This window comes from Paenibacillus sp. OV219, assembly GCF_900110075.1.
GTDB lineage: Bacteria > Bacillota > Bacilli > Paenibacillales > Paenibacillaceae > Paenibacillus_Z.
Window position 1 is genome coordinate 230,687 of sequence record NZ_FOCJ01000004.1, and the last position, 115,343, is coordinate 346,029.

At 49.7% G+C, this 115,343-nt stretch carries 97 protein-coding genes, 1 riboswitch and 1 other annotated feature (2 of these 99 running past the window's edge); of the genes, 24 read left to right on the forward strand and 73 right to left on the reverse strand.

The window, feature by feature from the left end; genetic code table 11:
- Positions 1–8, reverse strand: the start of a protein-coding gene (locus BMY11_RS12830) for an NAD(P)/FAD-dependent oxidoreductase (protein ID WP_090576234.1). It extends 1,423 nt beyond the left edge of the window; 8 of the gene's 1,431 nt are visible here — the first part of the coding sequence; its start codon is at positions 6–8; the stop codon falls past the left edge of the window.
- Between the two features lie 274 nt (positions 9–282).
- Between BMY11_RS12830 and BMY11_RS12835 the strand changes: the two genes are divergently transcribed.
- Both BMY11_RS12835 and BMY11_RS12840 read left to right on the forward strand, forming a co-directional pair.
- Positions 283–1,581, forward strand: a complete 1,299-nt coding sequence (locus BMY11_RS12835; RefSeq protein WP_090576237.1) for a glucosidase family protein — start codon at positions 283–285, stop codon at positions 1,579–1,581.
- A 103-nt stretch (positions 1,582–1,684) separates the two neighbouring features.
- Complete coding sequence (locus tag BMY11_RS12840) at positions 1,685–3,997, forward strand: glycoside hydrolase family 2 protein (protein ID WP_090576239.1); 2,313 nt, start codon at positions 1,685–1,687, stop codon at positions 3,995–3,997.
- Between the two features lie 230 nt (positions 3,998–4,227).
- Here the strand turns inward: BMY11_RS12840 and BMY11_RS12845 are convergent, their stop codons facing one another.
- The 3 genes from BMY11_RS12845 to BMY11_RS12855 form a co-directional block, all read right to left on the reverse strand.
- Complete coding sequence (locus tag BMY11_RS12845) at positions 4,228–5,319, reverse strand: helix-turn-helix transcriptional regulator (protein WP_090576240.1); 1,092 nt, start codon at positions 5,317–5,319, stop codon at positions 4,228–4,230.
- Between the two features lie 145 nt (positions 5,320–5,464).
- Complete coding sequence (locus tag BMY11_RS12850) at positions 5,465–6,757, reverse strand: Gfo/Idh/MocA family oxidoreductase (RefSeq protein WP_090576243.1); 1,293 nt, start codon at positions 6,755–6,757, stop codon at positions 5,465–5,467.
- Positions 6,758–6,783: 26 nt separating this feature from the next.
- Entirely contained in the window at positions 6,784–8,127 is a 1,344-nt protein-coding gene (locus BMY11_RS12855; RefSeq protein WP_090576246.1) for an ABC transporter substrate-binding protein, read from the reverse strand.
- Between the two features lie 235 nt (positions 8,128–8,362).
- Here BMY11_RS12855 and BMY11_RS12860 point away from each other — a divergent pair, with 235 nt between their 5' ends.
- From BMY11_RS12860 to BMY11_RS12870, 3 genes are all read left to right on the forward strand, one after another.
- Positions 8,363–9,100 carry a response regulator transcription factor gene (locus BMY11_RS12860; RefSeq protein ID WP_090576248.1) on the forward strand — a complete coding sequence of 246 codons (738 nt, stop codon included), beginning with the start codon at positions 8,363–8,365 and terminating at the stop codon, positions 9,098–9,100.
- Positions 9,093–10,859, forward strand: a complete 1,767-nt coding sequence (locus BMY11_RS12865) for a sensor histidine kinase (protein ID WP_090576251.1) — start codon at positions 9,093–9,095, stop codon at positions 10,857–10,859. The genes BMY11_RS12860 and BMY11_RS12865 overlap by 8 nt, the downstream gene beginning before the upstream one ends.
- A gap of 346 nt (positions 10,860–11,205) precedes the next feature.
- On the forward strand, positions 11,206–19,119 hold the full coding sequence (locus tag BMY11_RS12870; RefSeq protein ID WP_090576254.1) for an S-layer homology domain-containing protein: 7,914 nt from the start codon (positions 11,206–11,208) through the stop codon (positions 19,117–19,119).
- Between the two features lie 156 nt (positions 19,120–19,275).
- Here the strand turns inward: BMY11_RS12870 and BMY11_RS12875 are convergent, their stop codons facing one another.
- The 17 genes from BMY11_RS12875 to BMY11_RS12955 all read right to left on the reverse strand — a co-directional run bounded on the left by BMY11_RS12875 (position 19,276) and on the right by BMY11_RS12955 (position 37,794).
- Positions 19,276–20,685 (reverse strand): sugar phosphate nucleotidyltransferase, encoded by a 1,410-nt coding sequence (locus tag BMY11_RS12875; protein ID WP_090576257.1) that lies wholly within the window; start codon positions 20,683–20,685, stop codon positions 19,276–19,278.
- A 36-nt stretch (positions 20,686–20,721) separates the two neighbouring features.
- Complete coding sequence (locus BMY11_RS12880) at positions 20,722–22,092, reverse strand: GNAT family N-acetyltransferase (protein ID WP_090576260.1); 1,371 nt, start codon at positions 22,090–22,092, stop codon at positions 20,722–20,724.
- Between the two features lie 11 nt (positions 22,093–22,103).
- On the reverse strand, positions 22,104–23,318 hold the full coding sequence (locus tag BMY11_RS12885) for a Gfo/Idh/MocA family protein (protein WP_090576263.1): 1,215 nt from the start codon (positions 23,316–23,318) through the stop codon (positions 22,104–22,106).
- A 93-nt stretch (positions 23,319–23,411) separates the two neighbouring features.
- On the reverse strand, positions 23,412–24,269 hold the full coding sequence (locus tag BMY11_RS12890; RefSeq protein WP_090576266.1) for a carbohydrate ABC transporter permease: 858 nt from the start codon (positions 24,267–24,269) through the stop codon (positions 23,412–23,414).
- 32 nt (positions 24,270–24,301) lie between these two features.
- On the reverse strand, positions 24,302–25,174 hold the full coding sequence (locus tag BMY11_RS12895; protein WP_218150181.1) for a carbohydrate ABC transporter permease: 873 nt from the start codon (positions 25,172–25,174) through the stop codon (positions 24,302–24,304).
- 75 nt (positions 25,175–25,249) lie between these two features.
- Entirely contained in the window at positions 25,250–26,590 is a 1,341-nt protein-coding gene (locus tag BMY11_RS12900) for an ABC transporter substrate-binding protein (RefSeq protein ID WP_090576269.1), read from the reverse strand.
- 23 nt (positions 26,591–26,613) lie between these two features.
- The gene (locus tag BMY11_RS12905; RefSeq protein WP_090576272.1) at positions 26,614–28,263 is read right to left on the reverse strand and encodes a protein O-GlcNAcase; all 1,650 of its coding nucleotides are present in this window, start codon (positions 28,261–28,263) and stop codon (positions 26,614–26,616) included.
- Positions 28,260–28,997: a sugar isomerase domain-containing protein gene (locus BMY11_RS12910; RefSeq protein WP_090576275.1), complete on the reverse strand. Its 738-nt coding sequence runs from the start codon at positions 28,995–28,997 to the stop codon at positions 28,260–28,262. The genes BMY11_RS12905 and BMY11_RS12910 overlap by 4 nt, the downstream gene beginning before the upstream one ends.
- 1 nt (position 28,998) lies before the next feature.
- Complete coding sequence (locus BMY11_RS12915; protein ID WP_090576278.1) at positions 28,999–29,979, reverse strand: BadF/BadG/BcrA/BcrD ATPase family protein; 981 nt, start codon at positions 29,977–29,979, stop codon at positions 28,999–29,001.
- A 292-nt stretch (positions 29,980–30,271) separates the two neighbouring features.
- The gene (locus tag BMY11_RS12920; protein WP_090576280.1) at positions 30,272–31,591 is read right to left on the reverse strand and encodes an alkaline phosphatase family protein; all 1,320 of its coding nucleotides are present in this window, start codon (positions 31,589–31,591) and stop codon (positions 30,272–30,274) included.
- Positions 31,588–32,298, reverse strand: coding sequence for a 2-phosphosulfolactate phosphatase (locus tag BMY11_RS12925; RefSeq protein ID WP_090576283.1), 711 nt, complete (start codon positions 32,296–32,298; stop codon positions 31,588–31,590). Before BMY11_RS12925 ends, BMY11_RS12920 begins: the two co-directional genes overlap by 4 nt.
- 26 nt (positions 32,299–32,324) lie before the next feature.
- Positions 32,325–33,161 (reverse strand): HAD-IIA family hydrolase, encoded by an 837-nt coding sequence (locus tag BMY11_RS12930; protein WP_090576286.1) that lies wholly within the window; start codon positions 33,159–33,161, stop codon positions 32,325–32,327.
- A gap of 125 nt (positions 33,162–33,286) precedes the next feature.
- Positions 33,287–33,886 (reverse strand): glycerol-3-phosphate responsive antiterminator, encoded by a 600-nt coding sequence (locus tag BMY11_RS12935; RefSeq protein ID WP_090576289.1) that lies wholly within the window; start codon positions 33,884–33,886, stop codon positions 33,287–33,289.
- Between the two features lie 196 nt (positions 33,887–34,082).
- Entirely contained in the window at positions 34,083–34,862 is a 780-nt protein-coding gene (locus BMY11_RS12940) for an aldo/keto reductase (protein WP_090576292.1), read from the reverse strand.
- A gap of 41 nt (positions 34,863–34,903) precedes the next feature.
- Positions 34,904–35,347: a hypothetical protein gene (locus BMY11_RS12945; protein WP_090576294.1), complete on the reverse strand. Its 444-nt coding sequence runs from the start codon at positions 35,345–35,347 to the stop codon at positions 34,904–34,906.
- A 109-nt stretch (positions 35,348–35,456) separates the two neighbouring features.
- Positions 35,457–35,586: riboswitch (SAM riboswitch) on the reverse strand.
- Positions 35,587–35,715: 129 nt separating this feature from the next.
- Positions 35,716–36,993, reverse strand: a complete 1,278-nt coding sequence (locus BMY11_RS12950; RefSeq protein WP_090576777.1) for a Gfo/Idh/MocA family protein — start codon at positions 36,991–36,993, stop codon at positions 35,716–35,718.
- A 24-nt stretch (positions 36,994–37,017) separates the two neighbouring features.
- The gene (locus tag BMY11_RS12955; RefSeq protein WP_256217439.1) at positions 37,018–37,794 is read right to left on the reverse strand and encodes a phytanoyl-CoA dioxygenase family protein; all 777 of its coding nucleotides are present in this window, start codon (positions 37,792–37,794) and stop codon (positions 37,018–37,020) included.
- A 184-nt stretch (positions 37,795–37,978) separates the two neighbouring features.
- On the opposite strand from BMY11_RS12955, the gene BMY11_RS12960 reads away from it, so the two are divergent.
- Positions 37,979–38,797 carry an AraC family transcriptional regulator gene (locus BMY11_RS12960; RefSeq protein ID WP_090576301.1) on the forward strand — a complete coding sequence of 273 codons (819 nt, stop codon included), beginning with the start codon at positions 37,979–37,981 and terminating at the stop codon, positions 38,795–38,797.
- 101 nt (positions 38,798–38,898) lie between these two features.
- Here BMY11_RS12960 and BMY11_RS12965 read toward each other — a convergent pair whose 3' ends face one another.
- Both BMY11_RS12965 and BMY11_RS12970 read right to left on the reverse strand, forming a co-directional pair.
- Positions 38,899–39,765: an amidohydrolase family protein gene (locus BMY11_RS12965; RefSeq protein ID WP_256217440.1), complete on the reverse strand. Its 867-nt coding sequence runs from the start codon at positions 39,763–39,765 to the stop codon at positions 38,899–38,901.
- Between the two features lie 39 nt (positions 39,766–39,804).
- Positions 39,805–40,350, reverse strand: coding sequence for a hypothetical protein (locus BMY11_RS12970; protein ID WP_090576304.1), 546 nt, complete (start codon positions 40,348–40,350; stop codon positions 39,805–39,807).
- 174 nt (positions 40,351–40,524) lie between these two features.
- Here BMY11_RS12970 and BMY11_RS12975 point away from each other — a divergent pair, with 174 nt between their 5' ends.
- Positions 40,525–43,161 (forward strand): GH92 family glycosyl hydrolase, encoded by a 2,637-nt coding sequence (locus tag BMY11_RS12975; RefSeq protein ID WP_090576307.1) that lies wholly within the window; start codon positions 40,525–40,527, stop codon positions 43,159–43,161.
- Between the two features lie 219 nt (positions 43,162–43,380).
- Here the strand turns inward: BMY11_RS12975 and BMY11_RS12980 are convergent, their stop codons facing one another.
- The 16 genes from BMY11_RS12980 to ilvB all read right to left on the reverse strand — a co-directional run bounded on the left by BMY11_RS12980 (position 43,381) and on the right by ilvB (position 61,261).
- Positions 43,381–43,989 (reverse strand): sulfite oxidase-like oxidoreductase, encoded by a 609-nt coding sequence (locus tag BMY11_RS12980; protein WP_090576310.1) that lies wholly within the window; start codon positions 43,987–43,989, stop codon positions 43,381–43,383.
- 57 nt (positions 43,990–44,046) lie between these two features.
- A complete protein-coding gene (locus BMY11_RS12985; RefSeq protein ID WP_090576313.1) occupies positions 44,047–44,535 on the reverse strand; it encodes a cysteine hydrolase family protein in 489 nt (162 codons plus the stop codon).
- A 26-nt stretch (positions 44,536–44,561) separates the two neighbouring features.
- Positions 44,562–45,863: an MFS transporter gene (locus BMY11_RS12990; RefSeq protein WP_090576316.1), complete on the reverse strand. Its 1,302-nt coding sequence runs from the start codon at positions 45,861–45,863 to the stop codon at positions 44,562–44,564.
- 62 nt (positions 45,864–45,925) lie between these two features.
- Positions 45,926–47,491 (reverse strand): leucyl aminopeptidase, encoded by a 1,566-nt coding sequence (locus BMY11_RS12995; protein WP_090576320.1) that lies wholly within the window; start codon positions 47,489–47,491, stop codon positions 45,926–45,928.
- A gap of 140 nt (positions 47,492–47,631) precedes the next feature.
- The gene (locus BMY11_RS13000; RefSeq protein WP_090576783.1) at positions 47,632–49,005 is read right to left on the reverse strand and encodes an ATP-binding protein; all 1,374 of its coding nucleotides are present in this window, start codon (positions 49,003–49,005) and stop codon (positions 47,632–47,634) included.
- A 12-nt stretch (positions 49,006–49,017) separates the two neighbouring features.
- Positions 49,018–49,416 carry an ATP-binding protein gene (locus tag BMY11_RS13005; RefSeq protein WP_090576323.1) on the reverse strand — a complete coding sequence of 133 codons (399 nt, stop codon included), beginning with the start codon at positions 49,414–49,416 and terminating at the stop codon, positions 49,018–49,020.
- Positions 49,417–49,631: 215 nt separating this feature from the next.
- A complete protein-coding gene (locus BMY11_RS13010) occupies positions 49,632–51,284 on the reverse strand; it encodes an anti-sigma factor domain-containing protein (RefSeq protein WP_090576326.1) in 1,653 nt (550 codons plus the stop codon).
- Positions 51,281–52,102 carry an RNA polymerase sigma factor SigI gene (gene sigI / locus BMY11_RS13015; protein ID WP_090576329.1) on the reverse strand — a complete coding sequence of 274 codons (822 nt, stop codon included), beginning with the start codon at positions 52,100–52,102 and terminating at the stop codon, positions 51,281–51,283. The genes BMY11_RS13010 and sigI overlap by 4 nt, the downstream gene beginning before the upstream one ends.
- A 98-nt stretch (positions 52,103–52,200) precedes the next feature.
- Positions 52,201–52,626 carry a hypothetical protein gene (locus BMY11_RS13020; RefSeq protein WP_090576332.1) on the reverse strand — a complete coding sequence of 142 codons (426 nt, stop codon included), beginning with the start codon at positions 52,624–52,626 and terminating at the stop codon, positions 52,201–52,203.
- A gap of 160 nt (positions 52,627–52,786) precedes the next feature.
- A complete protein-coding gene (leuB, locus tag BMY11_RS13025) occupies positions 52,787–53,866 on the reverse strand; it encodes a 3-isopropylmalate dehydrogenase (RefSeq protein WP_090576335.1) in 1,080 nt (359 codons plus the stop codon).
- A 156-nt stretch (positions 53,867–54,022) separates the two neighbouring features.
- Positions 54,023–54,688, reverse strand: a complete 666-nt coding sequence (locus BMY11_RS13030; protein WP_090576338.1) for a response regulator transcription factor — start codon at positions 54,686–54,688, stop codon at positions 54,023–54,025.
- 1 nt (position 54,689) lies between these two features.
- Complete coding sequence (locus BMY11_RS13035; RefSeq protein ID WP_090576342.1) at positions 54,690–56,051, reverse strand: sensor histidine kinase; 1,362 nt, start codon at positions 56,049–56,051, stop codon at positions 54,690–54,692.
- Positions 56,052–56,171: 120 nt separating this feature from the next.
- Positions 56,172–57,716, reverse strand: coding sequence for a 2-isopropylmalate synthase (locus BMY11_RS13040; RefSeq protein ID WP_090576786.1), 1,545 nt, complete (start codon positions 57,714–57,716; stop codon positions 56,172–56,174).
- A 117-nt stretch (positions 57,717–57,833) separates the two neighbouring features.
- Positions 57,834–58,826, reverse strand: a complete 993-nt coding sequence (gene ilvC, locus BMY11_RS13045) for a ketol-acid reductoisomerase (RefSeq protein WP_090576345.1) — start codon at positions 58,824–58,826, stop codon at positions 57,834–57,836.
- A gap of 207 nt (positions 58,827–59,033) precedes the next feature.
- On the reverse strand, positions 59,034–59,519 hold the full coding sequence (gene ilvN / locus BMY11_RS13050; protein WP_090576348.1) for an acetolactate synthase small subunit: 486 nt from the start codon (positions 59,517–59,519) through the stop codon (positions 59,034–59,036).
- Positions 59,516–61,261 carry a biosynthetic-type acetolactate synthase large subunit gene (ilvB, locus tag BMY11_RS13055; RefSeq protein WP_090576351.1) on the reverse strand — a complete coding sequence of 582 codons (1,746 nt, stop codon included), beginning with the start codon at positions 61,259–61,261 and terminating at the stop codon, positions 59,516–59,518. The genes ilvN and ilvB overlap by 4 nt, the downstream gene beginning before the upstream one ends.
- Positions 61,262–61,856: 595 nt before the next feature.
- Between ilvB and BMY11_RS13060 the strand changes: the two genes are divergently transcribed.
- A complete protein-coding gene (locus BMY11_RS13060; RefSeq protein ID WP_090576354.1) occupies positions 61,857–62,303 on the forward strand; it encodes a GNAT family N-acetyltransferase in 447 nt (148 codons plus the stop codon).
- On the opposite strand, the gene BMY11_RS13065 is transcribed toward BMY11_RS13060, so the two are convergent.
- The 6 genes from BMY11_RS13065 to BMY11_RS13090 all read right to left on the reverse strand — a co-directional run bounded on the left by BMY11_RS13065 (position 62,300) and on the right by BMY11_RS13090 (position 67,138).
- A complete protein-coding gene (locus tag BMY11_RS13065) occupies positions 62,300–62,725 on the reverse strand; it encodes a hypothetical protein (RefSeq protein ID WP_090576357.1) in 426 nt (141 codons plus the stop codon). The genes BMY11_RS13060 and BMY11_RS13065 overlap by 4 nt on opposite strands.
- Before the next feature lie 237 nt (positions 62,726–62,962).
- A complete protein-coding gene (gene rplT, locus BMY11_RS13070; protein ID WP_090576360.1) occupies positions 62,963–63,322 on the reverse strand; it encodes a 50S ribosomal protein L20 in 360 nt (119 codons plus the stop codon).
- A 47-nt stretch (positions 63,323–63,369) separates the two neighbouring features.
- Positions 63,370–63,573 carry a 50S ribosomal protein L35 gene (rpmI, locus tag BMY11_RS13075; RefSeq protein ID WP_090576365.1) on the reverse strand — a complete coding sequence of 68 codons (204 nt, stop codon included), beginning with the start codon at positions 63,571–63,573 and terminating at the stop codon, positions 63,370–63,372.
- Positions 63,574–63,601: 28 nt separating this feature from the next.
- The gene (infC, locus tag BMY11_RS13080) at positions 63,602–64,153 is read right to left on the reverse strand and encodes a translation initiation factor IF-3 (RefSeq protein WP_090576789.1); all 552 of its coding nucleotides are present in this window, start codon (positions 64,151–64,153) and stop codon (positions 63,602–63,604) included.
- Between the two features lie 3 nt (positions 64,154–64,156).
- Positions 64,157–64,319, reverse strand: a sequence feature (ribosomal protein L20 leader region).
- A 75-nt stretch (positions 64,320–64,394) separates the two neighbouring features.
- Positions 64,395–65,633: a glycosyltransferase family 2 protein gene (locus BMY11_RS13085; protein ID WP_090576369.1), complete on the reverse strand. Its 1,239-nt coding sequence runs from the start codon at positions 65,631–65,633 to the stop codon at positions 64,395–64,397.
- Positions 65,634–65,956: 323 nt separating this feature from the next.
- Positions 65,957–67,138 carry a glycosyltransferase family 4 protein gene (locus BMY11_RS13090; protein ID WP_090576372.1) on the reverse strand — a complete coding sequence of 394 codons (1,182 nt, stop codon included), beginning with the start codon at positions 67,136–67,138 and terminating at the stop codon, positions 65,957–65,959.
- A 217-nt stretch (positions 67,139–67,355) separates the two neighbouring features.
- Between BMY11_RS13090 and BMY11_RS13095 the strand changes: the two genes are divergently transcribed.
- Entirely contained in the window at positions 67,356–67,916 is a 561-nt protein-coding gene (locus BMY11_RS13095) for a phosphatase PAP2 family protein (protein ID WP_090576375.1), read from the forward strand.
- Here BMY11_RS13095 and trmB read toward each other — a convergent pair.
- Both trmB and BMY11_RS13105 read right to left on the reverse strand, forming a co-directional pair.
- Entirely contained in the window at positions 67,832–68,617 is a 786-nt protein-coding gene (gene trmB, locus BMY11_RS13100; RefSeq protein WP_090576377.1) for a tRNA (guanosine(46)-N7)-methyltransferase TrmB, read from the reverse strand. The two genes, BMY11_RS13095 and trmB, sit on opposite strands and share 85 nt — an antisense overlap.
- 165 nt (positions 68,618–68,782) lie before the next feature.
- Complete coding sequence (locus BMY11_RS13105; protein WP_090576380.1) at positions 68,783–68,968, reverse strand: hypothetical protein; 186 nt, start codon at positions 68,966–68,968, stop codon at positions 68,783–68,785.
- Between the two features lie 284 nt (positions 68,969–69,252).
- Between BMY11_RS13105 and BMY11_RS13110 the strand changes: the two genes are divergently transcribed.
- From BMY11_RS13110 to BMY11_RS13125, 4 genes are read left to right on the forward strand one after another with little or no spacing between them, the layout of a single operon-like run.
- Positions 69,253–70,221 carry a tRNA modification radical SAM protein MnmL/YtqA gene (locus BMY11_RS13110; RefSeq protein ID WP_090576384.1) on the forward strand — a complete coding sequence of 323 codons (969 nt, stop codon included), beginning with the start codon at positions 69,253–69,255 and terminating at the stop codon, positions 70,219–70,221.
- A gap of 1 nt (position 70,222) precedes the next feature.
- Positions 70,223–70,954, forward strand: coding sequence for a class I SAM-dependent methyltransferase (locus BMY11_RS13115; protein WP_143069263.1), 732 nt, complete (start codon positions 70,223–70,225; stop codon positions 70,952–70,954).
- A gap of 29 nt (positions 70,955–70,983) precedes the next feature.
- Entirely contained in the window at positions 70,984–71,379 is a 396-nt protein-coding gene (locus tag BMY11_RS13120) for a VOC family protein (RefSeq protein WP_090576387.1), read from the forward strand.
- Positions 71,380–71,414: 35 nt separating this feature from the next.
- Positions 71,415–72,380 (forward strand): type I phosphomannose isomerase catalytic subunit, encoded by a 966-nt coding sequence (locus tag BMY11_RS13125; protein WP_090576389.1) that lies wholly within the window; start codon positions 71,415–71,417, stop codon positions 72,378–72,380.
- 77 nt (positions 72,381–72,457) lie between these two features.
- Here BMY11_RS13125 and BMY11_RS13130 read toward each other — a convergent pair whose 3' ends face one another.
- From BMY11_RS13130 to BMY11_RS13185, 12 genes are all read right to left on the reverse strand, one after another.
- Positions 72,458–75,040, reverse strand: coding sequence for an alpha-L-rhamnosidase-related protein (locus BMY11_RS13130; RefSeq protein ID WP_090576392.1), 2,583 nt, complete (start codon positions 75,038–75,040; stop codon positions 72,458–72,460).
- 15 nt (positions 75,041–75,055) lie between these two features.
- Positions 75,056–76,459, reverse strand: a complete 1,404-nt coding sequence (locus tag BMY11_RS13135) for a glycoside hydrolase family 32 protein (protein ID WP_090576394.1) — start codon at positions 76,457–76,459, stop codon at positions 75,056–75,058.
- 132 nt (positions 76,460–76,591) lie between these two features.
- Positions 76,592–78,595 carry an AbfB domain-containing protein gene (locus BMY11_RS13140; RefSeq protein WP_090576397.1) on the reverse strand — a complete coding sequence of 668 codons (2,004 nt, stop codon included), beginning with the start codon at positions 78,593–78,595 and terminating at the stop codon, positions 76,592–76,594.
- Positions 78,596–78,614: 19 nt separating this feature from the next.
- Positions 78,615–79,703 carry a glycoside hydrolase family 43 protein gene (locus BMY11_RS13145; protein ID WP_177182621.1) on the reverse strand — a complete coding sequence of 363 codons (1,089 nt, stop codon included), beginning with the start codon at positions 79,701–79,703 and terminating at the stop codon, positions 78,615–78,617.
- Between the two features lie 2 nt (positions 79,704–79,705).
- Positions 79,706–80,665: a glycoside hydrolase family 43 protein gene (locus tag BMY11_RS13150; RefSeq protein ID WP_256217441.1), complete on the reverse strand. Its 960-nt coding sequence runs from the start codon at positions 80,663–80,665 to the stop codon at positions 79,706–79,708.
- A gap of 15 nt (positions 80,666–80,680) precedes the next feature.
- On the reverse strand, positions 80,681–81,547 hold the full coding sequence (locus BMY11_RS13155; RefSeq protein ID WP_090576401.1) for a carbohydrate ABC transporter permease: 867 nt from the start codon (positions 81,545–81,547) through the stop codon (positions 80,681–80,683).
- 12 nt (positions 81,548–81,559) lie between these two features.
- Positions 81,560–82,435, reverse strand: coding sequence for a carbohydrate ABC transporter permease (locus BMY11_RS13160; RefSeq protein ID WP_256217442.1), 876 nt, complete (start codon positions 82,433–82,435; stop codon positions 81,560–81,562).
- A gap of 76 nt (positions 82,436–82,511) precedes the next feature.
- Positions 82,512–83,924, reverse strand: coding sequence for an ABC transporter substrate-binding protein (locus BMY11_RS13165; protein WP_256217443.1), 1,413 nt, complete (start codon positions 83,922–83,924; stop codon positions 82,512–82,514).
- Between the two features lie 284 nt (positions 83,925–84,208).
- Positions 84,209–85,147, reverse strand: coding sequence for an ArsR/SmtB family transcription factor (locus BMY11_RS13170; RefSeq protein WP_090576406.1), 939 nt, complete (start codon positions 85,145–85,147; stop codon positions 84,209–84,211).
- A gap of 115 nt (positions 85,148–85,262) precedes the next feature.
- The gene (locus tag BMY11_RS13175; protein WP_090576409.1) at positions 85,263–86,129 is read right to left on the reverse strand and encodes a hypothetical protein; all 867 of its coding nucleotides are present in this window, start codon (positions 86,127–86,129) and stop codon (positions 85,263–85,265) included.
- Positions 86,130–86,132: 3 nt separating this feature from the next.
- Positions 86,133–87,209 (reverse strand): hypothetical protein, encoded by a 1,077-nt coding sequence (locus BMY11_RS13180; protein ID WP_090576411.1) that lies wholly within the window; start codon positions 87,207–87,209, stop codon positions 86,133–86,135.
- A gap of 111 nt (positions 87,210–87,320) precedes the next feature.
- Positions 87,321–88,562: a glycosyltransferase family 39 protein gene (locus tag BMY11_RS13185; protein ID WP_090576414.1), complete on the reverse strand. Its 1,242-nt coding sequence runs from the start codon at positions 88,560–88,562 to the stop codon at positions 87,321–87,323.
- A gap of 184 nt (positions 88,563–88,746) precedes the next feature.
- Between BMY11_RS13185 and BMY11_RS13190 the strand changes: the two genes are divergently transcribed.
- The 3 genes from BMY11_RS13190 to BMY11_RS13200 all read left to right on the forward strand — a co-directional run bounded on the left by BMY11_RS13190 (position 88,747) and on the right by BMY11_RS13200 (position 90,275).
- Entirely contained in the window at positions 88,747–89,454 is a 708-nt protein-coding gene (locus BMY11_RS13190) for a glycosyltransferase family 2 protein (protein WP_090576417.1), read from the forward strand.
- A 90-nt stretch (positions 89,455–89,544) separates the two neighbouring features.
- On the forward strand, positions 89,545–89,907 hold the full coding sequence (locus BMY11_RS13195) for a DUF2304 domain-containing protein (protein WP_090576420.1): 363 nt from the start codon (positions 89,545–89,547) through the stop codon (positions 89,905–89,907).
- On the forward strand, positions 89,904–90,275 hold the full coding sequence (locus tag BMY11_RS13200) for an EamA family transporter (RefSeq protein ID WP_090576423.1): 372 nt from the start codon (positions 89,904–89,906) through the stop codon (positions 90,273–90,275). Before BMY11_RS13195 ends, BMY11_RS13200 begins: the two co-directional genes overlap by 4 nt.
- 79 nt (positions 90,276–90,354) lie before the next feature.
- Here BMY11_RS13200 and BMY11_RS13205 read toward each other — a convergent pair whose 3' ends face one another.
- The 6 genes from BMY11_RS13205 to BMY11_RS13230 form a co-directional block, all read right to left on the reverse strand.
- Positions 90,355–91,077 (reverse strand): DsbA family oxidoreductase, encoded by a 723-nt coding sequence (locus tag BMY11_RS13205; protein WP_090576426.1) that lies wholly within the window; start codon positions 91,075–91,077, stop codon positions 90,355–90,357.
- 48 nt (positions 91,078–91,125) lie between these two features.
- Positions 91,126–92,133, reverse strand: a complete 1,008-nt coding sequence (locus BMY11_RS13210; RefSeq protein ID WP_090576429.1) for a phosphotransferase family protein — start codon at positions 92,131–92,133, stop codon at positions 91,126–91,128.
- A gap of 174 nt (positions 92,134–92,307) precedes the next feature.
- On the reverse strand, positions 92,308–93,303 hold the full coding sequence (gene mgrA, locus BMY11_RS13215; protein ID WP_090576432.1) for an L-glyceraldehyde 3-phosphate reductase: 996 nt from the start codon (positions 93,301–93,303) through the stop codon (positions 92,308–92,310).
- 70 nt (positions 93,304–93,373) lie between these two features.
- Positions 93,374–95,191: a B12-binding domain-containing radical SAM protein gene (locus BMY11_RS13220; RefSeq protein WP_090576434.1), complete on the reverse strand. Its 1,818-nt coding sequence runs from the start codon at positions 95,189–95,191 to the stop codon at positions 93,374–93,376.
- A 115-nt stretch (positions 95,192–95,306) separates the two neighbouring features.
- On the reverse strand, positions 95,307–96,866 hold the full coding sequence (locus BMY11_RS13225; protein WP_090576437.1) for a stalk domain-containing protein: 1,560 nt from the start codon (positions 96,864–96,866) through the stop codon (positions 95,307–95,309).
- Between the two features lie 114 nt (positions 96,867–96,980).
- A complete protein-coding gene (locus BMY11_RS13230) occupies positions 96,981–97,880 on the reverse strand; it encodes a helix-turn-helix transcriptional regulator (protein ID WP_090576440.1) in 900 nt (299 codons plus the stop codon).
- Between the two features lie 203 nt (positions 97,881–98,083).
- Between BMY11_RS13230 and BMY11_RS13235 the strand changes: the two genes are divergently transcribed.
- The 5 genes from BMY11_RS13235 to BMY11_RS13255 all read left to right on the forward strand — a co-directional run bounded on the left by BMY11_RS13235 (position 98,084) and on the right by BMY11_RS13255 (position 103,044).
- Positions 98,084–98,917 (forward strand): phytanoyl-CoA dioxygenase family protein, encoded by an 834-nt coding sequence (locus BMY11_RS13235; RefSeq protein ID WP_090576442.1) that lies wholly within the window; start codon positions 98,084–98,086, stop codon positions 98,915–98,917.
- A 209-nt stretch (positions 98,918–99,126) separates the two neighbouring features.
- Positions 99,127–100,287, forward strand: a complete 1,161-nt coding sequence (locus BMY11_RS13240; RefSeq protein ID WP_090576445.1) for an RluA family pseudouridine synthase — start codon at positions 99,127–99,129, stop codon at positions 100,285–100,287.
- Positions 100,288–100,305: 18 nt separating this feature from the next.
- Positions 100,306–101,292, forward strand: a complete 987-nt coding sequence (locus BMY11_RS13245) for a helix-turn-helix transcriptional regulator (protein WP_090576448.1) — start codon at positions 100,306–100,308, stop codon at positions 101,290–101,292.
- 778 nt (positions 101,293–102,070) lie between these two features.
- Positions 102,071–102,685, forward strand: a complete 615-nt coding sequence (locus tag BMY11_RS13250; protein WP_090576801.1) for a DUF2087 domain-containing protein — start codon at positions 102,071–102,073, stop codon at positions 102,683–102,685.
- 23 nt (positions 102,686–102,708) lie between these two features.
- Positions 102,709–103,044, forward strand: coding sequence for an antibiotic biosynthesis monooxygenase family protein (locus BMY11_RS13255; RefSeq protein ID WP_090576451.1), 336 nt, complete (start codon positions 102,709–102,711; stop codon positions 103,042–103,044).
- Between the two features lie 65 nt (positions 103,045–103,109).
- Here the strand turns inward: BMY11_RS13255 and BMY11_RS13260 are convergent, their stop codons facing one another.
- The 3 genes from BMY11_RS13260 to BMY11_RS13270 all read right to left on the reverse strand — a co-directional run bounded on the left by BMY11_RS13260 (position 103,110) and on the right by BMY11_RS13270 (position 107,195).
- Complete coding sequence (locus BMY11_RS13260; protein WP_090576454.1) at positions 103,110–104,609, reverse strand: IMP dehydrogenase; 1,500 nt, start codon at positions 104,607–104,609, stop codon at positions 103,110–103,112.
- A gap of 87 nt (positions 104,610–104,696) precedes the next feature.
- The gene (locus BMY11_RS13265; protein WP_090576460.1) at positions 104,697–106,121 is read right to left on the reverse strand and encodes a S41 family peptidase; all 1,425 of its coding nucleotides are present in this window, start codon (positions 106,119–106,121) and stop codon (positions 104,697–104,699) included.
- Positions 106,122–106,256: 135 nt separating this feature from the next.
- The gene (locus tag BMY11_RS13270; protein ID WP_090576463.1) at positions 106,257–107,195 is read right to left on the reverse strand and encodes an aldo/keto reductase; all 939 of its coding nucleotides are present in this window, start codon (positions 107,193–107,195) and stop codon (positions 106,257–106,259) included.
- Between the two features lie 121 nt (positions 107,196–107,316).
- On the opposite strand from BMY11_RS13270, the gene BMY11_RS13275 reads away from it, so the two are divergent.
- Together BMY11_RS13275 and BMY11_RS13280 are read left to right on the forward strand one after the other, a co-directional pair.
- Positions 107,317–108,201 (forward strand): helix-turn-helix transcriptional regulator, encoded by an 885-nt coding sequence (locus BMY11_RS13275; protein WP_177182622.1) that lies wholly within the window; start codon positions 107,317–107,319, stop codon positions 108,199–108,201.
- A 43-nt stretch (positions 108,202–108,244) separates the two neighbouring features.
- A complete protein-coding gene (locus BMY11_RS13280; RefSeq protein ID WP_090576469.1) occupies positions 108,245–109,051 on the forward strand; it encodes a Cof-type HAD-IIB family hydrolase in 807 nt (268 codons plus the stop codon).
- Positions 109,052–109,095: 44 nt separating this feature from the next.
- Here BMY11_RS13280 and BMY11_RS13285 read toward each other — a convergent pair whose 3' ends face one another.
- A complete protein-coding gene (locus BMY11_RS13285; protein ID WP_090576472.1) occupies positions 109,096–110,211 on the reverse strand; it encodes a YeiH family protein in 1,116 nt (371 codons plus the stop codon).
- A gap of 231 nt (positions 110,212–110,442) precedes the next feature.
- On the opposite strand from BMY11_RS13285, the gene BMY11_RS13290 reads away from it, so the two are divergent.
- The gene (locus BMY11_RS13290; protein WP_090576474.1) at positions 110,443–111,594 is read left to right on the forward strand and encodes a stalk domain-containing protein; all 1,152 of its coding nucleotides are present in this window, start codon (positions 110,443–110,445) and stop codon (positions 111,592–111,594) included.
- Between the two features lie 284 nt (positions 111,595–111,878).
- On the opposite strand, the gene BMY11_RS13295 is transcribed toward BMY11_RS13290, so the two are convergent.
- From BMY11_RS13295 to cysT, 4 genes are all read right to left on the reverse strand, one after another.
- Complete coding sequence (locus BMY11_RS13295) at positions 111,879–112,934, reverse strand: sulfate ABC transporter substrate-binding protein (RefSeq protein ID WP_256217444.1); 1,056 nt, start codon at positions 112,932–112,934, stop codon at positions 111,879–111,881.
- A gap of 78 nt (positions 112,935–113,012) precedes the next feature.
- On the reverse strand, positions 113,013–114,077 hold the full coding sequence (locus tag BMY11_RS13300) for a sulfate/molybdate ABC transporter ATP-binding protein (protein WP_090576479.1): 1,065 nt from the start codon (positions 114,075–114,077) through the stop codon (positions 113,013–113,015).
- Positions 114,078–114,080: 3 nt separating this feature from the next.
- Positions 114,081–114,878 (reverse strand): sulfate ABC transporter permease subunit, encoded by a 798-nt coding sequence (locus BMY11_RS13305; protein ID WP_090576482.1) that lies wholly within the window; start codon positions 114,876–114,878, stop codon positions 114,081–114,083.
- On the reverse strand, positions 114,875–115,343 hold the 3' portion of the coding sequence (cysT, locus tag BMY11_RS13310; RefSeq protein ID WP_371262827.1) for a sulfate ABC transporter permease subunit CysT. It continues 335 nt past the right edge of the window; the window shows 469 of its 804 coding nt (coding positions 336–804); its start codon lies beyond the right edge, outside the window; its stop codon occupies positions 114,875–114,877. Before cysT ends, BMY11_RS13305 begins: the two co-directional genes overlap by 4 nt.

Here is a 115,343-nt window from a genome sequence, read left to right on the forward strand (position 1 = left end):
GGTTCCATATCGGATGACTCCTTCTCACTCGGGATGCGAATGTGGCATTTTTATCAATTTCAAGCAACAATGTTGCATTATGTGTTGTTTTAAATTCTAATGCAATATAAAACAACGGTCAAATGTTTTTTTATATATTTTTCTTCTTGTACAAGCTCATCCATTAAACTAAAATGGTTCATAATACCACATTCAATCTCTTCAAACCTCCCCCCACGCAGATATACTTACACAATTATGTCAGTTCTAGCAGCAGGCCAATCAACAACATGGAGGGCCGTCATGGACAATTTGAGTTGGATACGAGATAAAGATATTCGCAGAGGCGTCAACGACGCCATTCAAAAAACGCTAACTCCCGCCCTTTCAGAAAAGCTCTTCCCCGGACACTTTATGGTTGAAGCGGACGGCGAGCATTTCGGCCAAACGTGGGTGTTTCCTGGTCTGGATGCTTGGGAGATTTCCGGCGCTTATCTTCTAATGGGCAAGATACGCGCAGTATTGGATTATTTTGATTTCGCCCATGCGTCTCAAAGGGAAGACGGCCATATTCCATTTGCCGTCTTCCCCATTGATAAACCTCCCGTAGCGGAAGGGGCTATTAAGAATATCCGATACCCTGAGGATATGTTTACGTATGCCCCCATTCAAAGGGAAGGTCAACCTCCCCACTCAAACATGTCGGCTCAGCAGTGGATTGGACTCTTCGAGCATTGGGTACCGAACAATCCGCTAGGTGTACTGGGGCCGATATCATATTTGCTGACGGGGGAGGACATCATGTCCTTCACCAATGACGTGAACTGGCTGCGTGAGAAAATCGGCTCGCTCGAGCAAGCCGGACGGTATGTGCTTTCTTGCAAATGCGAGAACGGACTTATAGATGGAGCAGGCTTTTACATGGAAATGTATTCTCGCCATAAATGGGACGGCGTCACGCAATGCTACGCCATCCATGCATTCCACCGCTTGGCCGGGTTGCATCAGAAGCTAGGAGACGAGGAGACTGCAGCCCTCTGGCTCTCGAATGCGAACGAATTACAAACACATTTCCAGGAGTTCTTCTGGCAGGAAGACCATTACGCAGAATATATCCACCCCGAGCATGGGATCGTTGATTTCCACGGCCTAACCGATGTCAATTGGGCAGCGGTCGCCTTTGGTATCGCTGACGAGGAGCAGTCGGCGTTGGTCTGGAATGTTATGACACGCGAGCACCGGTTCTGGCGCGGGGATTTTCCAACTCAGGTCATTTCAGTCGCGTACCTTTTTCGGGATTGGGAAATTGCAGAGCGTATGCCGTTTCAAAGCTTAAGCATGGGAGAGCTTCATGACGTTGCCGCAATGGGCCGAGTTTGGTATCTGGAGGCAATGGCGTGCATACGCATGAACGATACCGCTCGGCTGGTGAAATCAGTTGAGCTTGTCTGCGCGATGGGAGCTCGTTTCGGCGGCTACTGGTTCGAGCGATACCAGCCACTGCAAACTTGGGATGTATTTCCGACAGGTGCGAAGCGATATTGCGAATACGCTGCCATATTGACGAGGATTGTGCTTGGAAATCAGCATATTTTCAGCTGAACGCGATGCTCGTTATACTGTCGAGGATTATGAAAAATAGACTGTTGCGTCTCACAACATTCTGGTTAGTCGTTGAGAGCTTTTAGACCCAAGGAGGATCGTTATGAACCAAAGCATGACCTTAAACGGAAAGTGGAAATTGTACTATGGCTTGGAAGAAGGTGAGATGCCTGCGGTACTAGCAGATGTTAAAGCACGTAATTGGCCCGCCATTGAGGCATCTGTTCCGGGAAATGTGGAACTCGATTTGGTTAGAGCCGGAGTCGAGGACGATCCGTACATAGGGCTTAATCTATATCAATTTAGCAAGTATGAATATTTTCAATGGTGGTTCGAAAGAGAGTTTCAGCTTCAAGACGATTTCCAAGGAAAAGATATTGTGATCAAACTGCACGGACTGGATACATTCGGAACGATATGGGTCAATGACGCGTTAGCGGGAACGACAGATAACATGATGATCGAGCATGAGTGCGATATCACACGCTATGTTCGCTTCGGTGAAACCAACCACATTGCCATCCGGATCGAATCAGCCATGAACAAGATCAGAGACAAAGAATTTCCCGTGAACCTATGTATGTCCGAGCGTCACGACGAATTGGTGTGGCTTCGTAAGCCGGCGCATTCCTTCGGCTGGGACATTGCTCCCCGCTTGCTCTCTGCAGGGATCTGGAGAGATATCGAAATAATAGCCCAGGAGAAGACGCGTCTGACAGATGTGTATTACGCAACGCAACAGTTACACGGAAACAGCGCTCAAATGGCTGTTCGCTATCGATTTACGACCGACAAAACTTATCTCAACGATTTTTCGATCAGAATCAAAGGGGTAAGCGGAGAGCATAGCTTTGAACACGAGGCGAATACGAAATTCGTATCGGACGGATTTTCTTTCGATGTACCGAACCCGAAGCTGTGGTGGCCCAAGGGATACGGGGATGCAAACTTATATGAGGTCACGTTTGTTTTGCTTTATAAGGGACAGCCGATAGATAGCAGAACAGAGAATATCGGCATTAGAGTCCTCGAATTGAAGACCGCATTCGAGCCTGGCGATGCCGGGGAATTCCAAATCATAGCTAACGGCATTCCGATATTCGCCAAAGGTACGAACTGGGTGCCGCTCGATGCTCTGCACAGCCGGGACAAAGAGCGATTGCAGCAAGCACATGATTTGCTCACGGATTTGGGCTGTAACATCGTTCGATGCTGGGGCGGCAACGTTTATGAGGACCATGAATTTTTCGAATTATGTGATCGAAGAGGGATGATGGTTTGGCAGGACTTTGCGATGGCTTGCGCGATTTATCCCCAGAACGAAGAGTTTGCCGATATGATCCGCAAGGAAGCTGTAAGCATCGTCAAAAAAATGCGTAATCATCCCTCGATTCTCCTTTGGGCAGGAGATAATGAGATCGACCAGCTGTACTATCATAAGGGTTACGTCCTTCCCCATTCGCGTTATAACCGAATATCGAGAGACGTGCTTCCGAATGTAGTGGGAAGCCATGACCCATTCAGGAACTATCTGCATTCGTCACCTTATATTCCGGATCACATCATAGGTGATTTGAATGTTCCTGAGCAGCATAACTGGGGACCTCGGGATTATTTCAAGGGGGACTTCTACAAACATACTACCGCACATTTTATTAGTGAAATCGGTTATCATGGTTGCCCTGCTGCATCGTCAATTAAGAAGTTCATTTCGCCTGATCAGTTGTGGCCTTACCAAAACAACGATGAATGGGATACTCACAATACCGAGTATATCCCCTTCGAGAAACGCTACTATAATCGCAACGAGCTGATGGCCAATCAAGTTGAAATTTTATTCGGGCATGTACCTGGCACACTTGAGGAATTTGCATTAGCATCACAGATTTCCCAGGCCGAGGCTAAAAAGTTTTTCGTGGAGATGGTACGTCTTCGCAAGTGGCGCCGGACCGGAGTAATTTGGTGGAATGCCTTAGATTGCTGGCCTCAATTTTCCGATGCCGTAGTCGATTACTACTTCAACAAAAAGCTCGCTTATCATTATCTTAGGAGAGTACAGGCTCCTGTATGTTTGATGATGTCTGAAATCGAAAACTGGCATCATAGAGTTATCCTTGGCAATGATAGTCTTGAAACCGGGCTCGTCTCGTATCATGTCGAGGATGGAGATACAGGGGAGATTCTGCTCCAAGGTCAAGTGATGATGAAAGCGAACGAAAATGTGGAAGTAGGGTCTATCAGGACGATGGAAGGAAAAAAGAGACTCTATCTATTGAAGTGGAAATACAATTCAATCGAATGCGCCAATCACTATATTTCGGGACTTGTTCCGTTTGATTTGAATCAGTACAAGAAATGGCTGACGATCATTGAAGCCTTACCGGAGGCGTTCTCCTCTGAAAAATGCTATTCCTGAAATAAAAAAAAGCACCTCGTTTCGGGTGCTTTTTTGCTTGCCTGGCGTAAGCTCAGACTTCGTTAATCTGCAGTCCGTCATAGGCGACCTGAACGTTGAAACCGCTTTAATCAGCGCCGGAGCTATCGTCCACGCCATAATTTCTGCTTCTTTACGTCTGCCTAAAGCACGCATAACGTTCCCGAGCGAGTGCCCTCCGAGTCCAAGTGTGGATACATTCGGGATGCTTTTCACATCCCCCGTTCTTCTATGGCTTGAATCATTTTTATGTATTGCGTATCTCCTAGTCCGTAGTGAGGAAATAGACTAAATAATTGTTGCAATAATTCATCCTGAGGCATACCTAAATGCTTCTTGATAAATGCTGTGATTTCATTATCTTCCTTTAAATATTCTAAATACAAACGGATTCCCTGGTACATCACAGGCATTAAATTCGCTTCAGGCAAATGATGATGAATCAAAACCTGTTGATAGATTTCTTTATAGCCTTCTAGCAGGATGTCCGTTTCTTCCACTTCATAAGTCATTTCCTTAACCATATGGAAATACACTTTTCCTTCATATCCCTCTTGTTCTAGATAGGCCAGTACGGTCAGCAAATTCATTTGACAGAACATGTCATCACCAAACCATAGAACCATGCATTTGTATTTGTTTTCAAACAGAGGTTTTAAAGGAGTCACGGTAATCCGCTCATAATCTTGTACAGACACCTGATGTCCGGAAGCTCTCATTTTAATAAATTCATCGCTGAAGATCGAACAAGTAGTATCATTTGAACACATCGCTTCATTAAAGGGGACATAATCACTTTTCTCCATAAGCTGATGATTATAAAATTGTTCATACATCATTTGTCCATTTAAGATATTCAATATATCTTGATCAAATTGATCATGGAGGATATTTTGCAAAGCTCCAATCTTTAATTTCTGAGATATGTCCATCGAGAAACCGTCCTTTCTACTATTGATAATAAATTTCACATAAGTCTGCAATGGTTGTGGGGTTTTTCTAAAGACGCTAGGACTGATACCAAATGTCCCTTTAAATGCTCTGGAAAAAGCTTCTTGAGATAAAAATCCATATTTAAATGCTATATCAATCGTTTTTTGATTTGTATCTTTCAGTTCGATGGAAGCAAGATATACTTTTCTAAGTGACATATATCTTTTTATGGTGATTCCGGTCAGTTGATGAAATTTGAAAGAACAGTAATACGGAGAATACCCCAATTCGTTACCTAAATTTTCTAATGAGAAATCTTCAAAGAGATGATCCTCAATCCAATCAACCATCTCCTGCATCGTATTGTTCATAAGCACCTCCTCCTACATGTATTATAAAAGAAATGATTATCGTTTTTTTGATATAAGTTGTGTTTGTTGAAAATAAAAATGCCGCATGACTCCAATGGAAGTCATACAGCATCTTCAGCAAAATTGTAAAATGAGAAATGAGAACTTACTTGAAATTCACCAAGCTCTTCACATGAACCGGCAGCCCAGTGCGAATCGATTGATTCGCCGCGATGCCTGTTAGAATAGACCGGGCGCCGTCAATGTGATTGGCTGCCCGTTTGAAGCGATCTTCTTCTGGTTCACCGAACAGGTCACGAAGAAGAATAGGATCACCACCGCCATGTCCGCCGTCTCCGTCCTCCACTTCTACCTCGTAAGGCCGCTTAAACATCGGATGAACGATAATGGACTGGGTTTCTAATGCGCCTTCATCTTCCTTACTGCCGCCAGAATTTATGTATGCCCGCTCCAATATCTCCATTTCAATTCGCCCTTTGCTGCCGTTAAACGCGATGCGATAGCCTTCATAAGGCAAGTAAGCATTCAGGGAGTAAGTTAGAATCGCTTTGTTGTTGTAACGAACCATAACCCCCATCGTATCCTCGATGCTGATGCCGTCTCCGAATACGCTCTGATCCCGTCTGTATCCATCCTCATGCTCGGCATCTAAGTACATTTCCTTCAGATGCTGATTCTCATCAAGCTGCAATCCGAACGGATCTTCCTTCGCAATCGGATTGCCAGTGCCCCGCTCATAGAAGCTGGTCACTCCCCGCTTCTCCGCATTCTCTCGTCCATAAAATGACAAATTACCGAAAGCAAACACGGTTTCTGGCTGCGCGCCAATCCAGAAATTCACAAGATCAAAGTGATGGGTCGATTTATGTACAAGCAGCCCTCCGCTGTTGCGTTTGTCGCGATGCCATCTGCGGAAGTAATCCGCACCATGCCTTGTATCGAGCATCCATTCAAAATGAACCGAAAAGATATCGCCGATGACGCCGTCCTCGATGAGCTCGCGCGCCTTCGTATGATGCGGTGCATAACGGTAGTTGAATGCGACCCGCATGCGGCGGCCTGTACGTTCAACAGCATCCAGAATATCCTGGCACTTGTTCTCATCCACCGTCATCGGCTTCTCAGTAATGACATCGCAGCCAAGCTCCATCGCACGAATAATATACTGATGATGCGTACGGTCGATGCTTGTCACAATGACAACATCAGGCTTCTCAGCTTCGATCATCTGGTCAAACTGGTCCGGTTTGTAAGTCCGAACCGCCGCCCCGCCATAGCTCTCCGTCAGCCGCTTATTCGCATAATTCATTCGTGTCTGATTCATATCACAGAAGGCGAGCAGCTCTGACGTATGCTTGTAAGTTGTTGCAATTGCCTCGTAGAAGAACTCTGCCCTGCCTCCGGCACCAACGATTACATACTTCTTCTTATTATTCATTTATTCATCCCTCGCATTCATTATAATTAATCAGCTTTTTTAATCTCAGCAAGCTGCTCCGTAAGTCGCTGCATCAGCTCATCGGCTGCTTGTTCAGGTGTTTCTTTCTTGAAGCCGACCTTCTTTATAATGTGCGTCGTGATGTTATAAACTTCATAGCTCGTTTCGACGTAATTCTCCTTCGAACCCTTCGTCGCTTTCGTGATCTCGATACCTTTGGCAACAAGCGGATTCATCAATTTCTCCTTCACTAGCAGCGTTCTGGCATCAGCAGTTGCAGGCACGCCGCGCACTGTACCAAGCAGCTTAATCGCTTCCGGATCATGATAGAAGAAGTTCAAGAAATCCAGTGCCGTCTCCTGCTGCCTTGAAGCTGCATTGACTGCAATCAGCTGCGAAGGACGCATAACAACGCCTGTGTCTGTTGTACCGGCAAGAATTGGAGATTGAACCACATCAAGAGCATTTTTCGTCTGACTTTGGTAATTCTCCAGTTCGCTCACTTGGTCAAGATAAGCCATTAGCTGACCATTTGCCCACTTTGGATTATGCGATGGCTCCTCATCGTATGGCAAAATATCTTCAAACGGTTGAAGCACGTGGCTTTTTTCCATTCTGAGCAGAAAGTTAAACGCATCGACTGCATCCTTCTTCGTAAAGCCAAGCGTGTAATCCTGCATAATCCATCGCTGGCCCGTATGCTGGACCATATATTTTCTTAAGATATCGGAGAGGTTATATAAGCCTGAGTTCAAAAGGTAAGCCGATGGTTTAGCCAACTTCAGCTTCTCTCCATAAGCGATCAGCTTGTCCCAATCGAGCTTCTCATCGACTTGGATGCCGGCTTTACTCATCGCATCCTTGTTATAGATGGTGATATCGCCATTCAATCCCGTTGGCAACGCTTGCAATTTACCATTAACGACAGAGAAATCATCAAGGAATGTCTGATCGAAGCCTGAAAGATCCACCCTGCCGTGCAAATCTACAAATACATCGGAATGGCTGGTCAATTCGGCAATCCAGGGCTGGTCGATCTGGATAATATCCGGCGCTATATTCGATGATAGCTGCGTGAGCAGCTTCTGGTAGTAGCCCGTATAACCGCTGTATTCGCCTTCAATCGTGACATTCGGATGTTTCTTCATATAAAGATCGATTACGTCAAGCGTAGCCTCATGACGATCAGCGCCACCCCACCATGAGAAACGAAGTGTTACTTGTTCTGAATTTACGTTCGGTTTAACTTCTCCAGCATTCTCATTAGCTGTATGATTCTCTGTGTTGGCAGCATCATTCATACCTGAGCATCCGGCTATACTGCCCGCAAGCAACGTGATTGCGAACGGGATCGTCCATAACTTATTCATCTTTGTTTCACTTCACCTTATTTGATATGCATGCATTCATATTAGTACAACTTGAAGCGTCTTACCACTAAGTAAGGTTGGCAATTCCTATCATTGTATTGGTATATCTATCCTTAGTTGTCATCATTCATTCAGTCTGAGTTATTTCCGACATTTGTTTCTATTTATCACACAGGATATGTTGTATACTGTCAGCAAGTTTCACATGCATGTAGAAGCATTAGGGGGCATCGCAATGTACAATTTAATGATTGTCGATGACGAAGTAGAAATTCGTACCGGCTTGAAAAATTATTTCCCATGGAATGAGATTGGCTATGAAGTTGTATGTGAAGCGGAGAACGGACTTCAGGCCTTGGAACTACTGAAAGAAAAGCAGGTAGATGTCATTCTAAGCGACATTATGATGCCGTTAATGTCTGGGCTTGAGCTCGCCAAGGAACTCCATGAAAATGATTCAGCGATCAAATTGGTGTTTCTAAGCGGATATATGGATTTTCAGTATGCTAAGCAAGCCATGACGTACAGTGTTAAAAATTATCTCGTGAAACCAACTGTATATAAAGAGCTGGTTGAAGTGTTTCAGAGCTTAAAGGCCGAATTGGATAAAGAACGCAGCAAATCCGAACAGCGAGCTGAAGAAGCCGATTCGAAACAAGAAAACCGTTATATTTCAGCTATAAAAAAGTTTATTGATGCGAACTATACAAATGTGACGCTCGAGAGCGCTTCTGCTCATGTGCATTTGAACCACTCCTATACGAGCAAACTGTTCCGACAACAAACCGGTATAACCTTCATGGATTACGTAATTCAAGTCAAGATGCAGAAGGCTGCCGAGCTGCTGGCGAACCCCATATATAAAACCTATGAGATCAGTGAAATGCTGGGCTATACGAATCCGCATAATTTCACCCGCTCCTTTAAACGAGTCTTCGGGAAAAGCCCAAGGGATTACCGCAACCATGTTTAATAAACTCAAAACCGTCCATCGTTCCATGCTCCGCCATCTCATTACCTTATTCATTCCGATGCTGATCCCGCTTCTGATCTTGGGATCTCTTTCTACTTTTCTAATTAAGCTCTATATTCAAGATCAAATTGATACCAATAACAAGGCACTCTTGTCTCAGACCAAATCCTATATTGAGCTTTCGTTCCGCGAAATGGACTCTCTCAGCACGAACTTCTCGGCAAATCCAGGACTTGTCGTCACGATGAAGGATATTTTAAAAACAGGACGGATCACAGACAACAACTTCGATCTGCTTAAGGTTATCCGCAATTTCGTCGATTCAACCGTTTATGCGAACCCTTTCATCTACTCCGTCTACATTTATTTCGATAACGATGACAAGCGATTCCTATCTTCGGTAACAGGCCTCAATACGGTGGACAAGTTTTATGACCGTGAATGGTACGAGCTGTATAAGAATCATTCCGACGAGCGAGTGTGGACGGAGAACCGCATTGTGAAAAGGCGGGTCCCGGAAGGCGAGAATCGAGTCATCTCGATCTACCACAGACTGAATATAGCAAGCGGCGGCGGTGTTGTCGTCATGAATGTGAAAGCCGAGTATATTGAATCACTCCTGCATGATCTGCCCGCAATTAACAGTCAGAGCATTCTTCTGATGGATGAACATAACCATACCATTGCCAAAAATTCGGATTTAAATTACATGCAAATATTCAAGGAAAATGGTTTTACCAATAAAGACATGCTCTCCGAGGAAATGAAGCTCGACAGCCGCACCTATAAGGTCGATATGGTGTCGTCTTCTCAATTGGGATGGAAATTCGTATCGATCGTTCCCAAAGCAGCCCTATATTCCCTTCCTTCCAAGCTGCGAATGCTGACTGGATTACTGCTGTTTATATCCACATTAATTGGGCTTTTTCTCGCTTATTCCTTGTCTAGGAAGAACTACAAGACGATTCATACGGTCGTCTCCATCCTTCATGCAGCTGAACGCGGCACGCCGCTGCCACAGGTCGTTCCCGGAGCGAAGGACGATATTTACGGCTATATTACCGAGAATATCGTGAAAAAATTTGTCGAGAACGAGTTCCTGACCGTACAGCTATCCGAGCGAAAATATAAGCTGCAAGTGATGGAGTATATTGCGCTTCATTCCCAGCTCAATCCACATTTCTTATATAATACGCTGGAAACCATCTACTGGAAGGTTGCAAGCTATACAGGAAAGCCCAACGAAGCGAATGAAATGATTGAGAACCTCTCCGGCGTGCTGAGGTATTCGTTAGACAGCTCCGTCCCTTTCGTGCCGCTGCATGAAGAGATGAAGTACACCATGCGTTATGTGGACATTCAGAATATCCGGTACAAAGAGAAGTTCGATGTGGTCTGGCAAATCGACGAAGCAGTCGCAAACTGTAATGTCATGAAGCTGATTTTGCAGCCGATTATTGAGAACAGTATTTATCACGGTGTTCGGATGAAGAGCGGTAAAATAACAATCCGGATTAAAGCAGAATTGGTAGGCGATCACGTTAGGCTGACCCTAACGGATACCGGTGTAGGGATGGAGAACGCGCAGCGTCAGGAGGTTATTGCTAAGATGACTTCCGAGATCGAAGGCGGCCGACATATCGGACTGCTTAACACGCATAAACGGCTCAAGATTACTTATGGTGAACAATATGGGATTTCAATTCGCAGCAAGAAAGACTGGGGGACCTCCATTACTCTGACCTTCCCTGTGAAATAGACATGAAAAATGGTTAGATATAGGTTAATGCAAAGGGCAGCCGGTAAACCGGCTGCCCTTTGCTATGCCTTAGCAACGTACATATTATTGACACAAAAATGATTGTTGAAAACAAATAATGATTGATAAAGACAATCTGCAATTATTTCAATAAATAATGCGCCAGTTAATGATTGATTTTGTGAAATGAACTAACTATAAACGACCTCAAGAGTTACTCATAATGAAGCTTAGGACCAAGATTTAATGAAGATAAGGGGGCGTCCTTTCACTACGAGCTTCAAAATTGTAAACGCTTCAATTTCAGAATGAAACACCAGAACCCAACAAAAGGAGCTACTTAAGAATGTCGAAAAAAACAAAAAAAGCTTCTAAAGTTATTTCTTCAATCGCTATTGGCAGCATGCTATTATCAAGCACGGCATTTGCTGCTAGTCCTGCTCCGAATGTTGCTACGAACGGAGCACCTAAAGAAGATGTCTCGACGCACTGGGCAGCGAAAGAGTTGCAGAAATGGTCATCTACTGGCTTACTGCAAGGCGACGCGAATGGTCATCTGAATCCAAACGAAGATATCACTCGTGCGGAGTTTATTACGATTCTGAATCGCGTATTCAATCTTCAAAGCACTGAAGGTGCAAAGACGTTTACTGACGCGAGTCCAGACGATTGGTATTATGAAGAGCTTCAGAAAGCTTCTGCGGCCGGATTGCTAAACGGCGACGCGAACAACAATGCGAATCCTAAAGCACCTATTACTCGTCAAGAAGCGGCTACACTGATTTCAAGAGGATTCCAAGTCGTTACGGGTTCAACGAACACAAACTTCTCTGATTCCTCCGAGATCGCAAGTTGGGCAACAGACGCTGTTTCTGCGCTAGCTTCCAAAGGATTCCTGACCGGAAGAGGCAATGGTGAGTTTGATCCTCAAGCTAACATTACTCGTGCTGAATCGTTCGTTATGACGGACCGCGTTATGGGCAACTTAGTTAGATCGCAAGAAGAGCTTGATAAGCTTGCTTCACCTATTGTTGGAAACGTAACCATCGCTTTCCCTGGCGCTATTGTAAAAGATCTTACAATCACTGGTGATGTGTATGTAACTGATGATGCATCAACAACACCTGTTGTTTTTGATCATACCAAAGTAACTGGTGATGTCAGCCTTGTCGGTATAAAAGAGGTCAAGCTAGTCGCTTCCTCGATTACCGGTACAACGAATGTAGCGGCGGATGTACAGCATCCAACAACGCTCAATGTTGACGCTGATTCTTCTCTTAACACGCTTACACTAAACAAACCTGCAAGCGTAACTGGTGCTGGCAGTATCGAAACGGCAAACATCAAATCAGGTGGCGTTACAGTAGAACAGCAGCCGGCTCATGTTACAGTTGCAACTGGCGTTACTGCTACTGTTGCTGGTGAAACTGTGGACAGTACAACTACTGGCGGAAACACTGGTAACCCGGGTGATACTGGAAATCCAGGTGGTACTGTTGGTACTGGTGGTACAGGCGGTACTGGTGAATCAGGAAACACTACCAAAGTCATTAATTTATCAATCGACTTGAACAGCACAGAGATCACTCGCATAAGTCCTACAGGAATTAATTTATCGAAACCGATCCAGTGGACAACCTCTGATCCGTATGTTGCTTACGTGGATACCATCGGTAACAGCAAAGGGAATTACGCCGGTAAAGTGCTAGGTGTTACAGCTGGAACAGCTATTATTACAGGTGTTCAAGGTAATACCACTATTAAGGCTAGTGTTACGGTTGATGATTCTATCCAAGATACACATTTAGAAAAGATCGTTTACTATTACAATGCAGGCGATTCGAATATTCCTGCTGATCTAAGTTCAACAGCATGGAATACAACGAATATCCCTGCCGCTCCTGAGGGTAAAACTTTCCCATCTAAAAACTACGTTGGTTATGTTGATGGTGGAGAAGGTGTACAGTGGTTAGTATCGAAAGACACTTTAATTAAGTCAACTGATAAAGTGAAATTAGGTACAGACTCACATCCTGTAACGACTGGCATCGTATCTGATGCTGTAACGTTATACGACCCTAACTTAGATGAAGCTGACCAAATTCAGTACCTCCAAGGTGGAAGATATATTCCACAAACAGGTGATGACGGTCAATCCATCAACGCCAAAGAAGTGATTACAAACATTATGCCCGACGGCAATAATGGACTTTGGATCTTAGGTTCTACTGGTAATGCGACTCACATTGTTCGTAAGCCTATGTCTTTGATGGCCAAATCATTGGTTCAAGAAGAAATCTCCAGAAACTTTGCTGATCGCTTCGGCTTTCAATCTGGTTCTGTAAACTTCAAAACTCCAGGCGATATGCTTAAAGCAGTGATGAACGCAGATAAAGGTGCTGGTGCCTCTATCGGTGATACAGACAATGACGGTCTCTGGACAACGATGTACGCTTCCGGTGAAATCTGGAGATACAACTATATGAAGAAAACGTATGGAGATGATGACGCTAGAACCCAAGATGCGAAAGCGTCTGCTACTCGGGCTATCGAATCCATCGTTACTCTTGGTTATATCTCTGGTATGCAGCTTAAAGTACCTTCCAAGGACAATGTAAACGACCCTTCCATCTACACGGTATTGGGTGCAAGAACAAATGGTGCAGATGAGGGAAAGCCAGTTTATGTTGACTCTACTACAGGTAACTATACGTTAACTGCTGCTGGTAACAAACCTGCATCTGCCGGCTTCTTCGCTAGAAGCTACAAGGTTGATGGTAAGAACAATGGTTCTACTACAGCTGAGAGTAAGAGCTTCGATACTGCTTGGTTGCAGAAGAAAGCAGGAACAACTACTGATATCAACGGAAAAACAGTCAGCTATTCATCTCCAGGAGCAAAACATAAAGATGTGCCATATTCAGCATTATTAAAGGCATATGACACGGTTTCTGTTCCTTCCAGACTTGTTCAAGTTTTTGCTGATCTGAACGGCGGAAAAACGGAAGGCAACTTGGATAGCAGCAATGTTTATTACAAAGCTTCAACTTCAACGGATGAGTTGGTAGGTCATTACTTTACACTTGATCTCGCATATAGCGCATTCAAAGACAGCGACCCTGAGCTTGCTGCTCTTATCAAGAATGACATGATCAACCATACCAACGCGATGATTTTGAACAACTACTACCAAGTAAGCGTAACAGGTGAAAATCCTGTAGAAGATCGTTTCAACCCTGACAGCACGGTGGAATATAAATCAAAAGGTAATGGGTTGAATTATCCTTCCGTTCCTACGAAATGGGCGAATTTGAACCCTGAATTCCTTGATGGCGTTTCTAATGCGTGGGGCAGAAATGACTATGAGGACGGCCCCCTGAACGCGACGCTTGCGCTGCAAATGCTTGTCGTTGCCAAAGATATGGGCGATTACACAGAGGCTGAACGAGCTGCTCTTGCTAATCAAAAAGTAACGGTTGCTAAGCCTCTTGATTATGCAAACGAGTTAAATGTTATGAACGGCGATGTTCCAGCTGACCCGAATGCTCATAACGATTACGAAACAAGATACCCGAATACACCTTTCTCTACTTCTCTACTTGATATGAGCAAGCAATACCTCTCCAGATACTTTGGTATTTCAGCTCATAACGGAGATGGAATGGGTGGAAATGGTGTTTCTTATCAAGCTTATATGAACTACTCTGACGAAGAAGAAGCTGCTCTTTCTTACTATACTTTAACTACTCATGCTAAAGATGATCATCATGCTGCGGACATTCTAACCGGCATGAATCAGTGGTGGTATAACGAGAAGAGAGAGAAAAATCCGTTCATGACTACTTTCTATGCAGCATCTCTTGGTGCATTGAATAAAAAAGGAATTGACATTGGAGATCCAACTGTTGATCTTGCTGGCTCAACTTGGCAGATGACCCGTCTCCCTAACAACTTCATGAACTGGGATGTCCTCTCTGCGAACAGAAACGATGTAACGCATGTTACACCTGATTTGATGGTTGACCAACTTATTCCTCGTGACGAAGTGATGATGTCGAAGTACAACACGAACATCTTCGGTACGCAGGATAGAAGAACAATTGACTCTGGTTTCTCGCCAAGCATGGAATCTTCAACGGTTATTTCTATGCCTTATTGGTTGACGATGAATCCTACAGATGCTGCTAATGTATCTGCACTAGGCGATGCTGTTACTCAACCTGTAAACAATGGAACAGATACATTAACTTATCCTCTTGCTGAAAGTGTTACAGCTAAGAACCCTAATGGTAACTACGATGAAGCTACTCACACCTTTACCATTAATGTTGGTGACTCTGTGAAGATTGATGCTGTAGCTACCGGCTATATCAAAGGCGTATCTTGGCTGACAGATGCTTGGGATCAAGCGGGATATATCGATGGAAAACCTGCTCCAGTAAATGCTGATCCTAGCAAATACCAAGTTATTGACCTCAGAGATTTAGCTGTTTATGGTGAAGTCGGAAATGTTGATGCTTCCGGCATTAGCATTGAGAACGAACATCATGGAGCTTATGCAACAGGTCTTAAACCGGGTAAAGTTACGGTTACTGCATATGTTGTCGACGGATTCTTCAGAACTCCGAAGAAACTAACCTATACAATTAATGTCGTGGATCCTAATGCTGGCAAAGTTGCGGCTGATACAACATTCAATGCAAACAATTTTGCTTATCCGGCTTGGCTGAAGAACGTAATGGCTGGACAGGATCTCAACAAAGAGGGTAAACCGTTTGTAAGTGTTATCTATTCTTCCTCTTCTCCAGAAGACGGTGAAGTTAACCCTGCGACAGGTGCAATCACGGTTAAGACTGGCAAAGGCTTCAATGCAATTGCAACTGTTGCCTATTCCGATACAACCGTTAATGCTTCTGAAGCTAATCCAGATGCATATGATGATCTGGGTGCTAGATTTGAAGAAGATAGCCATATTATGACGTTTGTCTATCCTGTTCCTACTGCAGCTGCAATAAGCCTGTCCAGCACTGACATCACTCATTTGCATCCAGTAGGTTTGGATCTTGCTAAACCTATCCAATGGACAACTTCTGATCCATATGTTGCGTATGTGGATACCATCGGTAACAAACCTGGCAATTATGCTGGTAAAGTTCTTGGTGTTTCTGAAGGAACAGCAATAATTACAGGCACGCAAGGTGCCGTAACGGTTACTACTACAGTGAACGTTACAAATAATAGTTTAGCGACTAACCTGGAAAAAATCGTTTACTACTACAACGAAGATGATGATCAGATTCCAGACTTCACTAGTGCTACATTAAGTACGGATCCTGTTGAAGTTCCAGACGGAAAAACTTGGCCTTCTGTAGCTTATGACGGATACGCCCAAGGTCCAGATGGCGAAAAATGGATGTTAGCTTCTGACAAGAAATCCGTTACGCTGTATGATCCTAACGCGAGTAATACTCTTGACGAAATTCAATATCTGCAAGGCACTAGATACATCCCTGCAACAAGTCCGCAGACGGCAGACTTGATCACTTCCATCATGTCGGACGATAATGGTGGACTATGGATTCAAGGCGCTTCTGGCGGTGCGACTCATATCGTTAGAAAAGAAATGTCGCTGATGGCTAAGACACTGCTATTGGATGAGGTTGGAAGAAACGTAAATGACAGATTGGGCTTCCAATCAGGCACAGCTCGCTTTGACTCCAAAGAAGATATGTATGCGGCTGTCAATGGTACGAAAGATCAATCTGACATCGCTCGCTCCTTGGGTAGTACTGACAACGATGGGCTATGGACGACGATGTACGGGGCTGGCGAACTCTATCGCTATAACTACATGAAAGCTACTTATGGCGCTAATGATGCTCGTACAAAAGATGCTCTAGCATCGGCAACTCGTTCGGTCGAATCGGACTTGCTGCTGTCATTCGTTTCTCAACGACAGCTTAAAGTTCCTGCGGCTTCAAACGTAAATAATACAGCTATCTATGATCTGTTAGGTGCTAACCCTGACGGCACTGATGAGGGTAAACCGGTTTACCTGAATGCTGACGGAACCTTTACACTGAAGGTCACAGCAAAACCTGCACCAGACGGATTTGTCGCTCGTTCCTACTATGCATTTGACGATGCTCAATATGCTAATACAGGTTACTTGGCTACCAAGTTGAACGACAAAGAAAGATGGATGGAGATCGCAAGCGGTACAACCGAGGACATTAATGGGACTGAAGTTAACTATGCTAAGCCATATGATGTTAGTGCATTTAACGCTAACACTTATGACTACAATTCTCTAAAGGCTTATGCAACAGTACCGGTTCCACAGCGACTGGCTGACAAATTCGACATTGCTGGCAAGCATATCTTCTACAAAGATACGACTTCCACAGATGAGATGATCGGTCACCTCTACTTCTTGGACATGGCTTACAAAACATTCAAGGAAGTAGATCCAGAGCTGGCTTCTCTTGCGAAAACAGCAATTACGAACGTTACAAACCATATTATTATTAACAACTACTATTTTGTAGGCATAGCTCCTCAGCAAAAGAATGGCAATCCTGTTGTTCCATTGCTGCCAGAGTATAGAAAAGATCTGAACGGTACTCCTGGCGCTAAATACTCTGCTGGATATGCAGCTTCCGGTAATGGATTGAATGTACCTTCAACACCTACCAGATGGTCCTACTATAACCCAGAGTACATGGATGGCAATGTCAATGCTTGGGGACTTTCTGATTATGAAGACGCATCGCTAGGCGCAATCCTTGACTTGACGATGCTGCAACAAGGTCAGAACTTTGTAGCTGATTCCAGTATTCCGTTGTACACTGGCGCTGCTGATGGTTACAAAACGGCTAAAATCGGCATTATTGACTACTTGGATGAGTTTAATGTTCTGACTACCCCAAGTCTATACAAAGCAAGATTCCCGAAAGTTAGAAATTCGAACACGATTGCTGATGTTGCTTCGCAATACCATAACAGATACTTTGGTATCTCCGAGCACAACGGTAACGGAATCGGAGAAGACGGCAATACATTTGAGGATTACTTGAACTACTCTGATGAGGAAATGGCGGCGCTTGGATTTGCAGGTCTTATCTCTTCTGCGAATGCAAACACAACGCCTGCATTGAAGCAAGAATATCTGAAAGGTCTTAATCAATGGTGGTACAACGAGAAGAGAACGAATAACCCGTTCCTATCTTACTTCTATGCGATGAGCCTTGGTCAACTGAAAGCGCTTGGTGTTGATGTAGCCGGCAATCAAGTAGACCTTGCAGGCGCTGATTGGCAAATGCACCGTATGCCAAGTAATTTCCTTAACGTCTCTGTTAGCAATGCGGGCAGAACCGATTTGACGAACGAACTGCCTTCTGATGACTATGATCAACTGCTGCCACGTGATGAAGTTAAAACGGCCAAGTACAATACGAACTGGCTAAATCCAAATACTTCTCGCGGCGATTACAGTATGGAAGCACCAACTGGAATTTCACTTCCTTACTGGCTCTCGGTGGATCCGACTAACAAAGCGCTCATCAGCTCTTTGGGCAACTCGATTACATCTGTTTCGAGCAGAGTTACAGGCGATATTTCGATTCCTTCCAACCTGACTCAATCGCTTACTTTGAAAGTCGGGGAGCAGCTTGATCTATCTGTTACAGGACAAGAGAACTCTTATATCAAGAACATCTCTTGGAGTACAGATGCTTGGGATGATTCAACTTCTGCTTACCAAGTCGTTGACCTGCGTACTGGCCAGTCCACGACGAACTTTGACGGCAAGTTGTATGGATCCGTTGTTACAGCTAGAAAAGCTGGTACTGCTACTGTAACGGCATGGACCGCAGACGGCGGCGCAGCTGCTCCGCGTACGGTCACATATACGATTACTGTCGAAGATCCTAATGCAGAACTACCTGCAACAGACTTGACTAAAGTGACTCTTGCTAACTTCGCGCTTCCTACTTGGTTGACGAATGCATTCGCTAATCCAGCTAAGAATACCGACGGTAATGTATGGGCTAAAGTTGAATACTCTTCCAGCTCACCTACTGATGGTACAGTTGATGCTGATGGCAATGTAACGTATCTTACTACTACTCCGTTTGATGTAATTGCTACTGTAACTTACAGTGACATGACATTAAATGACGAGCCAATGTTTGAAACAGATAGTCATGTAATCACATTTGTGCTTCATGTACAGGGAGAACCTACTGTACCTACTCCGTAAGTAGCAATCTGGAGTAGACGATTGATCAAGTGAAAGAGCTAATACCCTTAGTCCGTGTCATCGGACTAAGGGTATTTTGTTTGATGTCAGGGAATACGCAAGAAGGCGCTGACCGCAGCCGGCCAGCGCCTTCTTCTACTTGCCCCTATCCCTCGTTTACCAGCCGTACTTCGACGGCCCCCACTCCTTGCGGACAAGATCCTGTTTCACATACAGCAGAGTTCGATTGGGTACATCCTCCTCCAGGATGACGCCCGAACCAACGACACTGTACACGCCGACCTTGACGCCCGGCATGAGAATCGCATTGACACCTGTGCGAACAAAGTCGCCCAAGTAGATGGCGTTGCTGTGCTCGCTTGGTGTCTCCTTGCGCCCTTTGATCCGATGCGACGTTCTGCCGTCATCAAACCGCAGCGTTCCGCATACAGTAGCTGCTCCAAGATCCGTGGACGTACCGATAACGCCGTAGAACTCCATGTAGTGGTACAAATACACGGTGTCAAATATGACTCCCTCCAGCTCCGCGCAGTGATTGATCACGCAGTGATCACCGACAGTTGTGCCTTCGGATAGGAAACAGTAGTTTCCAATGTACGTATCATTGCCAATGATATGGTTGCCCTTCAGAATCGCGCCATTCTCAATGATCGTTCTGTCTCCGACAATGATGTTGCCTTCAATTATGACATTACGGCCGATTCGGCTGCCAGCTCCAAGCTGCACAAAACCATCGATGGATGCGCTTGGATCAATGGACGCACCCTCGGCCAGGACATTATCCGTTAGCTTGGCGCACGAGCTGCGCGCAACAAGCTCATTGGCGAGCAAAATATGCCACGGCTTGTCCAAATCTATAAAGTCACCTGTCGTCTCAACCGCCCGAACCGCATAGCCGTCATTCATACAATCCAGCAGAGACATCTCAAGATGCGCTTCCAGAGGCGGCATCATCCCCACCTGCACGCTTGTAAACAAGCCGGAGTTGCTGCTTGCATAAGACCAGAATTCAGAACTGAAGGCAAATGCGCAGAACCGATGCAAGTAATCACCGCGCGGATGTCCTACAATATGCGAGACGTAGCCACTCTCAAGCTTGCAGCAAATCCAATCCGAAGAGGATTCTTCCTGCAGCGGATTAACAAGCGCAGCTGCAAGCTCACGCTCCGTCCTCCGATCAAACGAAGCAATCAGCTGCTCAATATCTGCTCGGTCAACAAGCGTATCACCGTACAACACCAGGAAATCCTCATCACTGCCTACTGCTGTACGAGCAGCAGCTAGCGAGAGCGCCGTTCCTTGCGCCTTCTCGTCAGCCAATACGGTAATCTCTACGCCGTTCTTTGCGCCCGAACGGAGCCCGTTCTCACGGAAATAATTACGAATCTGCCCATGCAGCTTCCCGCCGACAATAATCATTTTCGTAAAACCAAGCTCCTGCAGTGACTCCACCTGATGCGCAATAAGCGGCTTGGTACCAACAGGAATCATCGCCTTCGGCCGAATATCAGCAAATGGCCACATCTTGGTGCCGAGTCCGGCTGCCAGAATAACTGCTGTTTTCATGTTCACACATGCTCCCTTCGCTCTTGAAATGGTCGATTATAGGTTGAAATCTACGATTACAACTGATTTATCATCAGACACTTTGTGTCTAGCATAATGCGTGCAAAGTGGATCCTGACTCTCGATGTGGCACAATTGGTCGGAATACGCTTCAATTCCCTGTACGTTCAGATCCTGAATCATAGTCTCCCATTTATTCGGATCGTCGTTATGCTCGATAAGATGGAACATCCCGTCCGATACTGCATAAATTTTGCTCACATTGGCTCTGGAGGTATGCCCGTACTCCATATAATGCTCAAGCTCCGGCTCTCCGTTCATGACCGAATAGCCTTCTAGCGTATTTGCTCGATTTCGATTCGTGATACTTAAAGGGAACAGCTCTTCATACACTTGCTCCTTCGATAATCCCGATTCCTCAAGCTCCTTCTTCTTATTCAGAGTCAACTGGTCAAAGTAAGCCACTTGATTACGCGTCAGTACACGTAAGCTGTTATCGGTATAATGAATGAACAGCATGCAGTCCCCGCTTTGTACATATTCAATATGCTTCTCATGAACACGAACAACAGCAAATACAGCGCCCCACATCTTCCATTTGCAGGACAAATCAACATTTGCTTCCGTCATATTCTCTCTTAACTTTCGGTTCGCAGTAAGAACCGCTTCTCTCAAATCCAAGCTGGCGTCCTGCGCGTTCAATGCCGAGGCAAGTAATTGGGCTGCAATATACCCTCCTGACCGGCCCTGATCATCTTTGTATCCCATCATCGAGGATACACCGTCAATCACTCCGTAAATCTGATTGGCGTGATTCACCACCAAAGCATCTTCATTTGGTTTGGAGCCGCCCGCTCTAGTGTGACTTTGCACGTTGAAGTTATTTAATTGCCGATACACTTGATCCCATCTGCCTGCATGATTGTCATGGATATAAGTAGGCTTAAAGCCCAGCCTTAAATAGATCTTGATCGCGGATAGGCGAAAATCATCCGTTTCCAATACCGCTCTATCGAACCCTTCGCTTCTCATCTGCTGCAAGACAGCAAGACTTACGGAATATCCTAGCCCCTTGCCGGAATGCTCGGGGTGTACGCCTACCATATGCACATACCCGCAATGCTCACCAAACTTCTCCTCATACCAAGCACAAGCCGTCGCAACCGGCTTATCGTTATAACAGATAAAGAGCACCCGCTCCGGCTTAAAGAAGGGATCGTTAGCAATCGCTTTATGAAAATCTTTCTGCCAGCCAAAGGCCAGCTGCACGATTTGCTCCCAGTGCTTCTCATCGCCCGGCTGATAATAGCGCAGCTCGTATCCAGGGGATAGTTCCAGTTCTGGTAAATCCGCCAGATCCGCTCTCTCCATCACGAATTGCGGCAGCAATCTCTCTTGGTTCATCATCGTCGCTCCTCCTATTGGCCAGTGCTTCGTTTATTGAATTTCGGGAAGGTCATTACCTTACCATTCTCAGCGACGGATTGCATCGATAATGGAAATACGGAGCTCCAGGTCACAGCATCATAAACATCCATAGACGGCTCCCGTTCGCCCAAGATAACCGAAACAAATTCTTCAAGTACAAAGAAGTCTCCGCCGCCATGTCTTACCTGGGAGGCATGCTCCGCCCACTTTTTCCAAAGTGGATGATCATACTCAGGCTGATAGCTGCTTAGCGGTCGCCATGTGGTTTGCAGTTCTCCGCTCTCAAGCCATTGATCGGTGCTGGAAGATGACCGGTCTCTTAACCAAATCAGGTCCTCTTCTTCTTGATAGCGCCCAGACTGATACGCCCCTTCAGTTCCCTGAAGAACATAATGCTTCGTATTATGAGGTCTTGGTGACGACCAATCTACACGCAGATTAATAAGTACGTTTTGTTTGGTCCGTAGAACCGTAACCGCAGAATCGCCCTGCTGCCAGAAACCATCCTGTGCCCCAGGGTGATCCTGTCCGAAATACTCGTCGCAAAAGTTTCTGAGCGCGCGGGATTTGGAAACGAATGTAGCCATGCTCTCCAGCTCATCACCATTTAGCCCGATCCATTGCGCGACAGGTCCAAGCGAGTGAGTGGGGTAGTTCATTCCGTTATACTCTTTATGAAGCTTCCCGCGCCAGTTCAATTGGCCATTCGGGTTGTGAAGAATATGTCGCAGTTCATGGATGTAGGCGCCTTCCATATACGTGATTTCACCAAACATCCCCTTCTCCGCCATATGCTTTACTGCCAAATTGGAACGCGTGTAGCAATAGTTTTCAGCCATCATATAGACAAGCCCGGTTTTCTCCACCGTTTCCACCAGCTCATACGCGTCTTCAAGCGTATGCGCCGCAATCACTTCGCTCAGTACATGCTTGCCCGCTTTCAAAGCAGCAATTGCTTGCCTCGCATGCAGGAGCATGGGACTTGCGATAAGGACCGCATCAATGGAAGGATTCTGCAGCATTTCGTTATAATTTTGATACGTCTGTATGTCAGGATATTGTTCTTTCCATGTTTTCAATATTTCTTCATTCAAATCACAAATAGCAGCCAATTGGACTTTGTCTGCCAGCACAGCAAGCGATCGATTGAAACTCGTCCCTCGATTTCCACCCACAACAGCCAACTTTACCGCTCGAGCACTCATTGATGCATAACCTCCCGCTATAATAACAAGGCTTCCTACCGCATGAAATCATGTTGTAGGAAGCTTTAGTTAACGTCCGTTTGAACGGACCTCTTATTTCAAAGAGCCTTCCGTCAATCCGCTTACAATATGTTTGTGGAAGAATACATAGATCATGATCATTGGAATCGTGATGATCGTAAGAGCTGAGAACAACAGCTTATAATCCGTCACATGCTTACTCGAGAATGCAAGTAATCCTACAGGGATCGTCTTAAGCGTGTCGCTTTGCACATAGAGCAAAGCAAGCAGCAGCTCGTTCCACGAATTCAGCGAGGAGAAAATCGCAACGGTTGCCAAGCTTGGAATGAGCAAAGGTAGGATGACACTCCAGAACATTCGCAGCTCTCCGCAGCCGTCAATTCTCGCTGCTTCCATCATTTCTTTTGGAAGGGAATCGAGATACGCTTTAAGCAGGAAGATCGCAAGCGGAAGTCCCATCCCGACATAAGGTAAAATAAGTGCCCAATACGTATTCTTAATATGCATGTGTTCAAACAGGTAGTTTTGCGCAATAAAGAAAGACTGCAGAGGCATGAACAAACCAAACACAAACATCAGCAGCATTGTTTTGCTTCCCTTAAAGCTTAACTTACTAAATGCAAATGATGCTAAGCTTGCGAAGAGCAAGATAAACGTAACCGTAAGCGAAGTTACGATTAAGCTGTTCTTCACGTAGATGTTCATGCCGCCAATTTTCCAAGCTTCAGACCAGTTATGGAAATCGATATGGGTAGGCAGGGAGAATGGCTTATTAAATATATCTCTATTTACACGAAAGGAAGAAAATAACATCCAAATCATCGGATAAAAATAAATCAGCGAGAACAAGCTCATGAATACATAATAAACCAATCGAAAACCGATATGACTACCACTTTTGTGCGCTTCGTATGAACTAGCACTTGCCATGTTGAGCACCTCTTTCATTCCATCGACTGCATCTAATACTCCAGTGTTTCATTACGCTTTAACAAGTTCAATAATAACCCGATACCGACGACCACCAGAGTCATAATAACGGCCAGTGCGGAACCGTAGCCGATGTTTGCATTGGTAAATACAACTTTGACCAAATATGTGGTTACAATTTCAGTAGCATTATACGGACCGCCATTTGTCATGACATAGAACAGGTCAAACCCTTGGAAAGCTCCAAGTATACATAACGTAAGGGCGACTTCCACTAAGTTTTTAATCATCGGAACTTTAATTTTGAAGAAAATGTCTTTCTCTGTCGCACCATCTAAATAGGCCGATTCATAAATATCTTTGGGAATACGTTGAATACCTGCATAGAAGATCGTCATATAAAATCCAGCATAGGTCCAACCAGACACGATAGAGAGCGCGTACAACGCTGTGTGCGGGTCGCCTAACCATACTCTTGACAAATTTTCCAAACCAACAAATTTCAATACGGCGTTCAATAAACCGAAATCCGAATTATATACAAATCTCCACATGAAGGAGGTAACCAGCATCGGCAGCATAACAGGTGTAAAGAAAGCGACTCGGAATATTCCCGTACCTCGTAAATTCACCGTAATAAGCCCAGCCAGCAGAAGTCCTGCTACTACTTCTAAGAAGATAGTCAATATGATATAGATGAAGATATGCCAATAAGAGATAAGGTAAATATGATCGTGAAAAGCCCGAATATAATTATCAATACCATTGAATTTCATGGAACCGAAGCCGTTCCAATCATAAAAACTGAAGATGAGCGTCATCACAATTGGAAGGAGGATCGTAAACGCGAATAAAAGTACTGCCGGTGCTGTAAAAAGATACGGTGCTATGCGAAATTTGTGCACTACTTTCAAACCTCCTTATTTATTAATGAATAAGTCGGCGGCTACGTCATAGACGCCGACTTATAGGGCGAAACATTATTTTTTCAGCGGGGCGATTTTTTCATCCAGCTTCTTCAATGCTTCCTCTGGTGTGCTTACTCCGCCAAGAACCTCTGCTGTAGCCGAATTAAGTGCATCAGCAACCTCTAGGTTATAACCCGTATCCGGAGGTGAAACGACTGTTTTCGCATCATTCATCATACTTCTCAGCTTCAGATTCATCGGGTTCGTTTCTGGTTCCGATCCTGGTGCAATCATCGACGAGCCAGCCTTGCTCAGCATCGTAACAACCTCAGGTGATTCGAGCAGCTTCAAATAATCAACCGCGGCTTGAATATGTTTGGAATTCTTGTTCACGACGTAGCCTTGCAGAACGCCGATCACGCTGTCTTGATCACCTTTCGCGTAAGCGATTGTTGGCACATTGAAGTAATCGAATTCCATATCTGGCGCGTGATCGATCGCTCCGGACACGAACCATCCACCTGAAGGATACATGGCAGCTTTCTCGTTATAGAACAACGCTGCGCCTTCGTCGTCGTTGATACCGTTGACGCTATCGTTAATGTATTGGTTGTCCCAAATTTGCTTCGCATAGCTCATAGCCTTAGCAAATTCCGGCGTGTTGAATGGCGCCTTCAATTCCATTGCATCAGCATAAGCTTGTTCGCCAACGACTCTGGAGATCATATGCGCGTTCCAGTTGCCAGCTGTCCACAGATCCTTGTTACCCGTAGTTATCGGAGTGATGTTGGCCGCTTTAAGTTTCGCGCAAACGGCCATGAACTCGTCCCACGTTTTAGGAACCTGCAACGACAAGTCGCTAAACATTTTTTTGTTATACCAAATGACATTTGTTACTTGAGCGTCAGTTGGAACCATGTATTTCTTCCCGTCGTAAACCATGCCAACGAAGTTACCTTCTGCAAACTTGCCTTTGAGTCCATCTTGCTCCAATGCCTCAGTCAAATCTGCTGCAAACCCATCATTTACTCTCGTCTTAAGCCTGTCGCCTGCCCATTCAAAGTAGATATCCGGTGCATTTTCACCATTCAACAGGCTTGGCAGCCCCATCGTTTGATACAGCTGTGGATCCTGAAGAACAAATTCTACGGTGACGTTCGGGTGCTGCTTCTCATACATGTCTTTCACTTGGTTCCATACTTTAAGAACTTCATCACCTGGAGAGCCGTCGGCTAGACGGATCGTAAACTTTTCATTGCTATCCGTATTAGCTGTGTTTGCTGTGTTTGCTGTATTAGCTGCATTGCTGGTATTCTTTGTGTCAGCTGCATTCTCTGAGTTCGAATTTCCGGAACAGCCGGTAAGTGCTGTAAGTGTAGTAGCAACTGCAAGTCCAATGATTGCTTTTTTCATGTGTAGATCATCCTCTCAATTTGTTATTTCGTCGTATAATAGCGGTCAAGCACTTTGTTCAAGAATGAAAAGAGCACATCGGCAAAAACATACGTGAGATCACTGCGATACCGTTCGTAATTATCGCGAACTTTCACCAGCTCATCTGCATCTTGACTTCGAATATAGTCAACGCAGACTTGCAGCAGTTCGCAGCCAGCCGAATATTTAACAAGCCAGCGATGCAGTTCCTTCTGCAAAGCTTGATTTTCCATATTTCCAGATAATAGTGCATGTGCAGCGACGCTCATTTTCGTTACGAATCTCTCTAATTCATCGATTGCTAGTTTCCGATCCCCAAAAAAATACGCAAAATTAAATCGAGTCAATTCAGCGGCAAGCATCGGCGAGTCTGTGAGATACAGACAGGAGTATCTTACATTGTCCGCGAATTGGAGCATGTGCTCGTAATCCGAAAGGCCGACCACCTCCCTCAGCGCATCGCGCCAGCTCTCTTCCGGATCGTATTGCTCAGGGTTCCATAAGTAGGATGCGATCGTTGCATAAGAGATTTTGGAGCTCTCGGCATACTCCATCCCATTTGCGATAACACCGCGAGAGAAGCGGTACAAATGACGATCCCTTTCTCTATATGGGCCGATATGCATCTCATCGGTCATTTCCACATCGTTTACCGGGTAGTTGTCCCAATATAGCGGTTTGCGATGGGTGCTCTGCGTAAATACGGCAGCTTCGCTAATCGTAATTTCAGGGGCGCAGATATTGCGGCCTGTCCAGAAGAGATCGATACTTGGATGTATCCGGCTTCCCAGCTGCGAAATATAACGTTCATTGCCTTTACCCCAATATTGCGTAGGGCAGACAACGAGGCGAATTCCAGCATCCCACTTCATAATTTCCGTATAGAATCGATTGACCAATTGAACATGTGCTTCAACCAAATCGCTGAATCGCCCAATATCCTCTTGATGTTGAAGATGCTCTGGAATATCATCGAGCAGTAGACAGAAGTGCTTCACACCGAGCTCATAGATTTGACTTACCTTGCGGACGAGCGACGCGAATTGTTCCTCGCTTGAATAACGCATAGAAAGCCCTGGAGCGATGGAATAATAAAAGTCGAGCCCTAGCGTAGTAGCCTCGTAGAAAACTGCGCCTAGTCTGTCGTAAGATTCCTGATCGTAAAGATCCTGCCAGCGCTCGCGATGATACTCGTCGTCTTTAGGACCGTATACGTAAGCATTCATATTGTTCGAGGCAATGAAGCGAAGCATGCTTAGTCGCTGCTCCTGATTCCAGGGCATCCCATAGAATCCTTCGATGATGCCTCTGATAGCAAACAGCGGGTAATCATACTTAACGCCTTGCTGCCATTCTCCCCGCTTGCTCATTTGATCAAGCGCATTCAATGCGTATTTTAAGCCTCGTTCGCTCGAATACGTGAGTTTCACTTCGCAATGAGGCGGTTCGCCTGCTACTTCCAACTGATAAATCTCATCAGAGATCGTGTTTGTTTCCTCGATATACGTAAATCTAGCATCCGTTGAATGAGAGGCTGCAATTCGAATTTCGCCTCCAGTATCCCCTAGATAGGAATACCCGTTACTGTCACACCAGGCCCGAATGACGGAACTGTTCTCTCCGATTGAAGAGATGGAAGGACATGTTCTCATAAGCTCCGTATCACTCCTTTATATTTGTCAATGAGACGACGATTATGGTCATCCCCATTATCCATATTGCTGCTGGCGAATAAGTCCGGCGTTACTCCACGCTGCAATAAGAGGTCGGTGACTTCCGCCACGATCGCATTCACAATCAATGCCCCTGAAACTGTAGAGGTTGGAGATACTTTGATAGCCAAACCGGGAATGCTAACTGCTGCATCGCCGATACATCCGTGGTTATCAATGACGACATCACTTACTTCATGCAGTCGTTTGCCACTGCTGTGCCTTGACGATGCTGCCTCAGCATGCTTGAGACTCGTAATGGCGATGACCTTTAAGCCGCAAGCCTTAGCTTCTAGAGCCATCTCAATATTGACAGCGTTTCTGCCTGAGTTTGATGCAATGATGATGACGTCACCAGAGCGCGCAGCTTGCTGCTTGAAGATCACTGCAGCTAATCCTTCCAATCGCTCTAGATCCGTGCTTTGCTCCGCATTCCGGTGCAGCATCAAGCCTTCCTCCAATATCGGATTTACGCTAGCTAGACCGCCTGCCCGATAAAACAATTCCTCAGCGAGCATGTGAGAATGCCCCGTTCCGAAAGCGTGCAACGTTCGACCTGATTCAATCGCATCGGCTATCAGTAACGCGGCCTGACTCAAATTCTCTTGTTCCTTTGCTTTCAATGTTCCGATAAGTTCTAATATGCCGTCTATATAATGCAAACCCGCGTTCATTCTACTCCTCCTTCAGCATTTCGTAGGTTAATTTCATGCGCTCTTGAATCGATGGCGTGAGTACGATGTTCTCTTTGTGAAAACAAGCGTAGATTGCGCCAAACTCCGGAGGACAATCGATCAACTGAACCGTAGATAGCGGACAATGTTGCTTGAGTAGACTTTTGAATTCTGCGAAAATCGTGCTGTTTTTTCTAAATACACTTCCGCTTGCGCCAATGGGCACACCACGGATGTTCAATCGTTTCTCCAGCTCGATCGCATGAGCCGCAAGATCGAGAGCGGCCTGCTTCACTAGCTTCAGAGCAACTTCATCTCCTTGCTCGGCGCAATTCGCAACCTCGGAGGCAAAGCCGGCAATAATGTGTTTATCTACTGGAGGATTATAAAATTTATCGATAAGATCCTGAAGATCTCCTACAGCATAATATCGTTTAAGCGCTTCCTGTAATGTCGTGGCTTTCGCCATTTGATCCTCGGCTAGAACAACTGCTTGAATGCCCTGAATTGCAATATGATAGGCGCTTCCATAATCTCCGAGTAAATGTCCCCATCCCCCAATGGTCAGGAGTTCATCTGTGTATCCCTTCGCCATCCCCATCGATCCGGTGCCGCTGATGATCAGAATTCCCGGTCTGCCGATCGTCATAGCTACCAAAGCGATATAGGAATCACTATGCATATAAACGCTTCTACTCTTAATGATGCCTCCGGTGAACTCATCGATCATGGACGGTGACGCTTCCTGACTGAGCGCTGAGTTTCCGATGTAAACGCTATCAAAAAAATCAATTTTTATTTGTTCAATAATCTGTTCAATGATTTGCGTAAGATGATGGCGTGCTCGCTGCATCCCTAAAGCATAATAATTAATCGATTCGCCAATTACCTTTGCTAAGACATTTCCCTCCATATCAACTGCGATCGCGGTCGAATGGGTACCACCACCGTCAATGCCTAGAAAAACTTCTTGTCTTAACATTTAACTACACCCCTATAAAGAACCGGTAACTTTACGCATCATATGTTACGACTTCAGTTTAGAACAGGTTGAAGTGACGGGGTACTGAGGGAGGATGGTAAATCCTATCTTTGTATGCGCATCTGCATCCCGGAAATCTATCACCTTTTGACATAGTCAATCTTAATTTGGCAATTATGTCATCTCTTCTGTTTCAATCACGATAAAGCCCAAGTGGCAGCATGTAATAAAAAGAGCTGTATGACTTCGTAAGAAGTCATACAGCCCTATAACAAATCCATCATCTATTGTTTTAATCGCGCAGCGCTTCTCGCAACACCCGACCGTCGAAGCCGATCTCCTCTTGGAGGCCGATCAGCCAGCAAACAGTCGGAGCGATATCCACGATGCCACTAGGGATGTCCGATACAACACCTTGGTGAAAGCTGTTTCCGACGGCGAGGCAGAAGGCATGCCGGTCGTAGGGACTGTTCGTCCCGTGGCTTGCGCGAAGGGACGTTGAGGAGGTCAGCGCCATCGTCGTCCCTGGCACGCCATATTCATTCGTCTCGTGTGACCATACCGGCTGAATAGCGAAGAGAGGAGCGCGGCGATGCGCAATCGGTCCGAGCAGCTGCTCCAGCGGCAGCACACCGGGAAGATCCATATATTCGGGAGAGCTGACGTAGACCTGCTCGCACCACGGCTTCGCTTGCAGCCAAGCAATGAGAGCGGCTGTATCCTGCAGCGAAGGCTCTATCGCCCCATCGGGTGCCGCATACACATAATGGCCCGCTGCAGCGAATTGCTTCGCCAAGCCTAATTCCTCACAGCCTATTCGCACATGTTCTTGCAGTGAGCCTTGAGCTCGAATTGTTGAATGGCCGTGGTCGCTGATCAGGAATAGGTCCAGCTCATCCGTCAACGCTTCCCGCTCGATTGCCCTTAGCACCTCTGCCACACATGCATCGATAAGCTCCAATGCCTCTAGGCTCTCCGGTGAGCCGAGCCCATAGTCGTGTTGGCTGGCGTCCGGCTCGGACAGCCACAGAACCATAGCCTGATTCCGTTGGCTCCGTAGATGAACCTCCACTAACGCCCGCGTCGCCCATAGAGCACGTTCCCGCTTCACATGCGACTCCTCTGGAGATACTTCTCCGAGCTCGACATGCAGCTGCCGAAGCTGTTCGACGCCATAGGTCGACGATGGATTGATCACCTGCTCCGGGTGCTTCAGGTTCCATAGAAGAGAGGCTCCAGGGGAGCTTGAGGCAGCTACAGCAAGCTTCATCCCGTGCGAATGCAGCCGATCTCCTAATGTCGGTGCCAGAATGAATGGCTCTAACATCGCCTCACTGTAAGCCAAGAGATCCCCGTCGTCGCCCGTCTGCAGGTACCCATCGTCGCCGAAGCCGGGCACCACCATCAGATTGCTGACAACCCCATGGCGGCCAGGCAGCACACCGGTAGTCAAGGTAGTCATACTGACACGTGTCTCTGAAGGGAAGGCTGACTGGAAGGAACCAAATAACGTCCCTCGCTTGATGAGCTCTGAATAAGTCGGCATCCGATTCAAATCCACGTTGTCTGGGCGCAGTCCATCTGTCCCAATGATGAGTACACGCCGGCTCATAGGATCACTCCTTCGACAACTCCTTGCTTGCTCAGTCTGATCAATGAATCTCCATATGGCTCTGCCTTTAGCACGAAAGGAAACCGATTCAAACTTAAGCACAAGTCAAAGTCCTCCGGTGGTGCGGAAGCATCCACCGTATCGAGAAATTTACCTGTTCTGCTCTCGAACTGCAGATAATGGACAATCGCTTGGAAGTCGTTCGACTTACCTTCCAATGCGTTCTTTACATATTGCGCAAACAGGATGTCCTCGTCGGCCTCTTCCACAGCCCCCCATCCCATGCAGACTAGAGAAACATATTGCGGATTCCGCAAACGAATGTAGTCTATAATGGCCTGCGCGTTGACAAAGCTGCCCGTAATAATCTCGTCGGCATTCACGGCATTGACGATGCCTTGCGTTCCCGCACTTGTCGTGTGTACGACCGTCCGGCCATTGAAGTCAACGTCTTGAATGGAGTACGGTGAGTTACCGTAATCAAAGCCTGGTTGAATCACTCCACCGCGTTCTCCAATCAGAATATAATCCGGATGCTCCTGTTTCAGCTGATAAGCGGTATCCATGCTCCCGACTGGCAGCAGATTTTTAACTCCGCCCTCTGTCACGTAGCAAGCGACCGAAAAGGCTCGGAACACATCGATAATGACGGTCAAACCACGTGCTTGTCTTGCTCCTTCAACATAGTGATAAATTTGAATATCCATGCAGTCTCTACGCCCTTTCTGTATTTTTATAGCTTAAGGCTTTCCAATAGCTCCGCAATCGTGGCATATACATAATTCGCCTTCGGCCAGTCATTAGAGTCACGCTCAGCAAGGCTAGCCGGATTGGCAGACTCTGATCTGATCCATACCGTGTGCATGCCTGCATGTTTCCCGCCGGTAATATCGGTATAATAATTGTCTCCGATCATCACGCTTTCCTGTTCGCTACAACCGAATGCTTGCATGCCGTAAAGAAACAAATGCGGTTCAGGCTTCCCTACATACTCTGCTTTCCTGCCTGATACCGCTTCGATCGCGGCAATCAGAGCGCCCGTTTCCGGTATTCGCTCCCCTTGGCTGCCAGGGTGGCAGCCATCGGCGTTAACTCCGATCAGAAGCGCCCCACGGTCCAATTCTTTTGCAATTCTCTCCAGCGTTGCGTAGGAGAACGTAATATCCCGCCCAACCACGACAATATCGGCCTGTTCCTCCGCATCGAGTGGGAGCAGATCATGTCCAGCTGTCGCTAACGCGGCACTCAGCCCAACACTGCCAACGGATTTCACGCGCTTATTGCCGTACTTCTTCTTCAAGTATAGCCCCGTATAATCGGTAGCCGTAAATATATGTTCAGAGGGAATATCTAAGCCCAGATTGTGAAGCTTTGCCTTAACTTCATATGCTCTAAGCCGGGAGTTGTTGGTAATAAAACCAACCTTCTTTCCTTCCTGCTTAAGCCTCTCTACTAAAGTGTCAGCGCGTAATGCCAGCGTTTCCGTAAAATAAACGCAGCCATCCAGATCGAAAAAAAATGCCTTTACCTGATCAAACAGCTCGCTCCCCTTCGCAAAACTTACGCCCATCAAATTCTCACCTCCTTTTTAGAATGGAAATCAAAAAGCTCCCAACAAAAAGACGCATGTTAAGGAACATGGCCTCATTGTTGGGAGCTTTCTCTTCGTCATCACTCCAACAGATGAACATCAATTTATAGTAAATTTGATTCGTTTAATTGGTCGAACGTAATATTCCAAAGCTCCTTATTGCTTACCGACAAAGAAGTCGCCCCTGCGTCCAAAGCCGCATTCACCTCTTCACAGGTTTGAATGAGACCGCTGGCGATAATCAATTTATCATTCAGCGATTCCGAGAACGTGCGGATTACTTTATCAACAACGCCTGGCATCAATTCAATACCGTCAGGATCGATCTGCCGGCATAGCCTCAGACCATTCTCGAGCGCAGCTGTATCAATGATAAACAGGTGAAGAATACCATACAATCCGAATCGCTTCGCTTCCTTGATGATGTGGCTCTTGGGCGAAATAACACCATCGGCTTCCGCATACTTTGCAATCCATTCTAAGCTCTCTCGGTCTGTACTAGACAAACCCTTAATCAAATCAAGGTGAACAAAGGCTCCCTTGCCTGCCTCCTTCGTTAAACGAACGGACTGTACCAGCTCGGTTACGGTGCCACCCATAAAAAAAACATTATCAACTGGGCTACTCAAAGCATCCGCAAGCTCTTCCGGTCTTCGGACAGCTGCAATAATGGGGTTTCTTCCAACCTTATGTAATAGTTGCATGGCTATGCCCTCTTCTGTCAGGTTTTCACCCAAATCCTATCTTAGGAATTAAATCTTGTCAATAAGCTTTCCACTTCACCATCATATCGTTATTGCCTTTACCGGATAATTTTACGCAGTAACTAAAAAGGAGAGGGTTGCCGATTGCCTCATCCCTCTTCCCATCCGAACAAGCTCCTTCAACTACCGCGGCTGCTCACATCCATTCCTTAATCAGCCTGTTCTCTTCCTCCGTTAAAGCTCCACGCCGAGCAGCTTGCAGATTCGAATGGACCCACTCCGTTTTCCTCATTGAGACAATAACTCGGTCGATTAATTGCTGCTCGGACACCCACCTCAGCAGCAGGTCCGCAGCTAGCTCCGATTCGATTTCGTCAAGCTTCCAACCTCGAACGAAAGGCGACAGTGCAACCGTTGTCAGTCCCATCTCCTTTGCGATGACAAACGTTTCCTTGGTCCTTTGATGCGCAATATTGTAAGGAGCAAGGATATGCGTAACGGGATGATCGGCAGGAAGGCTATTAAGATGTGAAGGCTCGACCATGCCAAGCCCGACTGTTCCCACTTTCCCTTGTTCAACCCAACGCTTCGCAAGCTCCATCTCCTGCCGAAGTTTACGTTCATCATCATGCGTGTGGATAACCAGAACATCAATACGATCAGTTTGCAGCTCACTCAGCATTACATCGATATGATGGGGCTCATAGCAGCTAAAACCGACCAGCTTATTGGACTGACCCGGCAGATTGAAGAAATTCCACGCCATAATTTCTGCTTCATTACGTCTGCCTAAAGCACGCATAACGTTCCCGAGCGACACCCTTTCCTGATAATAGGTCGTATCGATTAGCTGAATCCCGTTATCGAGGCACTCGCTGACAATCGCGCACTGCTCCTCGAACGATGCGAGTGGGTCGTTGCCCAGCTCCTCAATGAACGAGTGTCCTCCGAGTCCAAGTTTGGATAGTTTCGACATGCTTCTCATATCTCCCGTCAAGATAGATTGTATTTAACGTTTTAAAAAGAGACGTATTCTTGCGCATGATTAAATAAGTATGCTCGATCCCAATCTCCTGGAAGCTCTCTGTTATTTAAGCCCATATCCATTTTTCCGACTATATCCATTAATGCCGATTCAATTAATTCCACTCTAACATGGCCCCATACTTCTTGTTTTAATTGAGGGTAGCCGATGCTTTCAATCAAGGTCAGACCTTTTATTCGTTGGAAAAGTGTTGCCCACATCGTCAAATCTCCCGTTAGGCTTTTAGTTGAAATCCTAAATTCCTTGAAACCAACTACTCCAACGTTTGTGGAAATCGCAATTAATCCACAAATATCTGTTTCTTCTCGATGCAGCAACTTTCCTCTAAACTCATGATCAAATCGAAAACATTCTATTCGGGTAATCCTGCAGTTCTGTAAATGAGCCGAAACTTTGTTAGGATTCATAATCGACATATTGTCCTGTTCCTCCTATTTCGATATTAATTCCGTACATGAAAACAAAAAATGACCTTCTCTGTAATAAGAGAAAGGTCATTAGCATTCATTCGAAGTCATATCCTCACTCTTATCTGCCAGATTCGCTTTGCAAAGCGTTTCCGCAAGAATTAGCACCGTGCATTCCTTTGTATAACAAAGGTTTGTCGGTTGCCGGGTTTCATCGGGCTAGTCCCTCCACCTGCTCTTGATAAGAAAGTTCCATATATTTAATTATTTCAATTTTACTATAAAGGGCTTTGATGTCAAGACAATGTCTGAACCCCTAATAACTGCTCGTACATTGATTCGATTCGTATTACCCGTATTGTCGATAACTTGAACGTTTACCTTGCCTGCAGGGGTTGTAAACCTGCTAATAATTCCCTCGCGAAAGCTTCCAGCTCAATTGATTTGCCGCCCTCCAAACGAGACACTTCCGCCGCGAATGCCATCAAATGACTGCGCACAGATGCCGCAGCCGACGTCAGCGTCTCTTGACTGCTGTAGTTCCGGACATCGTTCAAGAAGCTGCGGACGATACCGGCATCACCGCCGCCATGGCCGCTTGTTTGTGCAGGAATGGTAATTTCGGTTTTCTGGTGCGTTAGAAAATCATACAACGTGATCGTATTGTCATCTCCGCGCAGCTCACCTCGTGTGCCCATGATTTGAATTCTGCGCTCTTGGTCAAATGTAAAGCCGCACATGCTGAACATAGCGGTAGCTCCGCTCGCGAATTCCATGCCTACCACTTGGTGGTCGACGACGTTATTATCGCTACGATAAACACAGCGGCCATAATCAGTTTCACGCAAGCCTCTTACAATGTTTTCTTTCGTTAGTTCCGGCGTGAAGTGACGCGCCCAATTGGTATACTGTTTGCTTAAATAGAATCGCGGCGCGGAATATGGACATGTTGATTCCACCTTGCAATCGAGGCAACGTTCGGCGGAGCCTTCTGGTGCGTTCGCGATATTGAAATGCATGAGTGAGCCATAGGAGTTCACGCGTATGCAGGGCTGCTCCATTAACCAGGACAAGACATCCATATCGTGACATGATTTCGATAGAATCATAGGACTTGTCGTGTTCGAATTGTTCCAATTGCCGCGTACAAAGCTGTGGGCGATATGCCAGTAGCCTACATTTTCATTCAATTGGATGGAGGCGATATCACCGATGCGGCCTTCCTGCAGCAGCTGCTTAATCGTACGCCAGAATGGAGTATAGCGCAGCACGTGGCAAATCGAGAGCAGTCTGTTATTATCTCGTGCGGCTTGCTCCATCTCCAAACACTCTCTCGGGTCCGGGGACATCGGCTTCTCCAGCAGCACGTGATACTTTTTGTTCAATGCCTTGAGAGTTGGCTCATAATGCATCTTATCCATCGTACAGATAAGCGCAATGTCAGCTAATTGATCCTCATCCAGAAGCTGCTCCCATGATTCATAGCATTGATCCGCTGGAATCTCATATTCCCGTGCGAACTTCTCGCGGCGTAACTGATCCGGCTCGGCTACGGCAACAAATTTTAATTCATAAGGGTAATCTAGTGCGAATTGAGCGTAGGCACCTACTCCGCGAGCGCCAGCTCCAATTAATACAGCTGTAAGTTGTGTGATGCTATTCTCCTCCAATGTAATTTTTTATGCAGAATGACCCTTTGGCTTCTTGCCAATCCATCGCTCATCTACTTTATCACTAGCAGACTGATACCTGGTGTCAACGCTCAACCGATAATGGTTAGTCGTATTCTCGAGCGAACAGTGCATCAGATACATCCCGAATATAAGTACATCTCCGGCACGGAACTCGGTCGTCGCCCATTTCCCTCCGAATTTCTCCGTAATGACGAGTGGATCGTCCGTATAATGTCCGACACCATCGCGATCAGAGTCTTTCTTTCCATAGCTGCTCTTTAATTCTTCAAAGTTATGAGAGTTCAAGCAAATCGCAAGCCCTCCCATCGCATAATTAACGTCGCCAATTGGGGACCAGACGGTATAGAGATTATGAGTTCCTCTGCCCATGTAGATAATATCGTAGTGCGCGCCCGTGAAATCGCCTTTACCAACGGCCCTCAGCCATTTGTAGTGGTAAGTCATCGATTGTTCGCCGAGCAGTCCGTCAAAAAAGCGCATAACATGTTCACCGTTCAGTACATGGAGCAATTCAGGCAAGTCTTCATTCGTACCACCCATGAAAATCGATTTGCTTCCATCAGCCATGATGCCTTCTTCAAGAAGCGTATCTCGCTCCAGCTTCCCCATCCGGTTCATTTTTTCCAAAATGCTCGTGCGAGCACGCAAGACATCTTCCCGGTTATGAAAATCGCGCAACAACAAATACCCATCTTCTTGCAAACGCTTACGAAGCGCCTCGACATCATGAAGAAGATCATTCGAGCTTCTTAATTCCGTCAAATGAGGTCCTCCGAGCTCTAACTCTCTACTACCCACCTTAACTTGCATTCCCCTTGCCCCTTTCCAAATTGTTTAGCCCTATTTTAAGATTGTATGACCTCCCGCACCATGGAAATCTGTAAATAATACATGTATAATCGTACAAAAACATGAAGCTAATTGATAAAAGAGGGTTGAACGTCGGATGACCTATATGAATATTCCTTACCAGTTAACAGAGTTGCCGTCCCCGCCGCCATGTCAATTCAAGTCCATCTGGAAGGTACAGGCGAATAACGCTTATCAAGTCGTTCAATCTCAAGGACTATCAACACCTGGGTTATTCGTTACCCTGGAAGGAAAAGGTAAATTCGTTCAAGAGGACACAACAATAGAGCTTACGCCAGGAACGATACTATTTGTAAAAGCGTCTACTCCTTGCTCTTATGAGTGTGCGGAAGATGACTGGAAGTTTTATTTTCTTCATTTTGACCAGCTTGATATGATCCATCACTTAGGCCTTCCCATCGGACAACAAATTGCAACCTCCAAAATACATGAGGCTATTCGATTATGCGAACGCCTCATTGATACCCTTATTATTCAATCTATTGGTTACGATTACGCTGCCAATCTCACTCTTCAAGAGCTGCTACTTATATTTGCTGGAGAACAGACAACAAGAATGACTAGCAATTCCGACATGGAAAGGATCCTGTTCCAAATGCATCGTAACATTGGTGGGCAGTTCCGGAGTGAAGATTTCATTACGAGCAATAGCGGCTTATCCCGTACTGCGTTCTTCTCGCAGTTTCGAGAGATGACCGGAAAATCCCCTACCCAATACATGTTGGAGCTCAAGCTCGCGTCTGCCAAGGCTTCCTTGGAATCTACAAACTTATCGGTGAAAGAAATTGCAGCTACGCTTCATTTTTACGATGAATTCCATTTTTCAAAAACGTTTAAGAAGCATTACGGCATTTCACCACGATCCTATCGACAAGCATTTTCACGGTTGAATTAATGCTCATTAAAACAAAGCAGTTACACCGGATCCGAACTGTACATGAAGCTAAGCTGCTTCTACACAGTATCTCGAGTGCTCGTCATCCAAGAACTACGGAGCTACCTATTCAAGAAATCGGGCGGCGTTGCGGCTTCTATTTTGTAAAACCTTAATGCATTTCCGCCAAATATAGCGTCATAGTCGGTCTCCCTTAAATGAGAAGGTAGTGATCTCTGTAACGCCACTACAACCGTATCATAGTCACAGGTTAACAAACAGACGGGCCAATCGCTTCCGAACATAATGCGACCCGGACCAAATGTCTCGACGACATGATGTACATAGGGAACCAAGTCCATCCAGCTCCAATTTTGTTGATCAGCCTCGGTAACTAAACCCGATAATTTGCACATCACACCAGGGTATCGTGCTAACTCAGCGATTTGTTCCTTCCACGGCTCAATGATTTTATCTGCAATAAATGGTTTTGCCGCATGATCAATTACAGCCCGGAGTGAAGGGATTTCTCGCAGAACTTTCCTCATGTCCGTCAGATGTCTTGGTCTCAACTGCAAATCGATAGGAAACTCATCCTTAGCAATCAATCTCAAGTTATCCATAACCCTTGGCCGAAGAATCCATCCATTAGGCAAGTCCTGCAGCATCGGACGAAATCCTACAAAGCCTTTATGTCTGCGGAAGTTAGAATAATGTAGAGGAAATTCGTCGGAGTCGAGCTCAAGCCAACCGACCACACCAACGATTGATTCCTCTTGCTCATACAGTGAGAGCATAAATGCCGTCTCTTCCAATGTCGGCGCAGCTTGTACAACGATCGTTCGCTCAATGCCGTGCTTTTGCAAATGGCTCTTTAAGTGAGAGGGCAAGAAGTCTGCATACAGATGGCCTTGCTCTGGGGTGAGCCAACCATAATCTCCCCGGTCTGGTTTCCAGTAATGCTGATGCGCATCTATCCTTATGTTCAACTCATTCGCCTCCTCTTTGAAGCCTCTTTACACAGACGACTACTCCGCTTCCCTCACAAAAACGATTTCGTTCGTCAGGTATTCATATGCAGCTACCCACTCGTTCGATATTAATATATCGCTTAACGTCGCATCGCTTACAAATCCATTCCGATTCATGCTTATTAATTGATACAAGGCTAGCTTATCCCACCCGATGCAATCACTTATCGCGATACCAACGTTTCGGCACCGTTCCTTTCTCTCTGCCTCTACTTCTGTTTCGTTTATGTAGTGTTCGTCTTGGAGACTGAGGAAGTGGAGTAATAAGTCATCCAAAAGAGCCATGCTGGATATGCCTTCTGGCCGCTCTCTCCACTCAAGAAGTTGAGCTGATATGTCCAAGACAGCCTTTTCGTGTTCACTTAATCTGCCGGGGATGAAAGGTTTTACGGTCGAAGCAGGGATCTCCCACCTGCCTTTTCTTCCTTTGCTCTTGCGCTTCCCTTGCAAAGTGCCCGTTGCTAACCACTGGTAAATGATGCGCTTCTCTTTATTTAACATAATCGCGACTTCTTCCACTGTAAAAACAGGCTCATAGGTCACTTCATCCGCCTCCTTAGACTATGAAACTATCAATTGTTTCATAGATATGATTCAGTAGACGAATCTATAACCGCTCCATAGGCAATATTCTGTTTATGAAACTGCTCTAGATTTAGTATAATAGTGTAAGCGATTTCAAGCTATGAATCGTTATCCATAGGGGGAGTGCATTTCATGATTCATAAGTCGGCAGCCACAAGAGTTTCGGAATACGTCAATACACTCAGAGGGAGCAACTCGGATCCGTCGTATTCGAAAGGAAATACGTTTCCTGCCACAGGGGTTCCGTTTGGCTTCAATTTCTGGTCACCTATGACTAACGCAAGCGAGCAAAGATGGATATACCAGTACAGCAGCAGCAGCATTCAGGCGTTTACGATCAGCCATATGCCAAGTCCATGGATTGGCGATCGCCAAACGTTCCAGTTCATGCCGATGTCCGATCAAGTCACGGTGGATCGAGACGCAAGGGGGGCTTCATTCGATCACGAGAATGAAACAGCCAAGGCGCACGTATACAGCGTGAAGTTTGATAACGGCATCCAAACAGAGATGGCTCCGACTGACCATGCGGCTTGTGTTCGTTTTAGCTTCCCAACGGATCGTTCCTATTTGCTGTTCGATACGTTTGACAATCTGGATGCCTCGATTGCATGGGATGAAGTCAATGGAGTCGTTACAGGGCATGTCGATTACCCGGATGGATTCTTGAGTCTGGTGCCTAGAATGTACGTATATGCAGAGTTCAGTCAGCCTTTTGTACGCTCAAATAAAGTCGAAGGTTACCGTGACCTAACTTCTTGGGTCGAATTTGATACGAATCAAGATCGTCAAGTGATTATGAAGATTGCTACATCCTTTATCAGCGTTGAACAAGCGAAGGCGAATCTGCTTGAGGAAATCGGCAGCAGCACCTTCGAGCAAGTGAAGCTGGCTGGGCAGGATGCCTGGGATGCGATCTTGAATAAGATCGAGGTGGAAGGCGCCTCCGAGGATCAGCTGGTCACACTGTATTCCAACCTTTATCGTCTGTATATTTATCCAAACTCTGCTTACGAGAATGTTGAAGGCACTCCGAAATACGCAACGCCTTATGTGAAGGGCAACCCAATCAAGGAAGGCAAAATTTATGTGAACAACGGCTTCTGGGACACATACAGAACAACATGGCCTATGTATGCGCTGCTAACGCCTGATAAAGCCGGAGAGCTGGCGGAGGGCTTCCTTAAGGGCTATAAGGACGGGGGCTGGATGGCTAGATGGTCCGCTCCGGGCTGTGTAGATTGCATGGTAGGAACTAATTCTGAAATTATTTTTGCGGATGCTTATTTGAAGGGTATTACGGGCTTTGATGTCGAAGCTGCCTATGATTCGATGATTAGGAATGCAGCAACCTATAGCAGTGACTCCTCCAAAGGACGCAAAGGAATGGATCGCTCCGTGTTCTTGGGTTATACCCCGCAGGATCAAGTGGGTGAATCGACCTCCTGGTCGCTTGAAAGTTATCTGAACGACTTTGGTGTTGCTCAGCTGGCATCAGCGCTTGGCAAAGAAGATGACGCTAAATACTTCTATAACCGGGCATTGAATTATGTGCATATCTTCTCGCCATCTGTTGGCTTCTTCCGCGGCAAGAATGAGGATGGCACTTGGCGCACCTCTGATGAAGAATTCAGCTCGATTCGCTGGGGCTTTGAATACACGGAGGGGAATGCTTGGCACTATTGCGTAGCTGTGCCGCATGACGGACAAGGGCTTGCCAATCTGTATGGCGGAAGAGAAGGATTGTCGGGCAAAATCGACGATGTATTCCATGCACCTAGAGATTTTGAAGAAGGTGGATACTTCCGCGTCATTCATGAGATGGTTGAGGCTTACGATATCGATAGAGGTCAGTACGGACATTCGAATCAGCCTGTTCATCATACCATCTACATGTACAACTATGCCGGCACACCGTGGAAGACACAAGAGCGTGCGCGTGATATTGTAACTCGTCTATATGATTCTGGAGTTGGGACGGGCAACGGCTATCAAGGCGATGAAGATAACGGCGAAATGTCCGCATGGTATCTGTTTGCTGCGATGGGCTTTTACCCTGTAAGCGTAGGACGTCCTGAATATGCGATCGGTGCGCCTTATTTCAAGAAGATGACGATTCATTTGGAGAATGGCAAGGCTATTGTCATCAATGCTCCGAAGGTGAATGACGACAACATCTATGTACAGGGTTTGAAGTTGAATGGGCAAGACTATACGAAGAACTACTTCTTGCACCAAGATCTTGCAAATGGAGCTGTTCTAGAGTTCGATATGGGTCCATCTCCATCAAGCTGGGGCTCAGGGAAAGACGATGTGCCGCCTTCACTGACTACAGGCGAGCTGCCGCCGCAGCCGTTGCAAGACCTAGCTAACGGAGGCAAGGTTACGGCAAGCGGAGAGAATGAAGCAGCTGGCAACACAGCGGCTCAGGCATTCGTCAACAATTCTTCGACGAAATGGCAGACATTAGAGTCCGCAGGCTGGATTCAATATGAGCTGAAGGAAGCAGGAGCTGTGCAAATGTACACCATCACCTCAGCGAATGATGGTAAAGCGCAGGATCCTATGAGCTGGGAGCTCCTTGCTTCCAACGATGGAACCAACTGGACCATTCTGGATGCGAGAGACGATGAGGCCTTCACCTGGAGACAACACACACGTCCATTCGCCATGAATCAGGCTCACGCATTCACCTTCTACCGTTTGAATGTGAAGCAAAACCATGGAGCCGACTCCTTGCAAATCGCAGAAATTGAATTGCTTGGGTAAGCGATCATTCAAGCCAGTCAGCGGAATCAGGACGATTCTGAATGCTTGAAATGATTGAATCGAATAAATCAATATTAATGAAAGAGCCATCCCGCAAGGGATGGCTCTAAACCTTCTCGTAACAGACAGCGAGGTGAACCGTATCACAATAGTGGCCTATCCGGCCGCCATTGTCGCATCAGCCAGCGCTATACAACATACCGAAGCTGATCGCCATTTTTAATCAAAATCATAGCGCTGTTCCAGAAACGGATCGCCATACATATGGTACCCGTTCCGCTCCCAAAACCCCGCCTTATCTTTCTCCATAAACTCGATACCGCGCAGCCACTTGGCGCTCTTCCAGAAGTAGAGATGCGGCACGACCATACGAACCGGATAACCGTGTTCCGGAGATAGAATTTCTCCATTATGCTTGATTGCAAGGAACGACGTGTCACGTAAGAAGTCTTCGAGCGGCAGGTTCGTCGACCAGCCATGCTCGGCGTGCAGCATGACGAACTTCGCCTCCGGCTTCAGCTTGACCCGCTCCATAATGGTCGCCACCGCTACGCCTTCCCAGACGTTATCGAGCTTCGACCACGTCGTGACGCAGTGAATATCGTTCCCGAATTGCTGTCGCGGCAGCTGCATGAACTCCTTGTACGAGATCTCAGCAATCTCTTCAACAAGACCGAACAAGCGCAAATGCCATAACCCCATATCCCGGTAGTAAGGCACCTCCCCATGATGGAGTACAGGGAATCCTGTCGTTACCCGCTGCCCCGGCGGAACACGGTCTCCGTCACCGGCATCGCTGTCTTTGCGTGCATCTGGCCCAAACAACATCTTCGCTTCTCCTTCCGGCGCTGTGAGCTGCGCCGCACAAGTATACGACTGCTTCGCTTATTGTTTCACTAAATACGAAATAACCGGATGAGAAATCACATTGCGGTCCCGATATGTAGCAGTAATGGCTTCGCTATGCGAGCTGACGATGCCGTTCTGCAGAATGACCGGCTTGAAGCCGCGTTCGCTCGCTCCGTTATAGGTGAACAGCACGCAGTGCTCCGCAGCGTTGCCGGCAATAATCAACAGCTCAACGTCCCGCTCGCGCAAAATTCCCTCAAGCCCGGTATTCCAGAACGAATTGGAATATGTTTTGGTCACAACCAGGTCGTTCTCCTGAATCGGAATTTCCGGAATCGTCTGGAAAGCTTCCCGATTCGACTCGTCCATCCCCTCAATATCTTGAATATGAATGATGACATGATCCTTCGATCGAAGAATCCCCGCAACATAGTTACTATACTCGCAGGCTCTGTCGATGACCTTCTTGTCTGCTTCCTGCAAATGGACGGGCTGCATATCAATAATAAGAAAACCTAGCTTCATAGTTTAGAACGCTCCCCTCAAAATGGTCATCCTTCCAGCTGCTCTTCTTCTACATATCCATTATGCTCCACACGCAGCACGAGCGGACCAATCGCAAGCGCCAGCACGAGCAGTGCCACGCCGACAAATAGGGAAATGCCGTAGCTCTGCAGCCAGTATGGACTATCTTCAATCTGTTTGTAGATCCAGCCGCCGACAAGCGGTCCTATAAATCCGGTAACCCCGGTCAGAGCTGCGAATAGCGCCACATACATCGGCCGGTCTGACTTCGGTGTATCCCCAATAATAAAGTTGAACACGAGCAAATTATAACCGCCAAGTCCAAAGCCGAGCACGATATTCACGAGCATCAGCACAGCAATAACCGGAATAATCTCGATGCCCGCCCACAGCACGCAGGAAGCAGCAATAATTGGGAATGCCCAGAGCAGCAGCGTCCGCGCATCATACTTCGTATTGAGGTTCCCCCAATAATAGTAGCTGAACATCGTCATAACCATCTGCACGGTGGTAATGACCGTAATCATCCATTTGCTAATGTGAAGTGTTTCCAGCATCACGTAGGAAAATAACGGAATCGCCATATTTTGCAGCAAAATGTAAATGGCTATGAATACCGTCGCTTTCATGAAGCCCCGATCCTTGAGCGGCTTCAAGAACAGCGCGGCGGAGCTCGATGCCTCCGACTTCTGAAACGGTGGATTCGGGTAGCGCCACAGCTCCATCCCGTTCCATATCGCACAAATCGCGCTAATCGCATACAGAAGAATGAATCCTGTCTGATCGTTAAACCGCTCCAGTATTTGACCGCCAATGAGCAGCACGATGCTGCCGACCGCCCAGTGAATTGTGTTGCGAATGCCAAAATATCTGCCCCGTACTTGCGGCGGCACCATATCAGCGACAAGTGAAGTCCAGAAGACACTGCTGGCCGAAGCCGAGATGAACGACATGAAGAACAAGCCGATAAAGACGCCTACGCGCAGCTCTTCAGGCACGAGGAATGGAATCAATCCGGTTGCTACCCACAATATCCGGTGAAGCGAACCGAAGATCGTGAGCAGCAGCCGTCGGTTTGTAAACCGCTGCATGTAGAAAGCAGCAACGAGCTGCACCAAATTCGCCAGTGCAGGAATAGCCATAACGAGCCCGACGTCCGAAGCCGTCCCGCCTAGATAGACAATATAGATGGTCAGAATCGGACCGCCAAGCAAGTTGGCGACAATGACCGCCGGGATCCCTTCCCTAATGGAAGTAAGCAGCCCACGGCGCTGCTCGGACAGCTCTTTTCGTTTAAACACCGAGATGATGTGATTCCAAAATGACATGAACGTAAACTCCTCCGCCCCGTTACTCCTGATGTCATACACAGCCAACCAAGCAAGCTGCCTTATTGCGTGAACAATTCACCTAGCGTACGAACCATAACGCCAGTAGCACCTTTCACTTCCCATACCTTATCCCGCTCCAGCCATGCGGTTCCGGCAACATCGAGATGGACCCACGGCTTCTCCTCCGTGAACGCCCCGATGAACAAGCCGGCAATGCTTGCGGCACCGTAACGGCTTCCCCCGTTCTTCATATCCGCTGCATCGCTATCGAGCTGCCTACGGAATTCAGGGAAGGCTGGCAGCGGCCAGATCCGCTCTCCTGTCAGCTGCGAAGCAGCGATGACCTGCTGGTGCAACGGCTCGTCGTTCGTCACCGAACCGGTGGCGACATCGCCAAGCGCCACCAGCACAGCGCCTGTCAGCGTCGCGACGTCGATCAGCTTCGTCGCGCCGCGGCGAAGAGCCGTCGTGAGGCCATCGGCCAGCACAAGGCGGCCTTCCGCGTCCGTGTTTACAATCTCAACCGTCGTGCCATTCATCATCGTCAGCACGTCGCCTGGCTTAAACGCTCGATCCGATGGCATATTCTCCGCGGTCGGGATGACAATGACTGCATTCATTGCCGGACGAAGCTCGCCAAGAATCCGCACGACGCCAAGCACAGTCGCCGCACCGCCCATGTCCGAGATCATCTCTTCCATGCCAACCTTCGGCTTAATGCAGATACCGCCGGTATCGAACGTGATACCTTTGCCGATTAAGCCCCATTTCTCGTCATCGCCTGGTGCGCCTTCATAATGAATGACGACCATACGCGGCGGATGAATGCTGCCCTGCCCTACGCCGAGCAGCCCGCCCATGCCTTCCTCCGCAGCGGCAACCTCATCGAATATCTCATAGTCGAGATTGTACTTCTGCGCCAAAGCTTCCGCTTCCTCTGCAAGCTTCTGCGGTGTCAGATTGTTACCCGGTAAATTCGTAATGTCGCGCGCATAGCGGACGGACTCCGCGAAGACGACGCCGCGATGAATGCCGTCTTTCCACTGCGCCTCCACATTCGAGGCCTCCGCAGCCTTCAGCGGCTGGGCCGGCGTGAACGTGACCGATGCCACGGTCGACTGCCGCTTCGCATCCGCTTTCTTCGCAGTCTTGCGCACGAACAATCCAAGCGCATATCCATCCGTCATCGCTTGCGCCGCTTGCTTGACCGTGAACGTCGAAGCGCCGGCGCTCGCTCCAACACCAGTACCACTGCCGCCGAGCACTGCCGCCGGAAGCAGCTGCTTCACCGCCGCTGCCTTGAGGCGTGTTGCCGCCTTCGCAGCGACTGCCGCCGCATCACGCAGGCTATCCGTCGTCATCTTGTCCTTCGCCGTGATCCCGACGAAGAGGACATGCGACTCAGGAAGCAAGCCAAGCGTCGGCATGACGAGCGTTTCCTTCGGCTCTCCTCTGAACAGCTCCTTCGCAACATGCTGGCGAAGCGCCTCATCCAGCTGCGGATGCACCCATTTCTGCCCGGCTGCCCCTGACTGCTTCAGCTCATCCTTCGTTACGAATACGACTGTAACATCAGCAGCACCGCAGGCTGCCGGCCCACTTGCATATATAAATTGAACACTCATCTGCACATTCGCTCCTTCAATTCCATCATCTACGAATTTCAGTCCGTTGACAACACAAAAAAACCGGGTTTCCCCGATTTCATTGCAGCCAATTTGGCCCATTTATCCATAAGCCAAGGGTCATACCCGATTCTAATCGTTTACTCCGCCAATGGCAAATAAATATTGAACTCCGTACCCTCGCCCGGATTGCTCGAAACGCGGATTTTGCCGCCGTGATTTCGGACGATCCGGTAACTGACCGACAAGCCAAGCCCAGTTCCCGACACCTTCGTCGTGAAGAACGGATCGAACAGCTTCGACTTCGTCGTCGTATCCATGCCATTCCCATTGTCACGGATTGTTATTTCCGCATCACGCCCGTCGCGGCGCGTGACGATGTCAATGCGCCCGCTGCGCTCACTTTCAAGCTCGCCGATGGCATCGATCGCATTGCGGACCATATTCAAGATGACCTGCTTCACCTGCTTCACGTCAATGGAGATGGTAAGCTCCTCGTCATACGATTCCAGATGAATCTGGCAGCCTTTGAGCAGCGCCTCGCTATCTGAAAGCAGGATAACCTCCTTAAGCAGCGAATGGATCGGCACCTTCTGCTTCATCGGCGCGGAAGGCTTCGAAGAATTGAGAAATTCATAGATAATATCGTTGGCACGGTCAATTTCCGTGAGGATGATACGCGAGTACTCTTCTTTGCCAAGCTGTGCAAGATGTGGTTTGAGCAGCTGGATAAACCCGCGAATCGATGTAAGGGGGTTGCGAATCTCATGTGCAATCGCCGCCGCGATCTTCCCAAGCATCGCGAGCTTGTCATTCTGATAAGCGGTCTGCTCAATCTGCTTATATTCCGTAACGTCCTTCACGCTGATCAGATAATCGCCGTCCAGCTGATCTCCGTAGGTGACGGTTACGAGCAGGAAGCGGCCGTTCACATCCTGAAACTCCAGGTAGCGGCTGCGACGCAAATGCACTTCCTTAAATACTCGCAAAATAATCCGTTTTGATCTGCGGCTCAGCTGACTATGCCATAGCATGTCGATAATATTGCAACCGATCAGCGTCTTGCGAGGAATGTCGAGAAGCTTGGCCATCTGCACATTGACGAAAGAGAGGATGCCATCGCTGTCAAAGATCGCGATACCGCTGTCCATATGCTGGAGAACATTTTCATATTTATTTTTGACCATACGAAAAGAACGATGCGAGCTAAGCAGCATGTCGCGCATATCGCTGAACCGCTGATCTGGCGTCTGCTCCGGCTGCAAACGGAAACGAAAAGCAACCATGAGCTCAATCAGAAAAATAAAAGAACGGCTGTATAAGCTGAGCGCTTCATCCGAGTCCATATTAGCCACAAGCTTCTGCATGGATTCTTCATGAATTGCGATGATGTCTTCCGGGTGGATATCCTGGAGTAACTTGCCAATTTCAGTCGCCTCAAACAAGGAGGCTTCGCTTCCGCTTCTCATATATTCCGCGAGCGCCGGGAAGTATCGTTTTCGAATTGCTTGCATGGCCTGCATGTGTTACTCCTCTCCTGCCGCGCAGTTCGGTGAGCTGTAGCGTACCTCCGAATGAATCCACTTCCGAAACGTGATCATCGTCCCGCGAAGCTGATCATGGGTCAGCTCTAGATCTGCAGCCAGCCTATCTAACCACTGCTGCTGAATCCGACTAGGCCCGCGAAAATGATCGAATAATCTGACTTCAATACCACTAGCTTGTTCACCTTTGCTATAACAAAGCTGTCGAATGGTCAGATGACCCTTCTCTGCGAAAGAAATGAGCTTGAGCGCAAGTTCGGAAATTGTGTATGCAATAATCGTTTGATCGACAAGATTAAAGCCGACCGCTCTCGCGGTATCCCGACCTCTTTCCCGGGCATAGATAATGTCTGACTTCTCCCTTATATGCATCATTTCCACGTTCAATTCTCTCCTCCACCCTCTTAATGCTTTGTACATGCAGGTTCCGAGTCTGAGATGGTTTACAATAATCATAGAGATAACAGGTAATTTCTGTCAACCGAAGATACTGTCGAATCGACTCGACGAAAAGATAGGGCGAAAGGCGCGGGCAATAAGTGCCTGCGCCTTTCCTTGCGGTAACGTTAGTCCCGACCCGAGCGATCGTTGTCCTTCTATCCTCGGCCACTGCTATGATTGCTATCATCTTTATCCCCGCGGCTGCTCTGACCGTTGCTCTTGTCATCGCTCTTGTCGTCCTTGCCGCTGATACTTCCACCGCTCTTATCTGCACTGCCTTTATCGCTGCCGTTGTCCTTCTCATTCTTCCCCTGCGTCTGGTTTTGGCTCTGCTGCTGGCGACCCTTGTCCATGCTTGTTCCTTTACCACTACTGCTGTTGGTGCTGCCATTGCCATTGCCTTTGCTGTCTTTGCTGTCCTTACCCTGGCCGCCATTCCAATTCTGTCCATTATTTTTACCCGAGCTGGACGGCTTTGAATCCTTGCCTTGAACGCCACTAGGGCGACCGTTGGAAGTGTTTTTTGCATCTCCCTGGCCGCCTTCATGCGTTTTATTCTCTTGTTCCTGCTTTTGGTCGCTGTCGCCTTGATGATCGCCTTTCTTCTCCGAATGACTACCGGAAGTCGCCTGCTCGCCGCCATCTTCCTTCTTATCATCATTCTTACGATTATCGCGCCAGTCATCGCCGCGCAGGTCATCACGGCCTTTGCCGGATTTACCGCTTCCCTTGCCACTGTTATTACCGCTCGCTTTATTCGCAGCAGCCTTCGCTTCCTCGCGTTTCTGGCGCTTCTCTTGCTCCTTCTTCAGAAGCTCCTTCAGCTGCTCCTTCTGCGCTTCCCGCTGCTTTTCTTTGTCTGCTTTAATAGCAGCTCCAGCAGTTCCATCAGCTTTGGTATTACCAGAAGAAGTGCCAGATGTATCTGACTTACCGCTCGACTTAGCCGGCATATTCATATCCTTCGCGCTCTTATCGTCACCCGCCCCGGCAGCAGGCTTCTTCGCAGCTTCCTTCTCGTTCGATGAAGCATCATCATTCACCACTGCCGCCACACCGCCCATCGGCTTCGCGGCTTGATGGATCGACTCTGTCTTCAGCTGGTGAATCGAAATGTTGTAGCCCTTCTTCTTCGCCATCAAGTAGAACGCCATCTTGCCTGCCGACAGGCCGTCATTCTTCGCTTCCTCCCGCACCTCAACTGGAGCCGAGATCTTCGTTACGGCTACCTTCAAGCTGCGGCCCTTCTCTGTCTTCTCAAGCGACTTATGAACAGCTGCGTCCATATGCGTCGTAACCGCGTTCTCATAGTCAACCGACGCCTTCTTGTCGTCGACCACCACGCTCGTAATTATGACATCGCCTTCGCCGCTGTTCAGATACGGTCCGGCACTAATGCGGTCCATAATCGCTTCGGTCACTTCCTCAAGCGACAGCCCCTTATACGCTAGGCCCTCCGTGACATCCGCGCCATCATCATTGATCGCTCGCAATTCCTCAACCTTCTCGTCCTTCGTCACGCCAAGCTCGATACTCGGATTAACGTCCATCGTTAAGTACGCAACGACCGGATGCTGATTTCCCCAATAGTTCACGAGGAACGGTACAATTAGGAGGAGCAAGATTGCCGCGGCACCTGCGCTCGCGCTGTATAGCTTACGGGGATTTTGCATACGCCTCTGCTCAGTAAAAGCGAAATCTTCACCTACTTGCGGCTTACGCATTGTTCTTACTTTGCGAAACTGTCCGTCCGGCATTAGAACGACGACAAATTTCGCGCTTGTTTCCATCACAATACCACGACTCATGCTCTCACCCCCCTTGCTTCAGCCTCTTCCTCCAGTGCCTGATCTTGCGGTGCAATGTATTGCTGCAAATACGGATAATCTCCGTTATGTAATAACGCAAGTGCGATGATATACTTTCGATTGCGTTCAATCGTCTTCCTGGACACGCTGGCCATTTCACACAGCTCTTTGATCGGCAGCTTCTGCTTCGTCTCTAAGACTTCGTACAGCTGCGGATCGGATGCGAGCAGTCGACTGATTGATATAAGCAGCAGCCTCGAATCGCTATGTTTAGGAGATAGATCTGATAGCTCCATGAAAGAAATGTCGAATTGCTTCAGTCTTGCATCGTATTCCGCGATTTCCATGCGACGCGCTTCTGTTTCCTGAGTGATCGAGTAACGATGAAGCGCTTCTTTCGTCTCAATCGGATTAACCGTCATTTCCTCTTCATCATCTTGATCGAAAGCGCTGTATGGAACTGTACCCTGATGCCTTTGTTCTTTTCGGACATAGTCAATAAGCCTACGCCGAATGACCGTTTCGGCAAAGCCGAGGAACGATTTTCCTGCCTGACCTTTGAATTGTTCGATCGCTTCGTTGAAAGCGACAAGTGCAATGCTGAACTCATCTGCCCGCTCCGGATCGATATATCTCTTGCAAAATCGGCTCGTCACCTTCGCGATATACGGCTTGTATGCCGCGATAAAGTCACTGCGCGAAGCTTCTCCGCGCCTGATTTGCTCCACAACTTCCTCTGGAGCAATATGTAGGCTTTCGGTGACTGCCGACTTCTCATGCTTCCCGCCGAAAATTCGTTTGAACAGTACCAGTAGCAACCGCTCCACCTCACAATTACATTTTTCGTGTTCACTGTATAGATTGAGGGGGTAGACATAATAAAAAAGCCTCCTTGTTAAGGAGGCGGTTTCATCCATCAACAATACCCTTCAGAGGTTCTGCGCTGCATCAGCTTATTTCGCCGCCCGTTCAATACGCTGAGCCGGCGTTTCAAGTCAGCTTCCCAGCTCTCATCTTCGATTTGTTTCGCAAAACAAAGCAGGTCGAGCGCCATATCAATTTGGTTCGTCACAACATCCATCGGATCTTCGTTCTCGTTATTCACGCAGTTCTCGAACAATTCCTGTTCTTCCTGCTCGACATATTCAATGAAGTCAACTTCAGATGCGCCATCTCCATGGGCATATTCAGCCAAAATTTCATATTCATTCTCAATCATGTGATGAATCTCCACACGGTGGCAAACGGGGCAAAAAAGAATAGGAACATTATGAATATGCGTGCGAAAATGCTTCAGCGTACCGTTCGTGCCGATCATACTAGCTCCACAGCAAAAGCTCATTCCTGTCACCCTCCTTAGTACATTACCCTTCTTGAAATGATCTGAAACTTTGTATAACTTATTCGCTCCTCTAAATCAAAATTCCTGCTTTACGTTTGTTTCCAGTGTATAGAAAAACCCGAAGCCTGAAACGGCTCCGGGATCTATTTTAAACATAAGATTACTTCTTGATTGCTGCAACGATCAAATCGCCCATTTCAGTTGTGCCAATCGCTTTGCTCTTATCCACTGCGATGTCGCCTGTACGGTGACCAGCATCGAGTACCGATTTAACTGCATCTTCGATTGCTTGCGCAGCTTCGTGGTAGCCGAAAGTGAGGCGGAACATAAGCGCAACCGACAGAATCGTTGCGATCGGGTTCGAGATGCCTTGGCCAGCAATGTCAGGCGCGGAGCCGTGTACCGGCTCGTACAAGCCGAAGGCGCCTTCGCCAAGCGATGCGGAGGACAACATACCGATCGAGCCTGTCAGCATTGCTGCTTCGTCACTGATGATGTCGCCGAACATGTTCTCCGTTACGATAACGTCGAAGCTTGAAGGACGGCGGAGCAGCTGCATTGCGCAGTTGTCAACGAGCACGTGCTCAAGTTCAACATCCGGATACTCAGGCGCGATCCGGTTTACTACTTCACGCCATAGGCGGGAAGTTTCAAGCACGTTCGCTTTATCAACCGACGCCAGCTTCTTGCGGCGTGTGCTCGCAATTTCGAAGCCTTGGCGCACGATGCGCTCAATTTCAACCACGTTGTATACGCAAGTATCTACCGCTTCTTCACCGTGTTCACCTTGACGGCGGAACTTCTCGCCGAAGTAGATGCCGCCAGTCAGCTCGCGCACAACGATCAGGTCAGTGCCCTCAAGAACTTCCGGCTTCAGCGTGGAAGCTTCCTTCAAGCAGTCGAATACGTTCGCTGGGCGAATGTTCGAGAACAAACCAAGCGCTTTACGAATACCGAGAAGGCCTGTCTCCGGACGAAGCTCCTTCGAATTGTTATCCCATTTCGGTCCGCCTACAGCGCCGAGCAGGACAGCGTCCGCAGCTTTACAAATATCAAGCGTTTCTTGTGGAAGCGGCGTGCCTTTCTCATCGATAGCGATACCGCCGAACAGGCCGTGAGTCGTTTCGAATTGGTAGCCGTACAGCTCTTCCGTTTTCTTCAATACTTTCAGTGCTTCGCCAACAACCTCAGGTCCGATACCGTCACCGGCGATAACTGCAATTTTTTTAACGTCTGCCATAGTCGAAAGACACTCCTTTTATTCAGGGCCATCTTGCACCCTCTGATTATAGTTCTCACTCTCCCTTAGTTGTACCATAACAGCCTTGGTATGACAAAGATATAATAGCTATGACTTTTATAGGCTGAGCATATAAAGGTGACGGAGCGTCCTTGTTTAGAACAGCTCGTTGTCCTTCGCACGCTGTGCAGCATCTTTACTGCTCTTCCCGCCAATCTTGCGCAAAATATTGTTTACGTGGTTCTTCACCGTACGCAGCGACAGGAAAGACTTCTCCGCGATCTGCGATTGGCTGTTACCCTCGTGAATCATCTTCAGCAGCTGCACCTCCGACGGCGTCAGCATCCGCTTAAACTTCTCGGTCTCATATTCCCGCTCAAGCCTCTTCAGGCGGCGGAATTCCTCAAGCATCAGGCGAGCTGCAGAGCTGTCGATCGAGGAGCGGTCTGCAGCTGCACTCCGAACCGCATCTGGAATCGCGGTGAAGTCTGACTTCACCAAGTAGTTCACCGCGCCGGCTCGGAACGCCTCCACGACGAATGCGCGATCCTCCATCGACGTCAGCATAATGATCTGCGCGCCGCTGCCGGACAGCTCGGAAGCAAGCCGCAGTCCATCCGGGCTATCAGCGAGCATGATGTCAAGCAGAATGATGTCCGCACCAGATGACGGCGCAATGGCAAGCGCGGCTTCTGCGTTATCGGCTTCGCCTATCACTTGCATATCCGGCTGTCCGTTCAAATAAGCAGCCAGTCCTCTGCGCCAGTCCGGGTCATCCTCTACAAGCATGATGCGGACTTGCGTCCCCTCATTATGTGCCATTCTAGCTCTCATCCCCCTTCTTTCTTACCGCCCGAAAATGGAACCGCACAATCGTGCCCGCTCCCGCTTCGCTGCTAATCCGCAGCTCGCCGCCTTGCCTATGCATCAGCTGATAGCAGTAGGCAAGCCCGAGTCCGAAGTTCATCGTCTTGCCGCTCTTCGTCGTGAAGAACGGCTCAATGACCTTTCGCAGCTGCGATTTCTCGATTCCGATGCCTGTATCTGCAATTTCGATTGTGCTTCCACGTTTGCCGGCGATAACAGCAGCCGTCAACTGACCGCCGCCGGGCATCGCGTCAATGGCGTTCTGCAGCACATTATGGATCGCTTCGGATGTTTGCGCAGCATCCGCTATCGCTACCGCATTGTCAGCATAATGTGTTGTAATCGAGATTCCTTTCGCAGCCGCTTGTTGTTCAAGCGCTGAGATCTGCTCCTGCACAAGCGGAGACAAGCTCACTGCCTGCAACTGCAATTGCAGCTCCTGGGTCCGTTCATGCACGCTGCGGATCATCGCTTCGATATGCAACGCGGCTGTGCTGATGACGTTAATGTCCGCATGCAGTTCAACGTTTGCACCCGCTTCTCGCTTTATTTTGTCCGTGAACAGCTTCATCTTGCCGATATCGTTCTTGATCGCATGGTTCAACATCGCCGTCCCGCTCGTAATCGCCCGCAGCGAGTAGTTCAGCTGGCGACGCTCAATGAGCAGCTGCACACCGAGAAAGCCGACATTGAACAGCGCAACGATGAAGATGACGAATGCGAAGCCAATCGGATATACATTGTACCGCCACATCCGGTAGAGGCCCAGCAGCGGCAGCACATAATTCATCGTAACGGCTGCAAGGATAGCTGGCATCACTGCCACAAGTAGAATCCCATGCGCTCTACGTTCGGCAGGATGAACATGCTTCTTCGCCAGCAGCAGTGAGCCGCCAATCCCGAAGTATGGAACTGCCCATATCGCAAGCAGGTTATAGTGCACTGGATAGTCATCCGCAATCGGCAGCGCAAGCATCGCGAGCGGAAACAACAGAGCTAGCAGCGGCATGTGCCGCGATAGCCGTTCCGGCAATAGCTCCGCATTGTAAGATGAACCGAAGCATAGGAATCCGTACGGCAAGCCGTAGTAGCTCGTCCATGAGCAACAGCGCTGAATGATGCGCAGCACATGCTCGCCCGCGGAGTCGATGTCGCCGCTTGCAAGCAGAGAGACGATCCAGCCTTCAAGCACGGATGCGAGTGCCCCCATCCCGCCACAGAAGGAGACGAAGCTAAGCCAACGTCCGGCTGCATTCCGGCGATTGGCCGCGATAAGCAGCGCCGAAGCGATCCATAGTACGATCCACACGAATAGCATCTGACTAGTTGTCCCCCGGTTAACGATTTTTCATTATTATACCATGGTCCTCACACCCTGCTATAGCGCAAAAAAACGCTCCGGCTATCCCTATAGGGACGACCGGAGCGGTTTAACAAGTTAGATCAGGCTCATTTTGTCACGGCGGCCCGGAGACTTCCGCTTCTCAATTAACCGGTTCAAAGCGTCGATGTAAGCACGTGCGCTTGCTTCGAGAATATCCGTGCTCAGGCCGCGGCCTTGTGCGGATACATCCTCTTGCTTCAGCACAACATGCACTTCGCCAAGCGCATCTTTACCATGCGAGACGGACTTGATGGAGTAGTCCTCAAGCTCGACATTCTCCGTCGTCAAGCCGTCGATAGCGTTGTAAATCGCATCAACAGAGCCGTTGCCTTCTGCAGTCTGCTCTTTCACTTCGCCTTCCGCCGTACGAACGCGGATCGTAGCGCTAGGTACCGATTTGTTGCCATAGCTGACTTCAATCGTCTCAAGCGAATACACTTCCGGCGAGTCCGTCAGCTTCTCTTCGAGCATAGCACGGATGTCCTCGTCCATAACGTTCTTCTTCTTGTCTGCGAGGTCTTTGAACTTCGCGAATGCAGTGTTCACTGCTTCATCGTCCAGCTCATAGCCAAGATCGATCAGCTTCTCACGGAATGCCGCACGGCCGGAGTGCTTGCCAAGCACGAGCTTGGAATCGCGAAGGCCGATTGTCTCTGGAGAAATGATCTCATACGTCGTCTTCTCTTTCAGCATGCCGTCTTGATGAATGCCGGACTCATGTGCGAACGCGTTAGCGCCGACAATTGCCTTGTTGCCTGGAACGACCATGCCTGTCAGCTTGCTGACAAGACGGCTTGTCTTGGCAATTTCTTTCAGGTTAAGCGTCGTTGTCGCACCGAAGAAGTCTGCGCGCGTCGCAAGCGCCATTGCCACTTCCTCGATCGCCGTATTACCGGCACGCTCACCGATGCCGTTGATCGTACCTTCGATCTGGTCGGCACCGTTCAGAATCGCAGCTAGCGCATTCGCTGTCGCCATGCCGAGATCGTCATGACAGTGCGCGCTGAGCTGGATCTTCTCGATGCCAGGCACTTGCTCCTTGAGCGTCTTGAAGATATGACCGTATTCGGACGGGTTCATGTAGCCAACCGTATCCGGAATATTAACGACCGTCGCACCTGCGCGAATCGCCATATCCGTTACTTGGCACAAGAAGTCAAGCTCGGTACGGCCTGCATCCTCCGCCGAAAATTCGATTTTGCTAAAATATTGCTTCGCATACCGGATCGCACGCTCCGCTGTTTCCAGCACTTGTTCCTTCTCCATGCGCAGCTTATGCTTGCGGTGGATCGGGCTAGTCGCGAGGAACAGATGCAGGCAAGGGTCTTGCGCGCCCTTAAGCGCTTCAACCACTGCATCGATGTCCTGCTCGCGGGAACGCGCCAGGCCGATGACAGAGGCATTCTTGACCGCACGGGCAACGGCGTTCACCGCTGCCAGATCGCCTGGGGAAGCGGCCGGGAAGCCGGCTTCAATCCGGTCAACGCCTAGCTTCTCCAACTGGTAAGCGATCTCAAGCTTTTCCTTCGTATTCAGGTTTACACCAGGAGATTGCTCACCGTCACGAAGCGTCGTATCGAAAATATATATTTTACGCATTAGCTGCACCTCGAGACTCAAGAGTTCCGAAGATAGCGAAACGGCCCTAACGCCTCCAAGGGGAGACGCAGGGACCGGGGCGCTTATCCGGGTATTATACTTTCAAGTATTGCCGAATTATTTCTTGATCCAGTGCATCAATTCACGAAGTTGACCGCCAACCACTTCGATTGGGTGAGCAGCTTCGTTACGACGAGTTGCTGTCATGAATGCATTGTTCGATTGGTTCTCCAAGATGAAGTCGCGAGCGAATTTACCTTCTTGAATATCAGTCAGAACAGCTTTCATCGCTTTCTTCGTTTCGTCAGTAACGATACGAGGACCAGTTACATAGTCGCCGTATTCAGCTGTGTTCGAGATGGAGTCGCGCATTGTAGCAAGACCGCCTTCATACATCAGGTCAACGATGAGCTTCAGCTCATGCAGACACTCGAAGTATGCCATTTCTGGAGCGTAGCCAGCTTCAACCAAAGTTTCGAAACCTGCTTTAACGAGTGCAGTAGCACCGCCGCAGAGAACGGCTTGCTCACCGAACAAGTCTGTTTCTGTTTCTTCTTTGAACGAAGTTTCGATAACGCCTGCACGAGTACAGCCGATACCTTTTGCATATGCAAGACCGATTGCTTTCGCGTTGCCAGTAGCATCCTGCTCGATTGCGATCAGACCAGGAACGCCGAAGCCTTCAACGTAAGTACGACGAACCATGTGGCCCGGGGACTTAGGAGCAACGAGCAATACGTCTGTATCTTTACGAGGATTGATTTGACCAAAGTGAACGTTGAAGCCGTGGGAGAACATCAGAGCTGCGCCTTGCTTCAGGTTCGGCTCGATTTCTTCTTTGTACACGCGTGCTTGTGTTTCGTCAGGCATCAAGATTTGAACAACATCAGCAAGCTTTACAGCTTCGCTAACTGCAAGAACTTCGAAACCGTCGTTCTTCGCTTTCTCTGCGGATTTACCAGGGCGAAGGCCGATGATAACTTTCAGACCGCTGTCACGCAAGTTTTGTGCTTGAGCATGACCTTGACTACCGTAACCGATAACTGCGATTGTTTTGCTTTGCAGAACGCTTTGGTCTGCATCTTTTTCATAGTACAATGTAACTGCCATGTAAATGAAGCCTCCTTTAATTTAACCCTTTTGAGCGGGTGTTACAGAAGGGATTGCGGCGGCGGACTCTCTCATGCGCGAACAGCATCTGCATCTGCTCCCGCTTCATTCCCTCACTCTAACCCCCGCTCAAAAGCGGTGTGAACCCTCTTGTTATAACCTGCTGCCCGACGACTTGCTAACTTCGACTTTTATCCTATGAACGTGTTATCTAGCGTTACCACGGATCATCGCCGTAACGCCCGTACGAGAAAGCTCGCGAATGCCGTAAGGCTTCAGCAGCTCAATCATCGCATCAATCTTCTCGGAATCGCCAACAACTTGTACCATCAGCGAAGTCGTGCCGATATCAACAACTGCTGCGCGGAACGTCTCTACCACACCGAGAATCTCTGGGCGGGCTGTCGGATCAGCCGTTACCTTAATGAGCGCAAGCTCGCGGCCAACCATCGGATTCGCGCTAAGATCAACGACTTTAATGACGTCGATGAGCTTGTACAGCTGCTTTATCACTTGCTCCAAAGTGTTGTCATCGCCGGTTGTTACGATGACCATCCGGGACAAGCCGGCTTCCTCACTTGTCCCGACGGTGATGCTCTCAATATTGAAGCCGCGGCGTCCGAACAATCCGGATACGCGCTGGAGGACGCCTGGCTGGTCGTTTACGAGTACTGCTATCGTATGTCTCTTCATTCCGCATCCCCCATTAACATTTGATCAATTGTGGAGCCTTGTGTAACCATCGGATACACGTTCTCGTACTTGCGTACGACGAACTCCACAACTGCCGGACCATCATGATTCATTGCTTCTTGCCATACAGCGCGAGCATCTTCCTTGTTCGAAGCGCGGAAGCCGCGAACGCCGTAAGCTTCAGCCAATTTCACGAAATCCGGGCTGCCCGAAAGGTCGATATGGCTGTAACGGTTATCGTAGATCAGTTCCTGCCATTGGCGGACCATGCCGAGCACTTGATTGTTAATGATAACGACTTTAACCGGAATTTTGTTGATGGCGCAGATCGCGAGCTCTTGCGCACACATCTGCATACCGCCGTCGCCGTTAATCGAGATAACGAGACGATCCGGGTTCGCCATCTGAGCACCGATTGCCGAAGGGAAACCGAAGCCCATTGTACCAAGGCCGCCGGATGTTACCCACGAGCGCGGCTGCTTGAACTTGTAGTACTGCGCCGCCCACATTTGGTGCTGGCCAACGTCAGTCGTTACAATCGCTTCGCCTTTCGACTCTTCGTACAGCATTTCGATTACCCATTGCGGCTTCAGTTCTTCGTCGGAATCCGTGTAGCTGTACGGCTTCTCCGCTTTGGAGGCTGCCAGCTTAGCACGCCATGCATCAGCCTTCGCCGCGTACTGCACTTCTTTGTTCGCAAGCTGAAGCACTGTCTTCACATCGCCGACAATCGGAATGTCTGTCGGAACGTTCTTGCCAATCTCAGCTGGATCGATATCAACGTGAACGATCTTCGCTTTCGGCGCGAAGCCGGATAGCTTACCCGTTACGCGGTCATCGAAACGTGCGCCAATGTTGATCAGCAGGTCAGCATCTTGAATGGCTGTGTTCGATGTGTACGTGCCATGCATACCTGGCATACCGAGCCACAGGTCTTCGCCGCTTGGGAAAGCGCCAAGTCCGAGCAATGTCGTCGTTACCGGAATGCCAGACTTTATAATGAATTCGTACAATTCTTCATGGCCTCCGGAGTATACAACGCCGCCGCCTGCCAATACGATCGGGCGCTCTGCTTCCGCGATTGCCTTGATCATCTTGTCAATTTGCAGCTTATTAGGTGTTACTGTCGGGCTGTAGCCGCGAATATTAATTTCAGTCGATGGCTCGAACAGGGCGAGCTCAGCCGAAACGTCCTTCGGAATATCAATGAGTACCGGACCCTTACGGCCAGTGTTCGCGATATGGAACGCCTCGTGAATGATACGCGGCAGATCAGCTGCCTTGCGTACCAGATAGCTATGTTTCGTAATCGGCATCGTGATGCCGGTAATGTCTGCTTCTTGGAATGCATCCGTTCCGATCAGCGTAGTCGCAACGTTGCCGGTAATGACGACAAGCGGTACCGAGTCCATAAACGCAGTCGCGATTCCTGTGACAAGGTTTGTAGCTCCCGGTCCCGATGTTGCAATACATACGCCAACTTTACCGCTAGCCCGCGCATAGCCGTCGGCCGCATGAATGGCGCCTTGCTCGTGACGGGTCAGCAGATGGTGGAAGTCCGAGAATCCGTGCATGGCATCGTAGATGTACAATACCGCGCCGCCTGGGTAACCGAAGACGCACTCCACATCCTCCAGCACCAAGCTGCGAAGCAAAATTTCTGAGCCGGAAATGACCTCCGGTTTCTTCAGGTTTTCTTTTATTTCTTCTTTTGACCTTAACGTTGCATGTTGAGCGTCCATTAAGTCGTCCTCCCTTCCAAGTGTAAACGGCTGTCGCCGACTTCTGACGGCAAAAGCTTAAGTTTATAAAAACAAAAAAACCTTTCGTTCCTAGAGCGAGCATATCGCCTAGGGACGAAAGGTTTAGCTTCCGTGGTACCACCCAAATATGTTATACGCCTCACAGCGCATAACCTCATAAGGTTAGAACGAGAGTTCGTTCTACCTTGGCACATTAACGTGTGCCTTACGATTTCCCCTAATGCGGTTCGCTTACGCGTTCCTTTTCAGGGAAACAGCTCCGAGGTGAGCTCGTTGGAAAGGGGTTTTGGCGTCGGTTTCAGCAGTTCCGCACGCTCTCTGGAGCAAAAGAGCCCTTAACACTTCGTCCTCTTCATAGCCGTTCAATTATTAGCTTATCGCTTATTATATGCGTCTGGGTACCATTCGTCAAGCAAAACAATGAACAAAAATTTATTACTTTCTGATATTTCAAAACTTAGCTTTGGGCTTCATTTGAAAAAGTTATGTACCCGCATATCCCACGTAATCGCGAGGCATACACCATCCGCATAGAATATAGAATCCTATAGGCCAGAAAGAAGGTTCCCGACCCATGATTCGAGCCAGACGCGCTCGTATTGATGACGATGAAATCATCCGTCTCATTAAGTGTGAACTCATTCCGCTCTCACACACAGCCTCTCCACGAGACGCACAAACGATACGCGAGCTGCCCCGGCGGCTTAGCGAAGGTGTGACGCTTGTCAGTTCCCGTTCAAAGTCCAGCTTGCCGCAAGGCTTCATCCATTTCTATACACGCGGCGACCGGCTGCTGCTCGATATGCTCGTCGTTCATCCACAGCACCGGGGCAGACAACTCGGTACAAGTCTACTGTACAATGCCGAAGTGCATGCACGCAAAGCAGGCTGCAGCTCAGCTACCTTGTTCGTCGATTACTCAAATCCAAGAGCCCAGCGGCTCTATTCGCGGCTGGGCTTTCAGACTGTTCGAGCTTATCCTGATCTTCGCTGTTACGAAATGTTCAAGCGCCTGGATTAATAGAAAGGCGTATTGTTATAGCCACCAAATTGCTGGCCATCATAACCAGGTCCTGGTCCAATACCGCCTATCCCGCCTGGGTAACCTCCTGGGAATCCGCCTGGGCCGCCTGGAAACCCTCCTCCTGGGTAACCGCCGCCACAGCCGCCGCCGCAGCCGCCTCCCCAGCCGCCTCCCCAGCCACCGCCCCAACCGCCGCCTGCGAATAGGCCGATAACGAGCAGATCGAACAACACGAGTGGGATGATCGCCCTTGTCCCTGCTTTCTTATCAGCATCGAGCGGGCTGATCAGTAGCTTGCTATTATGAGCATGAACGAGCTTGCCGGTTACGACGGAGCCGTCTTTGCGTACTGCGTAGATCGTTTTACCGACGAGCTGCTGCACTTGCTGCTGTGAAACACGTTGACGTTGACGTTGCATAATATCCCTCCTCTCAACATTTAGACTACATGCTGCAATGACCTTCTACGGCAATTGACCATTACTGTCATCTGTCTCGAGAGTGTAAATGTCGTTGTCCTATACTCTATTCGCTAGCAGCTGTTTGCGCTTGTACCTTTGTCCCTATGACAACAAACCAAAAGAACATACTAAAAAAGAGCGCCCCTCTGCGTAGCAGAAAGGCGCTCTCTATCATGAAACGTGTAAGCGGTAGGCCTACGCGTTTACTTTTTGTTTTGCAAGGCTTGCAAAAGAGTTGAACGAGTTGATGTCGTTCACTGCAAGGTCAGCAAGCATTTTGCGGTTTACTTCAACGCCCGCAAGCTTCAAACCGTACATGAATTTGCTGTAGGACAGGCCGTTTTGGCGAGCTGCAGCATTGATACGAACGATCCACAGTTTGCGGATGTCGCGTTTGTGTTGACGACGGTCACGGTATGCGTAAAGCAAGGATTTCATTACTTGCTCTTTCGCTGTTTTAAACAGGCGATGCTTTGAACCGAAATAACCTTTTGCTAGCTTCAAAATTCTTTTACGACGACGTGCGCGGACGAATCCGCCTTTAACTCTTGCCATGAGTAGAAACCTCCCGAGTATATTTATACGAAATTAGATCGATCTAATTAACCTTTGATGTTTGCAAGGCCTTGTTGCAGACGTTTGAAATCGCCTTTAGCCAAGTTTGGTTGAGTGTTCAATACACGCTTCTGACGGGACGATTTGCCGGAAAGAAGGTGATTCTTGTACGCTTTGTAACGAATTACCTTACCAGTACCTGTGATTTTGAAGCGGTCTTTAAGACTGCTATGTGTTTTCATTTTAGGCATTTTGATGATCCTCCTCAATGATTGATTATTAAGTCGCTTTCGGTGCTAGAATCATGATCATGCTGCGACCCTCAAGCTTCGGTACACGCTCCATGACACACAAGTCAGCAACTTCGATTGCAAGCCGATCCAGAATCTTCTGGCCGACAGATGCATGTGTAATTTCACGTCCACGGAAACGAACAGAACATTTCACTTTATCGCCTTCACCCAGAAACTTCACGACATTACGGAATTTCGTTTGGTAGTCATTCTCGTCAATGTTAGCACGGAACCAAACTTCCTTCGTGTCTACGATTTTCTGATTTTTGCGAGCTTCTTTATCTTTCTTTTGCTGCTCATAACGGAATTTGCCATAGTCCATGACTCTGCACACCGGCGGTTTCGCTGTCGGTGCAACGTTCACCAGGTCCATGTTCAAATCGATTGCCAATTGCAGTGCCTCGCGGAAAGGCTTAATACCAAGTTGCTCGCCTTCTGAACCGACGACGCGCACTTCTCTGGCCCGAATTTCATCGTTGATTTGATGTTCCCTGCTAATAACCTGCCACCTCCAAAAATTATGAATCAAGCAAAGCATCAAGCAAAACAAAAAATGCGGATCCGTTATTAGGACCCGCATTCCATTAACCAAGATCGTAGGCTTTTCAAAAGCAACATAATGTTGCTGCCTGTTACAATCATCGATCGCATACCATTCAGCCGTTGGCCGAGTAGGTGAGAAGCGGGTGCTTCTGCTTGTGCGTACACATCTTATGAGTGTTCAAGAGATGTTACTGAAATACTATAGCATGATGCAACAACTGTAGTCAACCCTTTGACTAAACTTGCTTGCTTTGCACATCATCCAATCGCAACACACGCGTATGCTGCGTATGGCTCCATTGCTTGTTGTTCTGCGTGAAGAATGCGTAGCAAGTGATCGGCAGCCATGAAAGTTGGAAGATCACCATGGAGAACAGGTGCGCAAACATTTTCCCAGACTTGATACCTTCAAGTGCCATAACAAGCGGGAACATTATCGCCGTCAGGAAGATCGCCAGCGGCGCAACCCAATTCGGCGCGTAATAATAAATGGATGTAAACATATTGTCTGCTGGAATGATGTTATCCATCCAGAGCATAGCTGTTACGATAAAACCAAGGAACGTATTGTAAACCGAGATCGAGTATAGCGCCGCGTCGAACTTCACGAAGCTGCGTTCTTTAATGCTCGCCCATAGCAGCGGGAAGAAATAGCTGCGGGCTACAGTAAAGTGACCTTGCATCCAGCGAAGACGCTGTCTGGACGAAGCCTTGAAGCTTAAAGGCTTCTCATCATATACTTTCGCATCGTAGTTCAGAACAGGATGAATGCCGCGCTTCACGCAGCGCATTGAGAACTCCAAGTCCTCGACAAGGCTCGTCGCGCCCCAGCCCATTTCCTTGAGCAAGGCGGATTCGAAGCACATGCCCGTACCGCCGAGGTAGTTGGCCATGTTCAAGTTTCTGCGGGACAGCTGCCACAGACGGTTGCAGTACCAGTAAGTGATCGCATACGAAGCGGTAACCCATGAATCTGTAGGGTTCTTCGTGTCCAGGTAACCTTGGATGACCTTGCGGCCTTCGCACAGGTCGTTGTTCATATGCGTCAGGAAGTCGTTGCCGACCAGGTTATCTGCGTCAAACATGACAATGCCGTCGTATTGGCGAGGCATCGCCCAGAGTTCCTTCAGCATCCATTCAATTGCGTGGCCCTTTCCGCGCAGATGCGGATTTTTGCGTTCCATCGCATGGACGCCCATGCTGCGTGCAATGTCTGCCGTATTATCCGTACAGTTATCGCAAATAACAAAGATATCGTAAAGCTCTTTCGGGTAGTCGAGGTTCTTCAAATTCTCGATCAGCGCCCCAACCACTTGAGCTTCGTTGTGAGCTGCAACGAGAACCGCGAACGACTTCTGCGGATCATGCTTCGTTTCCTTCCGTTTCCTTACAATACCGAACAAGGAAATAACAAATTGATACACGCCGACAAACGCCAAAAAGACTTGAAACATAATAATAATCGTATTGAACATTTACTTGTACTGCCCCCTTGAGACCCCATTTTTATCTTCTCTCTAGTTTCTTTATACGCTCTTTATTCATGGTGACTGCGGCTGCGGTTTGTATTTTTATATTTATATCGCAACCTTAATGATTCTCCACACAATGCGTCTGTTTGTCAAAAGTAGAAATTGCCTTTCAAACGCCAAGAAATCGGAGAAAAGCGCTTGCATTGGGATTTTAACGGAAGGTAAAGCTTGTTTCCTGCCGTTTTACCCGTATTTCATACATTTACGATTAATCCAAGGCACTCACTCTCAATAAACGTTGTTGAAAGCAGTAAGGTTTCATCATGTCACCTGCCAATGTGACGAATTGATGAATTCACAGCCGGCTGCTGCTCCGCTTGCTCCATATTCGATAGCAGTTCTTCGAATATAGCCTCCCAAGACTGTCTCATGCTGTGTGCCAGACCTCTTGCGACCAACCTTTTTCTCAGTTCCTCATCCAAATAGATTCGCTCAAGCGCCTCGCAGAACGCATCGGCATTGCCCGGCTCGCAGAGCAGTCCGTTCCACTCATGATTGACCGTATCGACGACACCGCCGCTGTCTGCACAGATAACTGGCGTACCGCATGCCATTGCCTCAAGCACGACATTGCCGAACGTCTCGGTTGGCGAAGGGAACAGCAGTACATCTGCTGCCGCATACCACTGCTGAAGCTTCGGCATGCCTGTAAAGCCGAGTAACCGCGTGTTGATCCCCTCGCGCACCGCCTGCTGCTTCAGCTGCTGCATCTGCGGACCGTCCCCGGCCAGCACGAATACGGCATCTTGATTCACTTCACGCTGGAACTTTGCGAAAGCAGCTACGGCTGTATCCACATTTTTCTCCGGAGCCATTCTGCCAACATAGAGAACGACAAACTGACTCTCTGCAATCTCTTGCTCTGCAAGCAGTGCAGCACGATCTACATTCGGATGAAAATGCTTCGTTTCGATGCCGCGCGTCCATACGGAGAGTCGCTCTTCATCCCAACCGCGCTCAGCAAGACCATGCAAAGTCGAGGCGGAAGGCACGAAGATGCGCCGGCAGTCCTGATGGAACCATTCAAGGTACCTCCATAACATCTTAACCATCCAATGGATATTGTAAAACGCCAAATAACGGTCAAAATGTGTATGATATGAAGCAACGAGCGGAATATTGTGTTTTCGGGCATAATGAACGCCGCAAAGGCCCATGTTGAATGGCGTTGCGACGTGGATCAAGGTCGGCTGGAACTGTTCCAGCGCACGGCGCATATGAATGGGATTCGGCAGCGCTAGGCGGCATTCCGGATAGAGGACGAAGGGCATGCTCATGAACCGTTCCACGAACGGCGAAGACTCCCGCTGGGCGGCAGAGGCTGGATTCGGGGCAAATACAAGACAAGGAATATCGCGCTTCCGCAGAAAATGCTCCCACTTCTCAAGTGTTCGAGCTACTCCGTTGACATCGGGTGCATAAGTGTCTGTAAACAAGGCAAGACGCATATCTAATCGCCTCCAATTGCTTATGCCGCGATTGCGCAGCCAGCTTATACTACCAGTATATGGAGGCTGTATTACCGCCATATCAATTGTTCATGAAAGGATCGTTAAGAATTCATAATCGCTTATTAAACCGTTGATATGGCGTAAACAATTCCCCTTTACACTGATACCAAACAGTGGATGACGAGAGCCGATTACAACTTGGGAGGGAAAAAGAATGGTCAATATGATGTTCTGGGTCCTTACACATGATCAGCGCTTGTTAATGTGGGCAAACCGCAGGCCGTCGCATCGAGGACTAAACGTATGGTTAAGCAGATGGCTCGGCACGATCACGCATACAGGCGGAGCTTCATTTACGCTTGTGACCGCTTTGCTGATCGCCTTGCTTGGATCAGGCTCCTGGAGCAATGCGGGTTGGCAATGCCTCGTCGCTACCGCAATCAGTCACATTCCTGTCGCTATCGTCAAACGTAAATTTAGCCGGCTTCGCCCCTACCAAGCGCTTCCAAGCGTAAATGCATGCAAAAAGCCGCTATGCGACTCCTCTTTTCCATCGGGTCACACAACGGCTATATTTGCTTGGCTTATGCCATGGTTGTTAGTTGATGCAGCACTGCTTCCGCTTCTGCTGCCGGTTGCCATTTTGTTAGGCGTTTCCGTAGGCTGGTCGCGCATGTACCTTGGCTTGCATTATCCTTCCGACGTCGCTGTCGGCGCCATACTCGGCTCGTCTTCTTCATTATTCATCTCTGCTGCTTGGTCATCATTCTTCTGAGCAGCGAGCTTCGCTTCTTTATGTGCCGCAATGGCTTTCTCGCCGATGACGACTTCGACGCGGTGAATGTTGTTGCCGAGCTCCACGAACTTCGATTCATATTCGGTCAGCACGAGATCATCACGCAGCGTTTCCTTGTGAAGATGAAGGGCTATGTTACGCATATGAAGCTCCATATCCGCAAAGCTGTTCAGCGAGAACTCAAACAGCGACTGCGAGTCTGTCTTGAAATGAATCTCCCCGTACTCATTCAGAATCTCCATATATTTGGCCACGAAGCGAGGATGCGTGAGCCTTCTGCGCGCATGCTTAGCCTTCGGCCATGGGTCGGAGAAGTTCAGGTGAATACGCTGAATTTCGCTTGGTGCGAACATGCTCTCAATGCCTTCAATATTCGCTCGCAGCAGCGCAAGATTCGGCGGGCTGTCCACGCCGTGCTCTTCCCATGCCAATCTTGCTTTGTCGCTGGCGCGGCGGATAAGCTCATCGTACATGTCGACGCCGATAAAGTTGATATGCGGATTGCGCACGCTCATGTCGCTGATGAAGCGGCCCTTCCCCATGCCCAGCTCAATATAAATCGGATTGTCATTGCCGAAGAATTCCTTCCAGCGGCCCTTATGCGGTGCTGCATCCAAAACGACAAGCTCCGGCTGGGCTTCCAGACTTTCCAAAATCCCTTTTCTTCCTCTAAGACGCATATGAATTGATTCCTCCACGTATTGATCGCAGGTTTTACCGCGTTAACTAGTCCTTATTGTGCCCGAATTCCGTGCTGCTTGTAAAGTACGCGCCTGCCAGTGTCTAGAAAAAAACAAAAAAGCCGAGGGCGCCATGGACGCCGCTCGGCTTCATCTCATATCCGATTAATTCAAGTACTGACGCGCTGTGCCGTCTTGCGACTCCAGCAGGTCATGCAGCTTCTTACGTGCGGAAACTTCAACTTTATGGTTATCGTAGAAACGGATGCCGGCAAGCGACATGAGCTCTTTTCTCGTTAGTTCAACAGTTACCTTCTCATCGCCATTAGGGATTTTCACTTGATTATTCATTCCTCATCACCTCAACTGGTTTTTTCAAAAACGAATTTCCAGATATAAACCTTACATGAAAAGTGGTTTGAAGAGGGCTATGATTTTGTCATTTTCATTGATCTGTCGCTCTTTTAATATAACACTTCATGTTAGGTATAGCAAGCCCTTTTCGCAAATAAATTAACGTTTTTTTCGCCCTTTCTTCCAGCTTGTCCACGCCTTAAAGATGGCGTTTTACTCGGATTTTCGTTATGATTGTACTTAGTCAATTTCGCGAACTACAAGCAAGAGGAGCTACTAAGATGAAGGTTCATACCGAAACTACTGCCGTTACCGCTACGCCTAGGCTATGGAACGACAAACGGTTTCATACATGGAATTACGAAATGCGAGAGCAATTCGGCGGTAAAGTGTTTAAAGTGATGCTCGATGCTGGGTTTACCTGTCCAAACCGCGACGGCTCAATTGCAAAAGGTGGCTGCACTTTCTGCAGCGCACGCGGATCAGGCGATTTCGCCGGAAGTAGGCGGGACGATCTAGTGACCCAGTTTAACAACATTCGAGACCTGCAGCATAAGAAATGGCCGGAAGCGCAATATATCGGCTATTTCCAGGCTTATACGAATACGTATGCGCCTGTAGAGGAGCTGCGGGAATATTATGAAGCCATTCTCGTTCAGCCCGGCGTAGTCGGCCTGTCGATTGCAACCCGGCCGGATTGCCTGCCGGATGATGTCGTCGATTACTTGGCGGAGCTGAATGAGCGCACATATTTGTGGATAGAGATGGGCTTGCAGACGATTCACGAATCGACGTCGGAGCTCATCAACCGTGCGCATGATACCGCCTGCTACGAGGATGCTGTCAAGCGACTGCGTGCCCGCGGCATTCGTGTATGCGCGCATATTATCTATGGCTTGCCGCAAGAGACGCACGAAATGATGCTGGGTACAGGCAAAGCGGTTGCGGCGATGGATGTACAGGGCATCAAGATTCACCTGCTCCATCTCATGCGCAAGACGCCGATGGTGAAGCAGTACGAAGCAGGCTTGCTCCGCTTCCTCGATCAGGACGAGTATGTGAAGCTGATCGTCGATACGCTGGAGCTGATGCCGCCGGAGATGATTGTGCATAGGCTTACTGGCGATGCGCCGCGTGATCTGCTTATCGGTCCGATGTGGAGCTTGAAGAAATGGGAAGTGCTAAACAGCATCGACCATGAGCTGGCTCGGCGCGAGACATGGCAAGGCCGCTTGTGGGAGGCGCAGTAAGTTGGGCTTTCTCAGCGTGCTCAGCATGGCGCATAAGCTGGTGAAGGAGCGCACTGCGAGCGGCGATACCGTCATTGACGCCACATGCGGCAACGGCGTCGATACGCAGTTTCTATGCGAGCTTGTTGGGTCTCGCGGCACGATCTACGCCTTCGATATTCAAGCGGAGGCGCTTGAGCGTACGCTGCAGCGTCTGTTTGGCGACAGCAAGGCTGAGGCAGATGTGGCGATGGCAGATCATGTGGCAGACCGCGAGGCGGATCGTGAGGCGGATCGTGAGGCAAAGCGCGATATGGATCATGAAGCAAACCGTGAGGCGGATCATAAAGCAAACCGTGAGGCGGATCATGAAGCAAACCGTGATGCGGATCGCATAGCGAAGCTGCAACTGGTGCATGCCAGCCATGCCGAGATGGACAAGCATGTTGCGGCCGATGCTCATGGCAAAGTCGCTGCGGTCATGTTCAACCTCGGCTACTTGCCTGGCGCCGATCAGAGCATCATCACAACAACAGACGGGACAATTGCCGCACTCGAAGCTGCGATCTCTCTGCTGCGCAAAGGCGGCATCCTGACCGTCGTCCTCTATCCCGGTCATCCCGGCGGCGCCGAAGAAGCGGATGCGGTTACCCGCTTCGCTTCCGAGCTGCCGCAGCACGTTGCGCAGGCCGTACTGTACCGAATGACACAGAAAGCAGAAGCACCTTATTTGTTAGCGATTGAGAAGCGGTAAATCCCATTATCCCAAGGAGGTCTTTATTCATGGCAGTTCGTAAATTGGAGCATGTTGGCGTTATGGTTAGCAATTTGGAGGATTCGATTAAGTTCTATACCGAAGTAGTTGGACTCAAATATCTGTATACATTGACGCACAATAATGGCGTTATTCGTCTCGGCTTCCTCGCAGGCGCAGACGGTCAGGAGTCCGAAGTTGAGCTGATCGAAGGCTACCCTGGCGAGCTCTCCGAAGAAGGCCGCACGCACCATCTTGCTTTTACAGTGGATGATGTGGAAGCGGAATTGGAACGAATCAAAGGCCTTGGCGTTCCGCTGAAAGAAACAGAAATTACAACGCTCTCTAATGGCGCGCGCTACTTCTTCTTCTACGGCCCAGACCGCGAATATCTTGAAATGTTCCAGCCTGCAAGCAAAGCCTAAGATATCGGCAACTACGAAGTGGGGAGAGAGATACTGTGACACAAGCTTATCCGCTGCAATTTAAAGCAGAGATGAAGGAACGAATTTGGGGAGGCCGCGCGTTGGAGCAATTCGGCCTAGAGCTGCCGGATGGCGCAATCGGGGAAGGCTGGATGATCGGCGACCATCCGAACGGCACAACGAAAGTAATGAACGGCGCACTCGCCGGGCTTGGACTGGACGAGATTCGTCAGCAATACGGACGAGAGTACTTCGGCACGAAAGGCTACGCCGAGGAAGGCCGCTTCCCGCTGCTTATCAAGCTGCTTGACTGCAACGACGATCTGTCGATCCAAGTGCATCCGACGGATTCGTATGAAGGGCTTCCGAAGGGCGAGCTTGGTAAAACCGAAATGTGGTACATTCTCGCTGCCGAACCAGGCGCCAAGATCATCTATGGGTTAAAAGACGGCGTTGACCGCGCTGCGCTCGCTTCCGCAATCGAAGAAGGCCGCGTGATGGATTGCCTGCAAGAGGTTTCCGTCGAGGCCGGCGATGCGTTCTACATACCAGCTGGAACGGTTCACGCGCTGTGCGCTGGCGTTGTCGTCGCTGAAATTCAGCAGAACTCCGACACCACTTACCGCGTGTTCGACTATAACCGTCCGGGACTCGACGGCAAGCTCCGCGAGCTTCACGTTGAAGATTCTCTCAACGTAACGGCATATGAAGGCGCGGGTGCGAGCCGCATGAAGACCGATGCAATCGGCGACAATGAATGGCTGTGCATCGCAGAATCGCCATACTTCGTTGTAGATAAAGGTCTCGTTCGCGCACCGTGGAAGCAGTCTACAACGCCGGAATCGTTCGTCATTCTGGTTATTGCCGAAGGAACTGGCTCACTTAGCTGGGACGGCGGCAAGCAAGCCGTTAAAGCAGGCGAATGTTTCCTGCTCCCTGCCAGCCTCGGCGGCTATGAGCTGGACGGTCATATGACCGTGCTGCGCAGCGTAACGCCTTAGATCAGTGAACATAGTAGAGCCCCCTTCGCGTTAATTGCGGAGGGGGCTTTAGTGTATAAAGAGTCTTGATAGAGAAGCTAGATTGCCCACAATTCAATACAGTGCTCGCCCTTCAAGCTAGTCGGAATGACATCAAGCTGTTCGCCATCGCATGTCATTCGGAACTTCGTTCCGAAGCCATGGACGGCAATATTGAGTACAGCCTCCCGGTAGCGCAAATGATCTAGCCGGAGATCGCGAAGCGTCTCTGGAACAGCAGGCGTAATCGTCATTCCCTGTTCATCGTACTCAATTCCGAGGACCCCGAAGTAGAAGTAAGAGATGAAGCCAGCGGCATGCCAGAGCTGACCGGGCCAACGCCATGCTTTGCCTGTCTTGTAGTCAATCACTTCATAGAACGTCTTTGTCATCACGCTATTGCGGACTTGCTGCGCAATGAGAGTCATGAGCAGATCGAGTCTCCCCTCACGCCCCGCAGCCGCCGCCATCCCGCTCGTCCAGACGATCCAAGCCGCACCCGCGAAGTGATTCGTCTCCTCGCGATAAGGAAAGACGTTCACGCCGAACTCGTTCATCGCCACCTCTGGCAGCCGATTCAAAATACGCTGACGCTGCTCCGGCGTGGCAATGCCGTACCTCGGCCACATCGCCATCTCCTGTCCGGCGGATTCCCAGTAGCCTTCACGATAGCTCTCGCTGCCGATCGGACCGCTGGTGAAGTAGCCTGCTTCATCATTCCAATATTGACGCTGAATGCCCTGAAGCAGGCGTTCACCTATCTCCGCCCAGCTCCTGACCTGTTCCTCCGGTTCCCCCATGAGAACACCCATGCGCGACATCGCACGGAACGATTCCATGAAATAAGTTTCCGTCGCCAAGCAGAATCCGCCAGCCTCGGGTTCAGGAAACGCATCATTGGAGGTCGACTGATCAGCTGGGACTAAGCCTTGGTCTGCATCGAAGCTCTCTTCAAGCTTCGCAATCCGGCTCTTCAGATTCGGCCATGTTTGCTGAACGAGAGTCAGATCACCTGTCGCCAAATAGTAGTCCCATATGCCAACGATCGGCATCGCCGTGCCGTCTACGCCATTGTCGAAGCCATCCTTCGTCGTGAAGAGCAGCGATGCCCTGGCTCCTGCCGGGTCCAGCAGATTCCCGGAACGAATCGCGATATGCGTCGTATCCCGAACCCAGACACCGAAGCCTTCCCCTGGACCTTGGAATTGTCCCGCGGTCCACATCCCTTCCTCGCCTGGTCGGGCAAATTCTGGCGAGCCGCACCGATAGAAGACATCCGCTGCGAGACGGTACGCAGCATCTATCGTCGCATGGCCAGTGTGAAGATCTGGCAGTTTCGCAATCTCAGCCTGTGGATGCCAGACGTTGCCGCGATCAATGACGCGGGTCATATCATTCGCCCAGTTCTTGCGCCACACGAACTCTTCGACGGCACGGGTTGGCGATAGAATTGTATTGCGGTCAGGCACGTATGCAGGCGGCTCGCCATAAACGGTATCTTCAACACGATGGCTATAGATTGAATAGCTCTCCGATTGGTAAATAACATGGTCCTCTGCCGGATGAGCCGCTTCGATGAGCAACCGCTCGGGCGGACTCGGCTCCGTGCTGCGCAGGCCATATACGTCTACAGCCACCGATTGTATCGTTCCGCTCTGACAATGCAGCTTGAGATTCCGCTGCTGCTCGTAGTCGGGCGTGACCGAAATGGATAAGAGCGCCTCGCCGTCACCTGCGAATATCTCCATCGAAGTTTGGTCCAGCAACAATCGTAGCTTGAGGCTGACTTCGCGCATCGCCAACGTTGTCGCCGCCCCGTTGCATCTAATAGTTGACGCGAACTCGCTCATCTCCACAACAATCTTGAGCCCATAGAGCACGATCTCGAGCAAATAGCTTTGAGCTACCGCGTTAATATCCAGATGAACGTCCAGCAGATTTGAAGTTATCGCATCCGGTTCGCCATCCTCCGCAGGCAGAATGCGAATATCCGGCCATTCGCCAGGAGCCATTCTAAACTGTAAGCTTTCGTTGAATGGATGCTGTTCATGCAGATCAGCGACCGTCCATTCACGTTGCCACACACGCAGATTGTGCAGTTCGCCAACAGGCGCAGCATGAAGCCTGGCGCTGCCCTGCGCTGATCTGCGCATACTCAGCTCCGTAAGCACGAGCAGCCGACCGCTACTTCCAAGGCTAAGCCCAGCAAGGATAAGGCGTCCCTTCCCACAAGCCAGCCGTTCCGAATCCACGCCGTAACACAAGGTAGCAGGCTCACCATCCGTGATGAAAGACTCGCCGTCCCACTCCCCGATATCGTACGTGTGATTCTCGTGAAGCCTGAGCCATTTTGTAAGATTAGGGTCGTTCACAATCGGCAGCTCGACTATACATGGAGGAGCCTGACTATCCTTACCCCCAGTCAGCTCCTTCCTCGTCTGCACAGTTGCCTCATGCCAATGGACGAGATCCCGGCTAACCGCAGCCCCCGCTCCTGAACCATCCGCATACCTGTATTCGAAGCACCACTGGCCCTGCTCATCCTCATAATAGAAATCGATCAGTTCGCCAATCCCACCTTGAGCCCCCGCTGCAAAATGAAACTGAGGTCTGCGCAAAGCTACTGGTTCCGCTGTTTCCATCACGGCCTCCTATGTCTAGCTGATGTTCGCTGCTCGCATCTCCCAAATCTCCAAGCTGGAGATTTGAACTTCCCCGCTAGACTGTAGAAGAATGCGATTGCTATCTTCCAAGGAAGGATAGACGCGCGCGGTCATGCAGATTTCATCGCCGGCAAACAGCTCAACAACAGACTGATCGACGAACAGACGCAGCTGCACGGACTCCTCTCCTTCTTGCAGAATCAGCTCGGATACCATATCGGCTTTGCGTACTCCACTGAACAAGCTCGAGTTAGAACGGTCCAGCGTAATCGTCCCTGCCGCAAAATCAATGCGCACATCTGTATGCTCCCGCCCGTCAGGCGAAGCCAGAACAGAGATTGTCAGCACCTGAGCAGCATTAGCAGCAGGCTTCTTGATTTCAATCGCAGCTTCGAATGTGGTCGAGGATATACCCGTATCGAGCGACTGTTCCTCACTGATTAGCACATCTGCGAAAGTAACACTCTCGCCCCGCAGCGACGCCAGCTCCGGTACCGGTGTCATCGCAATACGGCCAGAAGGCTTCAGCTCGACAACTCGCGGCAGCGCCAGCGCTCCATTCCAGTCCAGCTGTACAGGAAAATCTTCTCCCCTGCACTCTGGCATCCAGCCGAGTAGAATGCATCGACCCGCTTCGTCAACGAAGCCCGTCGATGCGTAATAACCATCCCATCCCCCAGTATCAACGGTTCCGCGTCCTTCGACTTCCTTCAGCCCTTCTGCGCTCCACGGGCCAGTCACATATTGCACAGGTGCGCTTGGGGAATAGAATAGAACCGCTTTATCTCCGAAACGGAAGATGTGCGGACATTCAAAAATCCCCTCTTCACCTTTATAGTAAATCCGCTCGAAGCTCCACTCTTCCAAATTGTCGGAGCGATAGATGAGCGCAACACCTTTATCCTCATGAATGCCGCCTGTGAGCATTTTCCATCCATCCTGCTCTTTCCAAACGTACGGATCGCGCCACTCCGTAACTTGCAGGTCACCGTGAAGCTCACCCGTAAGCACAGGGTTGAACTCCGGCTTATGCCACGAGAGCAAATCTTCGCTGTCACGCTTAACAGTCCACTGCTGTGCACCGATAGTTGCATTTCGTTCCCCTTCGCCAATGCTTGTATAGAACAAGCGGACATCTTGGCCATCGACAACCGCACAGCCCGAGTAGCAATGTTGCTCTCCGAGATCGCGGGAAGGCGCCAGCGCAATAGGAAGGTGCTCCCAGTTCACAAGGTCGAGACTCTTCGCATGACCCCAATGAATTTGGCCCCACTCTGGCGCATCAGGGTTATGCTGGTAAAACAGATGATATTCGCCGTTCCGCTGAAAAGGCCCGTTCGGGTCGTTCATCCAATTGCAAGGCGGTGTAAAATGATACTTCGGTTTGTAACGATCCATAGTTATCTCTCCTTATGTTCACTTTCGTTCGCTTCGTTTAGATAGTTCGCGGAAGTCCTCCGCCATACCTTCGATCTATATAAAAAAAGTAGAGCCTCCCATTCAGGAGGCTCAGCACTGCATTACTTAGAACTATTTGACAAAGAACGTTGCGTCTTGCTGATCCGCGCTCGTTGTAATGGACGAAATGTACAACAGTCCGTTCATATGTCTTATATATTGTCCCGCAATGTTATACGATTCGAACGACGCTGCGAGTCCATTCGCGAATCCCGTACGGAGCTTCCACGTTGCATCGTTCTTGAACAGCGTCGTGCCGTCGTTCACATCCATCCACACTTCGCCATTCTTATGACGCAAGAAGCGGCCTGGGAAGTTGACGGATTCGATAGATATTGCAGTAGAATCCGCCAACCCCGGCACGATCTTCCATTGCGCGTCCGCGATATACTGGCTTCCGTTCGTCTTACCTCTGCCGCTCTCATGGCGAATGAAGCTGCCTGGGAAGTTGTAGGTCTCGAACTGGTTAATCGGCGTTTCGGTATCGACGCGGACGGCTTTCCAACGCTGTGTATCCAGACCGTTCGCCGTATATTGAATAATCTTCGTTCCCGCAGGCGCTCCGCCGCCAGCGTTATCGACCATCAGACCGCTGTGCTCATTCATTATGGTATAAAAGCTTCCGCTGCCCGAGTACGTGAACTTCCAGCGCTGCGTATCGAGGAAGTTGTCCGTCCATTGGTTGATTTGTGTGCCCGGTGTCATCGCGCCGTTCGGATCATCCCAAACGAGACTGTTATTTAGGTTCATCACGCGGAAGAAGCCGTTGCTCTGATAATCTGCCTTGAACCATTGGGTATTCACGCCGAGGTCGTTATACTCGATCAGACGTGTTCCCGCAGGAGAGCCTCCGCCTGCGTTATCAATGACGAGCCCGTTGTTCTGGTTGACGAATTTGTACGTCGCACCGGAGACAATCGACGAGTCACCGTTCATTTGCGCCACATTGGAACGAATTTCGTTGATGCTGCCGACTTTGACGGTGTTGATCTCAAGAAGCATGTTATTCGCAAGCGGGAGCAGCGTTCCGCTCCACGCAGCAGGTGTGTTCTGATTGCTGCCCACCACAGTGAGCGGCGCATCAATCAGCTGCCAAGTGGCGCCGTTATCCGCACTCGTGAACAGTTTGTTATGATCAGGCACAACGTCGGTCATGCCGCGCACATAGAATCTGCCATTCGTCGTGCCGTCGTCCACATATGCGACTTCCGGAGCTTGGGAGGCGCGGTAAATGCCGGAGCCAACAACAGCCCCAAGTCCAGATGGCGTTCCCCAGTTGATGCCATCGGAGGACGTTTTGAACCGAACCGCTGCTTCTGGCGGCGCTCCAAAATGCTCATAGAACATATAATAAGTGCCGTTCTTATGGCGAACGACGCGAGGCATGCCTGGCCGCGCGCCCGAGTTCGAGCTATCGCCGATGATGATGCTGTAGTTGCCCCACGTCACGCCGCCGTCCGATGAAATTTCGCGCGCAATTGCCTGGTTGTAACCCGCTTGCCGCTCATCGGAATAGTAGCAGATCAGACGACCATCGCTTGAAACAGCGAACTCCGGCTCCCACGTATGATGCGTACCGGAGCCGCCTTGAGCGGCCAAATTGCTGTGCAATTGCCATGTCGCGCCATTGTCAGTACTACGCCAAATATGAATCGTGTAGGTCGCGCCAGCGCCCCAATCGCTCGATGCGAAGAGCAGCGTGCCAGCCGGATAGCTGCCAAGCTGCTGAGGCAGCACATACAGCGTCGTCATCGCCTGCTGATCGCGGTTCAAGCCATAGCTGTTCGGGTCGATCTGGGAGAGGTACGTCCAGCTCTTGCCGTTGTCCGCGCTCTGATAGAAGTTGAACGGCTGCATGCCCACCCAGCTCGTATTGACAGGGAATTTTCTCGTAAAGGTAGCCAGGATATTGCCATTGCCCAATTTCACCGCTCTTGCGTAATAAGGCTCAGGCTCCGCAGAATTGCTATAAACGACCGAACCGGAAGCGGCTGCATTCGCAGGTGCAATGGCAAACAATTGAAGCAGTAACAGAAGCGCAAGCGATACTAGAAAGAATCGTTTCCTCTTGTTCATTACTGTTCCTCCTAAGGCATTATGGTTTATTCGTCACCGGCCCGTCCTGCTGCAGCGCTGCGTTTGGCCCCATGCCGCCTGCGATGACCGGCCATCCGTCCTTCCAGTCGATCCTATCAAGCATCATCACACGCCCTGAAGAGGAAATATCTTTGAGGTTGTAGGCATGGTACAGCATCCAATCGGTTCCTGCCTCATCTTGAATGACAGCGTTATGGCCCGGCGCGAGGAATGTGTCATTCTTCTCGAGCACCGGATTGTTCGGAAACGGCTCAAACGGGCCAGCCCACGACTTACTCCGCGCAGCCATTACTGCATAATGGGCGTCTTGACCACTGTTATCTTGGCAGCAATAATCGCCGGAGTAGAACATGTAATAGTAGCCGTTTCGCTTCACAACCCAAGGTCCTTCGACTAGTGCATCGTAGCCTTCTCTGCTTTGCACGCCAGGGTAAATAACGGCCTTCTCTTCCCCGACTACGCTCAGTCCGTCTTCTGCCAGCTGGGCAGCATAGATCGGCTGTTTATCAGAGCCCCAATACAAGTACCGCTTGCCGTCCTCAACATCCAGCACGAACGGGTCAATCTTCTCAAACCCTGTACCCCACACAACCGGGCCACCTTCATCCTTATAGGGTCCAAGCGGGTTATCCGCGACTGCTACGCCAATGCCCATCCCTTTGAACGGGTCGCCGTCGTTCACTTTGGTCGAATAGTACACGTAATACTTGCCTTTGTAATAGGTCAGATGCGGCGCCCACATATAATCGAATGTCGCCCAAGACGGCACTTCATCGACTGTGAATACGGTACCCTTCATCTCCCAGTGCACGAGATCCTTCGACTGCAGAATCGGCAGCGGTACGAGCTTCCCGTCATACTGGCTTTGCGTAGTAATCGCGTAATAATAACCGTCCTCTGCCTTAATGACTGTAGGGTCCGGCGCGTCATGATTGTAGACGGGATTCGTGAACGCCGTCTTCACGACTGGCTGTCCTTTATCGGCACTAATAAAGAACCAAGCCGCGTAAGACAACGCGGCCAGGATAAGTACGAGAGCGGCAATTACTGTACTCTTTCTTTTACAAAACGCATTTGGCACGCTCACAATCATTCACCAGCTGGTAAGGGACAATCGGTCTCCGTCGATACCGGCTTGCCGAAATCCGGTTCTCCTTGCGCCGTCCAACCAAACTTCTGCATCCGCGGCTGACGGTTCTCCATGCCTCCCTCAGACGTCGGAATCGCATGATAGACGATCCAGTCTTCGGTGCCGTCCGGCGATTGCGTGAAGCTGTTATGCCCAGGTGCATACACGCCGTTCTCCACACATTTGACGAATACGGGATGATCACTCTTCGTCCATGAAGCCGGATCAAGCAAGTCGCTGTCCGCATCCGACGTCAGCATTCCTAAGCCGTAATCATCCGACCAAGTCGTGCTGGCCGAGTAGATCAGGAATACTTTCCCGTAACGGATAAGGAAGCATGGGCCTTCATTAATTGCCATTCCGCCTTGCTTTTCCCAGTCGTATTCCGGTTTCGTCAGCAGCACCTCTGGACCGGAAACTGTCCATGGATTGTCCATTGCAACCGCATAGATAGCGGAGCCGTAATCTGGATAGTTACCATATCCGGCATACATGAAATACAGCTTGCCGTCATGCTGGAGCACCGTACCGTCAAGGCCCGGCAGCGCTGTCTTGATCGCGCCTTTCTCATTCCACTCTCCCTGCGTCGGATCGTCGTTCTCGTTCTCGAGCACATAGATTTTGCGGCCGGCATCCCCGCTTCCGTCACTCGCCGTGAAGTAGATGTACCATTTCTCCCCGAGAAAATGAATTTCAGGCGCCCATAGGTCGCAGCAGCCTGGACCTTCTTGCGGCGGCAGCCAAACCGTCGTCTTCCGCGCTCCGGCAACCCCGCTCATAGTTATGGATCGGAACAAATCCAGCCGATCGCCGCATGTCACCATATAGTAGTAGCAGCCGTCGGTGTGCCGATACATCCACGGATCTGCACCGCTTTCCATAATCGGATTGCGAAAAGTTTTATTCGTCGTAAGTGTCAATTTAGTTCCTCCTGACTATCCTTTCATTCCCGTCAATGTGACGCCTTCAACGAAATAACGCTGTGCAAAAAAGAACAGTAGCGCCGTTGGAATCAATGCGAGTATCGAGCCAGCCATAATATAAGTCCAATTCGACGTATACATCCCCTGAAAGGATGCGAGTACGAGCTGAAGTGTGAATTTCTCCGGAGTGTTAATGTAGATCAACGGTCCAAGAAAATCGTTGTAGCCGCCTAAGAAACCGAATATCCCTTGCGCCATCAGAGCAGGCTTCGACAAAGGCAGTATGATTTTGATAAAAATTTGAATCGGATTCAGCCCATCCATCATCGCCGCATCCTCAAGCTCAGAAGGAATTGACATAAAGAACTGGCGGAGGAAGAACACCGCCGCAGCCGCGCCGAACATTCCCGGAACCATGAGCGGTAGCCAGCTATCCACCCATCCAACGTTTTTGTACAAAATAAAGGTCGGAATCATCGTGACGACGCCAGGAATCATCATCGTCGCAAGCAGCATAACAAACAAGGTGTTACGAGCCGGAAATTGAATTCTCGCAAACGCATATGCCGCCAGCGCACTCGTAAATAACCCGATTAAGGTCGTCGGAATGACGATAATAAGAGTATTCATAAAGCCGTGCAAGAGATTGGCTTCTCCCAGGACAAACGAATAATTGCTCCATTCGATATGTGTTGGGATCCACTTCGGCGGCAGTTCAAACACAGCGCCTTCTTCTTTGAGAGAAGTGGACAGCATCCAAAGAAAAGGAACAGCCAAAACCACTGAGCCCGCAAGCAGAAACAGGTAAGCAACAGCTTTCCGCATTTGCTCGGCAGCACGCTTCTTTGAAGATCTGACGCCGATTGCAACATCGGACATTGGACTTACCTCCTATTCGTAATGCACCCAGCGGCGAGACAACCAGAAGTTAAGAAGCGTAATGGCCATCAGCAAGAGGCCGAGCATCCACGCCATAGCAGATGCATAGCCCATCTCCATGTAGCGGAACGCGTTTTGGAATAGGTAATACACAATCGTGGTCGTCGAGTAATTGGGTCCGCCTTCGGTCATAATTTGGAATCTTGGGAAATCCTGCATCGCGCCGATAATCGACGTAATCAGTATGTATAGCGTCGTAGGCGAGATACACGGAATAGTCACTCTTACGAATCGTTGCCACGCATTCGCTCCATCGATCTCCGCCGCTTCGTACAAGCTTCGCGAAACTCCTTGAAGCGCTGCCAAGTACAGTACCATATTAAATCCAAGTCCCGACCATATCCCTTGCAGAATCATCGCCGGCATCGCCCAATCCTCACTGCTGAGCCATGCAAGTCCAGCGATGCCGAACCAGCCGAGGAAGATATTGAGGAGGCCATAATCAGCATTGAAAATCCACTTCCACAGTAATGTCATCGCAACAACAGAACTGATGGTCGGCAGGAAGAAAGCGGTCCGGAACAACCGGATGCCTACAATCTTCTGATTCAGCGCAATTGCAATCGCAAGCGACAGTATCATCCCGAACGGAATGGAGAGCGCAGAGTACAAGGTGTTCTTGAGCGTCTTCCAGAAGAGCGGATCGCGAGCGAGCAGCCGGGCATAGTTGTCCGCACCAGTCAGCTCAGGAGCATGGTAGCCGCTGTACTTCGTAAAGCTTACATAGACCGAGAAACAGATCGGAATCATGGCAAACAGCAGAAAGCCCAATATAGGAGCAGAGATGAAGGCATAGGCCCACAAATACATCTTCCGTTTGTTGCTCACATCTATCCTCCTCCTTACTTCAAGAGCATGGAAGGAGCTCTAGCCCGAGCTCCCCCTTACGCTCTTTTGCATCATTTTACTTAAAGATTGCCGGATTACCTTCCTTGATCGCCGCATCAATCTTCGGCTTCAGCTCATTAAGGAGATCCGCTGCCGGACGCTTGCCTTCCCACATCGGTCCAAGGTTTTGGTTCAGCATATCCCACCATTTGGCATTCGGCAGGTTCGTCCATGGACCTGGAACTTCGTTCTGTGCCGCCTTGATGAACACTTCTGCGTGCTCAGGCTTCTGTCCAGGCTGCAGGAACACATCAGTATTCGCCATCGACTTGAAGCTCGGAATTGCAAAGCCCATCAGCGATTGTTCCTTCTGTCCTTCAGGTCCGCCCAGGTACTCAACAAGCTTGTAGGCTGCATCCTTCTGCTTCGTCTTACTGTAAACACCGAGACCTACAGAACCGCTCCAGCCTGCCCATTTTCCATTCGCTGGCAGTGGTGCAACGTCCCAATCAAACTTCAGCTTACGATAAGTCGGCACCATCCAGCGGCCTTGAATCATCATCGCCAGCTTTCCTGTTTCGAACATTTGACCGTCATTCATTGCTTTCAGCGCTCTGCTATCAGGTACAACGTTATGTTTGTGCGCGAGATCAACTGCGAACTGCAGCGCATCCGACGCTTCCTTGCTATTCAGCAAGAATTCTTTCTTATCTTCGCTGAGGAACTGGCCGCCGTTACCAAACACGAAGCCTTCCCACCAGATCGGGCCCATACCGTATTGCGTTACTTTATCGCCATTCTTAACAGTCAGCTTCTGAGCCGTATCTAGGAGCTCGTCGAATGTCATAGGGTTCTCAGCGCTTGGGAATGGAACGCCCATCTTTGTGAAAATATCTTTATTGTAATAAAGGACTGTCGGGCCGATATCCTTCGGCAGCGCGTACAGATTACCTTTGCCAGTTACAGCACCGTCATAACGGTAACGAAGAAGTGAGGACTCCCACATGTCGGCAGTATCGATGTTGCTTGTGCTTAAGTACTCGTCGATCGGCAGCAGCAAATCTTGGCTAACCCATCTGCCGAAGTCGCCGTCTGGCACGTAGAAGACGTCTGGAGCGTCGCCGCCAGCCAGGATCGTATTCATCTTGCCGACGTAATCGTCCGGGATATGTAGATATTCAACTTTGATGTTCGGATTCTTCTCTTCAAAGCTCTTGAGCAGCTTCGTGAACACTTCCTTCTCGGAAGGATCGCCCCAGCCAGCAAAACGAATCTTTACAGGCTCAGCAGCTGGCTGGTTTGCGCTCGTATTTGCACTGTTATTCGTATTGGATGAGTCCGATGCCGTATTATCCGCTGCAGTCGATGTGTTACTTGTATTAGCCGTGTTGTTATTGCCACTGTTGTCGCTGCTTCCGCATGCCACCGTACTACCGATTAATACCGTCATTGCCGCTAAGGCTCCAACCCGTTTTGTCCATTGATTCATTCTCTTTAGCCCCTTTGTCGTTAATTTAAAACCAACTTCTTGTTTTAAATATCAGATCATCCTGCCAATTGCGAAGAAACTTGCGCTTCTCACCTCCAAAGTAGGCTAACAATTTCGGGAACCCCTTGCCATATGACCAAAACCTTCTTTTAATAAACAACAATCATGTTACAAATCAAATTATATGTTTGTTCCCATCTCTTGTCAACGCTTTCAAACATAAATATTATTTTATAAAACAAAATAAAAAGCGCTGCTGCGCCTTTTATAATATCTATTATGTTTTACTCTTCTGCGAGCGACTCATAATGTACTTTCATGATGATATCTTGCTCGTAATTGCCGAATCCACGTCCGAATAAATTCATCCCGCCTTTATTAATGGCGTCCGGTTTCACACCGACTTTGAATCGAATGTACGGGAGCTTGTCCAGCTGCAGATCCTGCAGCGTGATGTCGGATATCCTCGTATTGTCCACCGTGCTTCGGTACTGGTCTACACGGAACGTCTTCAAGAGGCCATATTGCGTGCTGTTGTCATGCCACCATTCGGGATTATTCTTGCCTCTGCGGTCACCGAAATCGCCAGGCGACGTCCACGTACCGACCTCCACGTTATTAATCCATACTGTAATATCCGATGGCCAATCATTATTGAAATTCGGGGCTTCTGAGCAGAGCTCCAGCGAGAACTCAATCGCCTTCAGATCAATGTTCCGTGGTATCGACCGAGGGAAGCGGTATTCAAGCCAGCCTTGTCGCAGCCATATAATCTCGGCTGTTTTGCATTCTGGAATATAGAAGCTCGACGGATCGTCCTCCGTAACAATCATCGATTGCGAATTGGCTATGCCGCATGTAGGCTGCACATCTACATCGACGAAATGACCGATCGGCATCTCGATCTCATACAGCTGCGTCTTGTTCTTATAGCCTTTAATCGGATTCAGAATCAGCCTCACGTCATCGAAATTCCGCTTGCACACTTTCATCGCGCCTCGGCTTGCAGGCAGTATCTCCGTCAGGATGAGACCGGCCTCTTCCAGCACCTTTATATTAACGCCAACCGTTGATACCGGGATTCCCAGCTTCTCGCCGATTTCATTAATATTCATGTTGTTATGAGCCAGCAGAAGCTTAATAATCTTCAATCTTGTATGTGAGGACAGGGCATGTGTGACCTTCACCAGCTCGTCCGGTGCGTCGATGGACAGTTCCAGCATCAAAAGCACCTCCATTTATAATATATTTTATATTCTATAACATATATTTTAATTGGAAGTAGTGCTTTTGTATAGTGCTGGAATTCGTCATCGACATTATTCGACCTGCAGAGCGTTATTTCACCTCGATGACGAACGGTGCAACGATCACTTTCCCTTTGTATTGAAATTGTCCCCACAGCTTATAGATGCCTGCCTTAGGGAATTGCGTATGGAACATGACGTTTGAGGCGGAGCTCATATCCGTCGTAGCATGGACGTGGAGATACTGCTTCGCCTTCTCGTCGAGAATGACGCAGTGCCCCGCTGTACCGAGATAGGGTTCAAGCTGAATGAACTTACCTGTGGCAGCGTCCTTCAGCGTGAAGTTCAGCATCGCCATATCACCTGCACGCACTTCTGCTGCATCCGGCATCGCAGATAAGGTAATTTGCAGCCCATCAACAGTTTGCGTTAGCTGCTTATCCGGCTCGAGCTTCTTCGAATCAGCCTTCTCCCCATCTACCGTCACCCACTGTTTATATACGGTCAAGCCTGCGCTGTCCGGCATAAATTCCGAGATGAGCAGGAATTGTCCCCCATGCGGAAAATTCACCTTCGCATGAAACCACCCATTGCCGACGTAATCAGGATGAATATGCTGAAAGGTCGATAGATCGCTGCTGACGACGATTAGATGCATCAGCTTCGTCATGTCCTCTTTGAAATGTTGAACCGGCTGCCCAGAAGGGTCAAGCACCTGCAGCTCGATAGACGCTTCCTCTTCACTTTGCAGCTTGCGGGCACTCGTCGTGTCAACCGGTGCTCGATAGCCGTGATCCGATACATTCGCCATCTGATCCTGCTGCAAGTAATGGATGAGCCCCTTGGAAGGGGGATGTATCTCGACATTGGTCATCGGCTTGCCTGCGCAGCCGCTTAAAGCAAGAAGGATGATCATAATAGTCGCCGTCGTAGAAACGAGTTTTCGCAGCATCACCATCGTCTATGACCCTTTGACCGCAGGACGCGGAGCTGCCAGCAGCTGCACGCCAAGTGACAGCAGCGTCGCTTCAACAATTGCGCCTGTCCACAGCTCTGTCTCCCAGCCGATCCCGTCCGTTATATGCATCCATGCGAAGTAGATGCTCCATAGAGCAATCGGCAGAACAGCCCCGACGATTCTTCTTGCCCATTCGCGGTCAGGCTTATCAGCCTTCAGCACACGATAGCAAATATCTCCGAGCAGGCCCGCACCGAATGCGATAATAATCGACTGGTAGTTCTCGAACCCGTCCAGTACGTTCATCAGCGCCGTAATGATCGTGAAGTGTGCTGTCATGACGCCAATTGGCAGCGCCCAGCGCTTCATGAATAGGAAAACCGGCACCATATACACAATCGTATTGACGAGAATATAACAGACCCCGCGCACCTCGTTGTTCTCGACGATCATCCCTGATCCGAAGCTGCTTAGATACCAATCAACAGTAGATGCAGATGGCAAATTATAGCGGAACATCCACGCATACATGAGGAAGAAGCCGACCGCGCCTGTCGTAATGACTAGCGACAGAAATGCAGGTGCGAACTCGCCCCAGCCGGGCTTTATCATCCGCTCATTATGCCATCCCGCCCGATATGGGCTCGATACGATAAGAGCGCCGCCGATCAGCAACATCAGATGTGATGGACTTAGCAAGGCTGCGAGATTCTTCTCAATGCCGAACACAATATGCCAATACATATCGAATAGTCCGCCCAGTAGGAAAATAGCGACGCCGACCAACCCTAGCCCATAACCTACAGGAGCTGCTTTCACCCATGGAGCTCCCGTCGCTTGCTTCGAGCGATACAACAGCCAAGCCATCCACAGCGCTGAGGCCATGAAGCCGGAATACAAAATGGCATGCCAAGGCGTGAAGAACGTCTCTACAACTCCGTGATTGTGAGCAAACCCATCTACGAATATACCGCCGATGAGCCACATTCCAAATAGAATCGTCAAGTAATCTTTGCCCGTCGTCACTCTGACTGTTCGTGACGCGGTTGATACAGCTACCAGCGGAGCAGAAGCATTCATCAAAGTCCCTCCTAATTAAGGTACATCCTATCTTGTTAGCGCTTACACTTCATTGTACTATGTCAACTCGCCTCTCAACTACTGCCTTATGAAAAAAAAGCCGCGCGGTCGTTAACCGGCGGCTTGTTCTCGCTGCTTCCAAACGCCTCTTCGCTCGAGCAAGGCGACGATTGTGACAGCACCAAATATCGTTAATAGACAGACGAGCGGATAACCATAGCGTCCGAAGGTAATAAATGGTAAATGTATAAACCAATAATAGAGGAACGGCAACAAAATCGGCAGCACAATCTTATAGCGACGTTGAAGGCCTAGCATGACGATGCCGCTGAAGCCGAGCAGCACATAAATCCAGTGCACCACATTGATTGCCGGCCTTGGTAAGCCCGGAACCGGCTTCGAGTAGAACGGATTCTCGAATAGCTGAATCGACTTGCCTACCGTAAACCAGTATGCATAATCGACTGGTTTGTGCGTGAAGCCGTACTTGATGATCCGCTGCGCTGCTAGCTTCTCCGAGCTATCGCTGCCAGTGAACAGCTTTTCTTTATACTCTGGATATTGCTCGAAGAACCCTTTTGGCGGCGCGGCTCGTTTAATTAATGCACCAAGCAGCATCGGATTGCCTGTTGATTTGGTAAAAGGAATAAACTCATGGAATGCCGAGTAATTGCGAACCCACCAAGGTGTTAGCATCAGCATGCTGCATACGCCGATAATCGCTGTATACTTCACCATATCCTTCAGGCTATAGCGCTGCACAAGCCAGATGACTAGGAAGCAGATGGGCAGCAGCGCACATTGCGGCTTCACGTAACAGGTGATGCCCAGCATGACGCCAGCTATCGCATAAGCGCCCGCTGTCTTGCGCTTAATCGCGTGAATGATACTGCAGATCAGCAACAAAAAGAGCAGTTTAAACGTCGATTCTGTTAGAATCGCACCTGATGCGAACAAGTTCGGAACATAGATGGCGTCGAGAATGACAGCGACAACCGCGACGCGCCTGCCAAGCAGCTCGCGGGCGATGGCGAAGATGAGATACAGTGACGCCGTCTGCATGAGACATTGCAACAGCCGGAAACCTATGACGGCCGCATCGCGATCCAGAAACGACATGAAGCCGCTTAGCACGACGGGTACCACAGGCATGATATAGTTGGTCGGATTCATGCCGCTGTTATAAACCAGCGTATGATGCTCCAGCAGCACCTTCGCAGCATAGACGTATTTGACATCGTCATTGTCACGCTTTTCGTAGGAGCCGAGCAGGAAGTGATCGCCCAGCGTCAGCACGACAGTCACATGAACGAGGAAAACGACGGCCATCATGATCCATACAAATTTTCGCATGCGTGATGACTCGTTAGTTAAGGAAAACACCGTAAAACTCCCTTTCCAATTTACTGGTATTTTATTAAAGCGACGATTTCTATTATACTATATAAGATTTGTATAAAAGCAACCCTTACGCATGAAGGCTAGCTTAACCGCTAGATAGCTAGCTAGGAAGAAAGAAAGAAAGAAGGTATACGTTATGAGTTCCCAGCACCGCAGCAGCGATATTCTAGTCATTATTCCAGCTTACAACGAGGAAGATACGCTGGCGAGGACTGTCCAAGAGCTGCAACGGCACACGCCGTATGATTTCATCGTCATCGACGACGGCTCCAAGGACCGTACGCCTGCTATTATTCGTGAGGAAGGCTTCCCCGCGCTTCGGCATGCCGTCAATCTTGGAATCGGCGGTTCGATGCAAAGCGGTTACCGCTATGCCGACCAGAACGGCTATCAATATGCGATCCAGCTCGATGCCGACGGTCAGCACCGTCCTGCCGATATTGCGAAGCTCGTGGATGAAATCCAGTCGAGCGACTATGACATGGTCATCGGCTCGCGATTCGTCGAGCACAGCAGCTATCGGGGCAGCCTCTCCCGCCGCGCCGGCATTCTATACTTCTACTGGCTCATTCGCCTGCTAACGGGTGTTCGCGTCTATGATCCAACGAGCGGCTTCCGCATCGTCGGGCGTAAAGCAATTGAGCTGTTCTCGCGCACGTACCCGACCGATTACCCGGAGGTTGAAGTGCTCGTCAGCCTGTCCAAGCGCGGATTCAAGTTGAAAGAAATCAGCGTCGAGATGCGGAATCGCCAAGGCGGCTCGTCCTCCATCAACTGGTCGAAGTCGATCTACTATATGATGAAGGTTACGATGTTCTCGGTTATTCGCAAGAGCTTCTCTTGATCGGAAGATCTAAAACGAAGAGAAGCGAAGATAAAACAAAACAAAACAAAACGATACGAAACGCAAGGAAAGGAACAGGTTCCCTAATCTATGAATCAGCTTGTCGCCATCCTGATTACGCTATTTTTCCTCGGCCTCACCATCTCGTTCACGGTGACGCATAAACTGAAGGATCGCTACGCCTTCCTTTGGCTCATCACTGCCATCGCCGGCGTGCTCTCTGCGGCTTGTATCCCTCTGCTCAACAGGTTCGCACTATGGCTGGGCATTGCGTACATGCCGACGTTCGTCTTCCTTGTTACGATTATTTTCATACTAGCTCTCTTAGTGAGACAGACGATGAGCTTATCGAATCAATCGGAGAAGATGAAGAGGCTGACGCAGGAATTCGCCGTCTTGGAAAAGAAGCTGCTCGAGCTGCAGAAGTCTGTGGAAGGACGTGATTCCGTATGAACTCGTCTTCCTTCCTGCTCATTCTTGCGAACACGCTCATGCTCGTAACCGGGCAATTCTTATGGAAATACGGTCTGATGCAGCGCGAGAAACCGTTCGAGTCAATTCGTACCATTCTCGAACTGCTCTTCTCCCCTTATATCATCGGCGGTTTGTTCATCTATGGCTGCGCGACGGTGCTTTGGCTGTTCATCGTCTCCCGCGTTGACCTCAGCCTTGCTTATCCCATTCAGAGCCTCGCATACATTATTTCAATCTTCGGGGCGTACTACTTCTTCGGGGAGTCTCTGTCGGCTCTGAAGATCGTCGGCTGCCTGCTCATTCTGGCAGGGGTCGCATGTATTGGTCTGTCTGGCAAGTATGCGTAAAATGACAAAAGCACGGCTTCGCGAGTAGTCCCCCAAGTGGGACTCCATCGCTGCCGTGCTTTTATCGTTGTATACGCTATTACTCAGCTTCGCCGATGCCGCATGCATCATCCGTGCACACTTGACCATCCTTGCCTGAGGACGATGGATCAAGAATAATAAGCGGCTTCACTTCCTCCCAGCTCTTGTTCAGCACGTCGAGGAACACATCGCTTTGCTGCGCACCGGATACCGCATATTTGCGATTAACGACGAAGAACGGCACGCCATTCGCGCCTAGCTGATTCGCTTCCGCACACTCAGCAAGCACCTCCTGCTTGTATGCATCGCTGTTCAGCGCCACTTCAAGCGCTTCTGGATCAAGGCCGGCATCAGCCGCGATGCCTTTCAGCGTCTCCATCTTCGCAATATGCTTCGAGTCGGTAAAATACGCCTTGAATAGCAGCTCCGCCACTTCCGTCCGCTTGCCATGCGCCGCTCCAAAATGGATGAGACGGTGCGCATCGAACGAATTCGCCGGAATGGCGTGCTCGAAGTTGTACTCGAGACCAAGCTCCGCCGCCTGCTGCACAAGGCCCGCATGCATTTGGATGGATTGCTCACGGCTAACGCCGTATTTGCTCGCGACGAGACCGTACACATCGTGCTCCGGGTCCTTCGAAGCGTTCGCGTCAAGCTGGAAGCTGCGGTAGATAACCTCAACCTCATCTTGATGGGCAAACTGTGCAAGGCCCGCTTCAAAGCGGCGTTTGCCAATATAGCAGAACGGACACATAATGTCCGACCAAATTTCAACTTTCATCACTGGCAGCTCACTCCTTCACTCTTGTAGCTCCATTATAGACCTCGCCTAGAGGTAAGACAATGTTTGAGAGAGGTTGGAAGACATGATATCGTGCGCCAGTGTTCTGTTCGGGAAGCCGCGCTGCAGCAGCTTTAAACCACCCGCCGTACAGGAGATATGATGGCATAGCTTGTAGAACCGCATCCTGACCTCATCGAGGTCTGTTCGTGCTAAGTAGCGCTCATAGTTCGCGAACCGAAATTGCAGGAAGCTGTGCTCATACTCCAGATCGAAAAATCCCGCCCCCTCAATGTCAATCAGATAGGGCTCAAGCTGCTCATTCAGCAGAATATGGTCTGGACCAAGCTCGTTGTGGATGAAGCGGTAATCGGTGCGAGGGACGATGCTTGAACAAACCTTGGCGAGCAGCTCGTCTAGCTTCCCCTGCTGCTCCTGGGACAGCTTCGCTTCCTGCGAGAGAAATACGAGATTCCGACTCGCATTGTCATGGATGCCGTCTTCACAGTTGGCAGGGCGGTGCCCACCAGGCTTCCCTGCGAGCGTAAGCTGGCCCCAGCTCGTGTGGCGAATCTGATGCAGCTTGCCAAGCAGATCTCGGCAGCCTCCGAATACCTTGTCCCGAACCGCCGTAGATGGATGCTCCATATAGGGCTGCAAATCACCGCCCCCGACATACTCCACCAAAGCGTAATCGAACGGATACTGCTCTCGCGATCTGTTCATCGCATAGATTGCCGGTGTCCTTATACCATGCTCACGCATGAATCGATTATTACTGAGGAAGAGCTCCACGTCAAAAGAGCGCTGCTCCTCATTCCCCTCTGTCGCTGCCGCCTCTTCGATCTCCGCTTGAAAATAATTGTTCGTGATGTCCCAAATACAGAGCATCAATGTAAAACCATTCGACGCTCGTACGCGATAGACGACCTTCTGCGCACCGCCATGCATATTCGTAGCTTCTGCCACCGAATAATCGTTTCCAAACGCCTGATGCAGCTCACTTGTCAGATCGCCTCGCTGAACCTTGCAGTCCCAGCTTTCCCTCTCCTTCATGTCATCACAACTCCTTTGTTTGTCGATCCATCGCAAGAACAAACATACCGAAAAACCCGCATGAAATATAGACTGTTTCGAAACCGGATGTTATGATGTTGAGTGAGTTCTTTGTATTTTTACCCATACAATAAACAAAAGCCTTGGAGGACCAATCCCTCCAAGGCTTCTTTATTATGCGCGAATGATATCTTCGATGCTTGCTAGCTCTTCGCTCGTGAACGACAGGTTGTTCAGCGCCGCCACGTTGTCTTCGATCTGGCTGACACGGCTTGCGCCGATCAATGCGGATGTCACGCGTCCACCGCGAAGCACCCATGCAAGTGCCATCTGCGCCAGCGATTGACCGCGTTCTGCTGCAATCGCGTTCAGCTTGTTCAGCTGCGTCACGCGTTGAGCGTTTACCGCGCTCTCTTGCAGGAAGCCGGTTTTACTTGCTGCACGCGAATCCGTCGGAATGCTGCCGGTCAAATATTTGTTCGTCAGCAGCCCTTGTGCCAGCGGGCAGAAAGCGATGCTGCCTACGCCGTTCTCTTCAAGCACATCCTGTAGACCGTTCTCGATCCAGCGATCGAACATATTGTAGCTCGGCTGGTGAATCAGCAGTGGCGTGCCAAGCTGCTTCATAATCTTGATCGCTTCCGCAGATTGCTCAGCGCTATAGCTGGAGATACCGACATAGAGCGCCTTACCGGAGCGAACCATATGGTCGAGCGCGCCCATCGTTTCTTCAAGCGGCGTCTCCGGGTCTGGACGGTGCGAATAGAAAATATCAACGTACTCAAGGTTCATTCGTTTCAAGCTTTGCTCAAGGCTTGCGATCAGGTACTTGCGCGAGCCCCACTCGCCATATGGCCCCGGCCACATGTAATAACCGGCCTTGGAGGAGATGATCATCTCGTCGCGGTATGGTTTAAAGTCCGTCTGCATGATCCGGCCGAACATTTCTTCTGCCGATCCTGCTGGAGGGCCGTAATTGTTCGCCAGGTCAAAATGCGTAATGCCAAGGTCGAAAGCCCGCGTCAGCATCGCGCGACCGTTCTCATACGTATCCACGCCGCCGAAATTGTGCCACAGTCCAAGGGAAATGGCCGGAAGCTTCAGGCCGGAATGCCCAACACGATTGTATTTCATCGACGCGTAACGTTCATTATTTGCCGCATATACCATTTACTATCGCTCCTCTATTGAGTGTACTTGTAGGAAACCTATTAAAGCTTACAACAATTTACAAGGCTACTCAAGCCTGTCTTGCCTGAATGAGAGGGAGCGTATAAAATTGTGCCGCTCGCACATCGCTTTTGCCGCCTCCGCTGTAAATGACAATAAGCAACGTCTCTTCCTCCGTCGACACTACGCCTTCTGCGAGGTACTTCTTCAGATTGAACGGCAGCTGCTCAATGACCGCATGCTTTTGCAGTTCCTTCTCGGTCAGGCCAAGCGCTGCGAACTGCTCCGATACATCCTGTGGACGCTCGGCGAGACGCTGCATCCAGCTGCCGAGTACCTGCTTGTCCATCGTGAAGTCCCACCACACCTTGCGCGGCTTGTAATTATGCTGCAAGAAGTAATCGAGCTTCATGAGTCCAAGGACGACGTCAAGTGACCACTCTTTGCCATCCTCTGTAGCTTGTTTACGACTATGCTCAACAGACAGGAACGACCATAGCCGCGAGAACAGATCCTCCAGCTGATGCCCGATCTTCTGCCAGCCGCGCCCTTCCCAGAAGTCGCCGAACTGCTGGAAGTAATCGAACGCCGAAGGGAAAGCCCGCTCCACGAGGTAGAGCAGCGCATGGTCCATCCGGTGCGCATTCCAATATTTCTCCAGTACATCCTCGACTCGCTTGATGCGCACAATGTCGGAGAACGGCATAATGTCGTTGCCGAGAATCTCATATGGCGCGCGGTCCATATAGATATAGCCGTGCTTCTCCGCATCGAGGCGCATCCCTGTACCGCGAAGCATCTTCAAGAAGCCGAGCTGCAGCTCTTCAGGCCGTAGCTCGAATACGTCATTGAATGTCTTGCGGAAAGAGTCGTAATTCTCGTGAGGCAGACCCGCAATCAAATCAAGATGCTGATCGATCTTGCCGCTCTCCTTGACCTTCATGACGGTACGCGTCAGCTTCGTGAAGTTCTGACGACGCTGCACCGCTTCATTCGTCAGGTCATTGGTCGACTGCACGCCAATCTCGAATCGGAAGATGCCAGGAGGCGCATGCTCTGCCAAGTAATCCAGCACCTCAGGGCGCATAATGTCCGCCGTAATCTCGAACTGGAATACGCAGCCGCGATGATTCTCGATGAGGAACTGGAAGATCTCGAGCGCATAATCACGCTTAATATTAAACGTCCGGTCCACGAACTTAATCAGCTTCGCACCGGCATCAATCAAGTAGAGAATGTCCGATTTCGTCCGCTCCATATCGAAATAACGGACGCCAACCTCGATGCTGGAGAGACAGAACTGGCAGCTGAACGGGCAGCCCCGACTCGTCTCGAAGTAGACGACACGGCTAGCAAGGCGCGGCACATCCTCCGCGAACCGATGTGGTGACGGCAATGTCGCCAGATCCAGCTTCGGACGAGGCGGGTTCACAATAATCTCGATTCGTCCGTCCTGATGCTCCTTACGGTACGCAAGCCCGAAGACGAGATGGAACTTGCATGTGCTGGACAGCTCTGTCAGCAGATGGTGGAACGTCTCTTCCCCTTCGCCGACGACGATATAATCGACCTGCGGAAGCCGCTCTAGCCAGAACGGTGTGTCGTAGCTCACTTCTGGACCGCCGAGCACGATCTTGATGCCTGGCTTTATTTTGCGGAGCATGTCGATGACCGTGATCGTCTCTTCAATGTTCCAGATGTAACAGGAGAAGCCGACCACATCGGCGTTTCTCGCATACAAATCCGCGACGATGTTCATCGCCGGATCCTTGATCGTATATTCTGCAATATCGATATCAAAATCTTTCTCGCTGTACGCCTTCAAGCAGCGCAGAGCAAGCGAGGTATGAATAAATTTAGCGTTAAGCGTCGCCAATACGACTTTCATCTTCGTCATTCCTTCACCAATCTTAGATAGAAACCATTCCTATATTGTAACGAACTTGGCGGCAAAAAAGAAGAGCAGCTCCACTCCCATGTGGGAATGAACTACTCTTCCGTCTTTACGTGCGTACTTTCACGAACACTTTCTCTTTGCCTTGGAACTCAATAACCGGGAAGCGCACTCGCCACTTGCCGTTGCCTTCATTCGTAACTTCGCCTGCAGCAAAGCCGCGCGGCTCGAAGCTGAACACTTGGTCGTAGTAGACCGTCAGCTGGATTTTATCATCTGGAAGCATACGGCGAAGCTCATAGCCGGTATTAATCGCCCAGAGGCGGAAATCCTGACTCGATTCATCACCATATACCATATAGAAGCTAGGCTCAATAACCGCATTAATAACGAGCCAGCCTTCCGCATCACGCTTCACGTCGAACTGCTTCAGCTCTGTCGTGCCTTGCGACGTCTGGATAGCAGAGAATTGATCCTCTATCAGATCGCGAATCTTGTCCGTCGAAGCGCCTGCAAGTGACGCGGGCAGCTCCTGCGGCAGAAACTCGATCTTCGCCGGCGGGCTGTCTTCCAAATCATACAGCAGCATCTGAATGTTCAGCGATGAGATCGCGAAGTTCAGATCCGCTTGCGTCGCGTCAATACCGGACGATGTGATGCCGATCAGCTGTCCGTAATCGTTGAACAAGCCGCCACCCGAGCTGCCGTGGTCGATCGGCGCACTGATCTGGTAGAGCTGTGCCGAGTCAAAGATGATGTTGCTGATAACACCGTCCGACACCGTATTTTGCAAGCCGAGCGGGCTGCCGATTGCGACGACATGGTCGCCTTTATAAGCGGAGAATCCGATCTCCACCGGGTCAATGCCAAGCGGCGTCTTTGTTTGAATAATAGCTAGATCGGAAGCTTTGTCGTAGCCAACAAGACCTTGAATTTCTACATCTTTGCCATTCAGCGTTGTGATACTGCCTTCCGATGCGCCTTGCATCACGTGGTAATTCGTGAGGATCTGGTTCTCACCGACAACCACGCCGCTGCCTTGTGCAATATCGGTCATAATCATGACGACTTTGCTGTCATTCTTCGCGACGATCTGCTTCGTTGTCAGAACGACAGGCGCTTTCTCCTGCTCCTTCTGCTCAGCAGCTTCCTGGGCTTTCTTCGTAATCGCTTCAATCGAAGTTATACGAATGGTATGGTTTGCTGCTAGCTGAACGTCAGCACCAAGCGCCTCCGCTACGAAACGAAGCGGGACCATTGTTGCGCCAGCGATCTGTTGCGGAGCCTGTGCAAGCGTGATCGTCTTCCCGTTCTGCACCGCTTTCTTCGAACCGAGCTGTAGTGAGATTGTCGTACGACTTTTCACGATGAAGATCGTCTTCGTCGATGCTTCCCATGTCAAACTTGCCCCAAGCGCATTGAAAATCGAACGCATCGGGACGAACGTTGTCCCATTAATTTGTTGAGCTGCCGGGTTAAGGGCGAGCTTCTTGCCGTCCAGGACGACTGTATATGCAGTAGATTGAGCTTTTGCGACCGCAGTCGTTGCTTTTGTGGTTGCAGTTGCAGCTGAAGCCGTGCCTGATGCCCCGATAACCGGTGATAGAATAAGACCTGCGGATACTACGGATAGCAATATGTTGCTCTTCCATTTATTTGTCCATTTCACGCTGTAGGTTCCTCCAATAATCTCCCAAATCTTACATCTCTCTCTCGTAATCGTAACACTCGCAATCTTCTTTGTCTATGAAATGAATGTGAAGAAAATAATAGAAAAAGGGCACTACTGCTGCTTAAATTCGGTAGGCGTCAGTCCCGTTTCTTCTTTGAAATTACGCGAAAAGTAATGAACGCTGGCATAGCCGAGACGCTCTGCAATTACTTCCATCTTCTCGCCGCTCAGCAAGTAATATTTGGCTTTGCGGATGCGTTCGGAGATGAGATACTGCTTCGGACTTTCGCCAGTGCATTTTCGAAAAAGCGATGAGAAATAGATAACGTGATAGCCGCACAGCGCTGCGAGCTCATTCACGGTCCAGTTCTTCTCCGGCTGTTTATTGATCGCCGTCAAGGCGGGATCAATCTTGCTCTGTTCCAGCGACCTTGGGCGCTTCGTCAGCTGGTTGCGGACAATGGCAGCGAGCAGCTCCGTCATGAGCGCGCGAAGGACAACCCTGAAGCCCGGCTGTTCATTCAAATATTCGTTGACGATGCGCATGAGAATCGGCTCGAGACCCGGCAGCGTGAAGAAAGGCGGCAGCTCTAGCAGCTCATCGTTATAGAGTTCAAGCTTATAACTGCGGCGCACGCTCGTTTGAAGCTCTTCTTCGCTGCATGCTTCTATTGAATAAGCAGGGTGGACAGGCGCAAGCGACTCCTGGATGTAGGCAAAATGAATGCCGATGAAGACCGCGTCGCTTTTCACGGTGATTTTGTGCGGACAATGTGGTCCATACAGCGCGCTATCTCCAGCATGAAGGGTGTAATGCTCTTGACCGATTCGCACTTCGGCCTCGCCGGATAACAAGCAGAACAACTGGTAGTCTGGAATGATGCGCGGCCCCCACTGCTCAGCGGCTGGCACTTCCGCATGGCTCGCAAAATTCACCGTCGGCTGCAGGTCATCCATGGTGCCTAATACGATATCTGGATATGGATATGGATACGGAGGCTCTTGGGGCATACGGCTGAATCACCTCGATTAGCAGGATATTTGAAAAGTGCAAAGCCCTGTTTCGTATCTGTAAATACACCGCTTACAATCTACGTTATGCTTAGCACATGGAGTTGAAGGCAGAAGGCAAGGTACAAACGATAACACGTTAAAACGCAATGAGCAATACGCAATTCGCAAGCAATCTACTCATTATAGGGGGAATGGTTTCTATGCTAAGTCAAGCACAAATTGCAGAGTTTGAAAACAACGGTTTTTTAAAAGGTGACGTCGTACTGAGTGACGCCGAGGTAGAAGAGCTTCGCGAAGAGCTCGATAAAGTAATGAACGGTGAAACGGTGAAGAAGCCTGTGCTGAACCACAATATGCTGGGCTCGGATTCCCCTTACGACAATATGAAAATGGTTGCAAGCGCGAAGGTCGTCCAAATCGTTAATATTTGGCTAGCCAGCGACCGGTTCCTGCAGCATGCCGGTCATCCGACGATCTGCGAAGAAGTGGCTCAGCTGTGCCATTCCAACTCGCTGCGCATCTGGCATGATCAAATCCAATATAAACCGCCGATTACTGGCGGACCTACGGCATGGCACCAGGATCACCCGCTGTGGCCGATCATCCAGCCTGCCGACCTTGTCAGCGCATGGGTCGCACTTGATGATGCCGTCATCGAGAACGGCTGCATGTGGATGGTGCCCGGCAGCCATAAGTGGGGCAACCACCAGCGCTACCTGTCCAGCACGAAGGAGTTCAAGCCTTTCCACAAGCAGCCGGAAATGCTGCCGAACAACGCGAACGTTGAAGCTGTGCCGTTCGAGATCAAGAAAGGCCAAGTGGGCTACCACCACTGCCTGACTTGGCACGGCAGCCCGCACAACCGCTCCGAGATGAAGCGCCGCGCCATCGCCGTGCACTACATGCCAGGCCACACTCGCTACGAGCCGATCGGCGAGCACGTCATGCTCTCCTACGTCAACGTAAAGCCAGGCGAGCTGCTCGTTGGCGATCATTTTCCAGAGGTGTACCGGAAGCAAGGGGTACAGGTGTAGGTTGTTGGGGTTCGTTGGGAGCCGCGCGGAATGCGCGGCTTTTTTGTTTTGGCGTACCACCCCTCCCGTCTCCTCGCGAATAGAGGCTTTTTCCTCTCTCAACTTTGCGATTTTCCACGATTTTTCTCTCCCGCCATTTGTGCGCAATCGCTTCTTTCGGTATAGTAGATGCGATAACCAATTCGGATCGTACTAGGAGCGTCAGATAGATGAATAAGAAACATTCAGCAAGACCGCCGAAACAGCAGCAGTCCCCACGGGCGGGAAACGCTTCGCGGCGTGAGCCTGCAGCGCCGGCACAGCCGCAGCAAGGCAGCGAACGCGCGCCAGGGCAAACGCAGCGAACATCCGCGCAAGCTCCTCGTCAATACGGCAAATCCGCAGCGGCAGCTCTGGGAAACCGACGACCAGCCGCAACACAGCCGCAAGGCAGCGCCAAGCCTGCACGACGCTCTGCTCCAACACCGCGCCTGGCAGCGTCAGCGCCGAGCAAAAGCTATGAAGTGCAGGAGCAGATGGAGCTGCTCACCTTCCTGCTGCAAGAGGTGAAGGGCGAAGGCCGCAACGCAATCAAAGCGATGCTGAGCCGCGGGCAGATCGCCATCAATGGCACACCGCAGAGAGTGTACAATTACTTGCTGCAGCCAGGGCAAACAGTGACGGTGTCGAAGGAGCGTATTATTGAGACTCCACCGCTCATCGGTCTCACGATCCTTCATGAGGATGCGGATGTCATCGTCGTAATTAAGGAAGCAGGCCTCTTATCCATCGCTACCGATCAGGAGTCCGAGCTCACCGCATATCGGCAGCTGACGGCACATGTTCGTGCCAGCAATCCGAGCGGACGTATCTTCGTCGTTCACCGTCTGGACCGTGATACTTCAGGTGTCATGATGTTCGCCAAGAGCGAGAACGTACAGCAGCAGCTGCAGACGACTTGGCAAGATACGGTCAAGGAACGCACTTACATTGCGCTCGTCGAAGGTAAAGTAAGGAAGCAGGAAGACACGATCTCCTCTTACCTCAAAGAAAGTAAGACGTTAAAAATGTACTCCACCTCGAACCAGCCTGACGCCCAGCACGCTGTCACGCATTATAAGGTATTGGAGCAAAACAGCAATTTTTCACTGCTTGAGGTGTCGCTCGAAACGGGACGGAAGAATCAAATCCGCGTACATATGGAAGACATCGGTCATCCGATCGTCGGCGACAAGAAGTACAGCTCCCGATCCAAAGCGCTGAACCGCCTTGGCCTGCACGCTCGTGTGCTTGCATTCGTGCATCCGACAACGGGCAAGCTGGTTCGCTTTGAGTCTGACATTCCGCGTGCGTTCTTCCAGCCCTTCAAAGAAGGCTTTACTCGCAAATAATAAGGAGGCAGCTTGGGCATGTCCAAAGCAGATAACATGCTGGCCATTCTATGGCTGCTCAAAACGAATAAACGCACGACCGCCAAGCAGCTGGCTGAAGCGCTCGAAATGCACATCCGTACCGTATACCGCTACATAGATGCGCTGTGCGCGAGCGGTGTTCCGATAGTCGCCGATGCAGGACATAACGGCGGCTACAGCCTGCTTGAGCACTTCAAGGAATCCCCTCTTTTCTTCGACCTCGATGAACAGAAGGCGCTCGTACAAGCTGCGCTTTTCGCGGAGGAAGCGGGGTATCCGTACACAGATGTGCTCAAGCGAGCCATAACGAAGCTGAAACGCTACACGAACGAAGAACAGCGCAGCGAGATTGACCGACATCTAGCCGGCTTTGAGGTCATAAACGCGGCAGCACACACAAGCATCGGCATTGAACCCCTCTTGCAGAAGCTGGAGCAAGCCGTCGCTAGCTGCAGCACACAGCTCATTGCCTACCAAAAAGGCTTCGGTCTGGACGTTGAGCAGCGCCGCATTAATCCATACGGTCTCATCCACTGGCAGGGTAAATGGTACATGATCGCCTTCTGCCATCTCCGCGAAGACATCCGCAGCTTTCGAGTTGACCGCATTCAGACAATCACCGGGTCAGATGATCGCTACGAGCGCCCTGCCGACTTCTCGGCACGCGATTATCTCAGGCAGAACATGAAGCCATGGCTAACAAGCGACGAGCCGCTCGTACGTGTTGTCATCAAAGGGCACCCGCGCGCATTGGAAGCATTGACAGAACATTGGCTATTCAATGATTCATTGATTGAGCGCATGAGCGATGAGGCACATTTTATGATGGATGAGAAAGCACTGCTAACTTACATCCCCCACCATCTGCTCGGCTACGGTATGCGCATTCAAGTTCTGGAGCCGACAATTCTCCGCGAGCATCTGATCGAACTAATGACAAAACTACTCGTTTATTATCAAGATCCGACAAATTTCGATAAATGAAGGAATTGTAAAGCAGCGTGAGAAAACGAGAGATAAAAAGGTAAAACCTTCTCGTTTTCGCTATATTTTGATTTTTCTGAATATTTACTAAATAGGCGAATTGCCTGTACACTAAGGTCAGATCAAACAAGACGCACTCGCTTCTCAAACCGAGGGAAACCAAGGAAACCGGCAAACCAGCGAGTGGCTCTAATGATCAACCAGCTTAACAAGTTCTAGTAGAGAGGGGATAGTCCATTGAAATAGGTTAGCGAAGTATGTCCCCTATTAATTCGGGAAGGAGTATCCGGTTTAGTGATTCTGGGACATGCGGGATCATGAAAAAGGACAAGGACGACGGATATATACGGATCGCTGGGTAACAATCGAAAATGCAAAGCAACACGCGAAAATGTAGGGTACAAAAATACGAAAATGGAGAGCAACGGCAGTTGTTTGAAGTGAATGGAGTGCAGGTTACAATTGAATAGTAATGGTGAGTATCGATAGGGATTTCGGTTGTCTTAGACAAGCGGGATCCCTATTATACTGTATTCTTGCAAGCAGTCACGCTCCCCGATCTGTTTCTTCTTCCCCGTCATCGTCGCCAGTCATGGGTGCCATGTAGTTGTTTGAACGACTGTTTTCCGTATACTGTGAACGATTCAGAGAACCAGTGCCTAAGCTCCGGTTTTTTTTGGTTTGACATGAGGAGTAAATTTGATTACTATCTAATTAGATGATCATTAAATTGGAATCCAATTAATCGAAACCAAATGAAAGGTAGGTCTCTGCTATGATGCAGCTCGACAAAATCGTCAATTACCACAAGGCGCTGGCCGATCCCACCCGTGTTCGGATTTTGATTCTGCTGTCGGAGGGCGAACTGACCGGGCAAACATTAGCAGAGAAGCTCTGCCTCTCCCCCCCTACGATTACCCATCACGCCGCCAAGCTGCGTGCCGTCAGCTTAATTCATGAACGGCGCGATAAGAACGCGATCTATTTCTCGCTGGACCGCTATTTCTTGAAGCAGTATGAAAGCTCGCTCCAGTCTATTCTGGCGAAGCCAAACGAAAATACAACAGAAGCAAAGGAGCTAGAAACGATGGATGAGAAGAACGAGCGGCTGAAGCAGTCCGTCCTGCGCAATTTTATAACTGCTGATGGCAAGCTGAAGCATATTCCTGCGCAGTTGAAGAAGAAAAGAATCGTGCTGGAGCATCTTGCGGAGCAGCTTGAGGAAGGCCGAAAATATACGGAGAAAGAACTTAACACGTTCATTCAGCAGTACCATGCCGACTTTGCGACGATTCGCCGGGAATTCATCATGCACGCTTACTTGTATCGTGAACAAGAGGTCTATGAACGGAACCCGTTGGAAATGTGGGAACGCTGGGAGACATTATCTTAAGCCAAATGGAGGCACCGATCACAATGAGCCATTCGAACTCGAGTATTGCAAAAATACCTGAACCTCCTTACTATGCCGTCATTTTCACCTCTGAACGTACGGATGGCGATAACGGTTATGGCGCGATGGCGGATCACATGGTAGAGTTAGCCGCCGGTCAACCAGGCTTCCTCGGCGTGGAGAGCGCAAGAGAGAGCAGCGGAGTCGGCATCACCATCTCTTACTGGGAGTCGCTCGAAGCGATTAAGAACTGGAAAGAGAATCCGCTCCATCTCGTTGCTCAGCGCAAAGGACAGACGGACTGGTATGCGGAATACGGCGTAAGAATTAGCCGCGTGGAACGGCAATACTTTCTCTAAACAAACAAGGGCCGCCTCACGATCCGGATTCATCTCGATTCCGATCGGAGCAGCCCTTTTGCTATTTACTCATTAGTAACGCTGTTTTCTTTCAAGATAACGTCATGCGCGCCGCCCTCAACGATGCTTGTCGCCGAGACAAGCGTGATGCGAGCATTCTTCTGCAGCTCCGCAATCGTCAGCGAGCCGCAGTTGCACATCGTCGATTTGATCTTATGGATGGTTTTGCTGAGGTTTTCTTGCAGGCTTCCTGCGTATGGCACGTAGGAGTCTACGCCTTCCTCGAACATCAGACCCGCCTTGCCGCCAGTGTCATACCGCTCCCAATTTCGCGCACGGTTCGAGCCTTCGCCCCAGAACTCTTTCACGAAGTTGTTGCCCACCTTAAGCTTCCGCGTTGGGCTCTCGTCGAATCGGGCGAAATATCTGCCCATCATAACGAAGTCTGCGCCCATTGCCAGCGCAAGCGTGATGTGGTAGTCGTGAACGATACCGCCGTCCGAACAGATTGGAACGTAAATGCCCGTCTGTTCGAAGTATTCGTCACGCGCAGCCGCAACTTCGATAAGCGACGATGCTTGTCCACGGCCGATACCCTTCTGTTCCCTTGTAATACAGATCGATCCGCCACCGATGCCGACTTTGATGAAGTCTGCGCCTGCCTCGACCAGATAGAGGAAGCCTTCGCGGTCAACGACATTACCTGCACCGATCTTCACATCAAAGTTCGATTTCACAAATTGAATCGTACTCTGCTGCCACTCCGAATAGCCGTCGGAAGAATCAATGACTAGCACGTCCGCTCCTGCCGCAACAAGCGCTGGTACGCGCTCTTCATAGTCCTTCGTGTTAATACCCGCGCCAACGACGTAGCTCTTGTTGGTATCGAGCAGCTCAGACGGATTCTCTTTGTGCTCATCATAGTCTTTGCGGAATACGAGATAATCGAGGTTATTCTCTGCATCCACAACAGGCAAACAGTTCAGCTTATGATCCCAGATGAGGTCATTCGCTTCCGACAGCGTAATGCCGGACTTCCCATAAATGAGCTTCTCAAACGGCGTCATGAAATCACTTACCTGCTTCGAGAGAGAATCCCGGCTGATCCGGTAATCGCGGCCTGTGACGATGCCGAGCAGCTTGCCGTTCGCTGTACCATCGCTTGTAATGGCAACAGTCGAGTGTCCTGTCCGTTCCTTAAGCTCTAACACGTCATTTAGCGTATGACTTGGCGTCAAGTTCGAGCGGCTGACAACAAAGCCTGCCTTGTAGCTCTTCGCCTTGCGCACCATTGCCGCTTGGCCCTCCACGCTCTGGGAGCCAAAGATGAACGAAATACCGCCGCTGCGAGCGAGCGCAACCGCCATCCGATCATCAGATACGGCCTGCATCACTGCCGACGAGAACGGAATATTGAGCGAATACGCCGGTTTCTCGCCTTTCTTGAATTTGACAATCGGGGTTTTAAGCGTGACGTTAGAAGGATTGCATGCCTTCGTCGTTAAATTCGGCACCAGCAGAAATTCACTAAAGGTGCGGGATGGTTCCATGTAATAGTGTGCCAAAACGTACGCCTCCGATCGATTCACGTTGATAAATTTTTACAAGCATATCACAGCGTATAAAAACAAGCAATGCACCTTTTTCTACTTTTACTTCATAGCCGCCTGTAAGAGCGCCATCGCTTTGTTCCGTTGCGGATCTTCCACGTTAAATTGATCCGAGAGCCTGCTAACCATATGGTAAGCCGTCTTATCGTTCACCACGCCGGTAACAGATAGCTTCTCATTCGATTGGAACGCGCGCACTGCATTCTCTGTATCTGCGTTATAAATGCCTAAGCTCGTGCCCACATTGTAGCTGAGCACTTGGAGCATCTTTTGCACAGTTACTACTTGATCACCGTAATCGCCGGCTTTCAGCTTGAGGCCCACTGGCAGTCTCGGAAGCATCGCATAATCCGGAGCGGCCACAGCGACTGTTGGATCGATGCCCTTCTTATGAATCCAGCTCCCCTTTGGCGTACGCCACTGCGCTTCGGTTAACTTCAGTACGGAGCCATCCTTCAGCTGGCGGAAGTTCTGAACAATGCCTTTGCCAAAAGTCTTCTCGCCAACCACCTGTGCGCCTGCATCCTCTTTGAGCGCTGCCGTCAGCACTTCTGCGGAGCTTGCCGTGTGGGCATCGACGAGAATGGCAATCGGTAGCTTCCACGGTTCTTTCTGGCTTGAGTTATGGGTAATGACATGCTTCTCATCTTTATAGACAACTTGAACGATTGTTTGGCCTTTGGGCACAAACCGGTTCGCAATTGAAATTGTCGGCTCAAGCAGACCGCCCGGATTGCCGCGCAGATCAAGCAGCAGCGACTTCATGCCTTTCTTCTGTAGCGCTGCGATCGCCGCAGCGAACTCATCCGCCGTCTTCTCTGCGAAACGGCTAATCGTGATCTCGCCAATACCGCCCTGCTTCATCTCGTAAGCTACGGTCAGCACCGGAACAGCGCCACGCGGGATCGTCATATCGACTGTCCCTTCCGTCCCTTCCCGGCTGACGGAGACCTTCACCTTCGTGCCCTCTTCACCTTGCAGTAGTGCCTTCAAATCGGCAAGCTCAATCCCGCTCGTCCGCTTGCCCTCAATGGTCACGAACGTATCGCCAGCTTTCAGCTCGGACCTGTCCGCAGGCGTTCCTTTAATGATTTTATCAATAATAAACTCGCCGTCTTCTTCACGAATTTCCACGCCGATACCGACAAAATGATCCTCATACGACTGAACGAACTGCTCGCCCTTCTCGCCGGTCATATAGACGGAATACGGATCACCGAGCGAAGCAACCATCCCTTCGGCCGCGCCGTCGACAAGCGCCTTCGCTTCTGCACCGTTCAAGTATTGATTCATAATTTCATTGTACGCGTAAGATAAGTTCTTAAACGCCGCTTCTTTCATCACCGGATACTGAATCAGCATACTGATTCTGCCTCCTGCAAACCCTACCGTAACTGCGATAACGAGAACAATGGCTAACGTTACCTTCCGGCGCTGTTTAACTGCTTGCTCACCATAAACACTCATGCCAACACCTCTTCCAAAATGAACCTGTAACTCACTCTATCGCATTCAGGCTACCGTCGCAAGTTCATGTCCAAAAGGAAAAAGGCGTCCGAGTAACCGGAACGCCTTTCATTAAATTTCAGTTCATGTCTTCTCCTAAAGCGCGATAGTCTCCGCCCTCAGATTGAGCCAATCGCGTTCCGCATCCGTGAGGATGACAGGCAAAGCCTTGAGACTGTCCTCCAGCTCGGAAGGCTGCTGCGGACCAACGATCGCAGCGACCGGGAACGGCTGATTCAGCACATAAGCGAGCGCAATATGATTCGCGGTTACGCCGTATTTCTCAGCTAGCACCGACGCTCTGCGTTTACGCTCCCAGTTCTCCTCGCTGTAATTGACACGAACCATTTCTGAATCCTCACGGTTCTCCGGGGAATAACGGTTCGTGAAGAAGCCCCCGGATTGCGATGACCAGGAGAAAATCGGCAGCTGCGATTTCTCATGCCAAGCTTCGTCCTCGGCATTCGTCGATACGCAGCCTGCCCAGCGCGCTTCATTCGGTCTTGCCAGCGCCAGATTCGGGCTGCTGCAGGCGAAGCCCGTCATGCCATGCTTCGCCGCGTAAGCATTGGCCTCCTGAATGCGCGCGACGCTCCAGTTGGATGCGCCAATCGCACGGCAGCGGCCTGCGGCGATCTGGTCGTTCAGCCCTTCCAAAATATAGCCGACATTAACGTTCGGATCGTCGCGATGGAGCATGTACATATCCATATAATCCGTCATGAGCCGGTCGAGCGATTCTACTAAATCGCTTTGAATGCATGTTTTCGTCATCCGCGATTGCTCGTACGGATGAGCTCCTTTGCCGATGATGACGATATCGCTGCGATTGCCACGAGCTTCCATCCAAAGCCCGATCGCGCGAGCAGAGCTTTCGCCGTAAATATGCCCAGTATCAATCGCGTTTCCTCCGACTGCGATAAAAGCGTCAAGCAGTCCGGAAGAATAGTCCATCCGATTCTTATCTAGCATCATAGAGCCATGCACCAGCTGGGTAACGCCTTGTTCGATGCCTGCTACGGCAATTCGTTTCATCGGTTCTGCACTCCTTTATATCGTTATATTGCTCATTATAGTAGAGGAATTTGCTTTTAAAAATCGAAATATATTGCAAAGGGCTACAACGATATTGATTCCACAAGGAGAGACTACGCGAATGGTCCAGCTGCAGCATTTGACGCTTCCGCTCCAGCGGAATAATCGATTTTACTGCTTTCCCGAGTCCGCCGGCTACTACCGGCATTATCAGGGCCATGAGGTGCGCCGCGCCGCAGGTATGCTGCAGGAATTCAATCTGCATCTTGTAACCGCAGGCGTCGGTTATGTCGAGCTCGAACAGCAGCGCTACGAGCTTACAGCCGGCGATGCCTTTCTATATTTCCCGGGCGATAAACAAGTGTATTACGCCGATAAAGAGCGTCCGTGGGACTTCAAATGGATCCATTTCTACGGTAGCGGCATCCTCGCCGATCTGACCGAACGCGGCTTCCACCGCTCGATCGGCTGGCGAATACGCTCATCCTCCGTGCTGGAGAGTCTGCTCGACGAGCTGCTGCTCGAGATGGACCAGCATAAGATGCTTCATCCGAGCCGCATCTCGATGCTGATGTACGGCATTATCGCCGAGTTCATCGAACAGGCGGAGCCGGTTTCCGCACCGGGCGCTGGCGCGTCCGCCATTGAACGTATGCTTAAGCTGCTGCCGGAGCTGCAAGCGGCGGCTACCGAGCCGTTCGATCTCGACGAATGGGCAGCCCGTGCGGGAACGAACCGATATGCTTTCTGCCGATGGTTTCGCCGCGCGGCAGGACAAACACCTCTGGAATTCGTGACCATGTGCCGCATTCAGCGCGCGAAGCAGCTGCTTGTCGAACGGCAAAGCTTAAGCGTACAGGAAATTGCGCGCTTGTCCGGCTACATGCACCACAGCTATTTTAATAAGCGGTTTCAGGAAAGCGAGAATATGACACCTACCGCTTACCGCCAGCAATTTTATATGCAGTCGCTTGTTCATACCCCCGATTTGGGCTACAATCAATGAAAATACGCACGAAATAGAGAGATAAAGGAGTAGGAGAGAACTTATGTATAAACTGATCGCTATCGATATTGACGACACCTTGCTGACGGATGAATGTACGGTAACGCCGGGTACGAAGGAAGCGCTAATCGCTGCGATGGAGAAAGGCGTGTTCGTCACGCTGGCAACCGGCCGCATGTTCCCTTCCGCACGGAAGATTGCCAATCAGATTGAATTGAACGTTCCGATCATTACGTATCAAGGATCTAGCGTCAAAACCTTGCTTGACGAGCAAGTGCTCTACGAGCGTTACGTCCCGCAGGATGCGGCAGAGCTTCTGATGAACTACTGCGAGGAGAACAACGTCCATCTCCAGCTGTATACCGACGATATCATTTATGTTAGAGAAGATAACCAGCATGCAAGAAACTACTCGAAGCTGGCGAATCTCCCGTTCGTCGTTGAGTCAGATTTCAAAGCATTAATCAAGCGTCCGACTGCCAAAATGCTCATGATCGATGATCCTGCGCGCCTCGACGAAGTTGCTGCTGACTTGAGGGATCTGATTGGTGCGAACACGCATATTACCAAATCTAAGCCGCACTTCCTTGAAGTGACGCATAAAGAAGGCACCAAGGGCCACGCGATCTCATTCATGGCGCAGCACATCGGCTGCACGATGGAAGAAGTCATTGCGATCGGCGATTCCTGGAACGATCACGAAATGATCGAGGTAGCCGGACTCGGCGTGGCAATGGGCAATGCGGTTCAGAAGCTGAAAGACATCGCGCAGTATATTACGAAAACAAACAATGAAGAAGGCGTACGCCATGTCATTGAGAAGTTTATTTTGCAGCCGGAGACGGTATAAGTAGTGATGGTGAGAGCTGTGCCTTCGGGCACAGCTCTTTTTGGTTATGATGACGCGACGACGAAGTATGTCCATAAGGTGAGTAGCAGTGATGTTACCAGCATTGCGATTAGCGGTTTCACCACCGATGCTCGCTGACCATCTCTCCGCAGATTCACATTTAGCCCAAGCGCGACCATCGCCATTGTAAGCAAAAATGTAGTCAGCGTCGTCAGTCCATTCGCAAGCGTTGGCGAGGATTGCAGAATCGCTTGGCCGGAGCTGCTGCTGCCGAGCAAGCTCATGAGCATGAAGCCGAGTAGAAACCAAGGCAGTGCGATTGGTTTGGCGTTGGCGGAATCTGCTTGCCCATTGCCATGTGCGTGTGCGCTGCGGATGCGCTTCATGACCGCTACAAGTACTAGGCACAACGGCACGAGCAGGAAGACGCGTCCGAGCTTCGCGAGCAGCGCAAGCGCGAGAGCATCTTGCCCGGCAGGCGCTGCTGCCAGCGCGACATGGGCGATTTCGTGCAGGCTTGTGCCGGACCAGACGCCGTATTGCAGCTCGGTTAGCCCGATGATTGGTCGCAGCAGTGTGTAGCTGACTGCGAAGATCGTGCCGATGAGCGCGATTAGTCCTGCGCTAAGCGCTGTCTCTTCCTCTTTGGCTTGTATAATCGGCGAGACAGCAGCAATAGCTGCTGCGCCGCAGATGCCAGTGCCGATGCCAAGCAGCAGTGACAGCTTCATGTCGGCTTTGAGCCATTTGGCTAGCAACAGCGTGCAGCCAATCGCGAAGACCGCAGCCAATGCATCGCGCCCGAGAAGGTCGAGCCCTTCTTGGAATACTTGCGCAATATTCAATTTCAACCCATATAGGATGATAGCGAGTCGAAGCAAGCTTTTGCCTGAGAAGGCGATACCTGAACGTAGTGTATCCTGCGGATATCCGCAGAAGTGCCGGTATAGAACGGCGAGCATAATGGCGCAGGCCATCTGTCCAGCGTAGTGGAAAACGGGCAAGCGTGAGATGCCGAACCCTGCCGCGGCAATGAGAAAGGTAAAACCGACACCAGACAGCCTCTGCTGGAGCGCAGATAGGAACGGTATTTGATGTACTTGATTCACTTGCACGGAGGCAAGCGGCTTCACGGTATTCGTATGATGTACTGCTGCCATAGCGGTCTGCCACCTCCTGAACGATCGTATGAGATGGTTCCCATTATACGTGGCGCTGCCTTATAAGAGAAATCAATCATAATGATGAAATAAATAAACAATTGTTATGTAATCGTTATTTATTAATCATGCCCTTGCGAGCAGCGGATGGCCGTTACCTTTTTGTAACTTTACTCGTTGAACAACCGTCTATAATGATAGAGCAATCACCTACAACGCGGAGGGATCCTTATGTTCAGCAATCGCTTTAAACATCCACTAAAACAACTTACACTCGGCGCACTCGGCGCACTTGGCACACTTGTCATCGCCGTTTCTGCTCCGCTGGCCTTTGCGGATGAAGCCGCACCAACTGTAACGACCACTACCGGCACCGTCACAGCGGTACCGATCAGCGCTCAGCTTCCTGCTTCTGGCGCCGTAAAGATTCAGGAGAATAAACTGACCTTGAAGGACGAGGTCTTTGATTATGAACTACATCTGCCGGTCATTAGCGGTATGAAGGATGCAAAATACCAGCAAGCACTTAACGCTAATATTACTGCACGCGCGATGGCTGTTGCGGATGGGCTTCATAAGCAAGCGAAGGATGATGCCGCTGCTGCGCAAGGTGACTATGAATTCCGACCATACTCCGTTTATGTAAGCTTTGAACTAATCTCCGACGGCAGCGAGGCAGCAGGTAATATTTTGTCATTCAAGGTGCTCACGTATACGTTCACTGGCGGTGCTCACGGCGCTACAGTTACTCAAACCTATAACGTGCGCAACTCGGCAGCCGCTTCTCAGCTCAAGCTGAAGGATCTGTTCGGCAGCAACTACAAAGCCATTATCAATAAAACAGTTAAGGCTGAAATCTCGGCAAATCCGGACTATATTTTCGCTGATTCATTCAAAAGCATTTCAGATAATCAAGCCTTCTACGTGAAGGACAATAAGGTTTATTTCATCTTTCAGCAGTACGAGATCGCGCCTTATGCAGTCGGCATGCCTGAGGCAGCTGTGAACATCCCAGCGCCAAGCAATCTGGCTTCACTCCCTGTCGTTGTGAATGGTACGAGCGCCGCTGCTGCGAAGCTGTACGTGAACAAGGAAGGCGTCGCTATGGCGTCGCTTCGCCCGATTGCCGTGCAGCTTGGCTACACGCTTGGTTGGAATGCGAAGACGCAAACCGTGGAGCTTACAAAAGGAGCGCAGTGGACATCGCTCCAGGTCGGCAAAGACCGTTACACCTACGCACGGATGGCTCCATTCACACTTGGCACCGCGCCGGTTGTGAACGCCAAGACGATCTATGTGCCGCTCACGTTCTTCTCGCAAGTGCTGAAGGCTCAGGTCGCTTATGGCCAGGATTCGGTTACGATTACGGAGGCCGCGAAGTAAGAGAAAGAAGCTGAGAGATCGTATTTGATCTCTCAGCTTCTTTCTTGTGTGATTTCACGTATGAGAGATCATATTGGATCTCTCAGCTCCGCGCGAACCTCTTCTCGCGCTCATTTCATCGCTGAGAGCACGTATATGATCTCTCAGCTCCATTTTCGCGCGGATCCACCTCCGAGAGCACGTAAATGTTCTCTCAACATCGCGCCACTCATCCCCAAACAAAAAAGGGCAGGGAAGGGTTACTGTTACCCCCTGCCCTGCCTAACCAAGCCCTGATCCAACTTCTAAATCCCGGCAAGTACCTGATACCATACGCCCTTCGGCGAATAAAGCGTCTTGCGCACCTCGTCCCATCCGCCTAGATAGCTAATATCGAACAGATCCTCAGGTACGTCATAGTTCTCCTTCACCTTATCCATCACAGCCGGATCGACTGGACGGAAGCCGTAATCGGCGAACACCTGCTGCGCTTCCGGAGTGAACATAAAGCTAAGGAACGCCTCCGCCACTTTGCGCGTGCCGTGCTTGTCGACGTTCTTATCGACAATCGCCGCTGGATTCTCGATGAGAATCGTCGACTTCGGTACAACAATCTCATAGGGCACGCCGCTCTTGATCCGTGAACGCAGCTCGTTCTCATACGTCACAATGACATCGCCAACGCCATACTCGAAGGCCGCCATCGAGGCACGGCCGCTTTTGTCCAGCGATTCTACATTCTTATGGATTCGCTTCAGAAAGTCCTTCGCATACGCCGGGTCCTTCTTCCCCGTCTTCGCTTCGGACTCCTTCAGCCCCGCGCCGTACATCGCATTAATGTCCCACTGCGCTCCGCCTGATGTTTTCGGGTTCGGATAGAGCACCTTCACACCTTTACGGGTCAAATCGTCCCAGTCATGAATGCCCTTCGGATTGCCCTTGCGCGTGCCCATGACCGCAAGCGAGCGCGTAATCATGCCGTGATTAGGGGCAGCGCGCCAATCGCTCGTAATAAAGCCTGCTTTTGCAATTTTATCAATATCGCTCTCCATCGCGAGGGCGGCAATATCCGCTTCGAATCCGCCAGCTATGGCGCGTGCCTGCGTGCCTGACGCTTCATACGACTCTTGGAAAGTAACAGTCTGCCCCGTCTTCGCTTTCCATTCCTTCGCAAATTGAGGCAGCAGCTTGCTGAATGCATCTCTCGCTACCGAATACGCGCCGATAACGAGCGTGACATCGCCTTTTTTCACAGTAGCAGCAGTAGTACCATCTGCGCCGCTGGCCGGCTTAGCCTCACCACTATTACCGCAAGCAGCCGTCAGTAGCAGCGCAATTGAGACAAGTGCCAATCCAGCCATGCGCCATCCTTTTGTTAGGGTAGGTTTCATCGTATACACAACGCTTTCTATCAAGTATCAAGTCGGCTGTTGCCGCTATTAGATATGCATCGGCATTGGGTCTTCTTTCAGCTTGTTCTCCATAATCCACGTGTCATTGTCGTTGAACAAGTACGCACGGTGGATGAGCACGTTAATCTCGTCACCCGGCTGCAGAACATCCTTCTCCAGGGAGCGGTACGTAATGAGCTTAATGTCGCCGACCATTACTTCAACCATCCACTCGCTTCCGCGGAAGTGCAGATGCTTCACCTTGCCAGCAACCGTAGCCGATGGGAGACGGAACTCGTGACGCTTGCCAATCTCAATATATTCCGGACGAATAAGTGCTTTTGTACCCGGCCAGTTGGCCGCTTCCTCGAAGCCCTTAAGCAGCTCCACTTGATCTACAATCGTCGACTCGCCGATGAAGCTCGCCACGAACTGAGTTTGAGGACTCTTATAAATATCCCAAGGCGTACCCTTCTGCTCCAGGCGCCCTTTGTTAATGATCATAATTTCGTCCGCCACTTCAATCGCTTCGTCTTGGTCATGCGTAACGAAGATCGATGTAATACCGAGACGCTCGATCATTTCTTTCAACCATGTACGCAGCTCCGTACGGATCTTAGCATCAATCGCGGCAAAAGGCTCATCAAGCAGCAACAGCTGAGGCTGAGGAGCAAGCGCCCTTGCAAAAGCAACCCGCTGCCGTTGTCCGCCAGAAAGCTGGTGCGGATAACGATGCTCGAAGCCTTTTAGCCCCGTAAGCTCCAGCAATGACATGACTCGCTCACGAATAACATCCTTTGCTGCCTTCTTCACCTTTAGCCCGAATGCAACATTATCGTAGACCGTCATATGCTTGAACAACGCGTAGTTCTGAAAAACAAATCCGATCCCGCGCTCCTGAGGAGGCAGATCATTAACGCGCTTGCCGTGAAACACAATGTCACCGGAAGTCGGTGACTCGAGACCCGCAAGCATACGGAGAATCGACGTTTTGCCGCCGCCGCTTGGGCCCAGCAGGCCAATCAATTGCCCTTTGGCAATGTCGAAGCTAACATCTTGAACCGCTTGAAAGTCACCGAACTGTTTATTTAAACCGCGCACCTCGATATGCATCGCTTAATGCACTTCCTTTCTCTTCTTGGCCCATTCCATAAGCAGCAGCAATCCGACGGAGAAAGCCGCAAGCACAAGCGCCACGCTGCTCGCCGCCGCTACATTGAAATTCTCTACATCCTGATAGACTAGCGTTGTCGCTGTCTGGGTCTTATTCATAATATTGCCGGAGACGACGAGTACAGCGCCGAACTCCCCAAGCGATCTCGCAACCGTAAGCACGACGCCATAGATGACGCCCCAACGGATAGACGGCCAAGTCACTTTCCAGAACGTATACCACGAGTACGCGCCGAGCGTCGAGGCCGCCTCTTCCTGCTGAGCCCCAATCTCCTGCAGCACCGGCATTACTTCGCGCACCATAAGGGGGAATGTAACGAACAACGTTGCAAGAATCATCCCTGGCAGCGCATACACCACTTTAAATCCGATATCTTCGAAGAACGTACCGAGCACCGAGCTCGGTCCGAGCATAAGTACAATCATCAAACCGCCGATAACAGGCGATACCGCGAACGGAAGATCGACGATACTGTTCATAAAAGCTTTAAGACGCCTGCCGAGCCAAGTCCCACGAACGAGATAGAGCGCTAACATAACGCCGAACAGCGTATTGAGCAAGGTGACGACTACGACGATCATGCCGGTCATCATAAGCGCATGCAGCGACTCCGGACGGGTAAGCGCATCTGCAAAGCCGCTCCAGCCGTCTCCCCATGAGCCGGTAAAAATCTTTACAAGCGGCACAATCAGTAGAACGAGGAATACCGCATAGGTTAGTGTGATCCAAAGCCTTCTCATTTGCCATTCCTCCTCGACTGCACATAGTTGACTGCGCCTAGTATGAGGAAGGACAGCGTCAGCAGCAGGACGGATACAGCCGCTGCTCCTTGCGTGTTATCGCTCTCAATCTCTCCGAAAATATAAACCGAAGCGATGAGCGTCTTACCTGGTATGTTGCCCGCAACGAGCACGACTGCACCGAATTCTGCAAGCGCGCGCGAGAATGCCAGCATCGCGCCACTAATAATGCCAGGCAGCATGGATGGGAAAATCACCTGAAAGAACGTTCTTGCCCGCGAAGCGCCAAGCGTATAGGACGCTTCTTCCTCCGACTTATCCAGCTCTTCGAGCAGCGGCTGCACACCGCGAATGACGAAGGGGAATGTAACGAACACCATGGCGATGATAATCGCCGGCTCATGGAACACAATTTCAAATCCGAGCTTATCTGCTAGATTGCCAACGATGCTATTCGGGCCTAGC

Coding starts and splice junctions, on each gene's coding strand:
- BMY11_RS12835 (WP_090576237.1), top strand. CDS start 283: ATGGACAATTTGAGTTGGATACGAGATAAAGATATTCGCAGAGGCGTC.
- BMY11_RS12840 (WP_090576239.1), top strand. CDS start 1,685: ATGAACCAAAGCATGACCTTAAACGGAAAGTGGAAATTGTACTATGGC.
- BMY11_RS12845 (WP_090576240.1), bottom strand. CDS start 5,319: ATGAACAATACGATGCAGGAGATGGTTGATTGGATTGAGGATCATCTC.
- BMY11_RS12850 (WP_090576243.1), bottom strand. CDS start 6,757: ATGAATAATAAGAAGAAGTATGTAATCGTTGGTGCCGGAGGCAGGGCA.
- BMY11_RS12855 (WP_090576246.1), bottom strand. CDS start 8,127: ATGAATAAGTTATGGACGATCCCGTTCGCAATCACGTTGCTTGCGGGC.
- BMY11_RS12860 (WP_090576248.1), top strand. CDS start 8,363: ATGTACAATTTAATGATTGTCGATGACGAAGTAGAAATTCGTACCGGC.
- BMY11_RS12865 (WP_090576251.1), top strand. CDS start 9,093: ATGTTTAATAAACTCAAAACCGTCCATCGTTCCATGCTCCGCCATCTC.
- BMY11_RS12870 (WP_090576254.1), top strand. CDS start 11,206: ATGTCGAAAAAAACAAAAAAAGCTTCTAAAGTTATTTCTTCAATCGCT.
- BMY11_RS12875 (WP_090576257.1), bottom strand. CDS start 20,685: ATGAAAACAGCAGTTATTCTGGCAGCCGGACTCGGCACCAAGATGTGG.
- BMY11_RS12880 (WP_090576260.1), bottom strand. CDS start 22,092: ATGATGAACCAAGAGAGATTGCTGCCGCAATTCGTGATGGAGAGAGCG.
- BMY11_RS12885 (WP_090576263.1), bottom strand. CDS start 23,318: ATGAGTGCTCGAGCGGTAAAGTTGGCTGTTGTGGGTGGAAATCGAGGG.
- BMY11_RS12890 (WP_090576266.1), bottom strand. CDS start 24,269: ATGGCAAGTGCTAGTTCATACGAAGCGCACAAAAGTGGTAGTCATATC.
- BMY11_RS12900 (WP_090576269.1), bottom strand. CDS start 26,590: ATGAAAAAAGCAATCATTGGACTTGCAGTTGCTACTACACTTACAGCA.
- BMY11_RS12905 (WP_090576272.1), bottom strand. CDS start 28,263: ATGAGAACATGTCCTTCCATCTCTTCAATCGGAGAGAACAGTTCCGTC.
- BMY11_RS12910 (WP_090576275.1), bottom strand. CDS start 28,997: ATGAACGCGGGTTTGCATTATATAGACGGCATATTAGAACTTATCGGA.
- BMY11_RS12915 (WP_090576278.1), bottom strand. CDS start 29,979: ATGTTAAGACAAGAAGTTTTTCTAGGCATTGACGGTGGTGGTACCCAT.
- BMY11_RS12920 (WP_090576280.1), bottom strand. CDS start 31,591: ATGAGCCGGCGTGTACTCATCATTGGGACAGATGGACTGCGCCCAGAC.
- BMY11_RS12925 (WP_090576283.1), bottom strand. CDS start 32,298: ATGGATATTCAAATTTATCACTATGTTGAAGGAGCAAGACAAGCACGT.
- BMY11_RS12930 (WP_090576286.1), bottom strand. CDS start 33,161: ATGGGCGTAAGTTTTGCGAAGGGGAGCGAGCTGTTTGATCAGGTAAAG.
- BMY11_RS12935 (WP_090576289.1), bottom strand. CDS start 33,886: ATGCAACTATTACATAAGGTTGGAAGAAACCCCATTATTGCAGCTGTC.
- BMY11_RS12940 (WP_090576292.1), bottom strand. CDS start 34,862: ATGTCGAAACTATCCAAACTTGGACTCGGAGGACACTCGTTCATTGAG.
- BMY11_RS12945 (WP_090576294.1), bottom strand. CDS start 35,347: ATGTCGATTATGAATCCTAACAAAGTTTCGGCTCATTTACAGAACTGC.
- BMY11_RS12960 (WP_090576301.1), top strand. CDS start 37,979: ATGACCTATATGAATATTCCTTACCAGTTAACAGAGTTGCCGTCCCCG.
- BMY11_RS12975 (WP_090576307.1), top strand. CDS start 40,525: ATGATTCATAAGTCGGCAGCCACAAGAGTTTCGGAATACGTCAATACA.
- BMY11_RS12980 (WP_090576310.1), bottom strand. CDS start 43,989: ATGTTGTTTGGGCCAGATGCACGCAAAGACAGCGATGCCGGTGACGGA.
- BMY11_RS12985 (WP_090576313.1), bottom strand. CDS start 44,535: ATGAAGCTAGGTTTTCTTATTATTGATATGCAGCCCGTCCATTTGCAG.
- BMY11_RS12990 (WP_090576316.1), bottom strand. CDS start 45,863: ATGTCATTTTGGAATCACATCATCTCGGTGTTTAAACGAAAAGAGCTG.
- BMY11_RS12995 (WP_090576320.1), bottom strand. CDS start 47,491: ATGAGTGTTCAATTTATATATGCAAGTGGGCCGGCAGCCTGCGGTGCT.
- BMY11_RS13000 (WP_090576783.1), bottom strand. CDS start 49,005: ATGCAAGCAATTCGAAAACGATACTTCCCGGCGCTCGCGGAATATATG.
- BMY11_RS13010 (WP_090576326.1), bottom strand. CDS start 51,284: ATGAGTCGTGGTATTGTGATGGAAACAAGCGCGAAATTTGTCGTCGTT.
- BMY11_RS13020 (WP_090576332.1), bottom strand. CDS start 52,626: ATGAGCTTTTGCTGTGGAGCTAGTATGATCGGCACGAACGGTACGCTG.
- leuB (WP_090576335.1), bottom strand. CDS start 53,866: ATGGCAGACGTTAAAAAAATTGCAGTTATCGCCGGTGACGGTATCGGA.
- BMY11_RS13030 (WP_090576338.1), bottom strand. CDS start 54,688: ATGGCACATAATGAGGGGACGCAAGTCCGCATCATGCTTGTAGAGGAT.
- BMY11_RS13035 (WP_090576342.1), bottom strand. CDS start 56,051: ATGCTATTCGTGTGGATCGTACTATGGATCGCTTCGGCGCTGCTTATC.
- BMY11_RS13040 (WP_090576786.1), bottom strand. CDS start 57,716: ATGCGTAAAATATATATTTTCGATACGACGCTTCGTGACGGTGAGCAA.
- ilvC (WP_090576345.1), bottom strand. CDS start 58,826: ATGGCAGTTACATTGTACTATGAAAAAGATGCAGACCAAAGCGTTCTG.
- ilvN (WP_090576348.1), bottom strand. CDS start 59,519: ATGAAGAGACATACGATAGCAGTACTCGTAAACGACCAGCCAGGCGTC.
- ilvB (WP_090576351.1), bottom strand. CDS start 61,261: ATGGACGCTCAACATGCAACGTTAAGGTCAAAAGAAGAAATAAAAGAA.
- BMY11_RS13060 (WP_090576354.1), top strand. CDS start 61,857: ATGATTCGAGCCAGACGCGCTCGTATTGATGACGATGAAATCATCCGT.
- BMY11_RS13065 (WP_090576357.1), bottom strand. CDS start 62,725: ATGCAACGTCAACGTCAACGTGTTTCACAGCAGCAAGTGCAGCAGCTC.
- rplT (WP_090576360.1), bottom strand. CDS start 63,322: ATGGCAAGAGTTAAAGGCGGATTCGTCCGCGCACGTCGTCGTAAAAGA.
- rpmI (WP_090576365.1), bottom strand. CDS start 63,573: ATGCCTAAAATGAAAACACATAGCAGTCTTAAAGACCGCTTCAAAATC.
- infC (WP_090576789.1), bottom strand. CDS start 64,153: ATGCTTTGCTTGATTCATAATTTTTGGAGGTGGCAGGTTATTAGCAGG.
- BMY11_RS13085 (WP_090576369.1), bottom strand. CDS start 65,633: ATGTTCAATACGATTATTATTATGTTTCAAGTCTTTTTGGCGTTTGTC.
- BMY11_RS13090 (WP_090576372.1), bottom strand. CDS start 67,138: ATGCGTCTTGCCTTGTTTACAGACACTTATGCACCCGATGTCAACGGA.
- BMY11_RS13095 (WP_090576375.1), top strand. CDS start 67,356: ATGGTCAATATGATGTTCTGGGTCCTTACACATGATCAGCGCTTGTTA.
- trmB (WP_090576377.1), bottom strand. CDS start 68,617: ATGCGTCTTAGAGGAAGAAAAGGGATTTTGGAAAGTCTGGAAGCCCAG.
- BMY11_RS13105 (WP_090576380.1), bottom strand. CDS start 68,968: ATGAATAATCAAGTGAAAATCCCTAATGGCGATGAGAAGGTAACTGTT.
- BMY11_RS13110 (WP_090576384.1), top strand. CDS start 69,253: ATGAAGGTTCATACCGAAACTACTGCCGTTACCGCTACGCCTAGGCTA.
- BMY11_RS13120 (WP_090576387.1), top strand. CDS start 70,984: ATGGCAGTTCGTAAATTGGAGCATGTTGGCGTTATGGTTAGCAATTTG.
- BMY11_RS13130 (WP_090576392.1), bottom strand. CDS start 75,040: ATGGAAACAGCGGAACCAGTAGCTTTGCGCAGACCTCAGTTTCATTTT.
- BMY11_RS13135 (WP_090576394.1), bottom strand. CDS start 76,459: ATGGATCGTTACAAACCGAAGTATCATTTTACACCGCCTTGCAATTGG.
- BMY11_RS13140 (WP_090576397.1), bottom strand. CDS start 78,595: ATGAACAAGAGGAAACGATTCTTTCTAGTATCGCTTGCGCTTCTGTTA.
- BMY11_RS13155 (WP_090576401.1), bottom strand. CDS start 81,547: ATGTCCGATGTTGCAATCGGCGTCAGATCTTCAAAGAAGCGTGCTGCC.
- BMY11_RS13165 (WP_256217443.1), bottom strand. CDS start 83,924: ATGAATCAATGGACAAAACGGGTTGGAGCCTTAGCGGCAATGACGGTA.
- BMY11_RS13170 (WP_090576406.1), bottom strand. CDS start 85,147: ATGCTGGAACTGTCCATCGACGCACCGGACGAGCTGGTGAAGGTCACA.
- BMY11_RS13175 (WP_090576409.1), bottom strand. CDS start 86,129: ATGGTGATGCTGCGAAAACTCGTTTCTACGACGGCGACTATTATGATC.
- BMY11_RS13180 (WP_090576411.1), bottom strand. CDS start 87,209: ATGAATGCTTCTGCTCCGCTGGTAGCTGTATCAACCGCGTCACGAACA.
- BMY11_RS13185 (WP_090576414.1), bottom strand. CDS start 88,562: ATGCGAAAATTTGTATGGATCATGATGGCCGTCGTTTTCCTCGTTCAT.
- BMY11_RS13190 (WP_090576417.1), top strand. CDS start 88,747: ATGAGTTCCCAGCACCGCAGCAGCGATATTCTAGTCATTATTCCAGCT.
- BMY11_RS13195 (WP_090576420.1), top strand. CDS start 89,545: ATGAATCAGCTTGTCGCCATCCTGATTACGCTATTTTTCCTCGGCCTC.
- BMY11_RS13200 (WP_090576423.1), top strand. CDS start 89,904: ATGAACTCGTCTTCCTTCCTGCTCATTCTTGCGAACACGCTCATGCTC.
- BMY11_RS13205 (WP_090576426.1), bottom strand. CDS start 91,077: ATGAAAGTTGAAATTTGGTCGGACATTATGTGTCCGTTCTGCTATATT.
- BMY11_RS13210 (WP_090576429.1), bottom strand. CDS start 92,133: ATGAAGGAGAGGGAAAGCTGGGACTGCAAGGTTCAGCGAGGCGATCTG.
- mgrA (WP_090576432.1), bottom strand. CDS start 93,303: ATGGTATATGCGGCAAATAATGAACGTTACGCGTCGATGAAATACAAT.
- BMY11_RS13220 (WP_090576434.1), bottom strand. CDS start 95,191: ATGAAAGTCGTATTGGCGACGCTTAACGCTAAATTTATTCATACCTCG.
- BMY11_RS13230 (WP_090576440.1), bottom strand. CDS start 97,880: ATGCCCCAAGAGCCTCCGTATCCATATCCATATCCAGATATCGTATTA.
- BMY11_RS13235 (WP_090576442.1), top strand. CDS start 98,084: ATGCTAAGTCAAGCACAAATTGCAGAGTTTGAAAACAACGGTTTTTTA.
- BMY11_RS13240 (WP_090576445.1), top strand. CDS start 99,127: ATGAATAAGAAACATTCAGCAAGACCGCCGAAACAGCAGCAGTCCCCA.
- BMY11_RS13245 (WP_090576448.1), top strand. CDS start 100,306: ATGTCCAAAGCAGATAACATGCTGGCCATTCTATGGCTGCTCAAAACG.
- BMY11_RS13250 (WP_090576801.1), top strand. CDS start 102,071: ATGCAGCTCGACAAAATCGTCAATTACCACAAGGCGCTGGCCGATCCC.
- BMY11_RS13255 (WP_090576451.1), top strand. CDS start 102,709: ATGAGCCATTCGAACTCGAGTATTGCAAAAATACCTGAACCTCCTTAC.
- BMY11_RS13265 (WP_090576460.1), bottom strand. CDS start 106,121: ATGAGTGTTTATGGTGAGCAAGCAGTTAAACAGCGCCGGAAGGTAACG.
- BMY11_RS13270 (WP_090576463.1), bottom strand. CDS start 107,195: ATGAAACGAATTGCCGTAGCAGGCATCGAACAAGGCGTTACCCAGCTG.
- BMY11_RS13275 (WP_177182622.1), top strand. CDS start 107,317: ATGGTCCAGCTGCAGCATTTGACGCTTCCGCTCCAGCGGAATAATCGA.
- BMY11_RS13280 (WP_090576469.1), top strand. CDS start 108,245: ATGTATAAACTGATCGCTATCGATATTGACGACACCTTGCTGACGGAT.
- BMY11_RS13285 (WP_090576472.1), bottom strand. CDS start 110,211: ATGGCAGCAGTACATCATACGAATACCGTGAAGCCGCTTGCCTCCGTG.
- BMY11_RS13290 (WP_090576474.1), top strand. CDS start 110,443: ATGTTCAGCAATCGCTTTAAACATCCACTAAAACAACTTACACTCGGC.
- BMY11_RS13295 (WP_256217444.1), bottom strand. CDS start 112,934: ATGGCTGGATTGGCACTTGTCTCAATTGCGCTGCTACTGACGGCTGCT.
- BMY11_RS13300 (WP_090576479.1), bottom strand. CDS start 114,077: ATGCATATCGAGGTGCGCGGTTTAAATAAACAGTTCGGTGACTTTCAA.
- BMY11_RS13305 (WP_090576482.1), bottom strand. CDS start 114,878: ATGAGAAGGCTTTGGATCACACTAACCTATGCGGTATTCCTCGTTCTA.